Source organism: Gemmatimonadota bacterium, from assembly GCA_016714015.1.
Lineage (GTDB): Bacteria > Gemmatimonadota > Gemmatimonadetes > Gemmatimonadales > Gemmatimonadaceae > Pseudogemmatithrix.
Map to the genome: position 1 here is coordinate 113411 of JADJNZ010000007.1, position 114584 is coordinate 227994.

Genomic DNA, 114584 nt, shown 5'->3' on the forward strand with positions numbered 1-114584 from the left:
GGTGGAAGTGCTCGCCTGATTGAACCTTTCGTCCCGGCAGGGTAGTATTCAGTTGTAGTCCGGGGGCGACCGGTTTCGATTGTGTAGGTGGCTCTGTGACTGCGCGCCCAGGTCCTCGGGTTCCTGGTAAAACACTCGGGAAATTCACAACTGCGAATAACAACTTCGCTCTCGCCGCGTAAAGCTTAGGCTTTACCCGGCAGTGCCTGAGAGGTAGCCCCGCCCGAGGCGGCACTCAGGTATCGCAAATTCGGGCTGGCTGGCTGGCGCGTCCTCCGCCAGTCGGCGAGATCAAGATGGACTCATCCGTGCGACGGAGGCCCACCGGCCAGCGCCCGGAGAAATCAATCGGTGGGATACGCGCGTAGACGTTGCGGAAGATCTTATGCAAGACGGGAGTTCGAATCTCCCCGCCTCCACTTGAGCGCTGGTGACGTCGTTCGGGATGGATGTATGCGAAGGGCCTCCGGCATGGGAGGCCCTTCGTCGTTCCCGCGCTGCCTGCTCACGCGCGCTCGGCGATGGCCTCGACGACCGCCTTCGCCGCGCGCCCCGCGCCCACGAGCGTCGCGCTCGCGAAGCCCGTCCAGTCCCCGTAGCCGAGCGGGAAGAGGCGCTGGTGCGCGGCCGCGTGCAGGCCGTCCATCGCGATGCGTCCGGAGGCATCCGTGGTGACGAGTGGCGCGAGATGCGAGAGCGCGGGCCGGAACCCCGTCGCGAGGATGACGGCGTCCACCGCCTCCTCGCGTCCGTCAGGCCCGACGACGCCCTGCTCGGTGAAGCGCGACATCAGCGGTGACGCGCGGAGCAACCCGCGGTCGCGTGCGGCTCGCACGGCGGCGACCATCACGACATCCCCGAGCGATCGCGGCGGGGGCGGCGTGCGGCCTTCCTTCAGCGCCTGGAAGCGCGCCGTGCCCTGCTCGAACAGGTATTGCCCATCCACCTCGTCGGGCAGGAAGGTCGGCGGCTCGCGCGTCATCCAACGCACGTGCGCGACATCGAGGAGGTCGGCGAAGATCTGTGCGCCGGAGTTGCCACCCCCCACCACGAGTACACGGCGTCCGACGAACGCCTCCGCACCGGGATAGTGCGCCGAGTGCAGGATCCGTCCACCGTACTCCGTGTCACCCGCGAAGCGCGGAATGACCGGCGCGCCCCACGAGCCGGTCGCGCTGATGACCGCGCTCGCGTCCACCTCCCCTTGGTCGGTCACGAGCCGGAGACGCGGCCCGTCCGCATGCGTCTCGATCACGCGCACGGGCCGTTCGACCGGCAACGCGTACCGGGATTCGTACGCCGAGAGGTATGCGATGGCCTCGTCGCGTGTCGGATAGGTCTCGGCGCCGGCCGGCATGATCCAGCCGGGGAGGGAACTCCATCTCGCGGGCGAGAAGAGCCGCAGGGAGGGCCAGGTGTGCTGCCATGCGCCACCTCGCGCAGGCCCCTGGTCGAAGAGCGCGAAGGACAGGTCGGTCCGTCGCAGGAAGAAGCCCGCCGCGAGGCCCGCCTGTCCTCCGCCGATCACGGCGACGTCGAGGGTGCGTGCCAGGTGACGCCTCAGCAGGGCGTGAGCCTGAGGTGCATCGTCACCGCGGACGCAGGGCAGGCGCCCTGAAACTCCTCCGAGACATGCACGGCCGCGGGTGCCGCCTCGCGCGTGATCCGCTCGAAGCCGAAGCGCGGGAACCAGTGCTCGGCCGTCGTCGTGAGCAGCACGAGCTCGCGCGTCCCTCGCGCCCGAGCCGCGTCGAGGAGCGCGCGAACGAGGGCCTCGCCCACGCCCGAACCGCGCACCGCGGGGTCCACGACCGCGGAGCGCAGCAGCGCGGCATCGCCATAGTCCTCGAGGCCGATCGCGCCGACGACATGGCCGGCACGCTCAGCGACGAGGAAGTGCGCCAGATCCGGTGGCACGCCGTCGAGTGGCAATGCCGCCGCCGTGAGCAACGCGCGCACGGCGGAGAGATCGGACGGCGCGGCGGCGCGGAGCCGCACCGCGCCGCCGGTGGGGTCGGGCGCGGCCGACATCAGCTGCGGCTCGCGGGCTTGATGGCGCGCACGAACGCGCTGCAGAACGCCCCGTCGAGGTCGTCGCTCACCCGATCGGCATCAAGGCCGGAGTCCTTCAGGAAGGCCCGGGCATCCTCCGCCTGGTATACGCGCGTCGGCTCGATCGACGGGCTCACGAAGCCTGCATCCCCGAGGAGCCGCAGGAACTGCTGCTCCTCGAGCGCGCCCGCGATGCAGCCGACCCAGAGCTCCATCGAGCGCCGAACCTCGGGCGGCACCTCGCCGCGCACGATCACGTCGCTCACGGCGAAGCGGCCGCCCGGCTTGAGCACTCGGAACGCCTCGCGGAGGACGCTCGGCTTGTCGACCGCCAGGTTGATCACGCAGTTGGAGATGATGACGTCGACCGAGTCGTCCGGCAGCGGGATCTGCTCGATCTGCCCCTTGAGGAACGTGACATTCGACGCGCCAGCGGCCTCGGCGTTGCGGCGCGCGAGGGCGAGCATCTGGTCGGTCATGTCGAGTCCGTAGACATGCCCCGTCGGTCCGACGCGCTGGGCGGAGAGGAGCACATCGATGCCGCCGCCCGATCCCAGGTCGAGGACCGTCTCGCCCTCGGCGAGCGAGGCGAGGGCCGTCGGGTTGCCGCAGCCGAGTGAGGCGAGGACCGCCGCCGCGGGGATGCCCTGGACCTCCGACGCATGGTAGAGGTCGGAGGTGATGGGGTCCTTCTCCTCGCCGCTGCAGCAGTCGGCGCCGCAACAGGCGGATCGCTCGCCCTCAGCGGCACGGGTGGCGGCGGCGCCGTAGCGGGCGCGAACGAGGGTGGTGATCTCTTGCGGGGTGGTGCTGGTCATCGGGAACTCCTCATGAAGTGGGTGTGTGGGTCGGACCACTTCGGGGGTCCGTGTTCATCCGTCTGCGGTACTGCGAAGGAACGATCGTCGGAGCGGTTCAGCCGCAACAGGCGACCGGAAGTCGTCGGCGTTCGGCGGCGGGCACCTTGTACGCGGCGACGGCCTGCTCCGCGTGCTCGATCCCATCAGCGGCCAGGCGGTAGTGAGTCCAGCGTCCCTCACGTCGCGAGGCCACGAGACCCGCGTCGCGCAGGGTCTTGAGATGGAAGGAGAGCAGGGACTGGCCGCAGGCGAGTTCGGTCTGGAGGTCGCAGACGCACTGCTCGCCGCCGCGGAGCAGGTCCAGGATCCGCAGCCGACGTGGGTCGGAGAGCGCGTGGAAGAGCCCGGCGTGACGCTGTAGGCTCTCCAGGGCGGCATCCGTCCGGTCGCGGTCGCTCCGGTACGGTGTGGTCGTCGAGATCATACATCAATATATCTAGTTTGGTTGATGTATGCAAGCTCCCCTTCCTCGTCGCGCTGACTCGACACCCCAGCCCGCCCGCGTGAGATTTGCGGTGTACGTCTTTCGCGCAGCGTACATTGTGCGGACAGCGATACACGACGGCACCTCCCCCACCGCGGCATCCTCTCTCCTTCCGGCCACATGTCCCACTCCTGGCAGTTCTTCCGCGCAGGCGGCTCCGATCAGGTCGCCCTCGACCGCAGTGCCGATCTCCTCGCACTGCGCGAACTCGACCCGAAGCTCTGGGTGGCGCTCGCGTGCCCGGTGAAGGGACTCGAGATCGACGAGCGGACGCTCGCGCTGATGGATGGCGACGGCGACGGGCGCATCCGCGTCCCCGAGGTCATCGCCGCGGTGGAGTGGGCGGGGAAGATGCTCACCTCGCTCGACACTCTGATGAAGGGCGGGGACCTGCCGCTCGCCTCCATCGACACGACGAGCGACGAGGGACGCGCCGCGGCGGCGTCTGCGCGGGAGATCCTCGCGAACCTCGGCAAGTCGGGGCAGGCGACCATCGCCGTCGCCGAGACGATGGCTACGGCGCAGATCTTCGCGCAGACGACGTTCAATGGTGACGGCGTCATCCCGATCGAGATGATCGAGGACTTGGCGCTCAAGGCGGTCGCGGAACAGGTGGTCGGGCACGCCGGCGCCCGCATCGATCGTAGCGGGAAGATCGGGATCGACCAGGCGGCGATCGACCTGTTCTTCGACGACTGTGCGGCGTACGACGCCTGGTGGAAGGAAGGAGAGGCGAATGCGACCGCGCTCCTCCCGCTCGGCGACCGGACGCCGGCGGCGGTCGCGGCGATGCTCGCCGTGCGAGGGAAGGTGGACGATTACTTCGCCCGCTGCCGACTCGCGGCCTTCGACCCACGGTCGATCACCGCGGTGAATCGGCAGCAGGACGAGTACCTCGCGATCGCAGCGAGCGACATGTCGATCACGGTACAGGAGGTGGCGGGCTTCCCGCTCGCCCGTATCGAGGCATGGCGTGCACTACCGCTCACGGCGGCGGCGGGCGCGTCGGGGGTGGTGGAGGCGATCAACCCGGCGTGGGCCGCGGCGATCGAGACGTTCCGTGCGACCTGCGCGCAGCCGATCCTCGGCGGCACCGCCGCGCACCTGGCCGAAGCCGAATGGGCGCGATTGCAGGCCACGCTGGCCGCGCACGAGGCGTGGGCGGCGCGGAAGGCCGGGGCGGCGCTCGAGGCGCTGGGGGTGACGGCCGTTCGCGCGCTGCTGGCAGGCCCGTCGCGCGCGGGGCTGACCGCGCTCGTGGCGCAGGACGCGGCGAAGGCCCCGGAGATGGAGGCGATCGCCGCGGTGGAGCGACTCGCGCGCTACCATCGCGACCTCTACCAGCTGCTCAACAACTTCGTTGCATTCCGCGACTTCTATTCGCGGGAGCGGCCCGCGGTGTTCCAGGTGGGGCGCCTCTTCCTCGACGGCCGCAGTTGCGACCTCTGCGTACGGGTCGATGACGCGGGGAAGCATGCCGCGCTCGCCGGGCTGGCGAAGAGCTTCCTCGCGTACTGCGAATGCACGCGCAACGGGGAGACCATGACGATCGCGGCCGCCTTCACCGACGGTGACAGCGACAACCTGATGGTCGGACGCAACGGCGTCTTCTACGACCGGCAGGGACGGGATTGGGACGCGACGATCACCAAGCTCGTCGAGAACCCGATCTCCATCCGGCAGGCGTTCTGGGCGCCGTACAAAAAGTTCGTCCGGCTCATCGAGGAGCAGGTCGCCAAGCGGGCCGCTGCGGGCGAAGCGGCCGCCGACGAGAAGCTCGGGACGGCGGCGACGAGCACGGCGCACGCCGAGAAGAAGGCGCCGGAGGCGAAGAAGATCGATGTCGGCACGGTGGCCGCGCTCGGCGTCGCCTTCGGTGCGATCGGCACGCTCCTCACGGCGATGGTCGGCTACCTGGTGGGCATCCTCACGCTCCCCTTCTGGCAGGTGGTGTTGGCGCTGGCCGGCATCCTGGTACTGATCTCGACGCCGTCGATGGTCATCGCCTGGCTCAAGCTGCGGCAGCGCAATCTCGGTCCCATCCTGGATGCGAACGGGTGGGCGGTGAACGGGCAGGTGAAGATGAACGTGCCGTTCGGTGCGGCGCTCACGAAGGTCGCGGAGATCCCGTCGGGATCGGGGAGTTCGTTCGCCGTGCGCTACCCCGAGCCGCCGACCGCGCTGCCCAAGCTCGTCGCCGCGCTCATCGGGGTCGCGTTCGTCGTCTCGCTGCTCAACCACTTCGGGGTGGTCAGCACCCTCACCGGTGGACGGTTCGGCGGGACGGGGGCGGCCGAGGTCGTGACGCCGACCGCGGGGGTGCCGTGATTCGAGGCGCGGCGCTCGCGCTCGCGCTCGCGTGCGTGGTCGCGGTGACCGGGCCGCTGAGCGCCCCGGTGGCCGCGCAGACGGCGCAGACGGTGCCGGCCGCGCGTCACACCGCGGCGGATGTGCGCTTCATGCAGGGCATGATCCATCATCACGCCCAGGCGGTGGCGATGGCGGCGCTGGTCCCCGCGCGGACGACGCGCGAGGACTTGCGCGCGCTCGCGGCCCGCATCGACGTCTCGCAGGTGGATGAGATGGAGAACATGCGCCAATGGCTGCGCACCCGCGGCGCGCCGTTGGCACTCCCGGCGACGACCGTCGGGCACGAAGCGCATGGCACGCACGCCTCGGGCACGCCGATGATGCCCGGCATGCTCTCCGCCGGGGAGATGGACGCCCTCGAACGGAGCACCGGCGCAGAGTTCGAGCGGCGATTCCTCGCGGGAATGATCAAGCATCACGAGGGGGCGCTCGTCATGGTGCGCGAGCTGTTCGGGACGCCCGGGGCGGCGGAAGAGACGGCGATCTTCTCGTTCGCGAGCGACGTCGATGCCGACCAGCGTGCGGAGATCGCGCGGATGCGCCGACTGCTCGCCGCCCTCTCTCCCGGCTGAGCGCCGCTACGGTCTGACGGTCTGGATCTCGACGTGCGACGCCCGCTGCGGCGTCCGCCAGACGCGATGCGTCTGCGCCCTGAAATCCTCGGCCTTCGCCTCGAAGATGTTCGGCACCCAGGTCTGTGGATTCCGGTCGATGATCGGGAACCAGCTGCTCTGCACCTGCACCATGATCCGGTGGCCCTTCAGGAACCGGTAGCTCTGCGAGTGCAGGTCGATGGTGAAGGGCGTGACGGCGTTCGGCACAAGCGGCACGGGGCGCTCGAACGACTGGTGATAGCGGCCGCGGAAGACCTCGTTCGCGACCATCAGCTGGAAGCCGCCGAGGCGGAAGTTCGGGGTGTACTCCTCGGGGTAGACGTCGATGAGCTTGACCACCCAGTCGGCGTCCCGCCCGGTGGTGCTGGCGAACAGCTTCGCCGTGATGTCGCCGGCGAGGACGACCTCGTCGGTGAGGGGCTCGGTGACCCAGGAGAGGACGTCGGGTCGCCCCTCGACGAAGCGTTGGTCCTCGAGGAGCCAGGTGCTCCAGCCGGACCCGCGTGGCGCATACGTCGCTTCGATGGGGCGCGGACGATAGGGGACCGGCTTGGCCGGATCGCTGACGTAGGCGTCGAACGCGTCGCGGACGCCCGCGGCGGGTGGATCGAACGAGAGCTTGCCGCCGGCATGGAAGTAGAGCGCGCGCGTGGTCGCGTCGCGCGGGGGCCAGGCGTCGAATGTACGCCACTGGTTGCTGCCCGACTCGAACACCTGCGCTTCGGTGCGACGCGGCGTGCCGCGGTCCTTGAGGTAGTAGGCGAAGAACGGGGCCTGGATGTTGGCGCGGTAGTACGCGCCGGTCGGTGACCCGAAGTCGATGCGACCGAGGGTCTGCGCCGGACCGTTGCTCCAGCCGCCGTGCCGCCATGGGCCGACGACGAGGAAGTTCTTCGCTTCGCGGTCGCGCTTCTCGAGCTCCTCGTAGATCAGCAGGGGACCATAGAAGTCCTCCTGATCCCACCACCCGGCGACGTTGAGCGTGGGAACGGTCACGCGGGTGAGGTTGCCGCGCATCGCCTGCCGCTGCCAGAAGGCATCGTAGTCCGGATGCTGGGTGAAGTCGGTCCAGGTGGGGAGCGTGCGATCCCGGAGGATGTTCTTCTGGATGTTGGCTAGTGGCCCGACCGCTAGGTACCAGTCGTAGGTGTCGTAGCGATCGAAGGCGAAGTTCGCGTTCTCCTTCGACGACTCGGTCATCCAGGCATACTCGAAGCCGTAGCTCAGGCGGAAGGCGCCGTTGTGGTGGAAGTCGTCGCCGATCCACATGTCGGCGGGCGAGGCCTGCGGGCTCACGGCGCGGAGGGCGCTGTGGCCGCCGAGCATCCCCATGGCCGAGGTCCAGCCGTCGTACGAGACGCCGAGCATGCCGACGCGACCGTTGTGCCCGGGAATGTTGACGAGGAGCCAGTCGATCGAGTCGTTGGTGTCGGTGCTCTCGTCGATCGCGTTGCGTGGGGCGTCGACGGGGCGCGGGGGGCGCTGCATCACGAAGGTGCCGCCGCTCTTGTAGCGGCCGCGGATGTCCTGGAAGACGAAGATGTAGCCTTCCTCGGCGAGCTCCTTGTACGACGTCGTCAGGCGACCGGCGGTCCCGCCCACGCCGTAGGGCGTGCGTTGGAGCAGGAACGGCAACGGTGCATGCGCTTCGCTCGGTTGGAAGATCTCCACGTGCAACGTGACGCCGTCCCGCATGCGGATGTCGGCGCTGGTGTGGAGGTACTTGGCCGGATCGAAGCCGCTGTCGCGCGGCGCCGCCACGGCGGGGGCGGGCTGCTGGGCACGTGCGAGCGGGGCGCGGAGGGCGATCGAGAGCGCGGCAAGGCTCAGGGTCGCGGCGAGGGCGATCGGGCGCAGGCAAGGACGGCGCATCACGAACTCCGGTGAGGCGAGCCTGCGCGGATCAGGAGCTGCGGTGCTCCTCGCGCCAGGCCCAGAGGACGAACACGATCAACGCGGCGAAGAGCGCCGGGGCGAGCATCACGGCCGCGAGCTGGACGATGCCATCGAGCAATGGGCCGGTGTCGTCCGCCCCGGTGTGTCCGATCCGGAAACTGCGCCCTTGGGCGAGCCCGCGCCAGACGGAGAGCGGAATCCACGTGGCGAAGAACGCGACGGTCGCGAGCTGTCGGCCGCGGCGCATGCTCATCCGTCGCGCGCCTCGCGGATGCGAACGAGGCCTTCCTGCGCCATCGACGCGACCAGCGTCCCGTCGCGACGGAAGACCGTCCCGCGCACGAAACCGCGTGCCCCGAAGGCCGAAGGACTGTCGCTCACGTAGAGCAGCCATTCGTCGGCGCGGAAGGGGCGATGGAACCAGACGGTATGGTCGAGCGAGGCGATGAAGAGCCGCGGATCGCGGAAGGCGATCCCGTGGGGCAGGAGCGCGGTGGGGAGGAAGCCGTAGTCGGACGCGTAGGCGAGGACCGCCTGATGGATCCAGGTCGCATCCGCGATCGGTTCCTTGACGCGGAACCAGATCCGCCGCGCGGCGGTCGCGGGATCCTGCCGCTCGATCCGCGCGAATGGGTCCGTGGGCGTGATGTTGCGGATGTCGATCGGCCGGTCCTGCGTGACGATCGCGCGAAACGGCTCCGGCAGGCTGTCGGCGCGGGCGCGGATGAGCTCGAGCTCCGAGGGCAACGACTCGGGGTCGGGCACATCCGGCATCGCGGTCTGGTGATCCAGCCCCGGTTCGCTGATGTGGAAGGACGCCGAGAGGTGGAAGATCGCCTCGCCGTGCTGGATGGCGGTGACCCGTCGACTGGTGAAGCTGCGCCCGTCGCGCGGGCGGTCCACGAAGTAGACGATCGGCGCCTTGAGATCGCCCTCGCGGAGGAAGTAGCCGTGCACCGAGTGCGCCTCGCGACCCTCGGGAACGGTGCGCTGCGCGGCGACGAGCGCCTGCGCGAAGACCTGGCCGCCGAACACGCGTCCCGTCGCGAGGTCACGGTTCTGGCCGCGGAAGATGTCATGCTCGATCGGCTCGAGATCGAGCAACGAGAGGAAATCCTGAACGACGCTCATGCCTGAAATATGAACGCGGGCACGGGCGGACGGGGCAGTCCCGACGCGTCAGGCTCCGGCGAGGGGCAGTGCCGGCTTCGAGACCGGTTCGTCCTGGTTCCGCATGTGGTCGGCGAGCTGGTGCAGCCGGGTGCGAAGGAAGGCGCGGACCTCCTCCGGCATCGGGTGCTCGGCCATCGCCCGATCCATGCACCAGAGCCACTGGTCGCGCTCCTTCGCGCCGATGGCGAAGGGCAGGTGGCGTGCCCGGAGCCGCGGGTGCCCGTACTTCGACTCGTAGAGCGGCGGCCCCCCCGTCCAGCCCGTGAGGTACTCGTGGAGCTTCTCGCGGCTGCGCTTCAGCGAAGGCGCGTGGAGCCGTCGGATCCCCTCCGCCTCCGGTGAGGAGTCCATCAGGTCGTAGAAACGGTCGACCAGTGCCCGGATGCCGTCCGTGCCGCCGAGCTGATCGTAGGGAGTGAGCGGGGCCGTCATCCTAGAAAGATGGGGATCGGGGCGCCGAAGGGCAGTGGCACTGGCGCCCGCGGCCGCCGGAGGCATGGTTCCAGTGGTCCGGCGGCGCGTCCGCGCGGAGCACCCAACGATCCCCGGGGAGCCGTGATGATCTCGCGCGAAAACGTCAGCTCGAGCTGGAAGGAGGGACGCTTCCTCGACCTCTGGGTCGTGCCGCACGCGATGACCGGCGTGACCGGCGCGTTCTCGAATGTCTTCTTCGAGCTGTCCACTCCGCTGGTGTTCATCGTCGGCCTGCTGTTGATGGTCGTGTGGGAGATCGTCGAGATGGCGATGGGGATCCGTGAGGCGTGGGAGAACCAGCTCCTCGACGTGGTGATCGGCCTGGCCGGCGTGGCGGTCGCGCTCATCGTGGCGTCGCGCCTCGGCGAGCGCGCCCGGATCGTGGCGTTCGCGGTCAGCCTGACGATCATGGTCACCACCGGAGTCGTCGGCTGGCTCGCGAGCCGTCGCAAGCGGCGCGAGGGTCGCGCGAAGGGCGGGTCGCGGTAGCGAGTCGCGGTAGCGGGTCGCGCTCGTCGGCGGCGGCGGCCGAACGGCGTCCCACTGCCCAAGGGCGCCCGGCGGACGCATGTTCCGGCCATGAAGAACTCGATCGCCCTCCTCACGCTCCTGCTCGCGAGCGTTCCCTCCCTCGTCGCGGCACAGCGCACGCTCCCGACGCCCGAATCCGTCTTCGGCCACGCCGTCGGCGCGGACTTCAAGCTCATCGACTACGACCAGTCGATCCGCTACTTCCGCCAGCTCGCCGAGGCGAGCGACCGGATGCGGCTCGTTGACGTCGGGCGCACGTCGCAAGGTCGCCCGTGGACGCTGGTGGTGATCTCGTCGCCGCGGAACCTCGCGAACCTGCAGCGGTTGCGGACGATCGCACAGCGGTTGGCGCATCCGGCCGGCCTGAGCGACGCCGAGGCGCGCGCGCTCGCCCGCGAGGGCAAGGCCTTCGTGGACATCTCGGGCGGCCTGCACGCGAGCGAGATCGCGGGGTCGCAGCATACGGTGCAGTTGGCGTACGACCTGCTCTCACGGGACGATGCGCGCACGCGCGCGATCCTTGACGAGACCGTGCTGCTGCTCTGGCCGAGCATCAATCCGGACGGGCAGGACATCGTGGTGAACTGGTACCGCAAGAACGTCGGCACGCCGTACGAGGTGGCGCCCCTCGATTCCCTCTACCAGAAGTACATCGGGCACGACAACAACCGCGACGCCTACATGTTGAACGTCGTCGAGTCGCGGGTGGTGGCGCGCGTCTGGCGGGAGTGGGAACCGCAGATCATCTACGTGCAGCACCAGACGGCGCCGTTCCCGACGCGCATCTGGCTGCCGCCGTTCGCCGAGCCGATCGCCCCTCGCGCCCCCGCCCTCATGTCGCGCGAGGTGAACACGATCGGCATGACGATCGCACAGGTGCTGGAGACGAACGGCCAGCCCGGCGCGACGCACATGGGGAAGGGGTTCGACGCCTGGTATCCCGGCTACATCGATTACATGCCGATGTTGCAGAACATCGCGGCGTACTGGACCGAGACGGCGCTCTTCAGCTATGCGACGCCGGGGTTCTATACCATCGACGACTTCCCGCGCGAGTACCGCGACCTGCGGCCGCAGTCGCTCTATGCCAGCCCGTGGAAGGGCGGCTGGTGGCGGTTGCGCGATGCGGTGGACTACATGGAGACCGCGTCGATCGCGACGCTCGACTACGCGGCGAAGTATCGCGAGGACATCCTGTGGAATCGTTTTCAGGCGGGGCGCGACGCGATCGCGCGGTACCGCAAGGATCCGCCGTTCGCCTACTTCGTGCCACAGGTTCAACGTGACCCGGGAGCGGCGGTCGCGCTGTTGCAGCGGCTCGCGTTCCTGGGGGTGCGCGTTTCGCAGCTCTCGAAGGACGTCACCCACGCGGGACAGCGCCACGTCAAGGGCACCTGGGTCATCGCGATGGACCAGGAATACGCAGAACTCGTGCGCCAGCTCTTCGACCGTCAGGAGTATCCCGATCTTCGCGAGAGCGAAGGCGGGGAACCGGACCAACCGTACGACGCGGCCGGGTGGACGTTGCCGTACTTGATGGACGTGCGCGTCATCGAGGCGCGCACCCCACTCGGCGCGGAGGTGATCGCGGCGATGCAGCCCGTCACCGGCCGCGCCACCGACCCGGCCGCCGCTGAGGCGCCACTCACGACCAACGCGATGGCCGCCGGCATCGTCGTGCCGCCGGGCCGGATCACCGGCACCGGCGCGGCGCTGAGCCTCGATCCCGCGCAGAACGACGCGTTCCGTGTCGTCAATCGTGCCCTCGCGGCCGGTGGCAGGGTGCACCTGCATGATGGCCGGTATGTCGTCTCCGGGGTGGCGGCGGCGACGGTCGAGGGTTGGGCGAGCGCACTCGGCCTCCGGGGCGAGCGAGTGGCGGCTCCCGCAGCGGGCGCCGCGCGAGTCGGCGGACGGATCGCCCTCTTCCGCTCGAACGCCCCGAGCATGGATGAGGGGTGGACCGAGTGGTTGCTGGACACGCACGAGTTCACCTACACGGTCATCAGCAACAGTGACGTCGTCGCGGGTGACCTCGGGGACCGCTTCGATGTGGTGATCCTCGCGTCGGATCGTGCGACGACGTTGCGCGACGGCTTCGGACGCGGGCGCGTGCCGCCGACGCTCGAGGGAGGGCTCGGCGACGCTGGAGTGCGCGCTCTCCAGGCATTCGTGCGGGGCGGCGGGACGCTCGTGGCAATGAACGCGAGCGCCCTGTTCGCGATCGACGCGTTCCATCTCCCGGTGCGCAACGCGGTGCGCGGGCTGGCCTCGAAGCAGTTCTTCGCGAGCGGATCGATCCTCGAGGTCGTGACCGACGCGGCGCATCCGGTGATGGCGGGGATGCCGGAGCGTGCCAAGGTGTTCTTCGACAACAGCCCGGTGTTCACGACGCTGGACGGGTTCGAAGGGACCGCGCTCGCGCGGTACGAGCGCGCCGGATCGCCGCTGCTCTCGGGCTACTTGCTCGGCGAGTCGTACCTCCAAGGGGCCGCGGCGGCGCTCGACGTGAAGCATGAGCGCGGGCGCGTGGTGTTGCTCGGATTCCGGCCGCAGTGGCGCGGCCAGACGGTCGGGACCTTCCGGGTGGTGTTCAATGCGGCGCTGTACGGGCGCGAGGTCGCCGGGCAGGCGAAGCCGACGGCAGGATTCTGGACGAGCCCAAAGCCCCCGGCGGATTCGACGCGGCGCTGAGGCGTCGCCGACTCAAGCGCAGGAACCCTCCCGCCGACACTGAGCGTGGAGGGCTGCGCTTGACCGACATCGATCCCATGCGCGCGCGCCTCGCCGAGGCGATCGCGGGCGACTACGACCTGCTGGACGAGCTGGGCCGCGGCGGGATGGCGACCGTCCACCTCGCGCATGACCGTGCGCTCGATCGGCGCGTGGCCATCAAGATGATGGCCCCGCACCTGGTCGCGGTGGACGGTATGGCGGAGCGCTTCCTCCAGGAGGCGCGCGTCGCGGCGGCGCTCTCGCATCCGCACATCGTCCCGATCCACGCGGTGCGGCGGAGCGGGGACCTGCTGTACTTCGTCATGCGGTACGTCGAAGGCCGTTCGCTGGACGTGATCCTCGCCGAACGGGGGCCGCTGCCGGTGCCCATGGTCCGCGCGATCCTCACCCAGGTGGGCTCCGCGCTGGAGGCCGCGCACCGGAAGGGTGTCATTCATCGGGATATCAAGCCGGCGAACATCCTCATCGACGAGCACGGCGATGCGGTCGTAGCCGACTTCGGCATCGCGCGCGTCGGTGCCCGACCGGGCACGACGGAAGTGGGGCAGACCGTGGGGACACCCGAGTACATGAGCACCGAGCAGTGCGCCGGATGGGCACTCACTGGCGCTGCTGACCAGTACTCGCTCGGTGTGGTGGCCTATGAACTTCTCGCCGGCGCGCCCCCCTTCCGCGGCGCCACCCTCCTCGAGGTCGTCTGGAAGATGGTGAACGAACCGGCGATGCCGGTCATCGTGCACCGGCGCGACGTCGCAGAGGGGCTCTCGGATGCGATCGAGCGCATGATGTCGCGACGTGCCGAGGAGCGGTTCCCGTCGGTGTCCGATGCGATCGCTTCGCTCCCGCCGCTGACCCTCGCGCCGGACGACCCCGTGCGGCGTGAGCTCATCGCATTCGCGGCGGCACGCGCCACTGGACATGCCACCGACCGCGCGACCGCGGCCGCGACGACGGTCGGCTCGAGTGCCGCTCGCCGCGCCGTGCCGAGTGCCAGCGCACAGACCGTGGTCACGACACCGGCCGCCGCGGCGCCGGTGGACGTCGAGTCCCTTCCGTTGCCGGACGTCACCGGCCGACAGGGCGTCCCCGATGTTGCCGCACTTCGTCTTCCGATGGTCGCCGGTGTGCTGACCATCGACGACGTCATCCCCCTCTGTCCCGAGGCGACGGACTCGACCGGCCGGCCGATCGTCGATGCCGGACTCGCATGGACTTCGAGCGATCCCGCGGTGGCGCGTGTCGGCCCTGATGGGCGCGTCGTGGCCGTCGGCACCGGTCGTGCCGCGATCACCGCGCGGAGCGGCGACGCGATGTGCACGCTGTCCCTCGTCGTGACCCGTGCGGGACTGCGGACCATCGCGCTCGCCCCGCGGCCGAGCGCGCTCGAGGTGGGTGACCGGCTCGCGCTCACGCTCGCGACGGGCGAGTCGGAGGCGTTGTTGCCGCATCCACGGCTCGCGGCCTGGCGGTCGAGCGATCCCTCCGTCGCTGCGGTCGATGCGGTCGGACGCGTCTCGGCGCTGCGCGAAGGGGCAGTGGAGATCATCGCCACTACCGGGGGCGCGACGGGGAGCGTCGCGTTGCGCGTGACGCGTGCGGTCATCACGGCGGTCAACGTCTCGGGCACGCCGTCGCGACTCGTGATCGGGGAGCACTTCCGTCTGTCCGCGAGCGCCGAGAACGCGAAGGGGCATCCCTTGCACGGCCTGCCGGTCACGTGGGAGGTCAGCGATCCGGCGATCGCCGCCATCTCCCCGGACGGCGACCTCGTCGCACTCCGCAGCGGGCAGGTGCTGGTGGCCGCTCGGGTCTCCGGACGCGTGGGCACCACACGGGTTACCGTGTCAGCGCCGGCGTTCGCGGGGTGATCGTCGAGAGCCGTCTGCCGGGCGCGCGGGCTAGCGCGCGCTCGCGTCGAACATCCAACCCATGATCCACCAGCGCACGCCGTCATCGAACAGCGTGATGCTGTTGACGCCGCGCGCGAAGGGTTCGCCGCCGGGGGTCCTTGCCGAGGCGTAGGAGCTCCAGACGTGGACCATGTTCCCGGAGCGCCGCACTTCCCGGGCCGTCTCCCATTCCCAGAACCCCTCGGCGCGCGGGCGATTGGCACCGTGGTACTCGGCGAGCGGGATCACGCGAACGGCCGGGCCGCTCGCGGCGTTCGCGCTGGCGATCGCGACCCACGCCTTCGGATGATGCAGGCTCCGGTCGCGCGCGGTATCGGGCGCTGCGCCGGCCGGCCCCGAGACGACCTCGTAGTAGGCGCGGATGATGCCGTCGATGGTCGCGACATCCTCCGGTCGCGGGGACTGGGCCGCGCCCGCGCGCGCGACGAGCGCAACGAGCAGGCCCACGGTCCAGAAGCTGAACGCTCGGGACATCATCCCTTCACCGCCTGCGCCGCCGCCAGCCGCGCGATCGGCACGCGGAAGGGAGAGCAGCTGACGTAGTCGAGTCCGACGCCATGGCAGAACGCGACCGAGCGCGGCTCGCCGCCATGCTCGCCGCAGATCCCGACCTTGAGCGCAGGGCGGGCGGCGCGGCCCTCGATCGTCGCCATCTCGATCAGCCGACCCACGCCCTCCACGTCGAGCACCTGGAAGGGATCGTCCTTGTAGATCCCGCGCTCGACGTACAGCGGCAGGAACCGCCCCGCATCGTCGCGGCTGAGGCCGAGCGTCGTCTGCGTGAGGTCGTTCGTGCCGAACGAGAAGAACTCGGCCTCGGCGGCGATCTGGCGCGCGGTCAGCGCCGCGCGGGGCAACTCGATCATCGTGCCGACGAGGTACTTCACCGTCGTCCCGGTCTCCTTCGCCACCTGCGCCGCCACCCGGTCGACGATGATCCGCTGGTGCCGGAACTCGTTCACGGTGCTCACGAGCGGGATCATCACCTCGGGCTGCACGATCACGCCGCGGCGCGCCATCGCCGTCGCCGCCTCGAAGATCGCCCGCGCCTGCATCTCGGTGATCTCGGGGTATGTGACCCCCAGGCGGCAGCCACGGTGGCCGAGCATGGGGTTCGACTCGCGCAGGGCCTCGACGACGCGCATGAGCTCTCGCCGCGTCACGCCGACGCGGCGGGCGAGGAGTTTGGCCTCCTCGCCGCCGTGCGGGAGGAATTCGTGGAGCGGCGGGTCGAGCAGGCGAATCGTGACCGGATAGCCGTCCATCGCCTCGAAGATCCCCTCGAAGTCGGCACGCTGCATGGGCAGGAGCTTGGCGAGCGCCCGGCGGCGACCGCCCTCGTCGTGCGCGACGATCATCTCGCGCATCGAGTGGATGCGATCCCCGTCGAAGAACATGTGCTCGGTGCGGCAGAGCCCGATGCCCTCGGCGCCGAAGCCGCGCGCGACGCGCGCATCGTGCGGCGTGTCGGCGTTGGCGCGCACCTTGAGCCGGCGGCGCGCGTCCGCCCAGCCGAGGAGCTCGGCGAAGCCGCGATACACCGGCGCGTCCTCCTGCGAGAGCGTGCCGGCGTTCACCTGCATCACCTCTGACGGCATCGTCGGCAGGTCCCCGAGGAAGACCTCGCCGGTGCCACCATCGAGCGTGATCCAGTCGCCTTCGTTGACCTCGACGTCGCCGACCTTGAAGCGGCGGTGCGTGGAGTCGACACGGATGGCGCCGCACCCGACGACGGCGCACTTGCCCATGCCGCGGGCGACGACCGCCGCATGCGAGGTCATGCCGCCGCGTGCCGTCAGCACCGCGCGCGCGGCGACGATCCCGTGGAAGTCCTCCGGTGTGGTCTCGTCGCGCACGAGGACCACGGCGTCGCCGCGCGCGGCGCGAGACTCGGCCGCGTCGGCGTCGAAGACGGCGATGCCGCTGGCCGCACCCGGGCTCGCCGGCAGGCCCACGCAGATCGCGTCGCCCTGGCCGGTGCGGTCGATCACCGGGTGCAGCAGCTGGTCGAGTTGCGACGCCGGAACGCGCTGGAGCGCCTCGGGACGCGAGATGAGGCCCTCGTTGACGAGGTCGCGCGCGATGCGCACCGCGGCGGCGGCGGTGCGCTTGCCGATGCGCGTCTGCAGGAGGTAGAGCTTCCCGCGCTCGACGGTGAACTCGAGGTCCTGCATGTCCCGGAAGTGCCGCTCGAGGAGCGACTGCGTGCGCAGCAGGTCGCCGTACGCCTCGGGGAGCACACGCGCCATCTCGGTGATCGGCTGCGGCGTGCGGATGCCGGCGACCACGTCCTCGCCCTGCGCGTTCACGAGGAACTCGCCGTAGAAGAGCTTCTCGCCGGTGCTCGGATCGCGGGTGAACGCGACGCCGGTCCCCGAATCGTCCCCGAGGTTGCCGAACACCATCGCGACGATGTTCACGGCCGTGCCGGGCGTCTCGGCGATGGCATTCACGCGGCGGTAGTCCACTGCCTTCTTGAGCGTCCACGACTTCCACACCGCCTCGGTCGCGCCCCACAGCTGTTCGCGCGGGTCGTGCGGGAACGGCTTGCCGGTGACGCTCTTGATCAGCTGCTGGTACTCGAGCACGAGCGCCTGCAGCACCTCGGCGGGGAGCTCCGCGTCGGTCTTCGCGCCCGTGGTCAGGCGCTTGGCGGCGAGCAGGTGCTCGAAGTCGTGCATCGGCACGCCCAGCACCACGTCCCCGTACATCTGGAGGAGACGCCGATACGAGTCGTATGCAAAGCGGGGGCTCCCCGAGAGCTTGGCGAGTCCGGCGACCGTCTCGTCATTGAGCCCGAGGTTCAGGATGGTCTCCATCATCCCGGGCATGGAGACGCGCGCGCCGGAACGCACGGAGACCAGCAGGGGATTGGTCGCATCGCCGAACCGCTTCCCGGCGGCGGCCTCGAGGCGCGTCAGCGCGCGCTCGACCTCGTCGACGAGCCCCGCCGGGATGGTCCCCTTGGCGAGGTACGCGTCGCAGAGATTGCACGCCATGGTGAACCCGGGCGGGACGGGCACGCCGAGATTCGTCATCTCGGCGAGGTTCGCGCCCTTGCCCCCGAGGAGGTCGCGATCGTCCTTGGTGGCCTCGGCCTTGCCGTTCCCGAAGAAGAAGACGGACTGCGTCACGCTGGAGCCTCCGCGCCCCGGGGGGCGCCTGGCCGCCTAGCCGAGCCGGAGCTTCTCCGGGACGGACGGCGGCTTGGTGGGATACTGCCCGCTGAAGCACGCATGGCAGAAGCCGTCAGGTCCGTTGGGGACCGCCTGCAGCATCCCGTCGAGCGAGATGTAGCCAAGCGAGTCCACCCCGATCTTCCGGGCGATCTCCGCCACACTGTTGTTCGCCGCGATCAACTGCTCGCGGTCGGGTGTGTCGATGCCGTAGTAGCAGGGTCCCGTGATCGGGGGGGACGAGACCCGCATGTGCACTTCCCGCGCACCGGCCGCGCGGATGAGGCTCACGAGTCCCTTGGTGGTCGTGCCGCGAACGATGGAATCATCGACCATCACCACGGACTTCCCTTCGAGGATCTCGCGCACCGCGTTGTACTTCACCTTCACCTTCGCATCGCGCCCGCTCTGCGTGGGCTGGATGAACGTCCGTCCCACGTAGTGGTTGCGGATGAGCGCCAGTTCCAGCGGGATCCCGCTCTGCTCGGCGAACCCGAGCGCGGCGGAGTTGGACGAATCGGGGACCGAGAAGACGAAGTCCGCGGTGGGCGCCGGATGCTCCTTCGCCAACTGACGACCGAGCGCCCGTCGCGCCCGGTCCACGGAGCCGCCGAAGACCCGGGAGTCGGGACGCGCGAAATAGACGTACTCGAAGACGCAACGGTGCAAGTTCGGTGCCGCCTTCCGCTGGAGCGTCCGCAGCGTCCCCTGGGGCTCGACCGCCACGATCTCGCCCGGCTGGATCTCCCGGACGACGGTCGCGCCGCAGATGTCGAGCGCGCAGGTCTCGGAGGCGAAGACGACCGCGTCGCCGATCTGGCCCATCACCAGCGGGCGCCACCCGTACGGGTCGCGCGCCGCGACGAGGGTCTCCCCGATCATCACGAGCAGGGAGTACGCCCCCTCGACGCCCTCGAGCGCCTCGGCGAGCTTCTCCTCCGGCTTCGCCGCCTTCGACTTGGCGAGGCGATGGACGATCACCTCCGAGTCCATCGTCGAGCTGAAGATCGACCCTTCGTCCTCGAGGGCGTGCCGGATCTCCGTCGCGTTGGTGAGGTTGCCGTTGTGCGCGAGCACGATGTGCCCGCCCTTGAAGCGGACCATCGCCGGCTGCGCGTTCTCGATGGTGCTGGAGCCGGCGGTGCTGTAGCGCGTGTGCCCCAGGGCCACCGGGCCCGTGAGCTCCTTCATCTTGTCCGCGGAGAACTGGTCCGAGACCAGCCCCATCGCGCGGATGCCGTGCACCTCGCCGTCGAGGTTGGTCGAGACGATCCCGGCCGATTCCTGGCCACGGTGCTGGAGGGAATAGAGCCCGAGGTGCGTCATCGCCGCCGCACTCGGATGCCCGCTGATGCCGAAGATGCCACACATCAGGCCGGTCCTCCGTCGAGGGCGGGGTCATGGTCCACGGCCTCGGCCGTCGCGCGGGACATGGCGCGGGGCAGGGCTTCGTGGTAGGCGTCGATCATCCGCGCCGTGGAGAGTGCGAGCTTCGTGCTGCCGGACGTGATGTCCAGCCCGGTGCTCGACGCGGTGACGGCGCCGATCACCCGCGCCGGCACGCCGTGCGCCTTGGCGACGGCCAGGACGCGATCGACATGCGCGGTGGAGACGACGACGCGCCCCTGCGCCTCGCCGAAGAGCAACGCGCGCGCGGCGAGCCCGCTCCACGCGCCGAGGTCGATGGTGGCGCCGGTCGGATGCTCGCGATCGGACATGCAGCACTCGGCGAGCGCGACCGCGAGGCCGCCCTCGGAGCAGTCATGCGCCGAGCGGACGAGGCCGGCGCGGATCGATTCGAGCAGGGCCGCAATGAGGCGCTTCTCTCCCTCGAGGTCGCACGCGGGCGGCGCGCCGGCGACGACGCCGTGCACCCACGCGAGGTACTCCGACCCGCCGATCTCGTCGGTGTTCTCGCCGAGGAGCACGATCGCATCACCCGGCGTGGTGAAGTTCATGCGCGTGGCGTGCGACGCATCGTCGAGCAGACCGACCATGCCGATGGTGGGCGTGGGATAGACCGCGCCCTGCGGGTTCTCGTTGTACAGCGAGACGTTGCCGCCGGTGACCGGTGTGTCGAGCACGCGACAGGCGTCGCCCATCCCGTACACCGCCTCGCGGAACTGGAAGAACACCTCGGGCTTCTTGGGATTCCCGAAGTTGAGGCAGTTGGTGATCGCCTTCGGGGTGGCGCCGGTGCAGGCCACGTTGCGCGCCGCCTCGGCGACGGCGATGCGGCCACCCACGCGCGGGTCGAGGAAGACATAGCGCCCGTTGCAGTCGGTCTTGAGCGCGATCGCCTTGTTCGTTCCGCGGATCCGGATCACGGCCGCGTCGGCGTGACCGGGACCGGCGACGGTGTTGGTGCGCACGGTCGAGTCGTACTGCCGATGGATCCAGTGCTTGCTGGCGATCGTCGGCGCCTGGAGCAGGCGCTCGAGCGTCCACGCGGGATCGGCCTCGCCGGGGAGCGGCGCGATCGCGTGCACGTCCCGTGCGCGACGGGCGACGGCCTCAGCCGATTCCTTCGCTTCGGGATGGTATTGCGGGCAGTCGGTGACGAGCCGCGTACCGGGGAACTCCGCGACCACGTGCTCCCCTTCGGTCACGCGATACACGGGTTCGGCGATCACCTCGCCGATGACCTCGGCGGTGAGATCCCACTTGAAGAGGATCTTCCGGACCTCCTCCTCGTGCCCCTGCTTCGCGACGACGAGCATCCGCTCCTGCGACTCGCTCAGGAGGATCTCGTAGGGTGTCATCCCGGTCTCGCGGACGGGGACCTTCTTCGTGTCGATCGTGACGCCGACCTCGCCGCGCTCGGCCATCTCGGCCGACGACGAGGTGAGGCCCGCGGCGCCCATGTCCTGGATGGCGACGATGTGGCCCGAGCGGATGAGCTCGAGCGAGGCCTCGAGGAGCAGCTTCTCGGTGAACGGGTCGCCCACCTGCACGCGCGGGCGCTTGGCCTCATTCTCCTCGGAGAGATCCTCCGAGGCGAAGGAGGCGCCATGGATGCCGTCGCGCCCGGTGCGCGCGCCCACGGCGATCACCGGGTTCCCGATGCCCTCGGCCTTCGCGGTGATGAGCTCCTCGACCTTCATCACGCCGACGCACATCGCGTTGACGAGCGGATTCCCCTCGTAGGCGGCATCGAACATCACGTCGCCGGCGACGGTGGGGATGCCCACGCAGTTGCCGTAGTCCCCGATGCCCTTGACGACGCCGGCGACGAGGTAGCGCACCCGCGGCGTCTCGAGCGACCCGAACCGCAGCGAGTTGAGCATCGCGATGGGCCGCGCGCCCATGGTGAAGACGTCGCGCAGGATGCCGCCGACGCCGGTGGCGGCGCCCTGGTACGGCTCGACGGCCGACGGATGGTTGTGCGACTCGATCTTGAAGGCCACCGCGAGCCCGTCGCCGATGCTGATGACGCCGGCGTTCTCGCCGGGGCCCTGCAGCACCCAGGGGGCCTTGGTCGGGAGGGTCTTGAGCACCGGGCGCGAGTGCTTGTAGGAGCAGTGCTCGCTCCAGAGCGCGCTGATGATGCCGAGTTCCGTGAACGTGGGCGTGCGGCCCAGCATGTTCACGAGCCGGTCGTACTCGTCCATCGTGAGCCCGTGCTCGGCGACGAGCGCGGGCGTGATGGTCGGGTCCCCCGGGCGGGGCGTGGCCCCAGTGGCTCCAGTGGTCACTTGCTGCGCAGTCCCTTGAAGAGGTCGCGGATGAACGTCCCGGTCGCGCTCTCGCTCGTTCGTCCGATCATCTCGATCTCGCCCGCGTCGAGCCACATGCCGTGGCAATCCGGGCAGCGGTCGACCTTCACGTGCGAGAACTCGGTCTCGACGAGGTCGGCACCGCACTTGGGGCACTTCATGTGATGCGCCTTCCGTTCCGCGGCCTTGCGCTCGGCGTCGAGCTTCGCGCGCTGGGCCTTCAGGAGTTCGGCATCCTGCAGGAGGAAGTACTCGTCCTCGTTCTTCGACGGCTTTTCGGTGGACATCTGGATGAAGGCTGAAGGCTGGAGAAGGAAGGCGACTACGCCTTCACGGCGGAGAGCAACGACTGGAAGAGGACGAGTCCGTCGGTGGAGCCGAGCAATGGCTCGAGGGCGCGCTCGGGGTGGGGCATCATGCCGACGACGGTGCCGGATTCGTTGGTGACACCGGCGATGTTGCGCATGGCACCGTTGGGGTTGGCGGCCGCGGTGGCGGCGCCGGTCGCGTCGACGTAGCGGAAGGCGACGCGCCCCTCGCCCTCGAGCCGGTCGAGCGTGGCCTCGTCGGCGGTGTATCGGCCGTCACCGTGGGCGATGGGCATCGTGAGGAGGCTGCCCGCTCGCGCGGCATTGGTGAACACCGACGTGGTGTTCTCCACCTTGAGCGTCACCGCCATCGAGCGGAACTGCAGCGAGGCGTTGCGGAGCAGGGCGCCGGGGAGCAGTCCCGCCTCGCACGCGATCTGGAAGCCGTTGCAGATCCCGACCACCGGGCCGCCGCGCTTCGCGTGCGCCACGACCTCCTGCATGATGGGCGAGAAGCGCGCGATCGCCCCCGACCGCAGGTAGTCGCCGTAGCTGAAGCCGCCGGGGAGGATGATGACGTCCGCGCCCTGCAGGTCGTGATCCTTGTGCCAGAGGAGGACGGCCCTCTCGTGGAGCTGCTCCACGATCGCGAGCACCGCGTCCTCGTCGCAGTTGGACCCGGGGAACGAGACGACGCCGACCTTGAGCCCGCTCATGCCGCGGCCACCGGGGTCACGGCGGCGATCTCGTAGTCCTCGGTCACCGGGTTCGCGAGCAGGCGGCCGCACATCTCGCGCACCGAGGACTCGGCGTGCGCGGCATCGCTGGCGCTCGTCTCGATCACCAGGTGGCGACCGACGTGGACGTCGCCGACGGCGGAGAAGCCGAGCGTGTGGAGGGCATCGGCGACGGCCTTGCCCTGCGGATCGAGCAGTCCCTTGCGCGGGACGATATGGACGGAGACGCGGAACCGCTTCACGGACGGGCACCCTCAGGGGAAAGGCCACCGGGAGCGTCACCCTCGGGGGTGTCGTCGAACGGCGGCGGGAGTTCGAACACGTTGCGCAGGATCGCGAGCACGATCCCGGTGATCACGTACACCACGCCCACCGGGAAGAAGAACTCCCGCGGCAGGAAGAACAGCGCGAAGATCGACGAGAAGAGCACGGTGATGCCGAGGATGCCGTGCAGCGTGCGGAAACTGAACTTCGGCCACGCCGGATAGGGCACGTCGGAGATCATGAGCGCCGAGAGGGTGAGCATCAGGTACCGCATGATCGTCTCCCAGGGCCAGTCGACGAAGAACTCGTTGTAGAGCGGCGTCTGGCTGAACCAGTAGTAGGTCGCGAGCGTGCCGCCGGCGGCCGGGCTCGGCAACCCCTTGAAGTAGGCGGCCTTCTTTGCCTCGCCCGCCGACTCGATGTTGAAGCGCGCGAGCCGCATCACCGCGCAGGCGGCGAAGATGAAAACGAGGATCCAGTCCCATCCCGAGTGCCGCAAGACGGCGAAGTACATCATGAACGCCGGGGCGACGCCGAACGAGATCGCGTCCACCAGGGAGTCGAGTTCTTCGCCGAAGGCACTCCCGGTGTTCGTCGCGCGCGCGATGCGACCGTCGATGGCGTCGCAGAAGGCGCCGAGCACGATGTACCATCCCGCCTGCACATGCTGACCGCGCGAGGCCGAGACGATGGCGAAGATGCCGAAGAACAGGTTCGCGAGCGTGAAGCCGTTGGGCAGCATCACGAGCGAGGGGCGCGGGAACCGTCGGCGCTCGGGCTTCATTTCGGGAGCTCCGCCAGCACCGTCACGCCGGCCTGGGGCCGCTCGCCGAGCGCCACCTTCACGACCGAGCCGACGGGGACGAAGACGTCGACGCGGGACCCGAACCGGATGAGGCCCATGCGCTCCCCCTGTTCCGCGTCATCTCCCTCGCGGCTGTAGGTCACGATGCGCCGGGCGATGAGCCCGGCGATCTGCCGGAAGAGCACGCGATGCCGGGCCGTCTGCACGCCGATGGAGCTCTGTTCGTTCTCGAGTGACGCCTTGTCGGCCGCGGCATTGAGGAACTTGCCCGGGTTGTAGTGCACGTAGGCGACCTTCCCGCTCACCGGATACCGGTTGACGTGCACGTTGAAGACGTTCATGAAGACGGAGATGCGGATCGCGCGCCCGTGCAGGAAGGCGGGCTCGTCGACCTCGACGATGTCGATCACGCGGCCGTCGGCGGGCGAGATCACCAGTCGCTCGCCGCGCGCTCCCGACCGTTCGGGATCGCGGAAGAAGTACGCCACCCAGAGCACGAGGAGCGTCAGGACGAACGCGAGCAGCCAGAGCGGCCACGAGCGGCGCGCGAGCGCCCCCGCGTACGCCGCGGCGGCGAGCGCCATGGCGATCAGGATGAAGGGGATCCCTTCACGGGCAAAGTTCACGGGAGTCGGGTCAGGTCGAGGGGGGAGCCGGTCAGGCGCTCGAAGGCCTCGAGGTAGCGCGCGCTCGTCGCGGCGACCACCTCGTCGGGAAGGGTCGGGGGCGGGGCGTTGCCGTCCCAGCGCCCGGCACGGCGTTCCATGTCGAGCCAGTCGCGGAGCGGCTGCTTGTCGAAGCTCGGCTGGCCGCGCCCCGGTGCGAACTGGTCAGCAGGCCAGAAGCGCGAGCTGTCGGGGGTCATCACCTCGTCGATGAGCAGCACCCGTCCGTCGCTGGCGCGCCCGAACTCGAACTTGGTGTCGGCGATCAGGATGCCGCGCGTCGCGGCCAGTTCGCGGCCGCGGCCGTACACCAAGCGCGCCAGCCGCTCGAGGGTCGCTGCGGCGTCGCCACCCACGACCTCCGCCATGTGCGCGATCGTGATGTTCTCGTCGTGTCCCGTCTCGGCCTTCGTCGCGGGGCTGAAGATCGGCGGGTCGAGGCGCTCGCTCTCGCGCAATCCCGCCGGGAGTCGTTCGCCGGCGAGCGTGCCCTGCGCCTGGTACTCCTTCCACGCCGACCCACTGAGGTAGCCGCGCACGACGCACTCCACCGGGAAGACCTCGGTCCGGCGGCAGAGCATCGCGCGGCCGGCGAGTTCGTCACGGTGCATCTGTACCGCGGGCACGGCCTTGATGATCTCCTCCACGTCGCACGAGAGCATGTGATGCGCGACCTCGCTCTCGAAGTGGCGCAGCCACCAGGCGGTGATCTGGGTCAGCACCGCCCCCTTGAAGGGCACGAGTTCGCGCATCACCACGTCGAACGCGCTCACGCGGTCGCTCGCGACGAGCAGCAACCGCTGGGCATCGACCTCGTAGACGTCGCGCACCTTGCCGCGGCGGAGGAGGGGCAGGGGGAGATTGGTCGCCCCGACGAGCAGCGGACTCATACGCGGACCTCCTCGCGGGCGGGGCCGGACTCGCCCGCTGCGGACAGGATGGGGTCCACGACCTCCGTGAGGAAGTCGTCGACCTGGTGCGCCGAGCGCCCGATGAAGCGCGCCGGGTCGAGCGAGTCCCGAAGCGCGTCGCCAGGGACCGTCCACGACGGGTCGCCGGCGAGGCGATCGAGCATGTCGTTGGCCCTTCCCTCGTCCTTCATCGCTCGCGCCGCCGCGATGGAGTGGACGCGGATCACCTCGTGCGCGTCCTGGCGCGACATCCCGGCGGCGACGGCGCGCACGATCAGCGACTCGGTCGCCATGAAGGGGAGCTCCTCGCGGATCCGTTGCCGGATGCGCGCCGTATGCACCTCGAGCCCGCTCGCCACGTTCTCCATCAGGATGAGGATCGCATCGGTCGCGAGGAAGGCTTCGGGGATCACGAGCCGGCGGATCGCCGAATCGTCGAGCGTGCGCTCGAAGTACTGTACCGCGTGCGTCTGGTTGGCCGTGCCGGCGACCTGCTGGACGAACCGCGCGAGGCTGTTGATCCGTTCCGACCGCATCGGATTGCGCTTGTATGCCATCGCCGACGAGCCGATCTGATCCTTCTCGAAGGGCTCCTCGATCTCGCCGAAGCTCTGGAGCATCCGCAGGTCACTCGCGAACTTCGCCGCGCTCGTCGCGATCCCGGCGACCACGTCGAGCACGTGCGCGTCGATCTTGCGCGAATACGTCTGGCCGCTCACCGGGATGGAGCCGGGGAACCCCATGGCGTGGCAGACGCGGCGGTCGAGCTCGCGGACCTTCGCATGGTCACCGCCGAAGAGCTCGAGGAAGCTCGCCTGGGTCCCCGTCGTGCCCTTCACGCCGCGCATCGGCAGCGTCGCGATGCGATGGTCCAGATCGGCGAGGTCGAGGACGAGGTCCTGCAGCCACAGCGTCGCGCGCTTGCCCACCGTGGTGAGCTGCGCCGATTGCAGGTGCGTGTAGCCGAGCGTCGGTTCGGCGCGCCAGTCGCGCGCGAACGCCGAGAGGCTCCGGACCAGCGCGATCACCCGGCCCCGCAGGAGCTCGAGGCCGCGCCGCATCTGGATGAGGTCCCCGTTGTCGGTCACGTAACAGCTCGTGGCGCCCAGATGGATGACGCCCTTCGCCGCGGGGGCGACATCGCCGAAGGCGTGCACGTGCGCCATCACGTCGTGCCGGAAGCGCTTCTCGTACCCGGCAACGACGGCGAAATCGATGTCGTCGAGGTGCGCGCGCATCTCCCCAATCGCCGCCGCGGGGATGTCGATGCCGAGCGCCTGCTCGTGCTCCGCGAGCGCGAGCCAGAGCCGGCGCCAGAGCCCGTGCCGGGTCTGCGCGCTCCACAGTTCGAGCATCGCCTTGGAGGCGTAGCGTTCGGCGAGCGGGGACTTGTACTGCGCGTGCGTCATGAGATGCGGAAGTCAGTGGAGTAGACGGTGCCCGCACGCTCGAAGAACATGCGGATGGGACCGCGCCCGCTGTAGTACTCGAGCACCCGCGCGGCCTGCTGCGCGTCGGTGACCGGTGTGCGGTTGATCTGGATGATGACGTCGCCCGGCTGCAGGCCGAGCGCCTGCTGCACACGCTCGGTGACCTGGTAGACCACGGCGCCCTGCGCGCTCCGTACGCCGCGCTCCGCACGGATCGCCGCCGTGAGGGAGACGAGTTCGAGCTCGCGGAGGACCGCGACCTTCTCCGCGCCGACCTCCGGCAGGTCCTTCACGCGTACGCTCACCGACTGCTCGCGGCTCCCGCGCCGCACCTGGAGCGGCGCCGTGTCCCCCACGCGGAGCTCGAGCAGCTCGGCCTCCCAGTCGTACGGGTTGCGGATGGTGCGGTCCCGCGAGCGGATGATCACGTCCCCTTCGCGCAGCCCGGCCTCGGCGGCCGGGCTGCCCGGCACGATGCGCTCGATGGTCGCGCCGGCGGTGAGCGACCCGCGGCCGGCGCTCGCGCCGGTCTGCACGACCTTTACGCCGATCCACGGACGGCGGACACTGCCGTGCGCGAGCAGGTCCTCCGCCACGCGACGCGCGCGATCGATCGGGATCGCGAACCCGAGCCCGATCGAACCGCCGCTCGGCGTGTAGATCGACGAGTTCACGCCCACCACCTCGCCGGTCGCTGCGATGAGCGGCCCACCCGAGTTGCCGGGGTTGATCGAGGCGTCGGTCTGGATCATGTCCACATAGACGCCCGGTCCGTCACCGCGGCCCGTGAGGTTGCGTCCCACTCCGCTCACCACACCCGCCGTTACGCTCGGCTCCGAGTTGCCGAGCAGGAAGCCGTAGGGGTTGCCGATCGCGATGACCCATTCGCCGATGAGCAGGCCGCGCGAGGTCCCCAGTGGCGCCGTGGGGAGGTCCGCCGCGTCGATCTTCAGCACGGCGAGGTCGTTGAGTTCGTCCTCGCCGATGACCGTCGCCGGGTAGGTGGTACCGTCGCGCAGCGCGACCTGCACGCGGCTCGCGCCGCTGATCACGTGCGCGTTCGTGACGATCACGCCGTCCGCCCGCACGATGAAGCCGGACCCGATGCCTGAGGCGACCTCCTGACCGGAGCGCGAGCCGAAGAACAGGTCGAACGGTGAGGCGGAGGTGCGCTGCAGGCGCTCGGTCTGCACCGTGACGACGGCGGGCGAGACCCGCGCCACCGCCTCGGTGATCGCCGTCCGGCGGGATCCCGCGATCGCCTGCGGCGAGGGGTCCGGCGCGGGCAACTGCGTGCTCGGCGCGCCGGCCGGGGGCCGCTTGGTGGTCTGCGCGTCGGACAGGCTCGGATTCGCGCCCTCGCAGGCGGCGAGCGCGAGGAAGAGAACGGGACCGAGATGGCGCACGAGGCGGGACATGCGTCGGCTCACTTGGTGCGGCGCGGCTTGGCGCGCCGGCTGATGTCGCCGAGGAACCGATCGAGCCCGCGATCGGTGAGCGGATGCTGCAGGAAGCCGTGCAGCGCGGCCGGCGTGACCACCGCCGCGTCCGCGCCGGCCGTCGCGAGCTCGGCGAAGCGCGTCGCGCTCGGCGCGCCGGCCGCCACAACGTCGCACTCCAGCCGCGAACGCTCGATCGCCTCGCGCAGCGCACGGATCACCGATTCCGGCGGATGCCCGACGGCCTCGAGCGCGTCGACGGGCACCACGACGTGCGACGCCCCCGCCTTGGCGGCGAGCAGTCCCTGAGCGACGGAGTGGACGAGCGTCGCCGCCACCCGGACGCCCTCGGCGGCGAGCCGGCGCATGGCCGGGAGGGCATCCTCCACCAGCGGCACCGCGACGATGAGGTGCTCCGAGAGCTTCGCCAGCGTCTTCCCGCCGCGCACGATCTCGGCCGCGTCGAGCGACGGGACCGACGCGAAGATCGGCAGGGTGGTGCGCTCGGCCAACTCGGCGAGGAGCTCGCGGGGATCCGCGTGCGGCAACTCGGCCGCGAGCACCGCGGGCGTCGCGACCACACCGTCGAGCAGCCCGGCCGCGGTGGCCCAGCGGATCTCTTCGGCGGCGACGGTGGCGAGATAGAGGCGCATCAAGGCGTCAGGTACAGGTCGGCGGGATAGGTGACCTCCTCGAGGCAGAGCCCCACCGACGGCGCGGGGGGCGACACCTCGTCATTCCGGTCGGCGGAGAGCAGCGCGGTGAAGTCCTCCTTCGGCCGCTTGCCACTCGCCACCTCGAGCATCGTGCCCACCAGGAAACGCACCATGTGGTGCAGGAACCGATTGGCCTTGATGTCGAACACCAGCCCTTCCGGGAGCCCCGCTGCTGCCGGGCGCCACCGGGCGAGATGCACGTCGCACCTGTGATCGTCGTCCGTCGGCGCGGTGCCGCGCACGGCGAAGCCCCGGAACGTGTGCATCCCCACCAACCGCGTCGCGCACCAATCGAGCACCTCGCGGTCGAGGGCCCGGGTCCAAGGGAGCGTCCACCGCCGCCGGAACGGCGACGCAGCTCCCTCGTCGAGCCCCACCGCGTAACTGTAGCGGCGAGCGGTCGCACTGAAACGCGCGTGGAACCGCGGCCGCATCTCGCTGGCCGCCGCGACCCACAGATCCTCCGGGAGCTTCTCATTGAGGACTCGCCGCATCTTCTCCGCCGTCCAGTGCTCGGCGACGGTGATCCCGGCGACCTGTCCTCGCGCATGCACCCCCGCGTCCGTCCGGCCCGCCCCGGTCACGCGCACAGGGGCCCCGGCCATGCCGGACAACGTGGCCTCAAGGACCCCTTGCACGGTGCGCCGTCCGGGTTGGACCTGCCAGCCGGCGAACTCGGTGCCGTCGTAGTGCAAGACCAGTTGGAGGGTGCGCTCCGCCATCGCGGGAAACCTACCGCGCGAGACGGGTCGATTCAAGCAACGCGGACCGCACATCGGTGCAGCGGACGTGCGCTCGCGCTTCGATTGACTTTGTGGGTCGCGTGGGGGAGCTTTCCCCGTCCATGACTGCGCGCACGCTCCCTTCGCTCGCCCAAGCCCTCGGCAGCGCCACCGACCTCGACGCCGCCCTCGTCTCACTCGCCGGCGCGGTCGCCGAGAACGACCGGGACGCGCAGGTCGCGCTGCTCCGGTTCGATCCGCGCCAGGGACTCGTCCGCGAGCGGCTCGCGGTCCGCGATGGACGCGTGGAACGGGCCCCCCTCGAGACCTCGCTCGAGCAGCTGCCGCGGCAGGTCCTGCGCACCGTGCAGGACGGCGGCACCTTCGGCGATGTCGGCGAGGAGCCGCCGGCGTACGCGCGACTCTTCAAGCTCGGGGCCGCCGACGAAGGGGCGACGGTGGCCCTCCGGGGAATCAAGGTCGATGGGCAGCTCGTCGCCGTGCTCTCGCTGGTCGAGCCCAAGCGGGTCTTCGGCACGCGGGCCGTCGAACGCGTGGCGCCGCTCGCCGGACTCTTCGAGCTCGCCCTCGCGCGCTTCCACGACCGCGAGGTGCGCGACGAGGCCCGGAAGACCCTCGAGGAGGTCACCCAGCGCGTCCACGGCGAGTACCTCACGCGGCTCTCGGAGCTGGAACGCCAGGTCGCGCACGCGCGGCTCACCGCCTCGCAGCCGGTGGTCGATCCGGCGGAGGCCGTCGCCCGCGAGCGCGAGGAGGCGCGTCGGGCGGAGGAGTCGCGCCGGACGTTGCGCAAGCTCGCGGCCCTCGAGCACCAGCTGACCGCCTCGGTCGGCCAGCTCGAGCAGGCGCACATCGAGCTCCATCGGCGCAGCGAGGCGCTGCGGTCGCGCACGCGGACGCTCTACCTGCTCGACCGGGTCATGACCCTCGCCGCCGAGACGAAGGACCCGCACCGGCTCTCGGAAGGACTCCTCGCGTTGGTGGGCGACGACATGCAGTCGCTCCGGTGCTCGCTCTTCCTCGTCGGGAAGGAGCCGGGGACGATCTACCTCGCCGCGGCGCGAGGCCTCGCGCCGCACGTGCAGATCGGCAAGGTGGTCGCCATCGGACATGGGGTCGCCGGTCGTGTCGCCGAGCGCCGCGAGCCGATGCTCGTGGTCGACGCCGTCGATGCGAAGCAGCAGCCGCTCCTCGGCGACGACTATCTGACCACCGGGTCGTTCATCTCGTTCCCGCTCGTGCTCCACGATGAGCTCGTCGGCGTGGTCAACCTGACCAATCGGGCCCAGCAGGGCCTGTTCGTCGAGGAGGACGTCGAGCGCGTGCGCATGCTCGGCCTCGTCATCTCGCTCATCGCGAGCGAGGCGCGGCTCCCGGACCGGCTTCACGGCTCCATCCGTGAGCGGTAGCGTCATCCAGGCGGTCCTCCGGACGCTGGCCGCGGGGGAGAGGCTGGACGGGGAAGGGGCAGCGGCGGTGTTCCGGGTCGTCATGTCCGGCGAGGCGAGCCCGGCGCAGATGGCGGCGCTGCTGATGGGGCTCCGCGTGCGCGGCGAGACCTCAAGCGAGGTCGCCGGGGCCGCCCGCGCGCTGCGCGAAGCGATGACGCGACTGGATGTCCCGACGCCCGACTCCCTGGTCGACACCTGCGGTACCGGTGGTGGCACGGTCACCACGTTCAACATCTCCACTGCGGCGGCCCTCCTGGCGGCCGGCGCCGGCGTCCGGATCGCGAAGCACGGCAACCGCTCCTTCACCTCCCGGTCCGGGAGCGCCGACGTGCTCGAGGCGCTGGGCGTCGCGATCGACGTGCCGGTGGAGAGGATGCGGCGGGTGCTCGACGACGCCGGCATCGTCTTCATGTTCGCGCCGACCATGCACCCGGCGATGCGTCACGTCGGTCCGGTCCGCCGGGAACTCGCGATCCAGACGGTCATGAACCTGGTGGGTCCGTTGGCGAACCCCGCCGGGGCGGGGCGTCAGGTCGTCGGAGTCGCGGATCCCGCGCGGCTCGAGCTGATCGCCGGGGCGCTGAGCGAGCTCGGGACCGCGCACTCGCTCGTGGTGCACGGGGCGCCAGGGATGGACGAGATCTCGCCGCTCGGTCCGACCACGGTCCTGGAGCTGAAGGAGGGCCGCATCGCCAGGTGGAGCATCGATCCCGCCGCGCTGGGGTTCCGCGACGTCGATGCTTCCGATCTCGTCGGCGGAGAGCCGGCGCAGAATGCGCTGGTGATCGAGCGCGTGCTCATGGGGAAGGGGCCTCCGGGGGCGGAGGCGGCGGTGCTGCTGAATGCGGCTGCGGCGATCTACGTCGCGGGCCTGGCCTCATCGATCGAGGCCGGACTCCACGCGGCCCGCGCGGCGCTCGGCGCGGGCAAGGGGTGGGACGCGCTCGGCCGACTGCGGGCCGCCACCGCGACGCACCGATGAGTCGTGGCGACGGCCTTCTTTCGTCTTCTGTCTCCACTCCGCCCTAGTACCTCCGCATCACCCCGACCACGATCCCCTGCACGCGCACCTGGCTCTCGTGCACGTAGATCGGCGTCATGGTCGCGTTCGCCGGCTGGAGCCGGATGCGCCCGTCCCGCTCCCGGTAGTACCGCTTCACGGTCGCGCCCGCGTCCTCGACCATCGCGATCACCATCTCCCCGTTGTCCGCCGACGGCCGATCGTGCACGACGACGTAGTCGCCGTCGGAGATCTGGTCCTCGATCATCGAGTTCCCGCGGACCTTGAGCACGTAGTGGTTGCCAGCACGCCGCACGAAATCGTCGGGAACGGCGATCGTCTCGTGGGTCTCGAAGGCCTCGATCGGGACACCGGCCGCGACAGCGCCCATTACCTGGAGCTCGATCGCCTTCGGGAAGATGTCCGACGGGAGGATCTCGATCGCGCGGCTCTCGTTGTACGAGCGCTTGATGTAGCCCTTCCGCTCGAGGTTCGACAGGTGCTCGTGCACCGTGGCGAGTGAGTTATAGTTGAACTGTTCAGCGATCTCCTCGAAGCTCGGAGCATATCCGTGCTCACCGGCGTAGCTGGTGAGGAAGTCCAGGATCTGGCGCTGGCGCTTGGTGAGCGGCATCTCGGCGGTCCCTGCGGATGGGGATGAGGACGGCGTGGCCAACGGTGGCCATCGTGCGTTAGACTCCCGAACAGTACCCGAAGTAACGGTATCCGAACATTGCCCGAAGCACAAGCCACCCCTCAATGGGTCCCACCGGCCGGTCCCCTCGGCGAACTCACTGCGAGTTCGGAGACGCGGGCCCGACAGGTGGCGGCCGACCGCGACCGGATCCGTGGGCTCGAGGCGAGGGCAGATGCGATGCCGGTCCCGCCCGCGTTCGCGCAGGCGTTGCGCGGCCCTCGCGTCCGGGTGATCGCCGAACTCAAACGGCGCTCCCCGAGCAAGGGCGTGATCAACGACGCGATCGATGCCCCGGCGCGGGCCACGGCGTATGCCGCCGGCGGAGCCGCCGCGCTCTCGGTGCTCACCGAGCCCACGCGCTTCGGTGGCTCGCTCGAGGACCTCGAGGCCGTGCGCGCCGCGGTCGCGCTGCCACTGCTCCGGAAGGACTTCATTACCCACGAGGTCCAGCTCCTCGAGGCGCGCGCGGCCGGCGCGTCGGCGGTGCTGCTGATCGCGCGCGCGCTGCCGGCGGAGCGGCTCCGTGCGTTGGCCGCCGTCGCACATGCGCGCCGGCTCGAGTGTCTCGTCGAGGTGCGCACCGAGGCGGAACTGCTCGTGGCGCTCTCGGTGCCGGGTGCGATCGTCGGCGTGAACAACCGGGATCTCGAGACGCTGAGGATCGACGAGGCGACGGGGATCCGGCTCCTGCCCCTCGTGCCTCCGGACCGGGTGGCGGTCTACGAGAGCGGGGTGACGAGCGTCGTCGGGGTGGAACGGGCCGCGGCGGCGGGGGCGGACGCCGTGCTCGTCGGGTCGGTGCTCTCGGCCGCGGAGGACGGCGCCGCCGCGGTCCGTGCGCTCTCGGGCGTCGAGCGCCGTGCACGCGCCTGACCTCAAGTTCTGCGGCCTCACCCGGGCCGAGGATGCCGCGATCGCGGCCGAGCTCGACGCGCGGTTTGCCGGGGCGATCTTCGCGCACGGTCCGCGGCTGCTCGACGCTCCGCGCGCGCGCACGATGTTCGCCGGCCTCGAGGGGAGTGCGGTGCAGCGGGTCGGCGTCTTCGTCTTGCGCGAGGTCGACGAGGTGTTGCGGATCGCGGACGCGGTCCAGCTCCATGTGCTACAATTGCACGGTGGCGGAACGCCAGACAGCGTTCTAACGTTGCGAGAACGGTATGCGGGAGCGATCTGGGTCGTCATGCGCGTGTCGGGCGCGACCGTCGAGCGGGTCGATCCGGAGGTGCTCGCGGCGGTCGATGGGGTGGTGCTCGATACGGCGGTCGGCGGGCGTTCAGGCGGCACAGGGGTGGCCTTCGATTGGGCCGCGTCGGTCCCGGCCGTGGCGGCACTCCGCGACCGGACGATGGTGATGCTGGCCGGCGGCCTGCGGCCGGAGAACGTGAGGGAGGCGGTGCGGACGCTCGCACCCGCGGCAGTGGATGTCAGTTCCGGCGTCGAGGTGTCGCCGGGCATCAAGGACCATGGGCTGATGCGGGCGTTCGCCCAAGCGGCGCGCCTGCGCGAGGTGTGATGAGTTCGGCCACGACCGATCGGTTCGGAGCATTCGGCGGGCGCTACGTGCCCGAGACGCTGATCCCCGCGCTCGACGAGCTCGAGGCGGCGCTCGCTTCGGCGCTCGCGGACCCTGCCTTCCAGGCGGAGCTGGACCATCTCCTCTCGACGTACGTGGGCCGCCCCTCCGCACTCACCGAGGCGCCGCGGCTGTCGGCGCACATCGGTGCACCCGTGTGGCTCAAGCGCGAGGACCTCAACCACACGGGCGCGCACAAGATCAACAATGCGCTCGCGCAGGCGCTGCTCGCCAAGCGGATGGGGAAGCAGCGGATCATCGCCGAGACCGGCGCGGGGCAGCACGGCGTCGCCACGGCGACGGTCTGCGCACGCCTCGGGCTCACCTGTGTCGTGTACATGGGTGAGGAGGACATGCGCCGCCAGCAGCTCAACGTCTTCCGCATGCGCCTGATGGGGGCGACGGTGGTCCCGGTGACGGCGGGAACGCGCACGCTGAAGGACGCGACGAGCGAGGCGATCCGCGACTGGGTCAGCACCTGCACCGACTCGCACTACATCATCGGCAGCGTGGTCGGTCCGTCGCCGTATCCGCGCATGGTGCGCGACTTCCAGGCGATCATCGGGCGCGAGGCGCGGGCCCAGATGCTCGAGCGTGCCGGCCGTCTTCCGCGCAGCGTGATCGCGTGCGTGGGCGGCGGCTCGAACGCGATGGGCATCTTCCACGCGTTCACCGGGGATGCGGGAGTGGAGCTGATCGGCGTTGAGGCCGCGGGCGAGGGCATCGAGACCGGCCGTCACTCGGCGTCGCTCAGCTTGGGTGTGCCCGGCGTGTTGCACGGGACCCTGAGTTACCTGCTGCAGGACGCGAACGGGCAGGTGCACCCGGCGCACTCGATCTCCGCCGGCCTCGACTATCCCGGCGTCGGGCCGGAGCATGCGTACCTCAAGGACTCGGGGCGCGCGACCTACGTCGCGGTCACTGACGACGAGGCGCTTGGCGGGTTCGAGCTAATGAGCCGACTGGAAGGGATCATCCCGGCGCTCGAGACCTCGCATGCCATCGCCTGGATGGCGGCCCAGCGGGGCCGCTGGGCCGCCGACGAGCCGGTGCTGCTCTGCGTCAGCGGCCGTGGGGACAAGGATGTCGCGCAGGTCGCGCCGATGCTCGAGGTCCGGGGCACGCCGTGAGCACCCCGCTCGCGCCCGACACGGAGAAGGAAGCGCCGCCGTTCGCGCCTTCCATCGTCGAGGACATGTTCAAGCTCCTCGACAAGGGTGTGCGGGCGCATCAGCTGTACATGCACAATAACCCGACCTACCTGAAGGCGCTCGAGAACGTGAAGCGGTCGTTCGGCCCGCTCTGGGAGCAGACCGACACGCTGACGATCACCGTGACCGAGACGCAGTTCACGTGGAGCGGGGTCGTCGTGCACGCGTCGCCGGAGAAGAGCGGTGACTCGATCCCGTGGCTCCTCTTCAAGGACGGCCTGCGCGAGTTCACCTGGACGACGGGATTCGAGGAGTCCGAGCTCGAGAAGTTCATGGCGCTGCTCCCGCGCGTGCGCCGCGCGACCGCGGCCGAGGATGACCTGCTCACGATGCTGTGGGAGCAGGACTTCACGTGCATGCGCTATCGCTACGTCGAGCTCAACGACCCTTCCGCGCCGATGGACCCGGCCGCCGAGCCCGGCAAGTGGCCCGCGCCGCTCGGGCGGTCGCATGAACCGCTCAGCAACGCGATCGATGAGGCCAGGGACGAGCAGTCGCAGGAGCAGACGCAGGAGGGCGGGGCCGCGCCATCGCGCCAGTCGGGCGTGGTGCGCATGGAGGACTTCGACTCGACGCTCTACTTCCTCGATGCGAACGAGATCGAGTACCTCCGGCAGGAGACGACGCGCGAGTACGATCTGGACCTCCGCCGTCTCGTCCTCTGCGCGTTGCTGGACATCTTCGAGCTGCAGGTCGACCCGCTCGTGCGCACCGAGGTCGCGAACGACCTCGAGGCCCTCGTGCTGCACCTGCTCTCGGCTGGCCAGTTCTCGAGCGTCGCCTTCCTGCTGCGCGAGGTCGGCGCGACGATGCAGCGCGCACGCGAGCTCACGCCGCAGGACAAGGATCGCTTCGGGCGGCTCGCCGACCGGCTCAGCCATCCCGATGCGCTCGCGCAGATGCTGCAGGCGCTGGAGGAATCGGCGACTCTGCCGCCGAAGGACGACCTCGCACAACTCTTCGGGCAGCTCAAGCCGACCGCGCTCGCGGTGGTGCTCGACTCCATCGATCGCACGCAGAACGTGGGGCTGCGGCCGCTGCTCGAGGCCTCGGCGGAGCGACTGGCGCAGTCCAACACAGGCGAACTCGTGCGCTTGGTGAAGGACGCCAAGCCGGCGGTCGCGCGCGAGGCCATCCGCCGCGCCGGGGCGATGCGCACGGCGGCCGCGGTGCCCTCGCTCGGCGAGGTGCTCGGGAGCGGCGCCGAACGCCCCCTTCGCGCCGCCGCGGTGACCGCCCTGACCGAGATCGGCACGCCGGGTGCGCTCTCGGCGCTCGAAACCGCGCTGAACGACGAGGATCGTGACATCCGCATCGCGACGATCCGCGCCCTCATGGCACGCACGCACCGGCCGGCGCTGGCGAAGGTCGACGCGCTCGTGAAGGGGAAGGGCGTCAAGGACGCCGACCGCACCGAACGCATCGCGCTCTTCGAGCTGTACGGCACGATCTGCGGCGACGGCGGGATCACGTTCCTCGATGGATTGCTGAACGCGAAAGGCGGGCTCTTCGCGCGCAAGGAGGACCCGGAACTGCGCGCCTGCGCGGCGCTCGCGCTCGGGCGCATCGGCTCCGCCGCCTCACGCGCGGTGCTCGAGAAGGCGGTCGGGGAGAAGGAGGTCATCGTGAAGAGCGCGGTCTCGCGGGCGCTCAAGGGCGGTGCCGCATGAGCGACCCCAAGGGCACGCCGCCGGGCGGGCGCGCGTCGGTCGCGCGCACCGGCACCATGCCGACGGGCGCCGGCCTGGGTGAGGGGACCGTGCGGACGATCGGGCGCAGCTGGATCCTCGGTCTCTACGTCGCGCTCCGCAACCTCAAGCTGTATCCGGTCGAGAACGCCGTCGTACAGAAGGCGCTCGACGACCTCGCGGGGCTGTCGGGTGACCTCATCGCGGGCGACGGCGAGTGCGAGTTCCGGCTCGCGGGGGAGTTCATCTTCCTGAATTCGACCCGCATGAAGCTCGACCTCGACAACTACACGAGCTTCTCGTACATCCTCGGCCGCTGCCGCGACGCGGGCGTGGGCCTCATCCGGTTCCACGAGAAGCCCGCGGTCCGCGACTGGACGATCCTCCTGTCGTTCCTCGCGAACCCGCAGGGGCGCGGGCCGGCCGAGCGTTTCGATGCGCTCCTCAAGCGGCTCGCCGACACCAACGTCGGCGTCTTCGAGGTCACGCCGCCCATCGAGGCCGCCGACGATCCGGCGGACGCCGTCGAGACCAAGGAACGCGCCAAGCGGACCTACCAGCAGTCGGTCAGCACCACGAAGGAAGTGATCAACTCGGTGCGCATGGGCGCGAGCCCGAACATCAAGAAGATCAAGCGCGTGGTGCAGGGCATCGTCGACCAGATCCTCGCCGAGGAGACGTCGCTGATCGGGTTGACGACGATCCGCGACTACGACGACTACACGTTCACGCACTGCGTCAACGTCTGCATCTTCTCCGTCGCGCTTGGCCGCCGTCTCGGGCTCTCCCGCCTGCAGCTGTACGACCTCGGCTTCGCCGGGCTCTTCCACGACATCGGCAAGTCGCGCGTGCCCATCGACATCATCCGGAAGCCGGAGATGCTGAACGACGACGAGTGGCGGCTGGTCGCCGCGCACCCGTGGCTGGGCGTGCTCGCGCTCTTCCAGCTCCGGGAGCAGTCGGAGTTCCCGTACCGGTCGATGCTCGTCGCGTACCAGCATCACATGAAGCGCGATCTCACCGGCTACCCGCGGTCGCTGCGGATGCAGGAGATGACGTTCTACAGCAAGATCGTCGCGGTCGCCGACGGGTTCGACGCGGCGACGACGCGCCGCATCTACATGTCGGAGGCGCTCGACCCGGCCGAGGTGCTGCGGGAGATGCGCGACAACCCGCGCCGCGGCATGGATCCGGTGGTGGTCAAGGCCTTCGTCGCACTGCTCGGCATCTACCCGGTGGGCACGTTCGTCGTGCTCGACACCTTCGAACTCGCGATCGTGCATGGGGCGAACCCGCTCCAGGACATGATCTCGCGCCCCATCGTGCGCATCGTCAGCGACGCGCTCGGCAACGTCCAACACCCGGGCGCGCTCGTCGACCTCGCCGAGCGCGACGAGTCGGGGAACTTCCGTCGGACCATCATCAAGACGGGCGACCCCGAACGGTACGGGGTGCGCGTCGGGGACTACTTCCTCTGAGTCGCTCGCTCTCGGGTCATCTCGCGACGCTGCGCGCGGCGCATCGCCGTGCCCTCGTCTGCTACGTCACGGCCGGCCACCCGGACCGCGCGGCCTCGCTCCGACTTCTGCGGGAGCTGCCGGCGGCCGGCTGCGATGTCCTAGAGGTCGGCGTCCCGTTCTCCGACCCGCTCGCGGACGGGCCGGTCATCCAGGGGAGTTCGCAGCAGGCGCTCGAGCGGGGGATGACGCTCGAGGGGGCGCTCGCGCTCGTCGCCGAGGCCCGGCCTGCGGTGCCGGTGGTGCTCTTCAGCTACTTGAACCCCTTGCTCGCCGCGGGGCCGGAGGTACTCACGCGAGCCGCGGCGTCGGGCGTGCAGGGCGTGCTCGTGACCGACCTTCCCGTGGGGGCGGATCCGGCGCGCGAGGCGTGGCTCGGCGCGGGGCCCCTCGAGTTCGTGCGCCTCGTCGCCCCGACCACGCCGCGTGAACGGATGGCCGAGATCGTGAAGCATGGGCGCGGCTTCGTCTACCTCATCAGCCGCATGGGCGTGACGGGGGTGCAGCCGAAGGTCGCGGCGGACCTGCCGCGGAGCCTCGCGGACCTCCGCGCCGTCTGTGACCTCCCCATCTGCGTCGGCTTCGGCATCTCCACGCCGGAACAGGCCGAACAGGTCGGCGCGCTTGCCGATGGTGTCGTCGTCGGCAGTGCGCTCGTGCAAGCGGCCGACCAACATGGCGTCGACGCGGCGCTCACCCTCGTGCGCGACCTGCGGGCCGCCCTCGACCGGATCCCCGCGTGAACTTCGTCCTGACCCTCTACCGGCTCGCGCTGTCGACCATCGGCGCGCTGCTGCTGGTGGCCGGGGTCGTGCTCTTCCCGGGGTGGCTCGACCGGCTGGCCTGGATCGCGTCGATCACCGCGGTCACCGCCTTCCTGCGCCGTGACCAGCTCGCGGTCACGAAGTACGCGGCGATCCACCTCATCGCGCCCCTCGCGGTGGGGGGGGCGCTCATCGTCGGCGTGGTGCCGACGGCGCTTGGGCTCGCGATGGGCATCTTCGCCGCGGACCGCACCTGGCTCCGGCGCAACACCAGCGCCGCGTGGCAGAACGCGGCGCGCGAGGTCACCGCGCTCTTCGCCGCCTTCGGCTGGTATGCGCTCGCGCGCGGGCCGCTCGGCGCCGACAACTCGGTCCTCGACGGCCAGAGCGTTCCCGCGGTCGCGGTGTTCGTGCTCGTCCACTTCCTCATCTCGAAGGCGCTCTACTACTTCACGCTCTCCATCCGCGGGAAGCTCTCGGACGAGGAGTTCTCGCTCATCCTCCGCTACGAGGTGATCGGCCTCGGCACCGGGGCGATGGGGCTCAGCGCGCTCCTGCTCGCGCTCGGGTTCCTCGGCTGGACGGGCGCCGGCGTCGTGCTCGTGGTCCTGGCGTTCGCGGGCCTCCTCCTCAAGCGGATCCTCGAGGAGAGCATCGCGGCGGAGGAGCTCAACACGGTCCTCGCGATGGAGATCGCGGTCGCCACGGACGCCGACCTCGGCGACGCGATCAAGCGGCTCGAGAACCTCGCGAACCGGCTGCTCGAGTGGACCGAGATGCGCATCCTGCGCGTCGAACGCGATCGCCTGACGTTGATCTACCGGTCGAGCACGGGACTCCTCCGGCCGCCCGAACCCCCGCCGCGCGACGGCGAGCAACTGCGGCGCGAGGCGATCGACACCGGGCGTCCGGTGATCCTCGTGGACGCCGACAAGGATCCGCGCGTCGAACGGCCGCTCCCCAGTGCCGCGTCGCGCGCGGTGGTCCCGCTCCGGTTCGGCGACCACACCATCGGCCTGATGGAGCTCGACACCCACAAGCGCGGATCGTATGGCGCCAAGGAGTCGGTGCTCATCCGTCGCGTCGCGAACCAGCTCGCGACGACGATCCACATCCTCGACCTCCGCAAACCGCTGCTCGAGACGGTCGACCGCCTCTCGCGCGAACTGGCCACCCTCACCACCTCGGCGCGCACGCTGCGCGGGGGCGGGGAAGCCGTGGCGCGTACGGCCGGGGAGATCGGGCGCGCCGTGGTCGAGGAGTCGGAGCAGCTCGCGCGCGGCATCGAGTCCACGCAGGGCCTCGATGCGCGCGCCCGCGCGACCGCGCAGGACGCGCGCGAGGCGCACGAATCCACGCGCAAGGCGAGCGCCATCGCGACGGAGAATCGCGGCACGGTGCACACCGCGATGGAGCGTCTCGTCGGCGCCCAGCGGGTGGTCGCGGAAGGGGCGGACCGCATGCGGGCGCTCACGCAGACCACGACGCAAGTGACGGGCTTCATCGCCGTGATCCGCGAGCTGGCGGTGCAGACGAACCTCCTCGCGCTCAACGCGGCGATCGAGGCGGCGCGGGCGGGGCACGAGGGACGCGGTTTCGCCGTCGTCGCCGACGAGGTGCGCAAGCTCGCGGAGGAGAGCGGGCGCGCCGCCGACGAGGCGCAGGGCGTGTTGCGCGACTTCGAGCAGCGCGTGCGCGATGCGGCCTCGCTGATGGGACGGGGCGAGGCGCTGATGCAGGACGCCGAGACCCTCTCCGGCGGCGCACGCGAGGCACTCGGCAGCATCGTGAGCGCGACGGGCGGGGCGGCGCAGCAGGCGGCGCGCATCGCGATCTCCGCTGACGACCAGGGGACCGAGGTCGCCCGCCTGCGCGAGCGCATGGGGCGCGTAGTGGACATCGCGGGACGCAATCGCGCGGGCGCCGAGGCGGTGGCCGCGGCGGCGGGGGACCAGGCGGCCGCGTTGCGCGAGATGGAGGAGGCGACGACGAGCCTCAAGCAGGTCGCGAGCGAGCTTTCCGAACTCACCCGTCGGATCACGAACGCGCGATGACCGAGCGCCCTCTCGACATGCCCGACTGGGCCCAGGTCGGCGAGAAGCGCCGCGCGCACATCGGGCGCGTCACGGCGCTGCTCGATCACTGGGCCACGAAGCTCCGCCTCGACGCCGCCGAGGCGGAGGCCTGGCACGATGTCGGGCGCTTCCACGATGCGCTGCGCGATGCGCCGGAGGCGGAGCTGCGGCGCCTCGCCGCGGGACACGACCTGCCGCTCGACGTGCTGCACGGTCCCGCCGCGGCGAACCACCTCATCGCACTCGGCGAGTCGCGCCGGAGCGTGCTCGATGCCGTCCGGTGGCATACCGTCGGCTTCGCCGGCTGGGATCGCACGGGTCGGGCCCTCTACATGGCCGACTTTCTCGAGCCCGGCCGCGGCTTCATGAAGGCCGACCGCGCCTTCCTCGCCGAGCACCTGCCACATGATTTCGATGGCGTCTTCCGGCAGGTCGTCCGGATGCGGCTCGAGTGGACGCTGCGCGAAGGGAAGGCGCTCTTCCCCGAGGCCGTCGGGCTCTGGAACTCGGTGCGGTGAGAAAGCCCGGTCGCTGGATCCTCCTCGCGCTGGTGCTCGCCGGGATCGGCGCGTGGTGGTGGTCGCGGGAGGAGGCGCCCACCGGGACTGCACGCTCGGAGGCGGCGGAACGTGTCGAGCGGGTGAAGCGCGTCGTGCCGGCCGATGTGCGCATCCGGGTGGAGGTGCTCAACGGCACCGGCCAGCGCGGCCTCGCGCGACGGGGGACCGCGGCGTTGCGCGATGCCGGCTTCGACGTGGTCTCGACCGGGAACTGGGACACGCGGCTCGACAGCTCGCTCGTGCTCGTGCGGACGGGCAATGCGGAGTGGGGTGCGCTTGCCGTCCGGGCGCTCGGTGCGGCGCGCCAGGAGGCGCGCCCCGACAGCTCACGCTACGTCGACCTGACGATCGTGCTGGGCACCCGCTGGCGCCCCCCGCCGCAGCCGCTCGACCCGTAGCTGGCCGCAGGCCGCGGCGATGTCGATGCCGCGGCTCTTGCGGATCGCGACCTCGACGCCGGCGTTGCGGATCCGCCGCGCGAACTTGGCGATCGCCTCGGGGCTCGTGGGGGTGAAGCCCATCGACCCGCCGGGATGCAGCGGGATGAGGTTCACGAAGGCCTTGCACCGACGCGCGAGCGCCGCGAGCTGGTCGGCGTGGGTCGGTGCATCGTTCACCCCGCCGAGCATCACGTACTCGAACGTCACGCGCCGGTCGAACTCGGCGGCCGCGTCGATCACCTCGGCGAGCGGGAACTTCGTGTTCACCGGCATGAGCTGCTGCCGCAGCGCGTCGCTCGGGGCATGGATCGACAGCGCGAGGCGGAACTGCTCCTTCCGCTTGCCGAGTTCGACGATGCCGGGGAGCCACCCGACGGTCGAGACCGTGACGTGCCGCGCCCCGATCCCGAAGCCCTTCGCATCGTTGAGGATGGTGAGCACGCGGTCGACCGCCTTCCAGTTCATCAGCGGCTCGCCCATCCCCATGAAGACGATGTTCGTCGCGCGTACCGGCGGGTCTAGGAGCGCGAGTTCACGCACCTGCCCGGCGATCTCGTGGACGTCGAGGTTGCGGGCGAACCCCATCGCGCCGGTCGCGCAGAACGCGCACTGGAGCGCGCACCCCGCCTGCGACGAGATGCAGAAGGTCATCCGGTCCTCGTCGGGGATCGCGACCGTCTCGATCGCCTGCCCGTCGGCCATGCGGAAGAGGAACTTGCGCGTCCCGTCCTTCGAGGCCTGCTGGGCCTCGAGCGCGAGGCGGGGCAGGGTGAAGTGCTGCGCGAGCAGGTCGCGGAAGGCGACCGGGAGGTCCGTCATCTCGGCGAAGGACGCCACCGGCTTCAGCCACAGATGGGGCACGACCTGGCTGCCCCGGTAGGCCTGGTGGCCATGGGTCGTCGCGAACTCGCGGAGGGTGCGCTCCGCCTCGGCGGGCGACAAGTCGAGCAGGTTCAGCATCTTGCACAGTACCCGGCCGAGGGGGGGCGGGTCAACGCCGTCGCCTACCACCAAGTGTTGACGGCAGTTAGATTTACCCCCTGTCATGACCATTGGATTCGCCCCCGGGATCGCCCGGTCCGAGCCTTCCTCGGACCCGCGCGTCGCTGCGTGAGTCACCCGCGCAGTGCCGCGGCGCCCCCGGCGCCGCGGTGGTGGCCCGTGATCGTCTGGGCGTGTTGCATCCTCGCGCTCACGTCCTGGCCCTCGCCGCCCGAGGCGATCTCATCGGTGCCCGGTTCCGACAAGGTCGCGCACTTCACGGTGTATGCGATCCTCGGGTACCTGGTCGCGCGGGCGCTCCTGGCACCGGTGTCGGTGCGGATCCGTCTCAACGCGATCACGGCGATGGTGATCTTCGGCTTCGTCGACGAACTGCACCAGGTGCTGATCCCGGGGCGATCGGCCAGTCTCTGGGACTGGACCGCTGATGCGGTCGGCGCCACGACCGGACTCCTGTTCGGCCTCCACCTCCTCTCGCTGGCGCGTGCGCGCCAGGACCTCACGACGTGACCGCTCCCTCCGCCGCCGCCCTCGCCACCACGCTCCGCACCCACCTCGGCGGCGCGCTCCGCCGCGCCGACGTCGGCGCTCGCGTCACCCTTGGCGGCTGGGTCCATCGGTCGCGTGACCTCGGCGGTCTCGTCTTCGTGTCGCTCCGCGACCGCGAGGGGATCGTGCAGGTCTCGTTCAATCCCGACTGGACGGCCCCCGACGTGATCGCCGCCGCCGCGGCGGTGGGGGTCGAGAGCGTGGTGCTCATCGAGGGGACCGTGCATGCGCGTCCCGATGACCAGCACAACCCCGAGATGGCGACGGGCGAGATCGAGGTGCGCGCGACGGCCCTGAAGGTGGTCGGCCCCGCGGAGACGCCGGCGATTCCCGTCGCGATGGGGAAGGACGCGAAGCCGCCGGCCGAGGAGCTCCGCCTCCGGCACCGGGTGCTCGATCTCCGCAAGCCGGAGCTCCAGCACGCGCTGATGCTGCGGCATCGCCTCGCGCAGGTCACGCGCAACTACCTGAGCGGGCTCGGCTACCTCGAGATCGAGACGCCCATCCTCACCAAGCCGACGCCGGAAGGCGCGCGCGATTTCCTCGTGCCGAGCCGCGTGCACGCCGGGGAGTTCTACGCATTGCCGCAGTCGCCGCAGATCTACAAGCAGCTGTTCATGTGCTGCGGGTTCGACCGGTACTTCCAGATCGCGCGCTGCTTCCGTGACGAGGATCTCCGCGCGGACCGGCAACTCGAGTTCACGCAGATCGACATCGAAGCCTCGTTCATCGGCCGCGAGGATATCGTGGTGATGGCCGAGGGGTTGATCCGGTCGCTCTGGGCGGAGGCGGGGATCGCGATCGAGACGCCGTTCCCCCGCATGAGCTATGCCGAGGCGATGGAGCGGTACGGTTGCGACCGGCCCGACCTCCGCTACGGGCTGGAGATCGTCGACCGCACCGCGGCGTTCGCTGCGAGCGAGTCGGGGATCATCCAGACGGCACTCGCCGGCGGCGGACGCGTGCGCGGTATCACCGTGCCGGGCGCGGGTGCGTGGAGTCGCAAGCAGGTCGATGAACTCGAAGCGATCGCGAAGGGGGCCGGGGCGGGCGGTCTCGTGCGCCTCAAGTGCGCCGGGGGCAGTGTCGAGGGGCCGCTGGCGAAGTTCCTCACGCCGGCGTCGCAGGCGGCGCTCGGTCTCGCTGACGGCGACCTCTTCTTGGGTGTCGCGGGGCTCGACCGCGTCTCCAGCCCCGCGCTCGACCGCGTGCGGCAGGAGTGTGCCGCGCGGCTCGGCCTCGTCGATCCCGCGGTTCGGAAGTTCCTCTGGGTGCTCGACTTCCCGATGTTCGACCAGGATCCCGAGACGAAGGCGCTCGCGGCGGTGCACCATCCGTTCACGTCGCCCAATGCGGACGACATGGCGGCCTTCCCCGACCAGCCGGCGAAGTGGCGGGCGCTCGCCTACGACTGCGTGCTCAACGGCACCGAACTCGGGGGCGGGTCCATTCGCACCGCCGACCCGGCGGTGCAGTCGCGCATGTTCGGTTTGCTGGGGATCGGCGACCCGGCGGAACAGGAGCGGCGGTTCGGGTTCCTGCTCGAAGGGCTCCGGGCGGGGGCCCCGCCGCACGGGGGCATCGCGTTCGGATTCGACCGCATCGCGATGCTGCTCGCGAACGCGACGTCGCTGAGGGACGTGATCGCGTTCCCCAAGACGACCGCGGCGCGCGCATTGTTCGAGGGGGCGCCGAGCGTGGTGCCCGCGCAGGACCTCGAGGAGCTGCACATCCGCACGGTGGGGACCTGATGACCGACGGTACGACGCACGGTGAGTCGACCACGGCGCGCCTCTCGACCGAGGGGGCCGACCTCCTCTCGCTCGCCGGAGCGGGGGATACCAACCTCGCCGAGCTCGCGAAGCTCTTCCCGGTGCGCGTGACGCTGCGGGGCGAGGCGATGGTGATCGCCGGCGCCGCCGACGCGGTGGAGAAGGCCGTGGTCGTCGCGACGCGCATGATCGACACGACGAAGCAGCGGCAACCGCTCGATCCCGATGATGTCCTGCGCTTCTCGATTGAGGGGCCGGCGCGCGAGACCGGCACGCCGGGGAAGTTCGTGCTGCCGGGCGTCCGCAAGGTCATCCAGCCCAAGACGCAGGGGCAGGGCGAGTACATGCAGCAGATGCTCGACAACGAGATCGTCATCGGCATCGGGCCGGCGGGCACGGGGAAGACCTATCTGGCCGTCGCGGCCGCGGTCGACGCGCTCGCGCGCAAGCGCGTGAAACGGATCGTCCTCGCACGTCCGGCGGTCGAGGCCGGCGAGTCGCTCGGCTTCCTCCCCGGCGACATGCAGGCCAAGGTCGACCCGTACCTCCGTCCGCTGTACGATGCCCTCGACGATCTGATGCCGCCGGAGCGCGTCGCGCGGGCACTCGAGACGCGCGTGATCGAGATCGCCCCGCTCGCGTACATGCGCGGGCGCACGCTCGCCGACGCGTTCGTCATCCTCGACGAGGCGCAGAACGCGACCAACGCACAGATGAAGATGTTCCTCACGCGGCTGGGGCTGAACTCGCGCGCGGTCATCACCGGGGACAAGACGCAGATCGACCTGCCCAAGCGGGAGGAGAGCGGTCTGCTGCAGATCGAGCGGATCCTGACCGGCATCGAGGGCATCGCGTTCCACTACTTCACGGAGACGGACGTGGTGCGCCACCGGCTGGTGCGGGAGATCGTGAAGGCCTACGCCGCGGACGCAGGCGCATGAGCGCTTCGCCGGTGGTGACCGTCCAGGCGGACGGCGTGCGGAGCCCGGTCTCTCGCGCCCGGCTGGCCGCGGCGGGCGCGCTCGTGCTTCGCGCCGAGCGGGCGTCGGCGGCGCTGCTCTCCATCACGCTCCTCTCGCGTCGACGCATCGCGGCGATGAATCGCGAGCATCTCGGGCATGCGGGGCCCACGGACGTCATCTCGTTCGGGTTCCGCGATCCGCAGGGGGCGGTGATCGGCGATGTCTACGTCTGTCCCGAGGTCGCGGCCGCGAACGCCAAGCGGCACGGCCGGCCGGTGCGCGAGGAAGTCCTGCGCCTCGTCATCCACGGGACGCTCCACGTCCTGGGCCATGATCACCCGGACGGCGAGGCGCGCACGGCGTCTCCCATGTGGAAGCAGCAGGAACGCCTCCTCGCGCGGGCACTGCGCGCGTGAGCTTCGCCGCCGTTCTCTTCGCGCTCGGCGCGGCCCTCGTGGCCGCGCTGTGCGCGTTCGCGGATGGAGCCCTGTTGGGGATCGACGAAGAGGAGCCTCCCTCCGAGCCGCGCGTGCGCGAGCTGCTCGGGCGCCGTGAGCGGGCGCATCGGGCGCTCGCGTTCGGGCGCATCGTCGCGCAGCTGCTCGCGGGCGCGGCGACATCGGTCGCGCTGCTCTCGAGCCGGTGGGTGCCCGCGGCCTATCTCGCGCCGGTGATCGTGGTCGCGGGCGTCGCGCTCGTGATCCTCACCGAGGTCGGGGCGCGCGCCGCGGGCGATGCGGCCGGCGTCCGCGGCCTCGTACCGGTGATCACGCTCGTCGGGCTCGTCGAGACGGTGTGCGCACCGGTCGTCGCCGTCGGGATGTCGATCGAGCGGGCGATCGAGACGGTGCTGCCGCCCCCGCCGCCCGACGAGGGCGACCGCGAGGACGCCGTCGAGCGGTTCCGCGAGGTCGTCGCGGCGGAGACGGAGGTCGAAGGGTCGAGCGAGGTGATGCTGCACGGGGTCTTCTCGCTCGGGGACACGCGCGTGCACGAGATCATGGTGCCGCGCGTCGACATCGTCGGGATCGAGCAGGACACGCCGTGGTCGGAGGTGGCCGACCGGGTCCGCAGCGCGCAGCATGCGCGGCTCGTGGTGTTCGATGGCACGCTCGACGAGGTCGTGGGCGTGCTCTACGCGAAGGACCTCCTGGGCGCGCTCCTCGCGGACGAGGAGCCGGCCGGCGGTTGGCGCTCGCTCGTGCGGCCCGCGCTCTTCATCCCGTCGGTGAAGACGGTCGAGGCGCAGTTGCGCGAGTTCCGCACGACGCGCCGCCACCTCGCGATCGTCGTCGACGAGTTCGGCGGCACGGCGGGCATGGTCACCCTCGAGGATGCCCTCGAACTCATCGTGGGCGACATCCAGGATGAGGGGGACGCCGATCGTCCCGAGGTCGAACGCGGCGAGGGCGGGCGGCTCTGGGTCGCGGCGCACGTCACGCTGGATGATCTCTCCGATGTGACCGGCCACGACTTCCGGCGCGGGGACGTCACGACCGTCGGCGGGCTCGTCATGGAGATCCTGGGGCGCGTGCCGAGGAACGGCGAGGAGCTGCTCGCGGGCGGCTTCCGTCTCGTCGTCGAGCGGGTCGTGAGACGGCGCGTCGAACGGGTCTATCTCGAGCCGCTGGTGGCCGTGCCGCTCGACGAGGACGAGACATGAGCGCGCTCATGACGACCGTGCTGATGGTCGCGATCGTGGGCGTGCTGACGGGCGCGGCGACCGCGTTGCGCAGCGTGAGTCGCATCTGGCTGCGGCACTGGGCGGAGCAGCAGCTCGCCGGGGCGGGGACGGCCGCGCTCTACATCGAGCGGCCACAGCGCCTGCTCCTCGCGGCCGGCACTGGCATCGCAGGGACCGTCTTCGCGCTCGGTGCGGTCATCGGCCTGCATGACGGCGACCGCACGCCGGTCCTCGTCCGCTCGTTGCTCATCGCGATGGCGCTGCTGCTCGTCGTCGGGCAGTTGCTGCCGCGGGCCATTGCCAAGCGGTGGCCGTCGGAGTCGCTTCCGCTCCTCCTGCCCGTCCTGCGCGTGGTCGAGGGTCTGAGTTCGCCGCTGGCACGGCTCGCGCTGCGCGTGGTGGAGGGGTGGCGCGGTACGCCCCTCGCGGTCGCCCCGTCGGCCGCGGAGTCGCTCGAGGACCTGCTCCGGGAGGGCGAGATCGAGGGGGTCGGGGCCGCGAGCGAGCGGGCGATCATCAGCGGTGTGGTCGAGTTCGGCGCGAAGCGGGTACGTGACGTGATGACCCCGCGCGGCGACATCGTGGCGGTGGAGCGCGGGGCGCCGGCGGACGAGGTCGCCCGTGTGGTGTCGCTCTCGAAGTACAGTCGCATCCCGGTCTTCGATTCCACGCTCGATCACGTGGACGGGATGCTGACCAGCTGGGACGTGATCGCCCGTCCCGAGGCGCCGCTGCGCGCCCTGCGCGCGGTCGCGTTCGCCGCGCCCGACGAGCCCTGTCACCTGCTCATGGGGCGCATGCTGCGCGAGCGACGGCATCTCGCCATCGTGCGCGGCGGCGCGGGGGAGACGCTCGGCCTGGTGACGCTGGAGGACCTCGTGGAGGAGTTCGTGGGAGAGATCAACGATGAGCACGACGACGTGACGCCGGGGGCCCGATGAGCGCGATGCGACTCCCGGCGGGCGCGCCCGCCGCGCTCGTGACGCTCCTCGCCGATTTCGTGGCGGGCCGGAAGGCGGCACTCGCGCGGGCGGTGTCGATCGTCGAGAACCATCGCGAGGGGCATGAGCAGTGGCTGTCCGCGTGTCATCCGCTCCTCGGACGCTCGCGACGGATCGGGATCACTGGGCCGCCGGGCGCAGGGAAGTCGACGTTGACGACGCTGCTCGCGGAGTCGTACCTCGGCGCGGGGATGACGGTCGGCATCGTCGCGGTGGACCCGACGTCTCCGTTCACCGGTGGCGCGCTCCTCGGCGACCGCGTGCGGATGGAACGCGTCGCCCTGCATCCGAACGTCTTCATCCGGTCGATGGCGACCCGTGGCTCGCTCGGGGGACTCGCGGCGACCACGCGCGAGGTCTGCGACGTGCTCGACGCGTTCGGGACCGACCGCATCCTGGTGGAGACGGTCGGCGTGGGGCAGAGCGAGCTGGATATCGCGCGCCTCGCCGACACGAGCACCGTGGTCCTCGTGCCCGAGAGCGGTGACTCGATCCAAACGCTCAAGGCCGGCGTGATGGAGATCGCCGATCTCTTCGTCGTGAACAAGGCCGACCGCCCGGGCGCCGACCGCCTACGGAACGACATCGAGTTGATGCTCGGTCTGCGCAGCGGCGCGACCCTGCGTGACGTGCCGGCGCACCACGGGGTGGACCTGAAGCACGTGAACCCCAAGCGGGTCGCCCGCGAGGCGGCCGCGAAGGACGATGGCGAGCACTGGATGCCGCCCGTCCTGCGGACCATCGGTGCGACGGGGGAAGGGGTGGCCGAGCTCGTCACGACCCTCGACCGGCACTTCGCGTATCTTGAACGCAGTGGCACCCTCCACGCGCGGCGCCGGGCCCGGCTCCGCGAACGCGTGGTCGATGCCGTCGAACACCGGGTGCGCCGTCGGCTCTGGCGCGACGCATCCGTGCAGGAGTGGCTGGAGGCGCAGCTCCCCGCGCTCGAGCGCGGGGAGACGACGCCGTTGGCCGTGGCCGACCTGCTGCTCGAGCGCAGCGTACAGGCCGGGACCCTCACCGGGAACACCTGATGACCTCGATCCCCGATCTCGACCCGACCGTCGCCGCGATGCAGCAGGAGCTCGAGCAGCTCCGCGCGGAGGTGACGCAGTGGCGTTCCCGTTTCGAAAAGGGCGAGAAGCGCGACATCGCCTACACCAACTCCGAGTCCGAGGTGGCGGGACTCTACACGGCGATGGACCTCGAGGGCTCCGGGGGCACCGCCTTCGAGGTGCCCGGCGTGTATCCGTTCACGCGCGGGATCCATCCGACCGGGTATCGCGGGAAGCTCTGGACGATGCGGCAGTTCGCGGGGTTCGGCTCGGCCAAGGAGACGAACGAGCGCTACAAGTTCCTGTTGAAGAACGGAACGACGGGGCTCTCGGTCGCCTTCGACTTCCCCACGCTCATGGGCTACGACTCCGACCATCCGCGGTCGGAGGGCGAGGTGGGCAAGTGCGGCGTGGCGATCAGCTCGCTCGCCGACATGGAGGCGCTGTTCGAGGGGATCCCGCTCGACCAGGTCTCGACGTCGATGACGATCAACGGCCCGGCCATCATCCTGTGGTGCTTCTACATCGCGGCGGCGGAGAAGCAGGGCGTGCGGCCCGAGCAGCTCCGTGGCACGGTGCAGAACGACATCCTCAAGGAGTACATGGCGCAGCACGCCTGGTGCTTCCCGATCGAGCCGGCGCTGCGGTTGATCGTCGACATGTTCGAGTACGGGGCGCAGTACGTGCCGCAGTGGAACACCGTCTCGATCTCGGGCTACCACATCCGCGAGGCCGGCGCCACGGCGGCGCAGGAGCTCGCGTTCACGCTCGCCGACGGGTTCACCTATGTGGAGCGCGGGATCGCGCGCGGGCTCGACGTCGACGACTTCGCGCCGCGCCTCAGCTTCTTCTGGGACGTCCACAACGACTTCTTCGAGGAGATCGCGAAGCTGCGCGCGGCGCGCCGCATCTGGGCGCGCCACCTCAAGGAGCGCTACGGCGCCAAGAGTCCCCGCTCCCTCGTCATGCGCTTCCACTCGCAGACCGCGGGGGTGACGCTCACGGCGCAGCAGCCGATGAACAACATCGTGCGCGTCGCGTACCAGGCGATGGCCGCGGTCCTCGGCGGGACGCAGTCGCTCCACACCAACTCGATGGATGAGACGCTCGCGCTGCCGACGGAGCATGCGGTCGAGGTCGCGCTCCGCACGCAGCAGGTGCTCGCCTTCGAGACCGGCGTGCCGAACGTCATCGACCCGCTCGGCGGGTCGTACTACGTCGAGGCGCTCACCGACGAGATGGAGCGCAAGGCGGAGGCGCTCTTCGAGCAGATCGCCGAGGAGGGGGGCGTGGTGCAGGGGCTCGAGAACGGGTGGTTCCAGCGGAAGATCGCCGAGGCCGCGGCGCGCCAGCAGTGGGAGATCGAACAGCACCGGCGACTCATCGTCGGGGTCAACGCGTTCGAGAGCGAGGAGTCGGCGCTCACCATCCCGCTGCTCAAGATGGACGAGCAGGCGGCGAAGGATCAGGCCGCTGCGCTCGCGCGCCTGCGCGGCACGCGCGACGCGGCGACTTGCGCGGCGAATCTCGATCGGCTGCGACAGGCGGCGAAGGGGAGCGAGAACGTCGTCCCCTTCATCCTCGCGTGCGCGCGGAGCTACTGCACGTTGTACGAGATCCGGGCGGCGCTCGAGGATGTGTTCGGGGCCTATCGGGAGCCGGTGTTCTTCTGAGCAGGACGCAGGTGGCCGAAGGAAGCTGACAGATGGTGGATGGCGGTGGGCGGTACGAAGCGGCGGCGAGCGCGGGCGATCCGGTCCGTCGTGACGCGTTCGTCATGGGGCCGAGATGAGGACGTGACCGCGGCCTCACCGGGAGCGTGACGAACGGGCCTAGCTTCGGCGGGTCCCCGCGTGCGCCGGCGCACGCTCGACCCCATCTCCCGAGGCTCCTCGTGCATCGATCCTCCCGTCGTCTGTTGCTCCTTGCCCTCGCTGCCGCGGCGTGCTCCGACGGCGCGGACCGGAATCCGCTCGCACCGACGGCGCTGGAGACCGCGTCCTTGGCGGCCGGGACCGGCGGCACCGCGCGCAAGCTCGTCGTGACCACCGCCGGCGACGAAGGGGCCGGTTCGCTGTGCGCCGCCATCGCCGAGGCCAATGCCGACACGATGGTCCGCGCGATCAAGCTCGGCGAGGGACTCGGGCGCATCAGCCCCGCGTCGCCGATCGTGTACACGGGTCGACAGCCGCTCTACTTCGATGGTGGGAATCAGGTCATCGACGGGAGCGCGAGCACTGGGAACGGACTCACGCTGACCGCGGCCCGCTCCATCATCGTCCGCAATGTCGCGATCGAGGATGCCGCGGATGTCGGACTCGCGCTACTCGTGCCGGCGGATGCCGAGGGTGTCGTGCAGATCTCGCTCGAGGGCGTGCGCTCGCAGGGGAACGGCGGACACGGGATCCTGATCAACGATCAGGCCGAGTATCTGCAGAATCCGGACGCCGTCGGGTCGGAAGGGTCCGCTGCGGCGGTCCGCGTCGATCTCCGGAACGTCGCGTCGGTGGAGAACGGATTCTCGGCGCTCGACCGGGACGGCATCCGCATCAACGAGGGTGGCCTCGGGTCGCTCATCGTCACCATGAAGGGGCTCACGATCGCCGGGAACGGCGGCGACGGCGTGGAGCTTGACGAGCGCGGAGAGGGATCGGCGGAGTTCGTGCTGCAGTCGTCGCGCCTCACCGGGAATGGCGGCTTCGCCGCCGAGGACTACGACGACGGGATCGATGTGGACGAGGCTGATGCCGGTGACATCATCGGGCGATTCATCGACGTGACGGTGAGTGACAATTTCGAGCAGGGCGTGGACCTCAACGAGAATCACGCCGGCGACCTGCGCGTCGAGATGTATGACGTCGTCGCGAACGGCAATCGTGAAGAGGGCATCGAGTTCGAGGAGGACGACGACTTCGCCGGCGGCGGCGATATCTTGGCGACGCTCCGCGACATCGTGGCCAGCGGCAACGGGGCGCTTGACGGCGACGCCGGGCTCAAGGTGCGCGAGAAGGGGGATGGCGACGTCGCTGTCACGCTCGGCGGCATCACCGCGAACGACAACGCGATCGGCGGCATCCAGGTCCGCGAGGACGCAGGCGGCAACCTGATGGCGACGCTGCGCGGCATCAACGCCGAGCGGAATGCCGGCCACGGCATCCAGTTCGACGAGAATGGCAACGGCACGCTCACCGGCCGTCTGATCGGGGCGTCGGCCACGGACAACGGCCGGGCAGGTGTGCAGGCCGAGCAGGCGACGAGTGGCACGGGGACGCTGCTCATCGCCGGCCTCGCGGCGAGCGGGAACGTCGCGGGATCCGTCGTCGCGAACCCGGCGCAGGTGACCGTCACCATCACGCCCTGACCGGCACCGATGGTGGGGCCGGCCGGTCATCCCCTCGGGGGTGGCCGGCCGGTCATCGTTCCGGGACTGTTATCTTCCGACATGACGCAGAACCCGGAATGGTGGCGCAGCTACTTCGACGCGGGCTACGTACGCGAGTACGAGCCGCTCTTCGACCTCGTCTCCGATCGCCAGCAGGTCGCGCGGCTCATCGATCTGCTCCAGCTCGAGTCCGGTGCGCGCGTCGCCGACATCCCGTGCGGGCAGGGACGCCATGCGCACCTGCTCGCGGAAGCAGGGTACGACGTGGACGGACTCGACCTGTCGGCCCATCTCATCGGCCTCGCGAAGAAGCGCGGGACGGCGCGGAACCTTCGCTACCGGCGCGGGGACTTCCGGCGGCTACCGGCCGCGTGGACGGACCGCTTCGATGCGGTGCTCAACCTGTTCACGAGCTTCGGGTTCTTCACCGACGCGCGCGATGACGCGGCCGTCATCCGCGAGTTCGCGCGTGTGCTCAAGCCGGGGGGGCAGCTCGTCTGGCAGGGCGGGAGCCGCGATGGCGTGATGGCGAAGTTCCTGCCGAGCGATTGGTGGCAGACCCTCGACGGCACGATCATCGCGCAGGACCGCGAGTTCGATCCCGTCTCGGGGTTCCTCACCATCAGGTCACTCTGGCAGGGGAAGCGCGGCACCGAACGCCGGGAGCACCGGATCCGGCTCTATACCGCTACGCGCCTGGCCGAGCTCATGCTCGACGCGGGACTGGTGGTCGAGCAGGCGTGGGATTCGTTCCGCGATCGGCCGCTCACGCGCCGATCGAGCGAGATGCTGTTGATCGCGCGCAAGGAAGGCTAGCGACGCGTCGGGCGGCGGTGCGCCTCCCGGATGCGCCTCACCCGGCCGACGGACCCTCACGGCCGAGCAGGGCACGCACGTTGGCGAGCTGGAGCACGAAGATCCATGCGCCGAAGAGCGCTGCGGCGATGCTGAACCCGGCCACGAGCGCGCGACTCGCTGTCTCGGCCCGCAGCCCGCGCGCGACCTCGAGTGGCACCGCGAGCAGGGCGCTCGCGAGGAGTACGCGTGGGGCGAGCGCGCCGAGCGACGTGCGCGTACGTCCCGCCTGCTCGGCGACCGCGTAGCCGAGGGCGGCGAAGGCCGACACCTGCGCCATGATGCGGAAGACCCCGCGGTCGTCCGGCTCCACGCCGAACGGGAGCAACGCGAGCGTGCCGTGCCAGGCGGCGCGCGGCGCGTCGAGCGGCCAGAGCGCGTGCCCGACGATCAGGGCGAGGAGCGGCATCATCGCGGCACGCAGTGTCGGCGCCTCGAAGCGTCGCGAGCGTCCACCGCTCGCGGTGCGCTCGTGGGTCAGGGAATCCGGCGCGCGGAGTCGTGCGAGGACGGCGAGCGCGAGCACCGCGGCCGCCGCGGGCGCCAGCATCGGCGCGACGGGCATGGCTGGCAGGAACCCGATCGCGACGAAGAGCGCACCGCCGAGCGCCGGCTGCAGCAGCGGGCGGATCCGCGCCGTGTGCGCGCTGCCGGAGTAGGCCGCATGCACCGAGGCGATGATCCATCCCGCGGAGACCACGGGGAGCAGAAGGAGGAGCAACTCCCTCCCGTCGAATGACAGGCCGCCGAGCCAGAGCACCGGGACGAACAGGTAGAGGAGTCCGACGAGCGGCAGGTCCAGCGCGAACGCGCGCACCGTGCCCGCAGCGTCGAGTCTGCGCGTCGCGCGCGCGGCGAGGAGCGCGCCGAGCACGGCGCCGAGCGCGTTGGTCGCGAGGTCGGCGAGCGAGGGGAATCGCTCGGGCAGGAAGAGCTGCGCGACCTCGATGAGACCGCTGAAGGTCGCGCCCAGGGCGAGCGCGCGTCCCCAGGCGAACGGGCTCCCGCGCGGGCGACCGAGCTGCAGCACGAACCCCAGCGGCAAGAACAGGACGACGTTCAGGACGGCATCGCGGAGCCCCCACATCGTCACGAACCCGCGCACCGGTGAAGCCGCGAAGCGGAAGGGCGCGAGCGTGATGATCGCGATCATCAGCGCGAGGTAGCCGAGCACGGCTCGGGACAGCCTCGCCTGCGCGGTCGAGACGATGCTGGCGCGCGCCACCCGGGGGCGCTCGGAGTTCACGAGCCGGTCGAGAGCGTCAACGGGCGCGTGGGCGCCACGCCGGTACGCGCGCCTCGAGCCGCTCGCGCACCCAGCGCAGGTGGAGCGCGTCGAGCAGGTCGGTGCGCCGCAACGTCGGTGTCTCGAGGTACTCGTGATAGGTGCGGAGCGCCGCATCCGAGTCGCCGAGCGCCTCATGCGCCAGCGCCAGTTCGGGAAGGCCGCAGACACGGCATTCGGGGAAGGCCGCCTGCTCCAGATGCCGGACGGCCTCGCTGAATCGCCCCTCGGTCAACGCGAGGGTGCCTTCCGCGTGATGCCGGCGGCTCTCCTCGCGATCCCGGACGTATGGGGTCGCGTCGCGGTGGTAGGCCGCCAAGGCGGCGCGCGCCCTCGTCGGGTCTCCGGCGACCGCGGCGGCGAGCGCGATCTCGAGCCAGGGACGGTCCAGCGGGCGCAAGGAATCGACGGGGACCTTCGCGAGCACCTCGCTGAGCTGGGCGTGGGCGACGGACGGCTCGTGTCGCAGCCAGGCGGTCGCCTGCACCATCGCGAGGCCATCACGAAGCGCCCAGACCGAATCGCCGCGCGCGAGGTTGCGCTGCATCGCGTCGCGGGAGTCCGCATCGCCCGCATCGAGGCGTCCTGCCGTCCAATGGATGCGGGAGCGGTACATCCGCGCGAAGGCCTGCGTCCGCTCGTTCCCGGGGCCCGAGGTCGCGTAGGAACGTACCATCGAGAGCGCTCGGTCGAGGTCCCCGGTCGCGGCCGAGAGATTCGCTGCCATCACGTAGACGCTCGCATGGCCCGGCAAGTGGAGGGCCATGGAATCGATGGCGCGCGCCGCGCCCGCGGTGTCCCCGCTGGCGAATCGCACGTCCACGAGGTTGATCCAGCGGGCGGCCGAGGTCGGGGCGATGCGATTCGCGGCCGAGTATGCCGCCGCGGCGCGCTCGTCATCACCGAGGTACTGGTACACCATCCCGAGGCGATGCCAGTTCGACACATTGCCCGGCTCGATCTCGAGCGACGCGCGGAACTCGGCGGCCGCTTCGGCGAGATTCCCGCTAACTATCATGTGGTAGGTGCCGAGGATGAGGTGTCGCTCGTACTCGGACACCGAGTCACTGAGGGCACGGGCGCGCGAAAGGGCCTCGTGGACCCGCGTGCGGGCATTCTCGTCGCCGTCGAGGATGGAGCCGATCCGCTGCCACGCCATCGCGAAGGACGGGTCGATCGCCACCGCGCGCTCGAGCCGTGCCTCCGCGTCCGGTGCCTCGCCGCGCAGCAGGTCGGGATCGGAGAAGGACGCCCGATAGAGCGCGAGTGCCTCAGCCGACCTGGTGGTGATCGGTCGAGGCGTGCCCCCCACCGAGATGATCGTCGTGTTCCCGCGCGGGAGTGAGCTCGCGACGCCGACTGCCGCGATGCCGAGTCCCGCGATGGCGAGCCAGCGACGCGCTGTTCTCATCGGAGCGGGAGAGGGCGGCATGGGCTCTGGCGTTTCGGTCGACGAGGCAGGCAGGGCCAGCGGCACCGAGGCCGCGCTCCGACGCGCGCGCCACGCGTCGGCGCGTGCCACCAGGGAGGCGTCGGGCGTTGTCTCGAATTCGAGTTGCACGCGTCTCGCGAGCCGATCGAACGCCGCGAGGGCCTGTCGGGCGCCGCTGGCCGGATCGACCGCCTCGAGCTCTAGCGCGGTCAACAAGCGGTCCGCTGCCTCGACCGAGAGCGGCGCCCGGTCGAGCCAGCGTGAGGCCAGCGCGGCGCAGTCCTGCCACGCGCCGGCCTCGGCCAGTCGCGCGCACTCGTGGTGGCACGCGGTCTCGAAGAACCGTTCGACCGTCGCACGCTGAGTCGTGACCCACTGGTCGAATCGCGGCGAGTCCGGAACATGGACCCCGTCCAGGAACGGCCCGGCGTAGAGCGCGGTGACTGCGCCCCACTGCTGCGCCTGTGCGGCAGCATGCAACTCCACGATGTCGACCGTGAGCGGCGTCTGCTTGGCGAGCGCGATGTCGGCCCGCCGAGCGGCGATCGCGTCAGGTCCGAGCACACGGCGGAGGTGCGACAAGGTGTCACTCAGGGAGTGTCGCGCGCGCTCCTCCGCCTGGTCGCCCCAGAAGAGTTCGGTCAGCGCGTCCCGGGTGATGGGCTTCCGTGACACGGCGAGCACGACGAGCACGGCCAGCTTCCTCCGCCTGGTCGCGAGGGACGGGTCCTCGCCCCCCGCCGCATCAGCGAGGGAGAGGCGCCCCAGGGTCGACAGGCGGAAGGGAGCGGCGGCCATGGCCGGAATCTGGAGCAGGACTCGTGCCTGCTCAACCGTGCGAGGCGCGGGGGGGGCGTGTCCTAAATCCATACAGCCCATCGTGTTGATGTGTTGAGGAGTGGATGAGGTGGGCGCGTAGCATACGGCCGTTCCGACCGATGCTCCCGCCGAAGTTCTCACCGCACTCTGGAGGTTCCACTTGCTTCGTCGCTCGACCCTCGCCCCCGTCGTATTCGCCGCCGCCGTTCTCGCGCAGAGTCTCGCTCCCGGCCTCGCCGCGGCCCAGTCGGCGCCCATCGCCATTGAGAACCCCATCGTGATGGGGCGTGACATGAACGTCTACGGAGAGCGCTCGCTCCGGGACCTGAAGAAGGTGATCGTGCCGACGATCGTGGTCCGCTATGCGCTGCGCGGATCCCTCTTCGTTGTGAACCAGGGTCGCGGTGCGACCGCCCGGGCCAAGGGTCGCTTCGTGGTGGCCGGGCTGGAGAAGGAGTACCTGCAGGAACTCTCCAAGCGGCTCTACGACGACGTCGTCGCGCGGCTGCGTGAAGCGGGATACGAGGTGCTCACGTACGACGACCTGAAGGACATCCCGGAGGTCCAGCGGATGCCCCGCTACACGGCCGACGCCGACTGGGGGATGCCGACGGTCAACCCCCCTGGCGGCGACATCGAGTACGCGATGGCCTTCCCGAGTGATGCGCAGGCGATCGACCCGCCGATGCAGGGCTACGGCTGGGGCTTCCGGAAGGTCATGAAGGATCTCAACGCCGGCATCGTCGTCCCGGAGTACACGATCGACGCTCCCATCATGGGTGGCGAGACCGACCGCAGCATATCGTCGCGCTCCGCCTCGGTGAACATCCGGCCTCGCATGCGGATGATCGCGATGACGACCTACACCACCGAGAAGCTGGGTGGGGGTGGATTCCAGATGAAGCGGCACATGGAGAACCTCGGCGGGGACGTCGGGCAGGTCGCGTCGGTCGAGGATGCCTCGCCGCGCGTCGCGAACGCGCTGTCGCGCAGCCTGAGCATCCTCTCCGGCTCCGCGGACATGCAGACCAGCAGTACCAACTACGGCATGAAGGTCGACCGTGAGGCGTACACGGCGCAGTTCCTCCGTGCGACCGTCTCGTGGAACACCGAGGTGATCAACTTCATGAAGACGCAGCAGCGCTGAGCGCGGCCGCGATTCGGGGCGTCCGCCATCCGGATCGTGTGATCGAGTAGCTTTCGGACGTGGACCGGTGCGCCGACCGCGGCGCATCGGCTCCCACGCTCCCCGCGGGACCCGAGGTGCGCGCGACGCCGTTCGATGTACGCGCCTCCCGCACAGACCCCTCCCGCCGTGATCCGACCGGCCCTGCCGCGGGGGGCGTGCGCCGGTGAATCGATCAGCCGGATCGAGATCCATCGCCACGCGCCCTCGCCGCGTACGGCCGCCCAGCGCTCGACGGAGGCACCCGAGGTCGAGGCGGAGACGGATCCGCGGCGGACGCGCGCGATCCTGGCCTATGTACGACTCGCGCCCGGGCGCCCGTGTACCGAGAGGGATAGGCGCGAGTCGGAGCGCATGCTCCGCGCCCAACCGTACCTCTCGTCGGCACAGATCACCGCGCGCCCGGAGCCCGACGGCCGCGTCCGCTTGCGCATCGACGTCGTCGACGAGTTCCCGTGGCTCCTGAGCGGCCGTGTCACCGAGGATGGGATCGCCGCGGTGCGCGTGGGGACCCTCGACCTGCAACAGCGAGGGCGCAGCGTGAGCATCGGCGCCGAGCGAGGCGGCGCCTATCGCGATGGCGCCGGACTGCGATTCGCCCAGTACGGGATCTTCCACCTGCCGGCCGTCGCGACCCTCGCGGTCGAGCGACGACCACTCGGAGCCCTCCTGGAGTTCGGGGTGTCGAGTCCGTTCCTGAGTGTGCTGCAACGCGAGGCGTTCGACGCGGGCCTCGCGCAGGAGACGGAGTACACGTCGCTCTTGCGGCCGGGGCAGGTGGCGGGGGCGGTGCGCACACAGCGGTCGGCGTGGCACCTCGGGTGGGTCCACCGGCTCGGGCCGTTCCGCGATGACCGCGTGCTCGGCCTCGCGGGAGTGATGCTCGTGGGAGCGGACGTGCGGACGACGAATGCCGTCGTGGTGGTGACCGATTCCGGTCTGGTCGGGGCGGGGGACTCGGTCCTCATCGGGCGATTCGCCGACCACGGGGTGAGTCGCCTCGCGCTGCTGCTCGGGGCGCGCGCCCTGCGGTTCATCACCGTGCGGCGGTTCGATGCCCTGCGGGCGGCGCAGGATGTCGGTGTCGGTACCCAAGTGAGCCTGATGGTGGCACCCGCGGCCTGGCGGCCATCCGTCGTGCGCGACCTGCTCGTCGCGGGGGACCTGTATGCCGGGGTCGGATCGCCCGCTTCGTTCGCGTCCGTCAGTGCGCGCGCCGAAGCGCGACCGACGAACGGTCTCACCACGGGGCGATGGGCCGGGGTGGTGGTCTCCTCGCGACTTTCGTGGCATCGGCTCGCGTCGGCGCGACGGACGCGCGTGGTGAGCCTCTCCGTCGCCAGCCTGCACGGACTCGACTTCCCCGCGCAGCTCGATCTGCGCGATCCGGACGGTGGTCTAATCGCGTTCCCGTCCGCGAACGATGCCGGAGGGCAGCGCGCGGTGGCTCGGCTCGAGGAGCGGGTCCTCCTTCCCGGGATCTCGCGGCGGCTGGATGCAGGCCTCGCCCTGTTCATCGACGGGGGGCGCGTCTGGGCCGGTGATGCGCCGTACGGCGTGGACTCACCGGTCCGGAGCTCCGCTGGGATCGCGATCCTCGCGGCGATCCCCGCCGGCGGCAAGCGCATGTACCGACTCGACATCGGGCTTCCCGTCGGTCCGGTCGACGGGGGCCCCGGACTCGCCGTCCGCTTCAGCGTATCAGACCGCACGGGTGTGGGGTGGGCAGAGCCGATGGACGTCACGCGGGCCAGGTCGGGCAGCGGACGGATGTCGCTCATGCGCTGGTAGTCAGGTGGCCGCACAAGTAGAATTCTCCGCATGAGCCGCCCCATCCGAGTCCTCGTCGCCAAGCCCGGCCTCGACGGTCATGACCGTGGTGCCAAGGTCGTCGCCGCCGCCCTTCGCGATGCCGGCATGGAGGTCATCTACACCGGCCTCCACCAGACGCCCGAGATGATCGCCACCGCTGCCGTGCAGGAGGACGTCGACGTCGTCGGCCTCTCGATCCTCTCGGGGGCGCACATGACGCTCTTCCCGCGCGTCCAGCAGTTGCTCACGGAGCAGGGACGAGGCGACATCCTCCTCACGGGTGGCGGCATCATCCCCAAGGAGGACATGGAAGCGCTGGAGCAGCAGGGGGTGGGCAAGCTCTTCGGTCCGGGCACGCCCACCTCCGCGCTTGCCGACTACATCCGCGAGTGGTTCACGGCGCGGCACCAGGAAGCCTGAGCGTGGCGCGACCCGGCGAATCGGCCGCTCCCGCCGCCGGTCGCCTTCGCGCCCTCGCCGACGAGTGCCGCGAGCTCGAGCACCGTCTGCGACTCGGCGGCGGGCCGGACCGCATCGCCAAGCAGCATGCGCAAGGCAAGCTCACCGCGCGCGAACGCGTCGCCGCGCTGAAGGACGCGGGTTCGCATTTCCTCGAGTTCGGCCTGCTCGTCGCACATGACCTGTACGAGGGTGAGGCCCCCGCCGCGGGCGTCATCACCGGCATCGCGCAGGTGAACGGTCGCGAATGCGTCGTCGTCGCGAACGACGCGACGGTGAAGGCCGGCTCCTGGTGGCCGGAGACCATCCCGAAGATCCTGCGGGCGCAGGAATGCGCGATGCGGTGCCGCATCCCGATCCTCTACCTCGTCGATTCCGCGGGCGTGAACCTCCCGTATCAGGGCGGCGTGTTCCCGGGGCAGTACGGCGCCGCGCGGATCTTCTACTATAACTCGCTCATGCGGCGATTCCTGCGCATCCCGCAGATCGCGGCGGTGATGGGGCAGTGCGTCGCGGGCGGCGCCTACCTCCCGGCGCTGAGCGACGCGATCCTCATGGTGAAGGGGACGTCGTTCATGGGCCTCGGGGGGCCGAACCTCGTGAAGGGGGCCACCGGCCAGACCGTCGACGGCGAGACGCTCGGCGGCGCGACGATGCACACCGAGGTGAGTGGCGTCGCCCACTACGCGCTCGAGGACGATCAGGCCTGCCTCGCGAAGATGCGCGACCTCGTGGCGCGACTCGCGCCGCCGCCGCGCGTCGCGCCGCACGATCCCGACCTGCGTCCCGGCGCCGCCGCCGAGACGCTCTACGAGACGCTGCCTGCGGACCACCGCATGTCGTACGACATGCACGCGGTCCTGCGGGCTGTGCTCGACGGGGGTTCGCTCGACGAGTTCCAGCCCAACCTCGCGAAGGAGATGATCTGTGGCGACGCGCGGATCGAGGGGATTCCCGTCGGTGTGATCGCGAACGCTCGCGGGCTCATCAAGGGACGCCCGGGGGAGCCGCCGCGCTTTGGCGGGATCATCTACGCCGAGAGCGCGGAGAAGGTCGCGTTCTTCATCGATCGGTGCGACCGCCAGGGGATCCCGCTCCTCTTCGTGCAGGATGTGTCCGGCTTCATGGTGGGGACGGAGGCCGAGCACGAAGGTATCATCCGGGCGGGCGCGCGTTGGGTGGAGGCCATGGCGACGGCCACGGTACCCAAGCTGGTGCTCACCGTGAATCACGCGAGCGGGGCGGGGTACTACGCGATGGCCGGACAGGGGTTCGATCCCGACTTCATCTTCTCCTGGCCGACCGGTCGCATGGCGGTCATGGAGGGGGAGGCCGCGGTCGCTGCCGTGCACGGGCCCGCGATCGCCGCGGCCAAGGCGGCCGGACGCGAGCCGAGCGAGCACGTGCAGGCCTCGATGAGCGAGATGCGCGAGGACTACGAGCATCAGCTTGATGCGCGCTATGCGGGCGCCCGCGGCTACATCGACGGGATCGTCTACCCCGAGGACACGCGCACCGCCCTGGCGATCGCGCTTCGCGCCGCCTGGCAGAATCCAGGCCCACACCTCGGACCCTACGTCATCCCGGCACGATGCTGATCTACGGCGTCACCGGCTACACCGGTCGTCTGATCCTCGAGGAAGCGCTCGCGCGCGGCCATCGCCCCGTCCTCTCGGGGCGTTCCGCGGCCGCTGTCGAGGCGCTCGCGCGGCAGCATGGGTTGGAGGCACGGCCGGCCGCGCTCGACGATCCGGCGGCGATGCAACGGGCGCTCTCGGGGGCCGGCCCGGTCATCCACTGTGCCGGGCCGTTCCTGCACACCGCGCAACCCATGCTCGCGGCCTGTCTCGCCGCGCGGGTGCACTACCTCGACATCACGGGAGAGATCGGCGTGTTCGAGGCCATGGCCGCGGCGCACGAGCGGGGTGTGCAGGCGGGGATCACCATCCTCCCCGGCGTCGGCTTCGATGTGGTCCCGACCGACTGCCTCGCCGCGCATCTCAAGCGGCGGCTGCCTGGTGCCACGTCGATCGAGCTCGCGTTCAGCGGCGGGACGGGCCCGTCACACGGCACCGCCGCGACGGTCATCGAAGGCCTCGGACTCGGCGGCGCCGTCCGCCGCGGGGGGCGCATCATACGCGTGCCGTCCGCTTGGCGCACTCGGACGGTCCCGTTCGCCGACAAGTCGAGACTCTGCGTGACCATCCCGTGGGGTGATGTGTCCACGGCATTCCACAGCACGGGCATCCCCGACATCACGACCTACATGGCCACCACGGCGTCGGGTCTTCGTTCGATGCGGCTCATGCGCTTGGTGGAGCCGCTGCTGCGGATGCGCGCGTTGAAGCGGTTCCTGCTGGGGCGCCTGAAGTCGAGGCCGGCCGGGCCCAGCACCGCCGCGCTCGAGCGCACGCAGAGCCAAGTGTGGGGCGAGGCCACCGACGCCTCCGGCGCGACGGTGCGCGCACGACTCTCCGCGGCGACGGGCTACAAGCTGACGGCCCTCGCGGCCGTGCGCGCGGCGGAGAAGGTCGCGGGCGGTGCGATCCCCACCGGGTTCGTCACCCCCGCCAAGGCCTTCGGTGCCGACTTCGTCCTCGAGATCCCCGGGAGCGTTCGGGAGGACCTCACGTGAACGAGAAGCTGATCGCAAAGCTCGTCATCACGGCGGCGGGGCTGGCCGTCTTCATGACCGGCGTGCGCGCGGACAGCGCGCTGCTCCGGTGGATCGGGATCGTGCTGGTGTTCGTCGCCTTCCTGCTGCGCTTCATCGGCCGCCGGAATGGCGCGACCGCCGCGCAGGATCAGTAGCCGCTCGTGATGTGGTAGCCGCGCTTCACGTCGGACGCCCCCGCACGCGCACCGAGTCCCGTGCCGATGCCGAAGACGATGGCCGTGCCGGGGCCGATGAGCGGGAGGATCCAGGCGAACGGGTAGGCGACGATCGCCGCGATGAGCCCCGCCATGATGGCCGCGCCGGGTGAGTGGGCGGCATCGACGTACCGCAGGCGCTCGCGGACGAAACGGCGCGCTGCGCTGTAGCCGAACCACGAAGCGCCGAACGAGATGGCCAGACCGATGAGACCGAACATGGGATCACTCCTGTTGCAGGCCGTACGCGGGGGCCGCCCCGCGGGTTTCGGAGGGGCCCCGAAGCTACAATTGACCATCGACGGCCGAGGGCCGTCCACCCCCACCGGGAGATCCCGATGCTGCTCGGAATAGACCCTCGCATCACCACCCTCGAGACGGAACTCACCCGTGTCCGGACGGAGTTCGAGCGCGCGCTCGACGCGGTGCCGGCCGACCGCCTGCACCGCGCCCCGGCCGGGGCGTGGAGTCCCGCGCAGATCGTCTGGCACGTCGCCAAGGTCGAGCGGGGCATCGCGCGCATGGTCGAGCGCTTCGACGGCGAGATCCCCGCGACGGCGACGGTGCCGCCAGGCCCCTCGCCGCGGACCATCCTCGCCGTGCTGGACCAGTACCCGTTCCTCGACCGCACGCGGAAGCTGCAGGCGCCGGAGCCCATCACCCCGCCGGCGGAGGTCGACCTCGTCGCGGAGCGCGCCCGCTGGACCGATGGACGTGTCCAGCTCTTCGAGGCGATCCGGGCCGCTGGCCCTCGCCTCTCGCTCGTCCGGCACCCGCACCCGTACTTCGGTCCATTCGACGGCTGGCAGTGGACCCTGATGGTCGCGCGCCACGAGGAACGGCACCTGCTTCAACTCCACGAGGTCGTCGCGGCCACCGCTTAGATTGCGGACATGCCGCTCCGTCCCATCCCCGAACTGCTCGCCCCCGCCGGCTCGCTCGAGGCCGTGCGGGCGGCCGTCGCGAACGGGGCCGATGCGGTCTACCTCGGCGCGTCGCGCTTCAACGCGCGCGATGACGGTGCCCAGCTCTCGCTCGACGAGCTCGAGCAGGCCTGCCTCATCGCCCACGAGCGGGGTGCCCGTGTTTACCTGACGTTCAACATCCTGCTCAAGCCGTCCGAGTTGCACGACGCCATGGCGTATCTCGGCGAGTGCATCGGCCGCGGCATCGATGCGGCGATCGTGCAGGACATCGGCGCGGTGCGGCTCATCCAGCGCATCTATCCGGGCTTCGAGATCCACGGGTCGACGCAGATGACCGTGCACGACGCCTCGGGGGCGAAGGTGGTGGAACGGCTCGGCATCGACCGGGTGGTGCTCGCGCGCGAGAACTCGCTCGACGACATCCGGGCGATCCGCGCCGCCGTCCCCACGCTCGGGCTCGAGACCTTCGTCCATGGCGCACTCTGCATCTCCTACAGCGGCCAGTGCTACATGTCGGGGATGATCTCCGAGCGGTCGGCCAATCGCGGCTCCTGTGCGCAATCCTGCCGCAAGGACTATGTGCTGCGGGACGCCGTCTCCGGTGCCGAGCTCGACCGCGGCTACCTCATCTCGGCCAAGGACCTCGGCGCCTGGGATCACCTCGCCGAGATCGCGGAGGCGGGGATCGGCTGCCTGAAGATCGAAGGGCGGAAGAAGAAGCCGGAGTTCGTCGCGACGGTGACGCGCGGGTATCGCGAATTCCTGAAGCAGGTGGAGCAGGGCGCCTTCGCGCCCCCGAGCTTCGAGGAGGTCCAGCCGCTCGTGCAGATCTTCTCGCGCGGCTTCACCGGCGGCATGTACGGTGGGCGCGAGGGGCGCGACTACATCACCCGCACGCAGCCGGACAATCGGGGCGTGGAACTCGGCGTCGTCACCGGCTTCGCCGACGGCGAGGTGACGGTCGAGGTGCGCGCCCCGATCGCCGAGCGCGACGGCCTCGGGTTCGAACCGCCGGCGGGCGGACACCTGGAGAGCACCGGATTCGCCGCCGGTTCCGTCCGCACGCTCTCCGAGCGGGACGGCGTGTGGCGCCAGGCGATCCGCGCACGGCATCGCGTCCCCATCGGGTGGAAGGTCGTGCGGAGTGCGCAGGCCGCGCTGCTCGAGCGCGCGCGAGCGAGCTTCGCGGATGTCGGGCGCGGCGAACGGAAACGCCGCGTCGCGCTCTCGTTCCGCCTCTTCGGCACCTCCGGGTCACCGCTCAAGGCGATCGTCGAGGCCGAGGATCATGAGGTGACCGTCCGCAGCGAACTCCCGTTGCAGCAGGCGACCTCGCGCGCCCTCGACCTGCCGCAGCTGCGTGAGCAACTCGGTCGCCTGGGCGAGACGCCGTTCGTGCTCGCCGACGTGGACACGCGCGGGCTCGCCGACGGGCTCTTCATCCCCGTGCGTGAACTCAATCGACTGCGCCAGGCCGCGGTCGATGAGCTGCTCGTGCTGCGGGATTGGGCGCGACAGGCGGAGGAGGCGGAGCGCGCGTCGCGCATCGCGGAGGCGGTCGCGGAGGTCCCGCCCCTGCCGTCGCGGAAGGCAGCCGTGGACGACGCTCCTCGGCCCCCGGTGGACGTGCCGCGCGGTGACGTCACCGGGGTGATCGTGGCCGAAGTCTGGCAGGTCGAGGATGCCGACGCCGCGATCGCGGCGGGGGCGGGGGAGGTCGTCCTCGATCCGTTCCTCCGCCACCCCTTCCCGCCCGTCGCGCGCGTGGAGGGCCTCCTCGAGCGCGCGCGGCAGGCTGGCGTCGCCATCCGCTTGCGCCTTCCGACGATCGTGCGGCCTGAGGAGCGGAAGAAGCTCGACAAGTGGCTCGCCCTCGGCACGCCGCTGCTCAGCGGCCACCTCGGGCTCTTGCATGAACTGGCGGCGGCCGGTCGGGACGTCCGGGCGGACTACGCCGTGAACTGCTTCAACCAGCACACCGCCGCCGAGTGCTTCGCCCTCGGCGCCTCCGGCATCACACCGTCGGTGGAGCTGACCGTGGACGAGATAGGGGCTCTCGTGCAGCCGTGGGGCGGGGCTCGGTTCGAGGTGCTCGTGCACGGGCGCCCGGAGGGGATGACGCTGGAGCACTGCGTCCTGAGCGCGGCGTTCGACCGCACGCCCACGCACTGCCGCGATCTCTGCACGCGGCGGCACGCCGACACGCGCCTCACCGACCCAGCCGGTTACGAGTTCCCGGTGGCCACCGACTACGCCTGCCGCAATCGCCTCCTGCACTCCCGTCCGATCGAGGCGAGCGAGTTCTTGCCGCGGCTCTGGCAGGTCGGGATCCGGCGCTTCCGGCTGGTCTTCAACGTGCCGGGCGACGAGGTCGCTGCGATCGTCGCCGCGCATGGAGAGGCCCTGGCGAACGTCGCGGCGGGACGCGCGCCCGGACGCGCGGTGCGGGACGAGGTCGGCGACCGCTTCACGCGTGGTCACTTCGCGCGGGCCGTCTAGCGCCACTCGGCGCTGCGTGGCGGCGACGCGCCACGGGTGGCGCTGTCCCGATGCCACCGGCGCTCCTGCCCCTGCTATTGTTCGCCGTGCCTTCCCCCCTCGCCGTCTCGCCCCGCCTCGATGAGGCCCGCGCCCTCCTGCGTGACTGCTTCGGCTATCCCGACTTCCGTCCGGGGCAGACTGACGCGGTGAGCGCGGTGCTCGAGGGGCGCGATACCCTCGTGGTGCTCCCGACCGGCGGCGGCAAGTCGCTGTGCTACCAGGTGCCGGCGCTCATGCTCGACGGGCTCACCGTCGTCATCTCGCCGCTCATCTCGCTGATGAAGGACCAGGTCGACGCGCTCGTCGCGCGGGGACTGCCCGCGACCTTCGTCAACAGCACGCTCTCGGCCGCCGAGGTGAGCGAGCGCATGGCCCGCGTCCAGCGCGGCGAGGTGAAGCTGTTGTACGTCGCGCCGGAGCGATTCGACCTCGGGAAGACGGCCGAGCGATTGCGTGCGGTCGGCGTGCGCCTGCTGGCAGTCGACGAGGCGCACTGCATCAGCGAGTGGGGGCACGATTTCCGGCCGAGCTACCTGCGCGTGAAGGACGTGCGCCAGGCACTCGGGGCCCCGCCGACCGTCGCGCTCACCGCGACGGCGACGCCGGAGGTCCGCGAGGACATCGCGCGCCAGCTCGCCCTGCAGGATCCCGCGCTGATCCTCACGGGATTCGACCGGACGAATCTCTCGTACAGCGTCATCGCCACCCGGAACGATGCCGCCAAGGACGCGACGCTCATCGACCTGCTCCGCACGCGGCAGGAGGACGGCGTGGCGATCGTCTACGCGAGCACGCGGAAGACCGTCGAACGCATCGCCACGATGCTGCAGCACGCGAAGGTGAAGGCGATCGCCTATCACGCGGGCCTCGACGACGAGCATCGCGCCGAGGTGCAGGATGCCTTCATGACCGAGCGGTCGCGCGTGATCGTCGCCACCAATGCGTTCGGCATGGGGATCGACAAATCCAACGTCCGGCTCGTCGTCCACCACGCGATGCCGGGAACGCTCGAGGCGTACTACCAGGAGGCGGGGCGCGCCGGCCGCGACCGGCACCCCGCGACCGCGATCCTCCTGCACGCGTTCCCGGACAGGTTCACGCACGAGTTCTTCATCAACGGCGCACTCCCGGACCGCGCGGTCGTGACCGCGGTCTACGACGCTTGCGTGCGCATGGCGGACCGCGACGGCCTCGTGGAGGACGGACCGGCGTCGATCGCGGCGGAGGCTCGTGGGAAGGTCAGCGACCGCGAGGCGGAGTCGGCGTTGCGGATCCTCGCGAAGGGCGGGGCACTCGCGGTGGCCGATGCGTCGCGCGTGCAGGCGCAGGTCCGCCTCCTCGCCACGCCGGCGCGCATCAAGGCGGAACTGACGGAGGACCAGCACGGGCTCGAGCTGGCGCTGCTCCGTTCGCTCTGGAAGCGCGCAGGTGAGCGCTTGCATCTCGGGATCGTCGCGGACCTCGAGGCCTTGCCGCCGGGCCTCGGCGGTCCCATGGGCGCACAGGCGCTGCTGGATGCCTTGCAGGACCGGCAGATGATCGTCTGGCGCCGCCTCGGCGAAGGGATCACCGTGACCGATCCCGGGAAGGAGGTCGGAGCCTGGCCGATCGACTGGGCCGGCCTCGAGCGACGGCGTCGCGGTGAGCTTCGCAAGCTCGAGATGATGCAGAAGTACGCCTACACCGACCAGTGCCGCCGCGCCTTCGTGCTGCGTTACTTCGGGGATCCCGCCGCGCGCCCGAAGTGCGACGGGTGCGACAACTGCACGGGAGAGAAGCTCGAGGCGAGCGAGGGCGTGTCTGGTGGCAAGGGCGCCCGGGGGGCGCGAACGGCGCCCAAGGGCGCGCGGAGCGGGACGAGGAAGTCGCCCGGCGCCGCGGGCAGCGCCACCGACGCGCCCCTCACGCGCGAGGAGATCGAGCACCTCGACGCGCTCAAGGCGGTCCGTGGTCGCCTCGCGAAGGAGGAGGGAGTGCCTGCCTACGTGGTCTTCCCGGACCGCTCACTGCGCGAGATGGTCAAGGCGCGACCACGCACGCTGACGGCCCTCGCCCGCGTGCATGGTGTCGGTCCATCGCGTCTCGAACGCTACGGTCAGGAGTTCCTCGACACCCTGACCGCGCTGTGATCCTTCCGTCTGCTCAGTTCCCTTGCTTCTGGCACTGGTTCACGACCATCCGCTCGAACCGCCGCGCGTCGGTGAGGATGGGCCAGAGCTGGTCCAGGTACGCCTTGCTGTCGTCGCGGCGCTTCGGGTCGAGCCCGGCGATCGGTAAAGCCCACACCGAATCCACCGCCGTTCGCTTGGACTGGTAGTACGCGATGGTCGGGGCCCATTCCGCCGCGGTCCGGCAGGGCCCGCGGTGCAGTCGTTCCCGGACCGTGCGGATCCCCAGCGACGGGTTGGGGAACGAGTAGCGCGCATTCACCGCGCCCGACCAGTCGAAGTCGTAGGCGGCGGGGATGTAGTCGCCGGCCGCGTTGCGGAAGAGCTCGATGTTGTGAAGTGCCGCGACCGACCAATCGGTGTTGCCGATCCAGAACTCCCAGATCGACAGGCGATCGAGATCCTGCGCCACGACGTCGGCGAAGAGCGCCCCCGTGGTCTCGCTGTACTCGAGCTTCGCCTCGTCCGCGACCTCCTCCTCGATCTCGAGGAAGAAGGCGGTCACCGTGATCGGCTTCACGCGATCGGTCGAATCCCTGTACGTGATGTTCGCCAGCCGGGTCCGATGATGGAGCTGCGGGTTGATCACCGCGTAGGTGCGGTACATCAGGTACTCGAGATAGATGTACTGCTGGTAGTCCTCGGCCGCCGGCCGACATGGCGTCACGATCTTCAGCCGCGGGTTGCCCTGGAGGATCGTGCTGTCGCGCGACGAGCGCGTGGCGCGGATGTAGAGCGGCGGGAAGACGCAGTTCCGCGCTTGCCGGCGGAAGTGGCCGCGCGCACGGAGCTCCACCGGGACCTTTCGCTCGCGGCCGGCCGCGTCGGTGTAGCTCATCTCGGTCGCGAACCATCGCAACTCCGTCGAGTCGCGCTCGCGCATGAGGTCGCGGAGGTTCGTCGTCAGCGTGAGCGAGACCGGCGCCTCGTCCCGGAAGAGCGCCTGCGCCTGCCCGCGCGGCGCGGCGACCGTGAGGGCGAGGGCGAGGAGGATCGTGCGCCACAAGGCGCGGATGGACGGACGGATCATCGGAGCTCCACGCCGCGGAGCGGCGAGTCGGGGATCGCCCCGAGGTCGTCGCTGACGACGCCCGGGGTGACGGTGTCGGCCATCGTGACGCCGTACTCGAGGACACGCAGGTCGTTCTCCTTCACGCTGCCCAGGTACTTCCAGTGCCGGAAGAGCCCGTCGAACTTCTGCTCGCATAGCTCGCGCGCACGCTCCACGTCGACCGTGCGCAGTCGCAGCATGCGCTCGTAGTGCGGCCGCTCCGCCGTCCCCGAATCCTCCTCGGCGAGGTCGGGGTCGTTGCGCTTCCGCCGGCGCCAGGCGCGGTCGGCCAGTGCCTCGAGCTGCGACGAGGACATCGACTTGAGCACCTCGTCGTCCATCCGGGCGAGGAACATCCCCGTCCGATTGGCCGTCGCGAGCGCTCGTTCGAGCTTCCGCTCCGCCGCCTTCCCTTCGAGCGCCACCGGCTTGCCGAAGTCGGTCCACCAGAGGACCAGCATGAGCAGGTTGAAGCCGACCGAGATCACCCACGCGACCTCGGGGGCCACGCCAGCGGCCATGCCGATGCCGATCACCACGAAGATGCCGGCCGCATCCTTGCTGTCATCCAGCGAGGTGCGGAACCGCACGGCGGCGACGATGCCGCCGAGCGAGAAGGCGAGCGCGAGCGACGTCTTCACCATCACGACGATCGCCGCCGCGACGACCGGGAGGATCAGGTAGGTCTGCACCACCGACTGCTGGAAGCCCTTCTTGCGCCGCGTGAGGGTGTACACCCAGGCCACCGGCAGGGCCGTGACGAAGGCGGTCAGCATCGCGATGATCGTCGCGAGCGCGGTGGGCATGGCGGAGATCGGGGCTGCCCCGCCGGCGCGGCCGGCCGCGAAGTCGCGGACGCTTTCGCCGCTGAAGATGCCCGCGTCCGCGGGCACGAGGTCGCGGGCCCAATAGAAGATCGCGCCCATCACCACGTAGAACACCGCGGTGCGTGCGACGAGATTGCGCCAGATGCCGAGTTGGGACAGGGGGGGCATTGCGGTAGGGAGGGGAGACGGGCGGAAACTGTGGCCTTCCGAGGCAGAGGGCAACTGCACCGCGAGGCCCTCACGAGGGTATCTTCCGAGGTCCTCCACCCCCTCCGACGTGCGCCTCTCCTACCGGCTCCGCCTCCTCTCGGTCGTTCTCGGACTCGCGGCCCCCTCCGTGGCCTGTGCGCAGCGCGGCGCGCCGGGGGCGGCCACGTCCGCGGGAGCGCCCAGCACGGTCCGCGCGAAGCCGCGCCTCGTGCTCTTCATCACGGTCGACCAGCTGCGCCCCGACTACCTGGTCCGCTGGCACGACCAGCTCACCGGTGGCCTGCGGATGCTCGTCGATGGCGGGGCGTTCGCGCCCGCCGGCGTGCACGACCATGCGATCACCGAGACGGCGCCGGGACATGCGTCGACGATGTCGGGGCGCTTCCCGTACTCGACCGGCATCGCGAGCAACTCGGCCGGCGTGAACACCGCCGAGGCGCCGCTGGTGGACTCCGACGGCATCGGGGCCTCGCCGTTCCGCTTCCAGGGCACGACGCTGGCCGACTGGATGGCCGCCGCTGACGCGCGCACGCGCGTCCTCTCCGTGTCGCGAAAGGATCGCGGCGCCATCCTCCCCATCGGTCGCGGGAAGTTCCCGGTGTTCTGGTATGCTCAGGCCTCGGGCAAGTTCACCACGAGCACCTGGTACGCCGACACGCTGCCGACCTGGGTCCGCGCGTTCAATGCGGAGGATCGGGTCATGACCCGGCATGCCGGCAGTGTCTGGACGCCGCTGCTCCCCGAGTCGGCGTATCCCGAGGCCGACTCCACCGCGGGCGAGGTGATGAGCGGGGAGGTGCTGTTCCCGCACGTGCTGGCGGACGACACGCTCCGTGCGCGGAACCAGGTCATCGGCTTCCCGGCGATGGACCAGTTGACGCTCGATCTCGCCTGGCGCGGGGTGCGAGCGCTCGACCTCGGCAGCGGTCCGCAGACCGACCTGCTCGCCGTCTCGCTCTCGACCACTGATGCCGTCGGGCATCGCTGGGGCCCCGATTCGCGCGAGCTGCATGACCAGGTCCTGCGACTGGACCGCGCGCTCGGCGTGTTCCTCGATTCGCTCTTCGCGCTCCGCGGACGCGACAACGTCCTCGTGGCGCTCACGGCCGACCATGGCGTGGCGCCGAGTCCGGACGTGAGGTCGGCCTGGGGCGACAACGCCAAGGCGACGCGCGTCTTCCGCGACGATTTCGATCCCGCGTTCCAGGCGGTCGCGCCGCTCATCGCGCGACACGCGCTCGATCCCGAGGCGTTCGCCTTCGACGGGCAGACGCTCGACGTCGACCGCGCACGCATCCCCGCCGCGAAGCAGCGGCAGATGCTCGAGGTGCTCCGGGCCTTCGCGAAGGCCGCGGCGCAGGTCCCCGGTGTGCTCCGGGCCGACGTGATCGACGACCTCGCGCGCGCCGACACCACGAAGGACGCGATCGCCCGGCGCTGGCTGCACATGTTCCGGCCCGGTGGCGAGGTCGGCGTCGCGATCACGCTCACGCCGTACAGCTACTTCGGCCGCGGCAACACGGCCACGCACGGCTCGCCGCACGACTACGACGCGCGCGTCCCCGTGCTGTTCTTCGGCGCGGGCATCCGGCCGGGGACGCTCCCGGCGGCGCGGGTGGTCGACATGGCGCCGACGCTCGCCGCACTCCTGGGCATCCGTCCGCTCGAGCGGCTCGACGGGCACGTGCTCCCGCAGGTCCTGCAGCCTCCCTCCCCCTAGTCCCCCCGCATGCACGACAGCATCTACTTCGAGGAGCACCATCTCGCCACGCGGGAGATGGTGCGTGCCTTCGCACAGGAGGAGGTCGCGCCGGTCGCGCGCCGCTTCGACGACACCCAGGAGTTCCCCTGGGAGAACGTGAAGAAGATGGCCGACCTCGGCCTCCTCGGGATCCCGTGGCCGGAGGAGCTCGGCGGGTCGGGGCTCGATACCATCAGCTTCATCATCGCCATCGAGGAGCTGGCGCGCGTCTGCGCCTCGCATTCGATCACCATCTCGGCGCACACCACCCTCGGGACCTCGCCGATCGTCAACTTCGGCACCGATGCGCAGCGCGCGCGGTTCGTGCCGCGGCTCGCGAGCGGCAAGGTGCTCGGCGGCTTCGGACTCACCGAGCCGGGGGCCGGGTCGGACGCGGGTGGCACGCAGACGACCGCCGTCCGGAAGGGTGACCACTATGTCATCAACGGCAGCAAGCGGTTCATCACCCACGGCGGCGTGGGCGAGAGCTTCGTGATCACGGCGGTCACCGATCCGACCAAGGGGACCAAGGGCATCTCGAGCTTCGTGCTGACGAAGGACACCTGCGACCTGGATCGCGTGAAGGACCTCGGCATCGGCCACGACCCCTCGATCGGCGCGATGCGCGGCTTCCGCTCCGGCAAGAAGGAGGACAAGCTCGGCTGGCGCGCCTCCGACACCCGGGAGCTCATCTTCGAGGACGTCGAGGTGCCGATCGAGAACCGGATCGGCGAGGAGGGGCGGGGGTTCGTCAACTTCATGAAGACGCTCGACGCCGGGCGCATCGGCATCGCGTCGCTGTCGCTCGGCGTGGCGCAGGGCGCGTTCGACGAGGCCGTGAAGTACACGAGCGAGCGGAAGCAGTTCGGCAAGGCGATCGCCGAGTTCCAGGGCGTGCACTTCCAGCTCTCGGACATGGCGACCGAGCTCGAGGCGGGGCGCCACCTGGTGTATCATGCGGCCTGGCTCTCGCAGCACGGGCACCCGTACTCGAAGGAGGCCGCCATGGCGAAGCTCTTCTGCTCGGAGCTCGCGATGCGCAACACGATCAAGGCGATCCAGCTCCACGGCGGCTACGGGTACACGAAGGACTATCCCGTGGAGCGCATGATGCGGGACGCGAAGATCGGCGAGATCGGCGAGGGGACGTCGGAGATCCAGCGCATGGTCATCGCCCGTCACCTGCTCAAGGGCCTGACGCTCTGAGCCGGCGCAGGACGGCGCCGGGAAGTTGCGAACCCCGGCGCCGCGTGGTAACTGTATTGGCACGAAACACTGTCAGCGCCCCGGCCGTCCGCGGGGCGCATTGTCTGCCCGGAACGAGCGTCCGGGCATCTCTTGCCCAGGTCCCAGCGATGATGGATCGCACGCGGAGCCGAACTGTCCCGGTCGCATCGACCGCCCCCCAGGGGTGGCCGATGGCGGACGACCGGGCGGCCGCCGTGTGGACGATCCGGGACGGGGGTGGGGGCTCACCAGCCACTCTGACCCATGAAGCGCGAGATCCTGATCAGCGCGACGCAGCGCGAAGTGCGCGTCGCGATCATCGAGGACGAACAGCTCGTTGAACTGCAGGTCGACCGTCCGGAAAACAAGCGGATGGTCGGGGACATCTACCTCGGGAAGGTCGAAGCGGTGCTGCCGGGACTCCAGGCGGCCTTCGTGAACATCGGGACCGAGAAGAGCGCCTTCCTCCACAACTCCGACCTCGTCTACGACGAGGACGGCGATGAGGACGACGACGAGGAGGGCGACGACGAGGACGAGGGCGGCGAGGCGGACGACGCCGAGGCGGCCGCCTCGGGTGAGGCGCAGGCCGAGAAGCCGGCGCGGAAGCCGCGTCGCGGTGGGCGCCGGCGCCGGAAGGACCCGCCGAAGATCGAGGACGTGCTCAAGCGCGGGCAGTCGCTCATCGTGCAGGTGTCCAAGGAGCCGATCTCCACGAAGGGCCCGCGCGTGACCGCGCAGGTCTCGATGGCGGGCCGGTTCCTCGTCTACATGCCCTTCGCCTCGCGCGTCGGCGTGAGCCGAAAGATCGGCGAGCGTGCCGAGCGCCAACGCCTGCGCGAGCAGGTGCAGAAGGTGCTGCCCAAGGATTCGGGCGGTGTCATCGTGCGGACGGTGGGCGAGGACGTGACGCAGGAGACGTTCAGCCGGGAGCTGAACACCCTCATCACGTCCTGGCAGAAGATCAACAAGAAGACCAAGTTCGTGGGCAACCCGCCCAAGCTGCTGCACCGCGAGACGTCGCTCACGCGCGGCATCATCCGCGACCTGTTCTCGACCAAGGTCGACCGGCTCACGGTCGATTCCAAGCAGGTCTACAACGAGATCGTCGAGTACCTGCAGGGGATCGCGCCGGAGCTCATCGAACGCGTGAACCTCTACGAGGACAAGATCCCGCTCTTCGACAAGGAGGGCGTGGAGACCGAGATCCGCGACCTGTTCAAGCGGCGGTGCGAGCTCCCGAGCGGTGGGTACCTGATCATCGAACCCACCGAGGCGCTCGTCTCGATCGACGTGAACTCGGGACGGTTCACCGGCAAGAAGGACCCGGAGAAGACCGTCACCAAGACCAACGTCGAGGCGGCGCGGGAGATCGCGCGGCAGCTCCGCCTCCGAGATGTCGGCGGCATCATCGTCTGCGACTTCATCGACATGGAGACGAAGGCGAACCGGGATCGCGTGCTGCAGGAGCTGCGCACGCACCTGGGCCGCGATCGCGCGCGCACGAAGGCCTTCGCGGTGAGCGACCTCGGGCTCATCGAGATGACCCGCCAGCGCGTCCGACAGAGCCACTTCCATGCGATGACCGAAGCCTGTCCCACCTGTAACGGGACGGGGCGCGTCTTCACCGCCGAGACGATCGTGCGACGGATGGAGCGTGCGGTGCGCCGCCTCGCGAGCGAGGGCCGTCGCGATGCGGTGATCATCAAGCTCCATCCCGACACGGCGATGTACGTCCTCGAGGAGGAGAAGGACCTCGTGAAGCGCCTGGAGAAGGGGGTCGGGTTCTCGCTCGAGATGCGCGATGACCCGCTCCTCAAGCCCGATGAGTTCAAGCTCGTCGTGAAGGGCGCCGGGCGGGACATCACGAGTCAGTACGCGGTGGCCTGACGGACGGTGCGGATGCGTCGGCGCCTGGTGGCCCTCGCGGGGTGCGTCGTCTTCGCGGCGTGCGACGTCGTGCGCGCGCCGGCGAACGTCCCGGATGAGGGCCTCGTCCGCACCGTGAGTGCCGGCGCCGCGAACGCGGCGGCGCAGGCCGAGTCGGGCGGGGTCGAGCGCGCGCCGTTCATCGTGCCCGACACCCTCACCATCCCCGAGGGGCCGGCCGGCCGCTCGATCCGTCGCGGACGCGCGCTCGTCGCCTCCACGCGCGACTCCTTCCCGCGGACCGTGCGGAGCGCGCTGCGCTGCACGAGCTGCCATTTGGACGGGGGGACCCGAGCGAACGTGATGCCCTGGGTCGGCGTCGCGGCGCGGTTCCCGCAGTACCGGGCGCGCTCCGGCGCGATGGTGAGCCTCGAGGAACGGGTGCGCGGCTGCTTCGCACGAAGCCTCAATGCGACGCCGCCGGCGCGTGGCGCGCGCGACCTCGTGGACATCGTCGCCTACCTCACGTGGCTCTCGCGCGGCACACCGATCGGTCGGGAGACGGAGGGGCAGGGCTTGCCGGCCCTCGAAGGGCACGCGCCGGACCGGGGGGCCGGTCGCGCGGTGTACGCGGCCGAATGCGCGCGCTGTCACGGGGCGAACGGGAACGGCGGGCCACCGTCGGCGCCGGGGCTCCCGCGCACGCCCCCGCTCTGGGGACCCCGGAGCTACAACATCGGCGCCGGGATGGCGCGCGTCTCGATCGCGGCGAACTTCATCCGCGCGGCGATGCCCTACGACCGCCCCGGCACCCTGACACCGCAACAGGCCCATGACGTGGCCGCGTACGTGAATGCCCAGCCACGGCCCGACTTCGCGGGCAAGGTGAACGATTGGCCCAACGGGGACGCACCGGCGGACGCGGCGTACGAGACACGGGCCGCGCGCGCGCAGCGCCGGACGGGCCCGAAGCGGTAGTGGGCGGGCTCGGCGTCGCGCCGGGCGGCGAAACGGCCGGGGGGAATCCCCTCAAAGTGCCGAATCCCAACCACTTGACCCCACCGGGTGACCCCCGTATTATTCTTGGCTCGCATCGAAAACCGCATTCCAGAGCCGTGATCATGTCGTACGCAATCTTCCGCTCCGGCGGCAAGCAGTTCCGCGCTGAGAAGGGCACGACCCTTCGCCTGCCCACCCTCATCGGTGACGCCGGCGCGACGGTCGAGTTCAACGACGTCCTCCTCGGGTCCGACGGGAGCAACGTGAAGGTCGGGGTCCCGACCCTCAAGGGCGCCTCGGTGACCGCCGAGATCGTCAAGCATGGGCTCGGCGACAAGATCGTCGTGTTCAAGTTCCGGCGCCGCAAGAACTACGCGAAGAAGCAGGGCCATCGGCAGGGGTACACCGAGGTCCGGATCCGCGACATCACCCTCGGCTGACCGGGGAGAGGATACCATGGCACATAAGAAGGGCGTAGGCTCCTCGCGCAACGGGCGCGACTCCAACCCGCAGTACCGCGGCGTCAAGAAGTTCGGTGGCGAGCGCGTCATCCCCGGCAACATCATCGTCCGCCAGTGCGGCACGAAGTGGCATCCGGGCAACAACGTCGGACTCGGCACCGACTACACGATCTATTCCCTCATCGAGGGAGTCGTGAAGTTCGAGCACAAGTCCAAGGCGCGCTTCAAGGTCTCGGTCTACCCGGCCACCGCCGCCTCCTGAACGCGGCCGCCGATGTGACGAACGCCCCCTCGCTCTCCAGCGAGGGGGCGTTCTGTCTTTCCGCCGTCGGCTCTCAGGGACGCCGATACGCGGGTGGCAGTGTCAGGTACCGCTCCGTCAACTGCTGTTGGCGGCTCTTCGTCGCGAACGTACGCCCGCGCACGAACACTTGCTCCGCGACCGACCCGAACTCGAACGGATCGCCGCTCCAGACGACCACGTTGGCATCGCGGCCGACGGCGATCGCCCCGATCTGGTCCGCCACCCCCAGCACCTCCGCGGGCGTCAACGTGATCGCCCGCAGCGCCTCCTCCCAGGTCAGGCCGTAGGCGACCGCGTTCCCGGCCTCCTGCCGCATGTTGCGCACATTGAAGTCGCCCGGACCACCGGGCCCGTTGCCGATGAGCACCACCGTCACGCCCGCGGCGCGCAGCAGGGCGGCGGTCTCCTGCCGCTGGCCGAGGGACGCGAAGTCACCCGGGATGTTGCTCATCGCACCCGTGAAGACCGGCACCCGCGCGGCGGCGATCTCCTTCGCCACGATCCACGACTCGGCGCCGCCGACGATCCACAGGCGCAGCTTGTACTCGCTGGCGAAGGCCAGCGCCGCCAGGATGTCCGACGCGCGATCGACGCTCAGCGCGAGCGGCAGCTGCCCGGTGACGACCGGGATGAGCGCCTCGAGTTCGCTCCGCGGCGCGGCGAGTTCGCGCGAGTTCCCCATCTCGTACGCCGCGCGGCGCGTCTGGTATGCCTTCACATCGTCGAGCAGCGTGCGCCACTTGGCCCAGTACTCGGCGCGGGCCCCAGCCTCCCCGTTCCCCGGGTTGCCGAAGTCCCCCACCATCCCCGCGGGCCCCTTCCGGAGCATCTCGGTCGGCGTCGTCGCATCGATGAGGTCGATCAGCGCCATCCGCCCGGCCACCATGCCGCTGCCGGGTGCGACGACCACCGACGTCACCCCTTCGTGCCGCGCCGGGATGATGAAGGTGTTCGCGGGGTTCAGGCCCTTCCAGGCGTCGAAGGACGCATTGATCCCGTGCGCGCCGCGTGCGCCGCCGTCGTTGTAGCCGCCGGAGAACTGCGGGTCGCCCGCCTCGCTCAGTCCGAGCGTGGTCGCGGCATTGATGAAGCCGGGGGTCACCCACTTGCCGCGCGCGTCGATGCGGCGCGCGTCGGCGGGGATCGCGACGTCGGCGCCGACGGCGACGACCTTGCCATCGCGGATGAGCACGGTGCCGTTCTCGATCCGTGGACCGCTGACGGGATGCACGGTGCCCCCGATGATGGCGACCGTCTGCGCGCGCGCGGTGGAGGCGGCGAGGGCGAGCGAGAGGACCCACAGGTGCGCGCGCATCAGCGGATCCCCCCGGCGTTCGGCACGTAGCCGAGTTCGAAGTCGGTGCGCCACTGCTGGGTCGCGTCGGCGCGGTCGTAGAGCATCGCGCCATCGATCCACACCTTCTCGGCGCGCGTGTACACGGAGAACGGATGGCCCGACCAGAGGACGAGATCCGCGTTCTTGCCTACTTCGAGCGAGCCGGTCACGCGCTCGATGCCCAGGGCCCATGCGGCGTTGATGGTGATCCAGCGGATCGCGTCCTCGTCGGAGATGGCCAGGCCGATCGCGCGCGCCGCGGCGAGCGACTTGGCCGCCTCCTGGTTGAGCCGCTGCGAGTAGGACGCATCGTCGGAGTGGACGATGGTGCGCGCGCCGGCGACGTGCACGAGGCCGACGTTGGTCTTCACCCCGTCGAGCGCTTCCATCTTGAACCCACCCCAGTCGGACCAGATGGACGCCGAGATGCCCTCGCGCGCGAGGATGTCCGCGATCTTGTACGCCTCGACGCCGTGGTGGAAGGAGCGGATGCGGTAGCCGAACTCCTTCGCGATGTCGATCATCTGCATCATCTCATCGGCCTGGTAGCAGTGATTGTGCACCAGGATGTTGCCACGCAGGACCTCGGCGAGCGTCTCGTTGTTGAGGTCCCGCGTCGGTGGGTCGCCTTCGGGCTTCGCGAGCCACGCATCCCATCGCCGACGATATGCATCGGCGCCGATCCAGGCGGCGCGGTACCCCGCGGCGTTCGCCATTCGCGTGGAGGGGCCGCGGCTTGCGTAGACGCGCTTCGGGTTCTCGCCGCACGCCATCTTGAGCCCGTACGGCGCACCAGGGAACTTCATCCCCTGCGCCGAGCGCGACGGCACGACCTTGAGGGTCACGCTGCGGCCGCCGATGAGGTTCGCGGAGCCGGGGAGCACCTGGATGGTCGTGGTCCCACCGGCGAGGTCGCGAGGGAACTGCGGGTCCTGCGGCCAGACCGAGTGCTCGGCCCAGACATGGGCGGTCACGGGGGCGGTCGCCTCGTTCCCGTCCTGGTGCGCGGCGGTGTTGGGCGAAGGATAGACGCCGAGATGGGAGTGCGTGTCGATGAGCCCCGGCGTGACGTACTTCCCCTGGCCATCGATGACGATCGCATCCGCCGGTGCATTCACGCTCGCGCCGACGGCGGCGACCTTGCCGTCCACCATGAGGACGGCGCCGTTCCGGATGAGGGGTCCGGCCGCCGTGAGGATATTCACGTTCCGGATGACCGTCGGCCGCGACGGGAACGGCGTGTAGGTGCTCGGGAACGGATCGGCGTTGGGCCGTGAGAAGGCGCCCGCGGGGAGCGCGGCTGCCGGGCGTTCCGCGGCGGCTGCCGGGGCCGTGGCGGCGGGAACCGGGGCCTGCGCCGGCGTGGTGACGGCGGGTGCACTGGCGCACCCGCCGACGGTGAGCGCGAGCAGGAGTCTCGTGGGACGCATCAGTTGGAGCTCCTCGAGCGAGGGAGTGAGGGGCTGAAGCTACGGGCGGAGGGTCTCTCGGGCGAGGGCGACGTCGTCGGTGCAGATCGCATCGACACCCCACGCGGCGAAGCGCCGCATCTGCGCCGCGTCATTCACCGTCCAGGCGACGACCCGACGTCCCTCGGCGTGCGCCGCGCGCACGAAGGGCTCGTCGATGAAGTCGCGATGGCGCCAGAGGTCGCGCGCGTCCATCGGACGTGCCGCGGCGGTCGGATCGACCGGATAGCTGACCTCGAGGACCCCGCGGGCGACCGACGGATCGAGGGCTGCCGCCTGGGCGACGAGGCGGTGGTCGAAGCAATGGACCGCGCTGCGATCCACCCGGTGCGTCCCGGCTGCGCGGTCGGTCGCGATGATGGCGAGGGCGCCGGGTACCGTGTCGCCGCCCTTGAGCTCCACATAGAGGCGGAGCCGGTCCCTGACCGCGGCGAACACCTCCGCGAGGGTGGGGATGGCCTCCCCCCGGACCCGCAGTGCCGCGACCTGTGCGGCGGTCAAGCCGCTGATGGCGCCCGCCCCGGCGATCTCGGGGTCGTGGTGGACCACGATCACCCCGTCCGCGGTGCGGTGGACGTCGAGCTCCGCCGCGTCGGCTCCGAGCTCCACTGCCCGGGCGAAGGCGGCGAGGGTATTCTCCGGGCGTTCGCGGGAGGCGCCCCGGTGCGCCACGATCTCAGGTCTGGTCACCCCGCAATCTTAACGCCGGTGCGGTGCCGGCGTCTCATCGGGTGAACGCATGGGCGATCCCACCACCAGGACCCTCGACGCGACGGATGCGGAGCTGATCGCCCGGTGGCAAAGGGGCGACCAGCGGTCCGCGGGCGCCCTGGTGGAACGGCACGCCCAACCCTTGGCCCGCTTCGCGGCGAGCCTCGGTGAACGGGACGGGATCGACGAGCTGGTGCAGGACACGTTCGTGCGGGCGTTCCAGTCGCTGGACAGCTTTCGCGCCGACAGTTCGTTGCGGACCTGGTTGTTCACGATCTGCAAGCGCCTCGTGCTCGACCGGAAACGGAGCGAACGACGACGAAAGGACAGCGTCGAACTCGACGAAGGGCACGCCGTCGTGGGGTACGACGCCCTGGACGGGCTGGTGGCCGAGGAGACGGCACAGCGGGTGCAAGCTGCGGTGGGGCGGTTGACCCCGATGCAACGCGAGGTCTTCACGTTGCGGGTGACGGAGGGGATGGCGTACAACGACATCGCGAAGGTGGTGGAGAGCACGGAAGGCGCCTGCCGGGTGCATTACCACAACGCGATGCGGATCATCAAGGAGCACTTGAGCGATGACTGACTGCCTGAACGAGACGATGCGCGACCGGTTGCCGGAGTTGGCCCATGGCAGGCTGTCGCCGGCAGACGCGGCCGCGTTGCGCGCGCACGTCGCGGATTGCGCGGCCTGCACGGCCGACCTCGCGGTGCTGGAGACCTCGCGGCTGGTGCTCTCGGCGCGTGCGCCGAAGGTCGATGTGGCGGCGATCACGCGTGCGGTGACCGGAACGCCCGTCCTCCGCGTCGAGCGCGGGGGCGCGACGGCGGCGGCGCCCCGGGCGAACGCCGCGCCGCAGACGCCGGTCTGGCGCTCGCGTCAGTTCCTCGCGGCCGCGGCCTCGCTGCTCATCGTCGTGTCGCTGACCATCCCGGCGCTCGGCCGCGGCGGGCCGGATGCGGTGGCGCCGGTGGGGGGCGATACGATCCGGGCGGTCGTGGCGGACACCCCGCCGGCGCCGGCCGGTCCGTCCAGTCTCGCCGTGAGCGAAGGACTCGTCGACCTCTCGAGCGACGATCTCTCGATCCTGCTCGCCGAACTCGAGCGGGTGGAGGCTACGGTGAACGCGGAGCCGTCCACCTTGCGTCAGCCGATCGTCGACACGCCGGAGGCGTACTGATGCGCACCGCATGGCGGTCCCTCATCCTCGCGGGTGTACTGGCGGTGGGCCTCGCCGCTCCCGCGCTCCATGCCCAGGAGCCGACGCCTCCGCCGCCGGCCGAACGCGACCTGCTCGAACAGCGCGTGCGGCAGCGCATGGCGCAGGTGATCCAGCGTCAGGTGGGGCTCACCGATGCGCAGATGCGCAAGCTCGGCGTGGCGAACCGGAAGTTCGAGCAGCAACAGCGCGACCTGTTCGTGCGCGAGCGGCAGGTGCGGCTCGGCATCCGGGACGAACTCGAGCTGGCCGACACGTCGCGACAGGCGCAGGTCTCGCGGCTGATCGACCAGATGCTTCAGATCCAGCGGCAGCGTGTGGACCTGCTCGAGGCGGAACAGCGCGAACTCGCGACCTTCATGACGCCGCAGCAGCGCGCGCGGTACTTCGGGATGCAGGAGCAGATCCGCCGACGCGTGGAGGAGATGCGCGATCAGGGTGGCCGACCGGGACCGGGCGGGGAGGGCGCGGCCCCCGGTGGTGTCCGGCGTCCCGGCGGCGCGCTCGGGCCGCCGGGGGGCGGGATCAGAGGAGGAGTTCGTCGACCGCCCGCAGGAGCATCTTGATCCCGAAGGGCTTCTGCAGGTAGCGCACGCGCGGGTCGGAGGCGATGCCGGGGGCGCTCGATTCGGCGTAGCCGCTGGCGATGATGACGGGCAGGTCGGGCCGCCGCTCGCGCAGACGCGAGAGGACCTCCATGCCGCCGAGCCCGGGCATCGTGAGGTCGAGCACGACGAGGGCGACCTGCGCGCGATGGGCATCGAAGATCGCGAGCCCCTCCTCGCCATCGGGTGCCTCGAGGACCACGAACCCGCGTCGCTCCATCCCGCGCCGCGCCACGCGCCGCAGTGACTCCTCGTCGTCGATGACGAGCACGGTCGCGCCGGCAGCCTGCACCTCGCCGGAGCCGCGGCCGGGCGGGCGCGATCCTGGTGGCATCGCGGCGGGGAGACGGATGTCGAAGCGCGTGCCCTCGCCCGGCGCACTGTGCAGCTCGAGCTGTCCCTCAGCCGAGCGGATGATGCCCATGACGGCGCTGAGCCCGAGCCCGCGCCCTGAGCGCTTGGTGGTGTAGAAGGGTTCGAAGATCCGCCGCCGGACCTCCGCGGGCATGCCTGCGCCGTCGTCGGCGACCGAGAAGTGGATCCATCCCGCGCCGTGCTCCGAGCGCTCCCACCGCGCGGCGAGTCGCACCGTGCCGGAACGATCGCCGATGGCCTCGGCGGCGTTCGTGAGGAGATTGAGCGCCACCTGCGACAGCTGCGAGGGGTCGATCTCGACCCAGAGGGGCTCCAGCATCGGCTCGGTGATGAACGCCACCTTCTTCGGCTGTGCGGCGCGCACGAGGGCGACGATGTCGATTAGGACGTCACGGATGTCGATGACATCGCGCCGGAGGCTGGCGCGGCCGGCATACGCGAGCATCTGCCGCGTGAGGTCGGCCGCGCGCCGTGCGGCCGCGGTGATCTGCTCGAGCGCGGTGCGCGCGGCCTCACGGTCGTCGAGCATGTCGAGCGCGAGATCGGCGTTGCCCAGCACCGCGCCGAGGATGTTGTTGAAGTCGTGCGCGATACCGCCGGCCATGATGCCGAGGCTCTCGAGCTTCTGCGCCTGCTGCACCGTCGCATCGCGCTGCCGCCGCTCCTCCTCGGCGCGGGCGCGCTCGGTGAGGTCGGTGGCGAGCAGGCCGATGGCGTACGGTTCCCGTCGCCCGTCGCGGAGCAGCACGACGGTCGCCTGCCACAGGTGCTGGTCCGCCTCACGACCGAGGATCAGCTCGATCTCGGCCGTCCGGCCGTCCGCGATGACGTCGTCGATCACGGGCATGAGGCGCGCGGCAGTCTCCGCGTCGAGGCAGTCACGGAGGGGACGTCCCTGCACGCTCCACCGCTCGCGGCCGAGCAGTGTCTCCAGCTGCGCGTTCGCGAGACGCACCGTCCCGTCGAGGCCCAGCACCCCGATGAGCACACTCGTGTTGTCCGCGAGGTCCTGGAGCAGCGAGCGGCTCGCGCGCGCCTCCTCGAGCGCGCGCTGCGTCGTGACGATCTGGGCGTTGAGTTCGCGCACGAGGTCGCGCAGGCGGCGCGTCATCGCGTTGAACCGTTCCGCGAGCCGACCGACCTCGTCCTCCGAGTCCACGGTCGCGGTGGCGCTGAAGTCGCCGTCGGCGACCTGTTCGGCCGCCGTCGCGACGGCGAGGATCGGCGCGGTCGCGCGACGCGTGATCGCGACGACGCCGAGGGTCAGGAGCAGGATCGCCGCGAGCCCGGTGGCGAGGGTGCCGAGCAGGAGCTGCCGCATCGGCGCGAACGCCGCGTCGCGGGGGGCCTCGACCACCAGCGCGAGGTCGTGTCGGGGCAGCCAGCGCCAGACGCCGAGCACCGCGCGGCCGGTATGGTCCTCGTAGAGACCGCTCCCGCGTTCGCGCGCGACGGCGCGATCGATCGCGATGCTGTGCGCGCCCCGCGGCCCGGCGCCTGCGCCGAAGCGGGTCGAGCTGAGGAACTGGTACGTGCTGTTGACGAGGAAGGCGACGATGGGCAGGGACCCGGGGCGGGTCGCGAGCACGGTGTCGACCGTCGCGAGGTCGAGGTGCGCGGCGAGCACCGCGACCGTGCGGTCGCCGGCGCGGACGGGCGTGGCCAGGCTCAGCGTCGGGGCCGCGGTCACCGAGTGGGGATAGACCGTCTGTGTGTAGGGCGCCTTCTGCCCTTCGAGGTAGAACCGCTCGGCGACGGCGAAGGCGCCCACTGAGCGGCGGGCGGTCGACGCAAGGACGCGACCGCCCGGGACGGCGAGGAGCTGGATCTCGGTCGAAGCGACGAGTTCGCCGGCGACATCGTCCAGCAGCGCCGCGATCGTGGTCGTGTCCGCTTCCGCGACCGCAGCGCGCAGGCTGGCCAGCCCCGCCGCGAAGTCCAGTCCGCGGCGCTGGCGATCGAGCCACTCGGCCAGCGAGCGCTCGTTCTCGTCGGCCACGCCCTCGAGCCGTTCGAGCACTCGTGCCCGCAGGGCCCGTTCCGCCACCTCGTACGACACCAGGGTCGCCAACGCGAGAACGGTGATGGAGACCGCGAGGAACGCCGCCGTGAGTCGCGCAGGGAGACTGCGCCGCAGGATCAGCGGCAGGCGGAACGGCCCAATCGGCCGTCTCGCGTCAGCGCCGTCAGTCATCCTGCCGCGTGACCAGCCTGAGGGTGTCGCGGCCTTCGAGAACCTCGATCACGACCGCACCACGGCGGGGCGCGCCGGGACCGTCGAACGCGAAGTGCGCGCTCGCTCCGCGGTGCGTCCCGAGGGTCCCGAGGGTGCGTGCCAGCGTGACGCCGTCGTGCGCCGCGCTGCGCGACGCGGCCGCGGCCACGAGGTGCACCGCATCGTAAGTCGCGGCTGCCGCCGTGCGCGGCGACACGACGAAGCGCTTCCGGAAGGCCTCGACGAAACGGCGTGCCTCCGGTTCGGGTGAACGATCGTCCCAGTTGGCGACGACCACGGTGCCCCGCGCGAGCGGGAGATCGACGAGGACGCCCGGGTCCCAGCTGTCACTGCCGAGGAAGCGGCCGGTGAACCCGAGCTCGCGTGCCTGGCGCACCTGGATCGAGTCGTAGCCGATGTAGTTCGGGAGGAGCAGCGCATCGGGGCGTTGCGACAACAGTCGTCGCAACTGCGGCCGGAAGTCGGTCGGCGCATCCGACGCGAAACGCTCCTCCGCGACGACGCGGCCGCCCCGCGCCTCGAATCGCGTGCGGAAGATTCGCACGATCTCCTGCCCGTACGCGCTGGCCTCGTCGGCGAGGGCGGCGACACGCCGGATGGCGAGCGAGTCGATGGCGAAGTTGGCGAGCAGCTCCGCCTGGAAGGCATCGGTGAACGCGAGGCGAAAGGCGACCTCACGGCCTTCGGTCACGCCCGGATTGGACGCCATCGGGGCGATGAAGAGCACGTTCGCCGCCTGCGCGACGCCGGCGGCCGGGGCGGCGAGTGCGCTCGTCAGCGGCGCGATGACCGCATCGACGCTGTCGATGTTGATCAACGCCGCGACGGCGGAGGCCGCGGCGTCGGGTCGCGAGGCGCTCGGCTGGACCCGCAGCGTGATCCGGTGCGCCACCCCGTTCACGATCACGCCACCGGCCGCATTGATCTCGTCGACGGCGAGTTCGGCCCCCTGCCGTCCGGGGACACCGAGGATCGGGGTCAGGGGCCCCTCGGAGAGGACCACGATGCCGATGCGCAGTTCGGGGGACTCGGTCCGGCCGCAGGCCACCGCGCTCGCGAGCAGCGACGCGGCCAGGAGTGGGGTTTGGAGGTTCGCGCGACCCGCACGACGGCGCTCGGGCGATGGGAAGGCGATGGGCATCGGATGGCAATCTACTGTCGGGTACCAGCGTGCGCCTTCAGTCGAGGCGCCCGCCGCATTACCATTCGCAGGTCGCCCGGATGGCGGAACCGGCAGACGCAGGGGACTCAAAATCCCCCGAGGGCAACCTCTTGTGGGTTCGATTCCCACTCCGGGCATCGACGGCCGCATCTCCTGATCGGGGGTGCGGCCGTCTCGCGTCAGGGCGCGGGCCGAGTCGGACCTGGCGGTGCCGGGGGCACCGAGATGCCGCGCATGAGCACCGCCCACTCCGCCTCGCTCAGGATCCGGCCCCGGGGCGCCGGCGGGAGCGCCTGCAACTGCGCGCGGATGCGCGCGATCCGCCGCTCGGGCGCGGGATGCGTCGAGATGAACTCGGGGATGTGCCCATCGCCCGCGGCCGCCTGCAGCGTCTCGAGGACACGGACCATCCCGCCCGGGTCGAGCTGGAGGCGGCGCAGCGTGGCCAGGCCCTCGTCGTCGGACTCCTCCTCCTCGCGTCGCCCATGCCCGCGCTGGACGAGTTCGCGCCCGGCGCCGGCGACCATCCCGGTGATCCCGCCGGCGTCGCCGATGACGATGGAGAGGCCGGCCGCGAGCCCGAGCTGCCGCGCGACCTGCTTCAGGGTGTGTCGCTGTCGGACATGGCCCGCCTCGTGCCCCAGCACCCCGAAGAGCTCGCTCTCATCGCGCAGGCGCGCGAGCAGGCCGGTGTGCATCACCAGCTGCCCGTCAGGGAGCGCGAAGGCGTTCACTATGCTGTCGCGGACGATCGCGATGCGATAGGTGCGCGCGTCGCCGGCGTCGGGGAGGAGCTTCGCGATGCGCTCGAGCACGGCGACGCGCTCGGGATCCACCAGCGCGTGCTGCAGCAGCGTCGAATCGGTCAGGCCGAGGGCCAGCCGCGACTCGACCTCCTGCGGCAACGCCTCGACGGCGGTGTCGGTGGCCCAACGGAGTCCCGGACCGACGACGAGGTAGAGCCCGCCGCCGACGAGGCCGAGGATGATCGCGCCACCGACGACCCACCGCCGGGTCTCGCGAGCGATCATCGGTCCGAGGCGCGTACCGGGTCGATCATCAGATCGACCGCGAGCCAGACCGTGCGCGTGAACGGATAGGTGAGGACGGGCGAGATCACCATCGCCGCCACGGCGACGTACTGCACCGCGTCCCATGGCACGTCGGGCCAGACGGCGACCAGCCACCCGAGCAGGCCGAACGCGAAGAGCAGCTCGGCGATGATCAGGTTCACCAGATAGGCGCCGACGAAGTGCCCCGGCGCGCCGCGGTCGAGGCGCAGCTGGCAACGGCCGCAGCGCGGGGCGATCTGGATCCACCAGCGGAACAGCCCGCCGCCTCCGCACTCGGGACATCGCAGCGTCAGCGCGCGGCCGAGCCGCTCGGACGACGAAGGGGCGACGGTGGGCGTGACCATGCTCGCAAGCTACATTCGACGGATCGCCGATTGTACCGTGCCTCCCACACCGCCATGCCCGGTCGCCACCACCTTTTCGTCCCTGGCCCGACCAACGTCCCGGACCGCGTCCTGCGCGCCATGCATCGCGCCCAGGAGGACCATCGGTCGAGCGCCTTCCCCGACCTCACGCACGGGGTGCTGCGCGACCTCAAGCCGGTCTTCGGGACCACCGCCGGCCGGCCCTTCGTCTTCGCCAGCACTGGCACCGGGATGTGGGAGGCGGCGCTCACGAACACGCTCGCGCCGGGGGACCGCGTGCTGGCGGCACGGTTCGGCCAGTTCTCGCACCTGTTCATCGACACCGCCGAGCGGTTGGGACTGAAGGTCGACGTGATCGATCTCGAATGGGGCGAGGCGCTCGACCCGTCGCGGGTCGCCGAAGCGCTCGTCGCCGACGCCGCGCACGCGATCCGCGCGGTGCTCCTCGTCCACAACGAGACCGCGACCGGTGTGACCAACGATGTCGCCGCCGTCCGCGAGGCGATCGATGACGCGCACCATCCCGCGCTGCTGCTCGTGGACGGGGTGAGTTCGATCGGCTCCCTCGAGTTCCGGTTCGACGAGTGGGGGGTGGACGTCGCGGTCTGCGGGTCGCAGAAGGGGTTCATGATGCCCGCGGGGCTGGGCATGCTCTGTCTCTCCCCGAAGGCGCTCGCGCGGATCGAGGCGGCGCGATTCCCGCGCGCGTACTTCGACCTCCGCCCGCAGGTCCTGCACAACGACCAGGGCTATTTCCCGTACACGCCGGCGCTCGCGCACCTGTTCGGGTTGCGGGAGGCGCTGGACATGATCGCCGAGCAGGGGATGCCGGCGATCGCGTCGCGCCACGCGCGGCTCGGCGAGGGCGTGCGTCGCGCCGTCGCGGCCTGGGGGCTCCGATTCTGCGCCCGCGACCCGGAGCGCCGCTCGAACACGGTGACGGCGATCGTTGTGCCCGAGGGGAAGGACGCGCGCCACGTGATCGATGCCGCGTACCGCCGATGGGACCTGGCGCTCGGCTCCGGCCTCGGTCGCCTCAACGGGAAGGTCTTCCGGCTCGGGCATCTCGGCGATCTCAACGAGGGGATGCTCCTCGGCGCGCTCGCGCTCACGGAGCTCGCGCTGCACGATGCGGGGGTCGCGGTGCCGTACGGTGCGGGCGTCGCGGCGGCGCAGCGATGGTACCGGGAGTCGATGCCATGAGCGAGCGCAGACCGCGCGTCGGCGTGACCCGCCGGCTTCCGTCGGCCGTCGAGGTCCTCCTGCGCCAGCGGTACGACGTGGTCCAGCACGAGTCCCCCGGACCGCTCGATGCGATGGCCCTCGTCGCGATGATGCGCGAGGTGGATGCACTGCTGCCGACCGTGACCGACGTCCTCGACGAGGCGGTGATCGGCGCCGGGCTCGGGCGCTGCTGCATGATCGCCAACTTCGGCGTGGGGGTGAACCACATCGACGTCCGGGCGGCGACGCGGGCTGGGATGACCGTCACCAACACGCCGGATGTCCTCACCGAGGACACGGCGGATCTCGCGATGGGGCTGATGCTCGCGCTGATGCGCCGGATGGGCGAGGGGGAGCGCGCGGTGCGCGCCGGGACGTGGACCGGCTGGCATCCCACGCAGTTCCTCGGGCGCCGGCTCTCGGGGAAGACCCTCGGCGTCGTCGGGCTCGGCCGGATCGGTCGTGCCGTCGCCCATCGCGCCGAACGGGGCTTCGGCATGAAGGTGCTCGCGTGGAGCCGGTCGCGGCGGCGCGGGTCCGAGGCGGGGACGCGGATCGAGCGCGTCAACCGGCTCGAGCAGCTCCTCGAGGCGAGTGACGTGGTGAGCGTGCACTGTCCGCTCGTCGCCACGACGTTCCACCTCATCGGCAAACCGCAGTTCGCGCAGATGAAGCGCGAGGCCGTGCTCATCAACACCTCGCGCGGACCGGTCGTCCACGAGTCCGCGCTCGTCGAGGCGCTCGAGACGGAGATGATCGCGGGCGCGGGTCTCGACGTCTACGAGGAGGAGCCGGCGGTGCATCCCGGTCTCGTCGGACGCGAGAACGTCGTGCTCCTTCCGCACCTCGGCAGCGCGACGGTCGAGAGCCGCCTCGCGATGGGGATGCGCGCCATCGAGAACCTCGAGGCGCACTTCGCGGGACGCGACGTGCCGGACCGCGTGAACTGACGTCGTTGTCAGGACAATTCGCCTTGCTCGCGCCCGCTCCGGCTCCCTAGCTTACGCGCATCGCACTCCCTCCACCCGTGAACCATCCATGACGACCTACAAGTACGCCACCGTTCCCGCGAAGGGCGAGAAGATCGAGGCCTCCGGCGGCACGTTCCATGTCCCCGATCAGCCGATCATCCCGTTCATCGAGGGCGATGGCACCGGGCCGGACATCTGGCGCGCCTCGGTGCGCGTGTTCGACGCGGCGGTGGAGCGCGCGTACGCGGGCAAGAAGCGGATACACTGGATGGAGGTCCTCGCCGGCGAGAAGGCGCACACGACGACGGGCGAGTGGATGCCCGCCGAATCGCTCGAGGCGGTGCGCGAGTTCAAGGTGGCGATCAAGGGCCCGCTCACGACGCCGGTCGGAGGCGGCATCCGTTCGCTCAACGTCGCGCTGCGGCAGGAGCTCGATCTCTACGCCTGCATCCGTCCGGTGCGGTACTTCGAGGGCGTCGGTGCGCCGGTGAAGCACCCCGGCAAGGTCAACATGGTGATCTTCCGCGAGAACATCGAGGATGTGTATTCGGGCATCGAGTTCAAGGCCGGCACGCCCGAGGCCGAGAAGCTGCGCGAGTTCATCGAGAAGGAGTTCGGCAAGCGGATCCGCCCGCAGTCGGCGATCGGCATCAAGCCGATGTCGGCCTTCGGCTCCAAGCGCCTCATCGAGATGGCGATCCGCTACGCGATCAAGCACCACAAGCCGTCGGTCACGATGATGCACAAGGGCAACATCATGAAGTTCACCGAGGGCGGCTTCCGCGACTGGGGCTATGAGCTCGCCAAGGAGAAGTTCGCCGGGCAGGTGGTCGCCGAGGCGGACCTCGATTCGGCGGGGAAGTCGGCGCGGGCAGACGCCGTGGTGCTCAAGGACCGGATCGCCGACTCGATGTTCCAGCAGATTCTCCTGCGCCCCGAGGAGTACTCGGTCGTCGCGACGCCGAACCTGAACGGCGATTACATCTCGGACGCGCTCGCGGCCGAGGTGGGCGGGCTCGGGATCGCGCCGGGCGGCAACGTCGGCGACGAGGCAGCGGTCTTCGAGGCCACGCACGGCACCGCCCCGAAGTATGCGGGGCTCGACAAGATCAACCCCGGCTCGGTCATCCTCTCGGGCGTCATGATGCTCGAGCACATGGGATGGGACGACGCGGCCAAACTGATCATCAGGGGCCTCGAGAAGTCGATCGCGGCCAAGACCGTCACGTACGACCTCGCGCGGCAGATGCAGGGTGCGACCGAGGTCTCCACGACCGGCTTCGGCGACGCGATCATCAAGGGGATGACCTGATGTCGCTGCAGTTCGACCTGCGCGCCGGGGATCCGGCGCGCGTCGCAACGCCGTTGCTCGTCATCGCGCTCCCGGCCGAGCCGGCGTTCCCTCGCGCGCTCGCGGCGCTCGACGCGAAGTACGGCGGTTCCCTCTCGCGTGCGGTGCGCCGGAAGGACTTCCAGGGCGGCAAGGACGAGTCGTTGCTGCTGTTCTCACCGGGCGCCGGACCGGAACGCGTGCTTCTCGTCGGCACCGGCACCGCCGAGTCGGTGAAGGGGCTGACGCGCGCTGCGGCGCTCGCCGGACGCAAAGCCAACGCGCTCGGGGTGGGCAAGCTCGTGTTCTGGGCGGAAGCGCTCGCTGGTCGCGCGCTCGAGGGTGCCACCGTGGGGTTGTCGCTCGGGGCGTGGGAGTTCAAGGAACTGCACACGCCGGCGCCGGCCGCGAAACGGCGGAAGACCCTCACCGCGGCGACGCTCTGCGTCGCCAATGTGGCGGCCTCGCGCGCGGCGCTCGCGGCGGGGGTGGCGGTGGCCGAGGGACAGCGGCTCGCACGGCGGCTCGCGATGCTGCCCGGGAACATCTGCACGCCCGACTACCTCGCGCGCACCGCGCGCGACCTGGGCAAGCGGCACAAGCTGCCCGTGAAGGTGTTCGGGCGGCGCGAGATGGCGCGCATGAAGATGGGCTCCTTTCTCGCGGTCGCGCAGGGCACGGTGCAGGACCCGAAGCTGATCGTGCTGGAGTACAAGGGCGGCCGCCGCGGCGAGGCGCCCATCGCGCTCGTCGGCAAGGGCCTCTGCTTCGATTCGGGCGGCATCTCCATCAAGCCGGCCCCGGGAATGGAGACGATGAAGTTCGACATGTGCGGGGCGGCAGGCGTCCTCGGTGCCATCGAGGCGATCGCGCGCCTCAAGCTCAAGGTCAACGTCGTCGGGCTCATCGGGTCCACCACCAACATGCTCGGCGGCGAGGCGATGAAGCCGGGTGACGTGGTGAAGGCGATGAACGGCAAGTCGATCGAGATCCAGAACACCGACGCCGAGGGACGGCTCGTCCTCGCGGACGTGCTCTGCTATGCGCAGAAGTACAAGCCGCAGGCCGTGGTCGACGCCGCGACGCTCACCGGGGCCTGCGTCGTCGCGCTCGGCAACAGCACCGTCGGCGTGATGGGGAACGACCAGGCGGTGATCGACGAGGTGCTCGCGGCCGGCACGCGCGGCGGCGAGGTGGGATGGCAACTCCCGATGTTCGAGGAGTACAAGGAACTCATCAAGTCCGATGTCGCCGACATGCGGAACATCGGAGGCCGCGGGGCGGGGACGATCACCGCCGCGCTCTTCCTGGCCGAGTTCGCCGAGGGGATGCCGTGGGTGCACCTGGATGTGGCGGGGACCGCGTACAGCGAGACCGATCTCGTCGTGATGCCGAAGGGACCGACCGGCACGCCGGTCCGCACCTTCGTGGAGTTCGTGCGCGGGAGAGCGCGCTGATCCTCCGGCTCGTCCTCGGGGCGGCGCTCCTGGCCGCCCCGCTCCGGGCGCAACGGCCGGGGCGCGACACCACGCGCGTGCCGGCGGTGCCGCCGACCGCGCCGACCGGGCTTCCGACCACCGTCCCCGTGTCCGTCGCGCCGGACACCGCGGCCGCGCGCGACACGGTCCCCAAGGACACCGTGAAGGCCCCGATCGCGGTGGCGATGCGGCCCGCGCTCCCCGAGATCCGCGGTCGGCGCACCATCTGGGACCGCGACGCGATCTTCGCGAGCGGGGCGTTCACGCTCCCCGAACTGCTCGCCCAAGTGCCCGGCGTCACGGTGTTCAACGCGGGGTTCATCGCTGCACCGACGGCGACGGCCTGGTATGGCCAGCCCGGCCGCGTGCGCGTCTTCCTCGACGGCGTGGAGCTCGACGCCATCGACCTCCGCGAGGGGAACGTGCGTGACCTCGCGGTGATCCAGCTCTGGCCGCTCGAGGAGGTCGCCGTGGAGCGCGCGGCGGGCGAGCTCCGCGTCTTCCTGCGGTCGTGGCGCGTGCGACTCACGACGGCGCAGACGCGCACCGACATCACCACGGGCTCCGAACAGACCAATCTCTACCGCGGGTTCTACGGCAAGCGGATGGAATCCGGCGGCGTGCTCCAACTCGCGGCGCAGCAGTACTCCACGACCAGCGTGCGCACCGCGGGCGATGGGGATGCCCTCGCCGCGTTCGGGCGCGTGGGCGTGGCGCGTGGGCGGTTGACCGTGGATGCCGTGGGCACGCGCTTCGGCCGCAACCGGGCGCCGACCTTCCGGAACGTCATCAGCGGGACCCTCGACAACGACGCCATCGGCGCGTTCGAAGGGACCGACGCGGTGGGGTACGTGCGGGCCGCGTGGGGTGATGCGGACAGCACGGGCTTCTGGGCGCAGGCGATCTGGGCAGGGCAGATCCAGGAACAGAGTGGCGACTCCGCGGTGGGGGGCGACACGATCCGCTCGGTGACGCAGTACGTCGCGACGGCGGGCTTCACACGGTGGGGCGCGCGGCTGTCGGCCACGGCGCGCTATCGCGTGCATGGCGGTGCCGCCGCACGCCTCGCCCCGAGCGTGCGCGGATCGTGGGAGCGGGACTGGTTCGCCGTCAGCGGGAGCGCCGAGGCCGGCGGACCCGATTCCACGCGCCGGCTCGACGCGATCGCCACCGTGACGCCCTTCTCCTGGCTCCAGTTCCTCGTCGCGCACTCCAGTCACACGCCGGACGCCTTCCCGGGATCGGTCGGGCGCGAGACGTCGCGCGCCGAGGCCGCGGTGCGCCTCTATGGGCGCTGGTTGAGCGTGGGCGCGGTCCAGCGTTCCGCGGGCACCATGCTGGGCATGCGCGTGTTCGACACGCTCTACGTGGACACGACGGTCGCCAACACCACGGGCCTCGAGGCGAGCCTCTCCGGTCGCGTCTGGGGGCCGTTCTCGTTCGAATGGCGTGGCGTCCGGTGGGCGAGCGCGCTCCCGTACACGCCGGACGTCGAGTCGCACGCCGAACTGCGGGCCACGCCGAACCTCCTCAAGAAGTTCCCCCGCGGCACGTTCGAGGTCACCGCCGGGTTCATCCACGACTACCGGGGCGGCTACATCGCGCCGGTGGGGGCGACGCTCCAGCAGACGCAGGGCGCGTCGTACGTGGGGGGCTTCCTCGAGATGCGAATCGGGACCGCGCGGATCTTCTGGTACAACCGGAACATGACGGGGAAGATCTACGAGTCCGTGCCGGGGTACTTGGCTCCACGGCTGGTGCAGCTGTACGGCCTGCGTTGGGAGTTCTGGAACTAGGTCGTCTGCTTGCCCAAGTCGTGGAGCCAGCGTAACTTATCCCGCTCTCATGATCCGTAGCATGACCGGGTTCGGAGCGGCCGAGGGGCCCGTCGGCAGCACACGCGTCAGCGTGGAGCTTCGCTCCGTCAATCACCGTTTCTTCAATCCCTCCCTCAAGCTCCCCACCGCGCTCTCGCAGTGGGAGGGTGAGGTCCGCGAGGCGTTGCGCCAGCGGATCGCGCGCGGGCACCTGACCGTCTTCGCGCGCCTCGAGCGGGCCGAGGACCAGCTCGCCGTCGTCGACGAGGAGCGCTTCCGCGCCTATGCCGCGGAGCTCAAGCGCCTCCAACAGGCCCACGGGCTCGGCGGCGAGATCGACGTGAGCGCGGTCCTGCGCATGCCGGACGTGATGCGCATGGGACGCGAGGACGACGCGCTCGGCGACGGCACGGCCGCCGAGCTGCTGGTGGTGGTGGACGCCGCCGCCAAGGCGCTGCAGGTGATGCGCGAGCAGGAAGGTGCGCGACTCGCCGGCTTCATCGCCGAGCGGTTGAGCCTGATCGAGGCAGCGGTCGGCCGATTGGCGGCCCGCGCGCCCGAGCGGACGGAGATGCAGCGGACCCGGCTGCGCGAGAACGTCGAGAAGCTCGCGGGCGGCATCGCGGTCGATCCGCAGCGGCTGGCCATGGAGATCGCGATCCTCGCCGACAAGCTCGACGTGGGCGAGGAACTCGACCGGTTCACCGCGCACATCGCGGCCTTCCGCGATGCGCTCGCCGCGAAGGATGCCGAGCCGGTCGGCAAGCGCCTCGGCTTCCTCCTGCAGGAGATGCTGCGCGAAGCGAACACCACCGGGAGCAAGGCGAACGACGCCCCCATGCTGCAGGACGTGGTGGCGATCAAGGAGGAACTCGAGCGGATCCGCGAGCAAGTGGAGAACCTCGAGTGAGCGCGGGTCCGTTCCCCATCGTGATGTCGGCACCGTCGGGCGGGGGCAAGACCACCATCGCGCGGCTGCTGCTGGAGCGGCGGACGGATGTGGGCTACTCGGTCTCGTGCACCACGCGCACCCCCCGCCCAGGGGAGGTGGACGGCGTGGATTACCACTTCCTCTCGCGGCACGACTTCGACGTGAAGGCCGCGCATGGGGAGTTCGCCGAATGGGCCGAGGTGCACGGGAACCGATACGGGACCCTCCGGAGCGCCGTCCGCGACGTGATGGCGGGCGGGAAGCACGTGATGCTCGACATCGACGTGCAAGGGGCGCGGCAGGTGACCGCCGCGTTCCCGGAGGCCCTCACGGTGTTCATCATCCCGCCGAGCGTCGAGGTGCTGGTCAGCCGCCTGATGGGGCGGAAGTCCGAGAGCGCCGAGGCCCTGGCGCTGCGACTCCGGAACGCCCGGACGGAGCTGCTCGAGGCCGAGCGGTACCAGTACGTGGTGGTCAACGACCAGCTGGAGCACGCTGTCCAGGAGGTCCACCGCATCATCGACGAGGAGTCGGTCCGGCGGGAGCGGCTGCCGGCGCTCGGGGAAGACGTGGAGCGGCTGATCGCCCACCTCGTGGACGGGCTGCAGACGAGGGGGCAGGAAGGAGGCTGAAGGGGGTAGGGACTGGGGGTGCAAGGTGCTAGGTTTAGCGTAAGGTTTCGCCGTAGTCAGGAATCCGGGGGAGGGCGTTCTGCCTTCCGCCGTCTGCCATCCGCCATCGGGGTTCTCATGCAGGTCTTCACGCCGTCCGAAGTCACCAAGCACGCGACCAACAAGTACCTCTCGGTGCTGGTGGCCGCGAAGTACGCCCGTGTGTTGAACGAGTTCCCGCGCGACCGCTCGAAGTCGGGCGAGAAGAAGCTCACGACCCGCGCGCTCGAGGACCTCTCCGGGGGCGACATCGAGTACCGCGTGGTCCCGCGCCGCCGCCCCAAGGGCGAGTAACCTCGGCCGGCGCGGAGGTCCTCCGTGCGGCCCTTTGACGGGCGGCGGATCCTCCTCGGCGTGACCGGGGGGATCGCCAGCTACAAGTCGGCCTGGCTCGCTCGCCTGCTCACGCAGGCCGGCGCCCAGGTCGATGTCGTCTTGACGCGTTCGGCCCGCGAGTTCATCGGCGCGGTGACGTTCGAGGCGCTCACCGGGCGGCCGGTGCGCAGCGTCCTCATCGGCGACGGGCATGCCCTCGACCACATCACGCTCGCCAAGAGCGCCGAGCTGGTGATCGTCGCGCCCGCGACGGCGGACTTCCTCGCCCGCGTGGCCCACGGACACGCCGACGAACTGCTCTCGGCCTGCCTCCTCGCCACCGAGGCCCCGGTGCTGCTCGCGCCGGCGATGAACGACAAGATGTGGGCGGCCGCCGCGGTGCAGGCCAACTGCGCGACGCTCCGCGCGCAGGGGAAGGTCATCATCGATCCCGGCATCGGCCCGCTCGCGTCGCCGGACGAGGGCGCCGGGCAGGGCCGCATGCAGGAGCCCGAGACGATCGTCGCGCATGCGGCGCGCCTCCTGGAGACCCGCGGCAAGCTGTACGGCAAGCGCGTCGTGGTGACGGCCGGCCCCACGCGGGAGCCCCTCGATCCGGTGCGGTTCCTCTCGAACCATTCCACCGGCAAGATGGGCGTGGCGCTCGCCTCGGCCGCCTGGCGCCGCGGCGCCGAGGTCATCGTCGTCCACGGTCCGATGAGCGCCAGGCTGCCCGCCGACGGGATCTGCTCAAAGGCGGTCGAGACCACCGACGAGATGGCGGCCGCCCTTCGCGCCGAACTGCCGGACGCCGATGTCCTGATCATGGCGGCGGCACCGGCCGACTTCCGCCCGGCGCAGGTCGCGGGCGCGAAGATCAAGAAGCGCGGCAATGCGCCCGATCCGATCGTGCTCGCCGAGAATCCCGACATCCTCGCGACCACCCGCGATGCACGGAAGCCGGGGATGCTCGCGGTCGGCTTCGCGCTCGAGACCGATGACCTGCTCGAGAATGCGGCGCGGAAGATCGAGAAGAAGGGCCTCGACCTCATCGTCGCCAACTCGGTGCGGGAGGCGGGCGCCGGCTTCGGCTACGACACCAACCGCGTGACGATCCTCTCGAAGGACGGCACGGCTGAGGCGAGCGAGCTGCGACCGAAGAGCGAGATCGCCGACCTCATCTTGGACCGGATCGAGGCGTTGCTGTGAACGATCCGCGCGAACGGCTCCGGCAGTACCTCGAACAGCGGCGCGAGATGGGGGAGAGCGAATTCGTGCTCGACTCGCTCTCCGTCGAGGAGGCCCTGAAGGTGCTCACGACGGGGGCGCCCCCGCCGGCCACGCCGCCGGGCCGGGCCGCCGCCCCTGCGGCGAGCGGCATGGCCGCACCGCGCGACGTGACGCCCGAGCCGCCGCGCGCCTCGCGCACTCAGGGCGTCACCGAGGACTGGCGCTCGATCGTGAGCGCCCCCGACACCCCCACCGCTGTTCCCGTGCCCAAGCCGAAGTCCGGTCGTGCCGCGCCGTCGAGCGCCGCCAGAACCACCACCGGTGCTGCCGCCGCCGAACCGTCGGCGGCGTCCGCGGGCGCCCCGGTCGATCTCTCCGGCGCGCGTACGCTCGAGGACGTCGCGAAGGTGATCGCCTCGTGCAAGGCGTGCGCGCTCTCCGCGACCGCGCTCAACCATGTGCCGGGCGAAGGAAGTCCTGACGCGAAGTTCGTCGTCGTCGGCGAGGCGCCCGGCGCGACCGAGGACGAGTTGGGCCGCCCCTTCGTTGGGAAGTCGGGGGACCTGCTCGAGAAGATCCTGGAGGCGATCGGCTTCAGGCGCGCCGACGTCTTCATCGTGAACGTGCTCAAGCACCGCCCGCCGGGGAATCGCAACCCGAGTCCAGCCGAGATCGTCGCCTGCCGCCCGTTCCTGCTGCGCCAGCTCGACCTGCTCGAACCGCGGGTCATACTCGCGCTCGGGACGTTCGCTGCGCAGACTTTGTTGGAGTCCGACGAGACGATCGGGCAGCTGCGGGGAAAGGAGCACACCTACCACGGCATCCCGCTCGTCGCTACGTACCATCCTGCCGCCTTGCTGCGGAACCCCAACTGGAAGCGCCCCGCCTGGGAAGATGTCCAGCTCGCCCGTAGAATTTTCGATCGCGCCTAGGACGGCCTCGGCCGATCCGTTCCGTGACCGCCGGCCCCCCTGGTCGGAGGACGCGGAGCGTGCCGTGCTCGCGGCCATGATCATGTCCCCCGACGCCATCGTCACGGTCTCGGAGCTCCTCACGGAGGACATGTTCTACCGCGAGGGGCATCGTCGCCTCTTCCGCGCGATGATGGGTGTGCAGGCCACCGGCGCGGTGGTCGACCCGCTCACGCTCTCCAACGAGCTCGAGCAACGGGGCGACCTCGCCGGTGCCGGCGGCAAGGAGTACATCGGCGGCCTCCTAGATGAGATCCCCACCGCGGCCAACGTCGAGCATCACTGCAAGATCGTCCGGGAGAAGGCGCTCCGGCGCCGCCTGATCGAGACGGCGACGAACCTGGTGCGCGAAGGCCATGAGAGCCCCGCAGACGCGGCCGAGCTGCTCGACCTCGCCGAGCACCGGATCCTCGAGATCAACGACCAGCGCGGATCGGAGGGGTTTGTCAAGATCAAGTCGCTCCTCTGGTCGGCGATGGAGCGGATCGAGATGCTGCGCACGGCGGGCGGCAACCTCACCGGCGTGCCGAGCGGCTTCACCGACCTCGACAAGATGACGCTCGGCTTCCAGCCGGCCGATCTCGTCATCGTCGCGGCGCGTCCGTCGATGGGCAAGACGGCCTTCGTGCTGAACATCGCGCAATACGCCGCCATCGAAGGCAACGTTCCGACGGCGATCTTCTCGCTGGAAATGAGTACTGAATCCCTGCTGATGCGCATGCTCGCCTCGGAGGGATATGTGGATGCTCAACGCCTGCGGTCCGGCGCGCTGACCGCGCAGGACGCCTCGAACCTCGCCAAGGCGGCGGCCCTTTTGGGGCAGGCGCCGATCTGGATCGACGACACGCCGGGCCTCAGCGTGCTCGAGGTGCGGTCCCGGGCGCGCCGCCTAAAGAGCACGGCCGACATCAAGCTCATCATCGTGGACTACCTGCAGCTCCTCTCGGGCCCGCCCAACTCCGAGAGCCGCCAGCAGGAGGTGTCGCAGATCTCGCGGTCGCTCAAGGCGCTCGCGAAGGAGCTCGACGTGCCGGTGATCGCGCTCTCGCAGCTCTCGCGCGCCTCGGAGCAGCGTGGTGGCGAGAACCGGAAGCCGCAGCTCTCCGACCTCCGCGACTCGGGCGCGATCGAGCAGGACGCCGACGTCGTGCTGTTCATCTACCGTCCCGAGATGAACGAGCGGCCCTACGACGAGCAGGGGAACGCGCGGATGGTGCCCGGCACCACCGACGTCCCGCTCGACGGATACGCCGAGGTGATCATGGCGAAGCAGCGCAACGGCCCGACGGGCTACGTGAAGATGCACTACCGCAAGCAGCACACGCGCTTCGAGAACTGGACGGGCCGCAGCGCGCACGGCCAGGACTGAGCGGGTGGCCGTGAAGACGCGTTCCGTGTACCGCTGCACCGAGTGCGGCGGCGAGTCGCTCCGGTGGGCGGGCCAGTGCCCGACCTGTGGCGAGTGGAACACGCTCGTCGAGGAGATGGCTGCCCCGAAGGTCGCCGCGGGCAAGGGGATCGGCGCGGCGCGGCGGAAGGCCGGCTCCAGCGCGTACGGCGAGGGCGGCAACGTGATGGAGACGCCGCGCCTGCGCGACGTGCAGGGCTCGGAGGCGCATCGCCTCGCGACCGGGATCGCCGAGTTCGACTTCGTGCTCGGCGGCGGCGTCGTTCCGGGCGCGATGGTCCTCGTCGGCGGCGAGCCGGGGATCGGCAAGAGCACGATCCTGCTGCAGGTGGCGGCGCGGCTCGAGTCGCAGGGGCACAGCACCCTGTACGTGAGCGGCGAAGAGTCCCCCCTGCAGGTCAAGCTGCGCGCCGACCGCCTCGCGCCGGAGGCCGGTCGCGTGCAGCTCCTCGGCGAGACCAACCTCGAGACGATCCTCGCGACCGCGGCGAGCGTCCGCCCCGCGGCGATGATCGTCGACTCCATCCAGACCGTCTTCACCGGCGACCTCGAAGGGGCGCCGGGGAACGTCGGGCAGGTACGCGAGTGCGCGGCGCGGCTCATGCGCTTCGCGAAGGAGAGCGGCACCGCGGTCTTCGTGGTCGGGCATGTGACCAAGGGCGGCGGGATCGCCGGGCCCAAGACCCTCGAACACATCGTCGACACGGTGCTCTACTTCGAGGGCGAGGGCACCGCCGACCATCGCGTGCTCCGCGCGACGAAGAACCGGTTCGGGTCGGTGGACGAGATCGGCGTCTTCCGCATGACGGTGCAGGGGCTCGAGGCGGTGGAGAATCCGAGCGCGCTCTTCCTGAGCGAGCGCACCGACGCAGGCACGAGCGGCAGCGCGGTGACCTGCCTGCTCGAAGGGACGCGCCCGATGCTCCTCGAGGTGCAGGGGCTCGCGGCCAAGGCGGGGTTCGGCACGCCGCAGCGCGTGAGCACCGGCTACGACGGACGCCGCCTCGCCCTCCTGCTCGCGGTGCTCGACAAGCGCGCCGGCCTCTCGTTCGCGCAGCTCGATGTGTTCCTCAACGTCGTGGGCGGCGTGCGCATGCAGGAGCCGGCGGGCGACCTCGCGGTGGCCGCGGCACTCGCCTCGAGCGTCTACGACCGCGCGCTCCCGGCGGACGCGGTGTTCATCGGCGAGGTGGGACTGGCCGGCGAGATCCGCGCGGTCTCGCAGGCCGAGCGCCGCATCGCCGAGGCGGAGAAGATGGGGATGAAGCTCGCCTACGTCTCGGAACGCTCGGTGCCGCGGCGCGCACCCAAGTCGCTCCGCGTGCGCGGCGTGCCGGACCTCGGCGTGCTCTTCCGGGAGCTCTTCACGTGAGCGCGCCCGCACCGCGCGTCACGCGCGACGTCGGCGTGGTGATCGTCGCCGGCGGGTCCGGCAGCCGCATCGGCGGCAGCGAGCTCAAGCAGCTGCGCTGGGTCGCGGGCAAGCCGATGCTGCTGCACTCGCTGCAGACCTTCCAGAAGCGCGCCGACGTGGCGATGGTCGTCTGCGTGCTGCCGCAGCGCTATGCCGGCGATCCGCCGCCCTGGATCTTCCAGAGCGACGCGGAGCGTCTCCTGATCTCGGTGGGCGGGAAGCATCGTGCGGAGTCGGTGGCGAACGGCCTCGAGGACCTGCCGTCCGAGTGCCGGACGGTGCTCATCCACGATGCGGCGCGTCCGCTGGTGAGCGACGAGATGATCGACCGCGTCGTCGTCGAGGCGCGGAAGGGCCATGGCGCGATCGCCGCCCTCCCGGTGGTCGATACGCTCAAGCGCGTCGATGCCGAGGGGCGCATCGTCGCCACCGTGAGCCGCGACGCGCTCTGGCGCGCGCAGACGCCGCAGGGATTCCCGCGGGAGCTCATCGAGCGCGCGCACCGCGAGGCGAGGGCGAACGGCACGCACGCGACCGCCACCGATGATGCCGCGCTCTGCGAGCTGCTCGGCATCCCGGTGCATGTGGTGCGCGGGAGCGAGAAGGCGCTCAAGGTGACCGAGGAGGGCGACTTCGCGCGCGCCGAGGCCTTCCAGTCGCTGCCGGAGTAGCGGTGCCCGAGGCGCGCGGCATCCCGTTCTGGTCGCCGGAGGAAGTGGGCGCGGCCATCCCCGCGACGATCACGCACCTGCAGGAGCGCGGGATCCTCGCGTACCCCACCGAGACGGTCTACGGCTTCGGCACCATGATCGATCGCGACGCCGTGGAGCAGCTCGTGCAGCTCAAGCGACGTCCGCCGGCGAAGCCGTTCCTGCTGCTCATCAGCGACACGCCGATGCTGGCGCGCATCGGCCTGCACCTGACCCGCTCGGCGAGCATGCTGGCCGCGCGGCACTGGCCTGGGCCGCTCACGCTGGTGCTGCCGGGCGGGGAACGGCGTGTCCCCGAACGGTTGCGCGGCCCGGAGGGCGGGATCGCGGTGCGGTGGACGCCGCATGTCGGCCTGCAACGGCTCATCAGCGCGCTCGGGGACCCCATCACGAGCACGTCGGCGAACCTCCCCGGTCAGCCGGCGGCGGTGTCGAGCGGGGAGATCGTGGCGCAGTGGGCGCCGGAGATCGCCCGCGGCACCATCCGCCTCCTCGACGGCGGGCGCCTGCCGCCCTCGCCGGCGTCGACGGTGGTGGACTGCACGGGGCGCGTCGCGCGGGTCATCCGCCCCGGCGCGCTGAGCGCCGCTACATTGCGGGAGAGCGTCCCGGACCTCGTCGGAGACCTGTGATCGTGCGCCTCCTCTTCGTCTGCACCGGCAACACCTGTCGGAGTCCGATGGCCGAGGCCATCGCGCGCCGTCTCGTGACGGACCGCGCGGTGGTGGACATCGCCGTGGGGAGCGCGGGCACGAGCGCCTGGGATGGCGCCCCCGCATCGGACGGCGCGCTGCTGGTGTCGCTGGAGCACGGGCTCGACCTCAACGCGCATCGCGCGCAGGTGCTCACGCCCGAGCTGGTGTCCGGTGCGGACCTGATTCTCGTGATGAGTCCCCACCACCGCGAGCGCGCGCTCGCGCTGGGTGGCGCGGGGCGCACGCACCTCCTCACCGATTTCGCGTCCAAGGGGACGGCCGGGCGCTCCGTGCAGGATCCCTTCGGCGGGGAGCTCGAGGTGTACCGCGAGACCTTCGCGGAGCTGGAACGCGAGATCGTGCAGGTGCTCGATCGGCTCGCCGCGGAGCGCGGGGCATGAACGAACTGCCTGGCCGACTCGTGCTCGTGGGACATCCGGTCGCGCACTCGCTCTCGCCGGTGTTCCAGAATGCGGCACTGGAGGCGGCCGACATCCCGCTGCGGTACGAAGCGCTCGATGTCGCGCCGTCCGAGCTCGGGGCGATGATGGGCCTGCTCGCCGATGCGCGCGCGGCGGGGAACGTGACGCTGCCGCACAAGGAATCGGTGTACGCCTGGTGTGCGCGCCGCACCCCGCTCGCGGAGCGCGTGGGCGCGGTGAACACCTTCTGGACCGAGGACGGCGCGCTGGTCGGTGACAACACGGACGTCGGCGGCTTCACCTTCGCCGTGGCGCGTCTGCTCGACCGTGCGCCCGAGGGGCTGCGGATCGGCATGCTGGGCGCCGGCGGCGCCGCGGCGGCCGTCTGTGCGGCGGTGGAACAGTGGGCGGACAGTCGGGTCGTGATCCATGCGCGGTCGGCCGATCGCGCCGAGCAGCTCGCGGCACGGTTCCCTGGCATCGCCCGCGCCGCGCGGAGCGAGATGGACGTGGTGGCCGGGACCGACCTCGTGGTGAACGCGACACCGCTCGGGCTCGACGGGGCGCTCATGCCGATCGCGCCGGGCTCGATCCCCGAGACGACCGCTGTGCTCGACCTCACGTACCGCCGCGGCCGGACGCCGTGGGTGAAAGCCTGTCGCGCGCGGGGCCTGCGCGCGGACGACGGATTGCCGATGCTCGTGGAGCAGGGAGCCCTCGCCTTCGAGCGGTGGTTCGGGGTCGCGCCGGACCGTGACGCGATGTGGCGGTCGATCCGCGCGCCGGAGTCGGCGTGACGGCTCCGGGGGCGCCGACGGCGCTCCCGGTCCGGTCCGGCGCGCCGCGATGGCGGCGCGCATGCTCGGCGCTCGGCCAGTTCATCTTCCCGCGCACCTGCGCGGCGTGCGAGGTCGCGCTGGACGACAGCGACGGCGGGATCGTCTGCGGCCGTTGCTGGGCCCGGTTGCCGCTGCTGCCGTCGCCGCAGTGCGCGCGCTGCGGCCACCCGCGCCCACCGCGCGGAGAGTGCCCGGGATGCGCGCTGCTCCCGCCGTTCGTGCGCGCGGCGCGTTCGCTCTGCTGGGTGCCCGACCCGGCGAGCAGCGCGATGCTCGCGGCGCTCAAGTACCACGGCTGGCCGGCGGTCGCGGAGGGGATGGCGACCCGGTTGGCCCGGCTCTCGTGGCCCGCCGACGTCGTCGTCGAGCGCGCGGCGATCGTGCCCGTGCCGCTCGCGCCGGTGAAGGAGCGCGCGCGCGGCTACAACCAGGCGGAGGCGCTGGCGATCGCCATCGGGCGTCTGTGGGGGATTCCCGTCTGGCGTGACGTCGTTTGCCGCACACGCGCGACACGGTCGCAAACGCGATTGACTCCCGGAGAACGCTTGGCGAACGTTCACGGTGCATTCACGGCGAATGCGATGCATGCCGAGCGCTTGCGCGGGCGACACCTCATCCTCGTGGATGATGTCCTCACGACGGGCGCCACGATGAACGCCTGCGCCAACGCCCTCTTCGCGGCGGGCACGCGCACGCTGAGTTACCTGACCTTCGGACGGGCGCGCGCGGCAACGGATCGCTGACGCGCCCGCACCCTCCCAGCCCCACGTCGCAGCACCTACGGAGCATCACGCAGATGGCCATTCGTGTCGGCATCAACGGCTTCGGCCGCATCGGTCGCCAGGTGGTCCGCGCCGCCAAGGAGCGGAACGCGGACATCAACTTCATCGCGATCAACGACCTGACGGATACCAAGACGCTCGCGCACCTCTTCAAGTACGACTCGGTGCACGGCCGGTTCGACGGGACCGTGAGCCGCGACGACGAGTCGATCACGCTCAATGGCGACCGGATCAAGGTCCTGAAGGAGAAGGATCCGGCGGCGCTGCCGTGGAAGGACCTGGGCGTGGACGTCGTGCTCGAGGCGACGGGCCGCTTCACCAAGGCCGACGACGCGAAGAAGCACATCGCCGGCGGCGCGAAGAAGGTGATCATCTCCGCGCCGGCGACGGGCGAGGACATCACCGTCGTGCTCGGCGTGAACGGCGACAAGTACGACGCGGCGAAGCACGTGGTCATCTCCAACGCCAGCTGCACGACCAACTGCGTCGCGCCCATGGTGAAGGTCGTCCGCGACTCCTTCGGCTTCAAGCACGCGTCGATGGTCACGATCCACAGCTACACGAACGACCAGAACATCCTCGACCTCCCGCACAAGGATCTCCGCCGCGCCCGCGCGGCCGCGCTCTCGATGATCCCGACGTCGACCGGCGCCGCCAAGGCGACGTCGCTCGTGATCCCCGAGGTGAAGGGCAAGATCGACGGCACCTCGATCCGCGTGCCGACGCCGGACGTCTCGATCACCGAGCTCACCGTCGAGGTGGAGAAGGCGACGACGATCGCCGAGGTCAACGCGGCCTTCAAGGCCGTGGCCGAGGGCGCGCTGAAGGGGATCGTCGGCTACTCCGAGGAGGAGCTCGTGAGCTGCGACTACATCGGCAACCCGCACTCGATCGTCCTCGACGCCAAGAGCACGAACGTCATCGACGGCACGCTGGTGAAGGTGTCCGGCTGGTATGACAACGAGTGGGGCTACTCGTCGCGGTGCGTCGACCTGATCGAGATGATCGGCCGGGGCCTCTGAGCCGGAGCCGACCATGAACACCCGGACGATCAAGGACCTCGCGCCGAGCGAGGTGAAGGGGAAGCGCGCGCTCGTGCGTGTGGATTTCAATGTGCCGCTCGAGGAGAACGGGTCCGTCGGTGACGACACCCGCATCCGCGCCGCGGTGCCGACCATCCAGGCGCTGCGCAAGGCCGGTGCGCGCGTGGTGCTCTGCTCGCACCTGGGCCGCCCCAAGGGCGGCCCCGACCCGAAGTACACCATGGCGCCGGTCGCGCCGCGCCTCGCCGAGCTGCTCGGCGCGCCGGTGACGTTCGTGCCGCACGTGGTGGGGGCCGAGGCCGAGGCGGCGACGCGCGCGCTCGGCGACGGCGACGTCTGCCTGCTCGAGAACACGCGGTTCGAGAAGGGCGAGGAGAAGAACGATCCCGCGCTCGCCGAGGCGTTCGCGAAGCTGGGTGACCTGTACGTGAACGACGCGTTCGGCGCGGCGCATCGCGCGCATGCCTCGACCGAAGGGGTCGCCAAGCACCTGCGCCCGGCGGTGGCCGGGCTGCTGATGGAGAAGGAGCTCGACTATCTCGGCGGTGCGCTCCAGAAGCCGAAGCGCCCCTTCATCGCGATCCTCGGAGGCTCGAAGATCTCGGGGAAGATCGACGTCATCGAGGCGCTGTTGCCGAAGGTGGACGGCATCCTCATCGGCGGTGCGATGGCGTGCACGTTCTACAAGGCGATGGAGTTCGAGACGGGCACGTCGCTCGTCGAGCCGGATCGGATCGACATGGCGGCGGACCTGATGGAGCGCGCCGGCTACCGGCTCACGCTCCCGCACGACGCCACGGTCGCGCCGTCGATCGCCGAGGGCGCGAAGGCGCACGCGGTGAAGCGGGACGGCATCCCGGCGGATGAGGCGATGCTCGACATCGGACCGGAGAGCGCCATCTCGTACGCGCGCGCGATCTCGAGCGCGAAGACGATCATCTGGAACGGGCCGATGGGCGTGTTCGAGACGAAGCCGTTCGACGCCGGGACGATGGCGGTCGCCAAGGCGATGGCGGAGGCGACCGCGCGCGGCGCGACGACGATCATCGGCGGCGGCGACTCCGCCGCGGCGGTGGAGGATGCGGGCCTGGCGAGCAAGATGAGCCATGTGTCCACGGGCGGCGGCGCGTCGCTCGAGTTCCTCGAAGGGAAGGTCCTCCCGGGCGTCGCCGCGCTCGACCACCGGTAACGAGCGCATGGGACACCGAATCTTCGCGGCGAACTGGAAGATGAACCAGGCGCCGGCCGATGCCGCCGCCTTCATGCGCACGTTCACCGACCAGTACTCGCGGCAGTCCGACCGGCGGGTCTTGTTCTTCCCGCCGGCCGTCTCGCTGCACACGGTCGTGCAGGGGATCCGCGAGCGTGGTGACCTCGAGGCGGGGGTGCAGAACATCCACTGGGAGGACAAGGGGGCCTTCACCGGCGAGACGTCGGGCCCGCTGGCCCGGGCGGCCGGGGCCAAGCATGTGCTGGTGGGGCACTCCGAGCGCCGTCACGTGTTCGGCGAGACCGATGAGGAGACCGGGAGAAAGGTCGCCGCAGCCTTCCGCGCCGGCCTGACGCCCACGATCTGCGTGGGAGAGACCCTCGCGCAGCGCGAGGCCGGGGAGACGCTGGCGGTGGTGAAGCGACAGCTGCGGGCGGCGGTCGCCGGGATCGACGCGGGCGTGGTCGCGACCTCGATCGTGGCGTATGAGCCGGTCTGGGCCATCGGGACGGGGAAGACGGCGACCCCGGCCGATGCGGCGGAGGTGCACGTGGTCCTTCGCGCCGAGCTGCGGGCGATGGCCGGCGAGCGCGGCGCGGCGGTCCCGATCCTGTACGGCGGCAGCGTCAATCGGTCCAACGTCGATGCGCTCCTGGCGGCCGATGAGGTCGACGGGGTGCTGGTCGGCGGTGCGAGTCTGGACGCCGACCAGTGGCTGGCAATCACCCGGTCGTCGTGAGGGTGTCCTGAGGGTTGCCTCCCCTCGGTAAGTCCAGTATTCTTGGAGGCTTACCCGTTCCGCCGTCCTGTCGCGCGAGTGCCCATGTACACGTTCCTGCTGATCCTCCTCATCATCGATGCCCTCGTCCTCGCTGCCGCCGTGCTCATGCAGGCGGGCAAGGGCGGTGGCGTGGCCGCGAACTTCGGCGGCGCGTCGTCCTCGACCTCGTCGGTCATCGGCACGCGTCAGGCCGGTGACCTGCTCACGAAGGCGAGCTGGTGGTGCGGCGGGATCTTCATCTTCCTCGCGTTCGTGCTGCAGCTGATGTCGACGCGCGCGGCGGGTCCGCGGTCTATCCTTGACGACATCGCGGCCCCCGCGCCGGCGCAGTCGACGACCCCGTCCACTCCGAGCGCCGTGCCGCTCTCGCCGGCGACGCCGGCGCCCACCACGCCGCCCCAACCGTGACCGGATCCCCGTTCAACGTCGTGCCAGGGTTCCTCCTCCTCGAGGACGGGACCCTTTTTCTTGGTCGTCTGCACGGGCAGCTCGACGGAGCGGCGGTCGCCGAGGTGGTCTTCACCACGTCGATGAGCGGCTATCAGGAGACCTTCTCGGACCCGTCGTATCGCGGCCAGATCGTCGTGATGACATCGGCGATGATCGGGAACTACGGGGTGAACTCCGAGGATCCGGAGTCGGAGCGGCCGCAGGTCGCGGGCGTGATCGTGCGCGAACTCTCGGCATCGCACTCGAACTGGCGAGCGGAGGAGAGCCTGGAGGCGTGGCTCTCGAAGGCGAAAGTGCCTGTCCTCTCGGAAGTTGATACGCGACGTCTCACGCGCCACCTGAGGACGGTCGGTGTGATGCGCGGCCTGATCGGTGCGGGGACGGAGCCCACGGCCACGCAGCGCGCCGAACTCGCGGCGTGCCCGTCGATGGCGGGTCTCGACCTGGCATCGCGCGTGACCACGAAGGCCCCGTACGTATGGGGTGACGCGAAGGCGCCCCGACACATCGTCGCGTACGACTACGGGATCAAGCGGAACATCCTCCGGATGTTCGAGGCCCGCGGGTGCCGGGTGACGGTCGTCCCGTCCACGACCCCGCCGGGCGAGGTGTTGGCGCTCAAGCCGGACGGTGTGTTCCTCTCGAACGGACCGGGAGACCCGGAGGCGGTCGGTTACGCGCCGGCGGCGATCAAGGCGGTCGCGGCGGCTGGCGTGCCGATCTTCGGCATCTGCCTCGGGCACCAGCTGCTCGGGATCACGTTCGGGGGCAAGACGACGAAGTTGCCCTACGGGCACCGCGGCGGGAACCATCCGGTGCAGGACTTGGCGTCGGGCGAGGTGATGATCACGAGCCAGAACCACGGCTTCGCGGTCCAGGGGACGAAGGAGGGGATCCCGGGTGCCCCGGACCTCCAGGTGACGCACCTGAACCTGAACGACGGCACGGTCGAGGGACTTCGGCATCGGTCCAAGGCGATCTTCGGGGTGCAGTACCACCCGGAGGCGGCGCCGGGCCCGCATGACGCGGTCCCCCATTTCGACGAGTTCATGGCGGCGATCGGCGGCGCGGCAATCGCTTGACACACATCGGGTAAGTTCCTAGACTGTTGGGACTTACGGCTCCGGCCCCGCCATCCATCCCCCTGTATGTCCATGACCAAAGCCGACCTTGTGGAGCGCGTCACGGAGACCATCTCCCAGACGGCCGGCCCCATGATCTCCAAGAAGGACTGCGCCCGCGTGGTGGACGCGTTCCTCGATGCGATCAAGGATGCCCTCAAGGAGCAGAAGAACATTGAGGTGCGCGGGTTCGGGACGTTCAAGATCCGGAACCGGAAGACGCGCATGGCGCGGAATCCGCGGACGGGTGAGCCAGTGGAGGTGTCGGCGCGGCCGGTGCCGGTGTTCAAGCCCAGCAAGGAGTTGCGAGCGCTGGTCGCTGATCTCACCCTCGAAGAACTCGGCGACTGAGCACGAGGGGCGGGGAGGGCGCGGGCGATGCGGGGTGTACGGGCGGTACGGGGTACGGGATCGGGGCCGGATGCGGAGACACTCTGCATCGGGCCCTTTGCCTTTGGTTCCTGATGCGGGGAGGCGGGATGCGGGGATGCGGGATGCGGGATGCGGGGTGGGGGGTGGTTCATCGGGGTCGTTGGGCTAGTACATTGCTGCACATGGAGTTGAACATCCTTCTCTTCGCGAGTTGGGCTGAGGCGCTGGGGGCGTCCGCGGTGGCGCTCTCGCTGCCGGAACGGGCGACGGTGGCCGATGTGCTGGCCGCGGTCCGTGCGCGAGTCGGGGATCGCGTACTGCCGACGCCGATGGTCGCCGTGAATCACCGGTACGCGCCGCCGTCCGCGGTGATCCGCGCCGGCGATGAGGTCGCGATCATCCCGCCGGTCGCGGGGGGCTGAGCCGATGCGCACCGCGGTCGTGGAGCGGCCCCTCGATCCGGCCGCGCTGCTCGCCGAGGTCTCGAGCACCGCGAGCGGGGCCTCGACGCTCTTCGTCGGGACCGTCCGCCGCGTGAACGACGGCAAGGACGTCACGGGGATCGACTACACCGCTTACGGGCCAATGGCCGAGTCGGAGATGGCGAGCATCGTCGCTGAGGCGGCGGGGCGGTTCGGGACCGAGCGGATCGTGGTCGAACACCGGGTCGGGTCGCTCGCGCTCGGCGAGGCGAGCATCGTGATCGCGGTGTCACACGCGCGGCGTGCCGCGGCGATGGATGCGCAGCGATTCCTCATCGAGGAGATCAAGCGGCGCGTGCCGGTGTGGAAGCGGGAGCACTATGCCGACGGGACGCGCGAGTGGGTCGACCCGACGGCGGGGGTGCTCGCGTGAGCACGGCGGCCCTCCGCGACCAGCATGGGCGCGCGATCGAGTATCTGCGGATCTCGGTCACGGATCGCTGCAACTTCCGTTGCGTGTACTGCATGCCGGAGCGGGGGCTCGACTGGCTCCCCAAGCAGGACATCCTCTCGTACGAGGAGATCGTGGGCGTGGTCACGCAGCTGGCGCCCCTCGGATTGCGCCGGTTGCGGATCACGGGTGGGGAGCCGACGATCCGCCCGGACCTGGTCACGCTGGTCGCGCAACTGAAGGGCGTGGCGGGCATCGAGGACATCGCGCTCTCGACGAACGGCGTGAAGCTCCCGGCGATGGCCGCGGCTCTGCGCGCGGCGGGGCTCGATCGGGTGAACCTCTCGGCGGATTCGCTGCGACCGGACCGGATCGCGGCGATCGCGCGGCGGGACCTCGGGTTCCGCCCCGTGGACGCGGCGCGTGCGGCGCTCGCGGCGGGGCTCGACCCGGTGAAGCTGAACGTGGTCGTGATGCGCGGCGTGAATGACGACGAGGTGGTCGACTTCGCGCGCCTGACGATGGAGATGCCGGTGCATGTGCGGTTCATCGAGCTGATGCCGGTGGGGGAGATGGCGCACCTCACGGACGCGCACATCGTCCCGAGCGCGGAGGTGCTCGCCCGGGTGGGGACCCTGGGACCGCTGGCGCCGGCGGCGGGGCCGGCCCGAGGGAACGGGCCGGCCCGGTACCACCGGATCGGCGACGCGCCGGGCACGGTGGGCGTGATCACGCCGATGACGCACACCTACTGCGGCGACTGCAATCGGGTGCGCCTGACGGCCGACGGGCGGCTGCGGACCTGCCTGTACGGCGATCACGAGGTGAACCTGCGGGACCCGCTGCGCCGTGGCGAGCCGCTGGCGCCTCTGTTCCGCCAAGCCCTGGCCGAGAAGCCACTCGCCCACGACCTGCTGCAGCTGAAGGTGGGAGGGCTCCGTGCCCTCTCGCAGGTGGGCGGCTGAGGGGCGGCCGCAGTTTACCCGCCCTCGGGCCGAGACTAAATTGCCCGCACGTGCAGCACCCAACCCTTCGCAGAGCAAAGCCTCAATGGTGAACAAGATCACGGTCGTCGGCGCCGGCAATGTCGGCGCGACCGCGGCCCAGCGCATCGCCGAGAAGGAACTCGCCCGCACCGTCGTCATGGTGGACGTGGCCGAGGGCATCCCGCAGGGCAAGGGCCTCGACCAGTGGCAGTCGGCGCCGATCGAGGGCTTCGACAGCCGCGTGATCGGGACCAACGGGTACGAGGAAACGAAGGGCTCGGACATCGTGGTGATCACCGCCGGCATCGCCCGCAAGCCCGGGATGTCGCGCGACGACCTGCTGAACACCAATGCCGGGATCGTGAAGTCGGTGAGCGAGAACATCCGGCAGACCTCGCCGGACGCGATAGTGATCGTGGTCTCGAACCCGCTCGACGTGATGGCGTGGGTGGCGAAGGAAGTGACGGGCTTCCCGCGCGAGCGGGTGATCGGGATGGCTGGCGTGCTCGACACGGCGCGCTACCGCGCGTTCCTCGCGACGGCGCTGGATGT

At 70.5% G+C, this 114584-nt stretch carries 108 protein-coding genes, 1 tRNA gene and 1 other RNA gene (2 of these 110 running past the window's edge); 74 read left to right on the plus strand and 36 right to left on the minus strand.

Annotated elements, in window-relative coordinates:
• Together IPJ78_14860 and ssrA are read left to right on the plus strand one after the other, a co-directional pair.
• Positions 1-19 carry the 3' end of a GGDEF domain-containing protein gene (locus tag IPJ78_14860; protein ID MBK7907822.1) on the plus strand. It extends 1640 nt beyond the left edge of the window, so the window shows 19 of its 1659 coding nt (coding positions 1641-1659); the start codon falls outside the window, past its left edge; the stop codon is at positions 17-19.
• 42 nt (positions 20-61) lie between these two features.
• Positions 62-422, plus strand: a transfer-messenger RNA (tmRNA) gene (ssrA, locus tag IPJ78_14865).
• A gap of 83 nt (positions 423-505) precedes the next feature.
• Here the strand turns inward: ssrA and IPJ78_14870 are convergent.
• From IPJ78_14870 to IPJ78_14885, 4 genes are all read right to left on the minus strand, one after another.
• Positions 506-1552 carry an NAD(P)/FAD-dependent oxidoreductase gene (locus IPJ78_14870; GenBank protein MBK7907823.1) on the minus strand — a complete coding sequence of 349 codons (1047 nt, stop codon included), beginning with the start codon at positions 1550-1552 and terminating at the stop codon, positions 506-508.
• A gap of 8 nt (positions 1553-1560) precedes the next feature.
• Positions 1561-2031: a GNAT family N-acetyltransferase gene (locus IPJ78_14875; protein MBK7907824.1), complete on the minus strand. Its 471-nt coding sequence runs from the start codon at positions 2029-2031 to the stop codon at positions 1561-1563.
• On the minus strand, positions 2031-2870 hold the full coding sequence (locus tag IPJ78_14880) for an arsenite methyltransferase (GenBank protein MBK7907825.1): 840 nt from the start codon (positions 2868-2870) through the stop codon (positions 2031-2033). Before IPJ78_14880 ends, IPJ78_14875 begins: the two co-directional genes overlap by 1 nt.
• 97 nt (positions 2871-2967) lie before the next feature.
• Positions 2968-3336, minus strand: a complete 369-nt coding sequence (locus IPJ78_14885; GenBank protein ID MBK7907826.1) for a helix-turn-helix transcriptional regulator — start codon at positions 3334-3336, stop codon at positions 2968-2970.
• Positions 3337-3516: 180 nt separating this feature from the next.
• On the opposite strand from IPJ78_14885, the gene IPJ78_14890 reads away from it, so the two are divergent.
• Both IPJ78_14890 and IPJ78_14895 read left to right on the plus strand, forming a co-directional pair.
• Entirely contained in the window at positions 3517-5724 is a 2208-nt protein-coding gene (locus IPJ78_14890) for a hypothetical protein (protein ID MBK7907827.1), read from the plus strand.
• Positions 5721-6338, plus strand: coding sequence for a DUF305 domain-containing protein (locus IPJ78_14895; protein MBK7907828.1), 618 nt, complete (start codon positions 5721-5723; stop codon positions 6336-6338). Before IPJ78_14890 ends, IPJ78_14895 begins: the two co-directional genes overlap by 4 nt.
• A 6-nt stretch (positions 6339-6344) precedes the next feature.
• On the opposite strand, the gene IPJ78_14900 is transcribed toward IPJ78_14895, so the two are convergent.
• Genes IPJ78_14900 through IPJ78_14915 form a run of 4 tightly spaced genes read right to left on the minus strand, consistent with a single transcriptional unit; the run spans position 6345 to position 9881 of the window.
• Positions 6345-8252, minus strand: coding sequence for a CocE/NonD family hydrolase (locus IPJ78_14900; GenBank protein ID MBK7907829.1), 1908 nt, complete (start codon positions 8250-8252; stop codon positions 6345-6347).
• A gap of 31 nt (positions 8253-8283) precedes the next feature.
• Positions 8284-8529, minus strand: a complete 246-nt coding sequence (locus IPJ78_14905) for a hypothetical protein (protein ID MBK7907830.1) — start codon at positions 8527-8529, stop codon at positions 8284-8286.
• Entirely contained in the window at positions 8526-9407 is an 882-nt protein-coding gene (locus IPJ78_14910) for an acyl-CoA thioesterase II (GenBank protein MBK7907831.1), read from the minus strand. Before IPJ78_14910 ends, IPJ78_14905 begins: the two co-directional genes overlap by 4 nt.
• A 48-nt stretch (positions 9408-9455) precedes the next feature.
• On the minus strand, positions 9456-9881 hold the full coding sequence (locus tag IPJ78_14915) for a group II truncated hemoglobin (protein ID MBK7907832.1): 426 nt from the start codon (positions 9879-9881) through the stop codon (positions 9456-9458).
• Positions 9882-10007: 126 nt separating this feature from the next.
• On the opposite strand from IPJ78_14915, the gene IPJ78_14920 reads away from it, so the two are divergent.
• The 3 genes from IPJ78_14920 to IPJ78_14930 all read left to right on the plus strand — a co-directional run bounded on the left by IPJ78_14920 (position 10008) and on the right by IPJ78_14930 (position 15058).
• On the plus strand, positions 10008-10412 hold the full coding sequence (locus IPJ78_14920) for a hypothetical protein (protein ID MBK7907833.1): 405 nt from the start codon (positions 10008-10010) through the stop codon (positions 10410-10412).
• Positions 10413-10502: 90 nt separating this feature from the next.
• The gene (locus IPJ78_14925) at positions 10503-13148 is read left to right on the plus strand and encodes a hypothetical protein (protein MBK7907834.1); all 2646 of its coding nucleotides are present in this window, start codon (positions 10503-10505) and stop codon (positions 13146-13148) included.
• Between the two features lie 59 nt (positions 13149-13207).
• Positions 13208-15058 (plus strand): protein kinase, encoded by a 1851-nt coding sequence (locus IPJ78_14930; GenBank protein MBK7907835.1) that lies wholly within the window; start codon positions 13208-13210, stop codon positions 15056-15058.
• 30 nt (positions 15059-15088) lie between these two features.
• On the opposite strand, the gene IPJ78_14935 is transcribed toward IPJ78_14930, so the two are convergent.
• The 14 genes from IPJ78_14935 to truA form a co-directional block, all read right to left on the minus strand.
• Positions 15089-15574, minus strand: a complete 486-nt coding sequence (locus tag IPJ78_14935) for a hypothetical protein (GenBank protein ID MBK7907836.1) — start codon at positions 15572-15574, stop codon at positions 15089-15091.
• Positions 15574-18234 (minus strand): pyruvate, phosphate dikinase, encoded by a 2661-nt coding sequence (locus IPJ78_14940; protein MBK7907837.1) that lies wholly within the window; start codon positions 18232-18234, stop codon positions 15574-15576. Before IPJ78_14940 ends, IPJ78_14935 begins: the two co-directional genes overlap by 1 nt.
• Positions 18235-18270: 36 nt before the next feature.
• Positions 18271-19647 carry an amidophosphoribosyltransferase gene (locus tag IPJ78_14945; GenBank protein ID MBK7907838.1) on the minus strand — a complete coding sequence of 459 codons (1377 nt, stop codon included), beginning with the start codon at positions 19645-19647 and terminating at the stop codon, positions 18271-18273.
• Positions 19647-21887 (minus strand): phosphoribosylformylglycinamidine synthase subunit PurL, encoded by a 2241-nt coding sequence (purL, locus tag IPJ78_14950; protein ID MBK7907839.1) that lies wholly within the window; start codon positions 21885-21887, stop codon positions 19647-19649. Before purL ends, IPJ78_14945 begins: the two co-directional genes overlap by 1 nt.
• 80 nt (positions 21888-21967) lie before the next feature.
• A complete protein-coding gene (locus tag IPJ78_14955; GenBank protein ID MBK7907840.1) occupies positions 21968-22279 on the minus strand; it encodes a zf-TFIIB domain-containing protein in 312 nt (103 codons plus the stop codon).
• A 35-nt stretch (positions 22280-22314) separates the two neighbouring features.
• Entirely contained in the window at positions 22315-23016 is a 702-nt protein-coding gene (purQ, locus tag IPJ78_14960) for a phosphoribosylformylglycinamidine synthase subunit PurQ (protein ID MBK7907841.1), read from the minus strand.
• Positions 23013-23279, minus strand: coding sequence for a phosphoribosylformylglycinamidine synthase subunit PurS (gene purS, locus IPJ78_14965; GenBank protein MBK7907842.1), 267 nt, complete (start codon positions 23277-23279; stop codon positions 23013-23015). The genes purQ and purS overlap by 4 nt, the downstream gene beginning before the upstream one ends.
• Complete coding sequence (gene pssA, locus IPJ78_14970; protein MBK7907843.1) at positions 23276-24085, minus strand: CDP-diacylglycerol--serine O-phosphatidyltransferase; 810 nt, start codon at positions 24083-24085, stop codon at positions 23276-23278. Before pssA ends, purS begins: the two co-directional genes overlap by 4 nt.
• On the minus strand, positions 24082-24690 hold the full coding sequence (locus IPJ78_14975) for a phosphatidylserine decarboxylase family protein (GenBank protein ID MBK7907844.1): 609 nt from the start codon (positions 24688-24690) through the stop codon (positions 24082-24084). Before IPJ78_14975 ends, pssA begins: the two co-directional genes overlap by 4 nt.
• Before the next feature lie 38 nt (positions 24691-24728).
• Positions 24729-25661 (minus strand): phosphoribosylaminoimidazolesuccinocarboxamide synthase, encoded by a 933-nt coding sequence (locus IPJ78_14980; protein ID MBK7907845.1) that lies wholly within the window; start codon positions 25659-25661, stop codon positions 24729-24731.
• Positions 25658-27091 carry an adenylosuccinate lyase gene (locus tag IPJ78_14985; GenBank protein ID MBK7907846.1) on the minus strand — a complete coding sequence of 478 codons (1434 nt, stop codon included), beginning with the start codon at positions 27089-27091 and terminating at the stop codon, positions 25658-25660. The genes IPJ78_14980 and IPJ78_14985 overlap by 4 nt, the downstream gene beginning before the upstream one ends.
• Positions 27088-28530 (minus strand): trypsin-like peptidase domain-containing protein, encoded by a 1443-nt coding sequence (locus IPJ78_14990; protein MBK7907847.1) that lies wholly within the window; start codon positions 28528-28530, stop codon positions 27088-27090. The genes IPJ78_14985 and IPJ78_14990 overlap by 4 nt, the downstream gene beginning before the upstream one ends.
• An 8-nt stretch (positions 28531-28538) precedes the next feature.
• Positions 28539-29204 (minus strand): hypothetical protein, encoded by a 666-nt coding sequence (locus tag IPJ78_14995; GenBank protein ID MBK7907848.1) that lies wholly within the window; start codon positions 29202-29204, stop codon positions 28539-28541.
• Complete coding sequence (truA, locus tag IPJ78_15000) at positions 29204-29989, minus strand: tRNA pseudouridine(38-40) synthase TruA (protein MBK7907849.1); 786 nt, start codon at positions 29987-29989, stop codon at positions 29204-29206. The genes IPJ78_14995 and truA overlap by 1 nt, the downstream gene beginning before the upstream one ends.
• A gap of 122 nt (positions 29990-30111) precedes the next feature.
• Here truA and IPJ78_15005 point away from each other — a divergent pair, with 122 nt between their 5' ends.
• Together IPJ78_15005 and trpD are read left to right on the plus strand one after the other, a co-directional pair.
• On the plus strand, positions 30112-31419 hold the full coding sequence (locus IPJ78_15005; protein MBK7907850.1) for a GAF domain-containing protein: 1308 nt from the start codon (positions 30112-30114) through the stop codon (positions 31417-31419).
• A complete protein-coding gene (gene trpD, locus IPJ78_15010; GenBank protein MBK7907851.1) occupies positions 31409-32443 on the plus strand; it encodes an anthranilate phosphoribosyltransferase in 1035 nt (344 codons plus the stop codon). Before IPJ78_15005 ends, trpD begins: the two co-directional genes overlap by 11 nt.
• A 43-nt stretch (positions 32444-32486) precedes the next feature.
• Here the strand turns inward: trpD and lexA are convergent, their stop codons facing one another.
• Positions 32487-33095, minus strand: a complete 609-nt coding sequence (lexA, locus tag IPJ78_15015) for a transcriptional repressor LexA (protein MBK7907852.1) — start codon at positions 33093-33095, stop codon at positions 32487-32489.
• A 99-nt stretch (positions 33096-33194) separates the two neighbouring features.
• Between lexA and IPJ78_15020 the strand changes: the two genes are divergently transcribed.
• The 9 genes from IPJ78_15020 to IPJ78_15060 all read left to right on the plus strand — a co-directional run bounded on the left by IPJ78_15020 (position 33195) and on the right by IPJ78_15060 (position 42944).
• A complete protein-coding gene (locus IPJ78_15020; protein ID MBK7907853.1) occupies positions 33195-34031 on the plus strand; it encodes an indole-3-glycerol-phosphate synthase in 837 nt (278 codons plus the stop codon).
• Positions 34018-34671 (plus strand): phosphoribosylanthranilate isomerase, encoded by a 654-nt coding sequence (locus IPJ78_15025; GenBank protein MBK7907854.1) that lies wholly within the window; start codon positions 34018-34020, stop codon positions 34669-34671. The genes IPJ78_15020 and IPJ78_15025 overlap by 14 nt, the downstream gene beginning before the upstream one ends.
• Positions 34671-35861: a tryptophan synthase subunit beta gene (trpB, locus tag IPJ78_15030; protein ID MBK7907855.1), complete on the plus strand. Its 1191-nt coding sequence runs from the start codon at positions 34671-34673 to the stop codon at positions 35859-35861. Before IPJ78_15025 ends, trpB begins: the two co-directional genes overlap by 1 nt.
• Complete coding sequence (locus IPJ78_15035; GenBank protein MBK7907856.1) at positions 35858-37612, plus strand: HEAT repeat domain-containing protein; 1755 nt, start codon at positions 35858-35860, stop codon at positions 37610-37612. Before trpB ends, IPJ78_15035 begins: the two co-directional genes overlap by 4 nt.
• Positions 37609-39108, plus strand: a complete 1500-nt coding sequence (locus IPJ78_15040) for an HD domain-containing protein (protein ID MBK7907857.1) — start codon at positions 37609-37611, stop codon at positions 39106-39108. The genes IPJ78_15035 and IPJ78_15040 overlap by 4 nt, the downstream gene beginning before the upstream one ends.
• The gene (locus IPJ78_15045; protein ID MBK7907858.1) at positions 39105-39890 is read left to right on the plus strand and encodes a tryptophan synthase subunit alpha; all 786 of its coding nucleotides are present in this window, start codon (positions 39105-39107) and stop codon (positions 39888-39890) included. Before IPJ78_15040 ends, IPJ78_15045 begins: the two co-directional genes overlap by 4 nt.
• A gap of 1040 nt (positions 39891-40930) precedes the next feature.
• A complete protein-coding gene (locus IPJ78_15050) occupies positions 40931-41965 on the plus strand; it encodes a hypothetical protein (protein MBK7907859.1) in 1035 nt (344 codons plus the stop codon).
• The gene (locus IPJ78_15055; GenBank protein MBK7907860.1) at positions 41962-42504 is read left to right on the plus strand and encodes a hypothetical protein; all 543 of its coding nucleotides are present in this window, start codon (positions 41962-41964) and stop codon (positions 42502-42504) included. Before IPJ78_15050 ends, IPJ78_15055 begins: the two co-directional genes overlap by 4 nt.
• Positions 42501-42944 (plus strand): LytR C-terminal domain-containing protein, encoded by a 444-nt coding sequence (locus tag IPJ78_15060; protein MBK7907861.1) that lies wholly within the window; start codon positions 42501-42503, stop codon positions 42942-42944. The genes IPJ78_15055 and IPJ78_15060 overlap by 4 nt, the downstream gene beginning before the upstream one ends.
• On the opposite strand, the gene rlmN is transcribed toward IPJ78_15060, so the two are convergent.
• Entirely contained in the window at positions 42873-43946 is a 1074-nt protein-coding gene (gene rlmN / locus IPJ78_15065; protein ID MBK7907862.1) for a 23S rRNA (adenine(2503)-C(2))-methyltransferase RlmN, read from the minus strand. The genes IPJ78_15060 and rlmN overlap by 72 nt on opposite strands.
• Positions 43947-44216: 270 nt before the next feature.
• Here rlmN and vanZ point away from each other — a divergent pair, with 270 nt between their 5' ends.
• The 10 genes from vanZ (at position 44217) to IPJ78_15115 (ending at position 55209) form a co-directional block, all read left to right on the plus strand.
• On the plus strand, positions 44217-44498 hold the full coding sequence (gene vanZ, locus IPJ78_15070; GenBank protein ID MBK7907863.1) for a VanZ family protein: 282 nt from the start codon (positions 44217-44219) through the stop codon (positions 44496-44498).
• Entirely contained in the window at positions 44495-46288 is a 1794-nt protein-coding gene (gene aspS / locus IPJ78_15075; GenBank protein MBK7907864.1) for an aspartate--tRNA ligase, read from the plus strand. The genes vanZ and aspS overlap by 4 nt, the downstream gene beginning before the upstream one ends.
• Complete coding sequence (locus tag IPJ78_15080) at positions 46288-47250, plus strand: PhoH family protein (protein ID MBK7907865.1); 963 nt, start codon at positions 46288-46290, stop codon at positions 47248-47250. Before aspS ends, IPJ78_15080 begins: the two co-directional genes overlap by 1 nt.
• Entirely contained in the window at positions 47247-47687 is a 441-nt protein-coding gene (gene ybeY / locus IPJ78_15085; protein ID MBK7907866.1) for an rRNA maturation RNase YbeY, read from the plus strand. Before IPJ78_15080 ends, ybeY begins: the two co-directional genes overlap by 4 nt.
• A complete protein-coding gene (locus tag IPJ78_15090; GenBank protein ID MBK7907867.1) occupies positions 47684-48934 on the plus strand; it encodes an HlyC/CorC family transporter in 1251 nt (416 codons plus the stop codon). Before ybeY ends, IPJ78_15090 begins: the two co-directional genes overlap by 4 nt.
• Positions 48931-49896 carry a DUF21 domain-containing protein gene (locus IPJ78_15095; GenBank protein ID MBK7907868.1) on the plus strand — a complete coding sequence of 322 codons (966 nt, stop codon included), beginning with the start codon at positions 48931-48933 and terminating at the stop codon, positions 49894-49896. The genes IPJ78_15090 and IPJ78_15095 overlap by 4 nt, the downstream gene beginning before the upstream one ends.
• A 5-nt stretch (positions 49897-49901) precedes the next feature.
• Positions 49902-50990, plus strand: coding sequence for a methylmalonyl Co-A mutase-associated GTPase MeaB (gene meaB, locus IPJ78_15100; GenBank protein MBK7907869.1), 1089 nt, complete (start codon positions 49902-49904; stop codon positions 50988-50990).
• Between the two features lie 38 nt (positions 50991-51028).
• Positions 51029-52684 carry a methylmalonyl-CoA mutase gene (locus IPJ78_15105; GenBank protein ID MBK7907870.1) on the plus strand — a complete coding sequence of 552 codons (1656 nt, stop codon included), beginning with the start codon at positions 51029-51031 and terminating at the stop codon, positions 52682-52684.
• 221 nt (positions 52685-52905) lie between these two features.
• Positions 52906-54372, plus strand: a complete 1467-nt coding sequence (locus IPJ78_15110) for a hypothetical protein (GenBank protein MBK7907871.1) — start codon at positions 52906-52908, stop codon at positions 54370-54372.
• An 81-nt stretch (positions 54373-54453) separates the two neighbouring features.
• Positions 54454-55209: a methyltransferase domain-containing protein gene (locus IPJ78_15115; protein MBK7907872.1), complete on the plus strand. Its 756-nt coding sequence runs from the start codon at positions 54454-54456 to the stop codon at positions 55207-55209.
• Between the two features lie 37 nt (positions 55210-55246).
• Here the strand turns inward: IPJ78_15115 and IPJ78_15120 are convergent, their stop codons facing one another.
• Both IPJ78_15120 and IPJ78_15125 read right to left on the minus strand, forming a co-directional pair.
• Positions 55247-56473 (minus strand): VanZ family protein, encoded by a 1227-nt coding sequence (locus IPJ78_15120; protein ID MBK7907873.1) that lies wholly within the window; start codon positions 56471-56473, stop codon positions 55247-55249.
• A 37-nt stretch (positions 56474-56510) separates the two neighbouring features.
• Complete coding sequence (locus tag IPJ78_15125; GenBank protein MBK7907874.1) at positions 56511-58763, minus strand: hypothetical protein; 2253 nt, start codon at positions 58761-58763, stop codon at positions 56511-56513.
• Between the two features lie 181 nt (positions 58764-58944).
• Here IPJ78_15125 and IPJ78_15130 point away from each other — a divergent pair, with 181 nt between their 5' ends.
• From IPJ78_15130 to IPJ78_15155, 6 genes are all read left to right on the plus strand, one after another.
• Positions 58945-59931, plus strand: a complete 987-nt coding sequence (locus tag IPJ78_15130; GenBank protein ID MBK7907875.1) for a hypothetical protein — start codon at positions 58945-58947, stop codon at positions 59929-59931.
• A 393-nt stretch (positions 59932-60324) separates the two neighbouring features.
• Positions 60325-61761 carry a hypothetical protein gene (locus IPJ78_15135; GenBank protein MBK7907876.1) on the plus strand — a complete coding sequence of 479 codons (1437 nt, stop codon included), beginning with the start codon at positions 60325-60327 and terminating at the stop codon, positions 61759-61761.
• Positions 61762-61791: 30 nt separating this feature from the next.
• Positions 61792-62202, plus strand: coding sequence for a cobalamin B12-binding domain-containing protein (locus IPJ78_15140; GenBank protein MBK7907877.1), 411 nt, complete (start codon positions 61792-61794; stop codon positions 62200-62202).
• A gap of 2 nt (positions 62203-62204) precedes the next feature.
• Complete coding sequence (locus tag IPJ78_15145; GenBank protein MBK7907878.1) at positions 62205-63839, plus strand: acyl-CoA carboxylase subunit beta; 1635 nt, start codon at positions 62205-62207, stop codon at positions 63837-63839.
• Entirely contained in the window at positions 63833-64876 is a 1044-nt protein-coding gene (locus tag IPJ78_15150; GenBank protein MBK7907879.1) for a saccharopine dehydrogenase NADP-binding domain-containing protein, read from the plus strand. Before IPJ78_15145 ends, IPJ78_15150 begins: the two co-directional genes overlap by 7 nt.
• Positions 64873-65052: a hypothetical protein gene (locus tag IPJ78_15155; GenBank protein MBK7907880.1), complete on the plus strand. Its 180-nt coding sequence runs from the start codon at positions 64873-64875 to the stop codon at positions 65050-65052. Before IPJ78_15150 ends, IPJ78_15155 begins: the two co-directional genes overlap by 4 nt.
• Here the strand turns inward: IPJ78_15155 and IPJ78_15160 are convergent.
• Complete coding sequence (locus IPJ78_15160) at positions 65046-65333, minus strand: hypothetical protein (GenBank protein MBK7907881.1); 288 nt, start codon at positions 65331-65333, stop codon at positions 65046-65048. The two genes, IPJ78_15155 and IPJ78_15160, sit on opposite strands and share 7 nt — an antisense overlap.
• 117 nt (positions 65334-65450) lie before the next feature.
• Between IPJ78_15160 and IPJ78_15165 the strand changes: the two genes are divergently transcribed.
• The 3 genes from IPJ78_15165 (at position 65451) to IPJ78_15175 (ending at position 70708) form a co-directional block, all read left to right on the plus strand.
• Positions 65451-65996, plus strand: coding sequence for a DinB family protein (locus tag IPJ78_15165; protein MBK7907882.1), 546 nt, complete (start codon positions 65451-65453; stop codon positions 65994-65996).
• 9 nt (positions 65997-66005) lie between these two features.
• Positions 66006-68537, plus strand: coding sequence for a U32 family peptidase (locus IPJ78_15170; protein MBK7907883.1), 2532 nt, complete (start codon positions 66006-66008; stop codon positions 68535-68537).
• A gap of 86 nt (positions 68538-68623) precedes the next feature.
• Positions 68624-70708, plus strand: coding sequence for an ATP-dependent DNA helicase RecQ (locus IPJ78_15175; GenBank protein ID MBK7907884.1), 2085 nt, complete (start codon positions 68624-68626; stop codon positions 70706-70708).
• A gap of 13 nt (positions 70709-70721) precedes the next feature.
• Here the strand turns inward: IPJ78_15175 and IPJ78_15180 are convergent, their stop codons facing one another.
• Positions 70722-71777 (minus strand): hypothetical protein, encoded by a 1056-nt coding sequence (locus tag IPJ78_15180; GenBank protein ID MBK7907885.1) that lies wholly within the window; start codon positions 71775-71777, stop codon positions 70722-70724.
• Complete coding sequence (locus tag IPJ78_15185; GenBank protein MBK7907886.1) at positions 71774-72793, minus strand: DUF4956 domain-containing protein; 1020 nt, start codon at positions 72791-72793, stop codon at positions 71774-71776. Before IPJ78_15185 ends, IPJ78_15180 begins: the two co-directional genes overlap by 4 nt.
• A 109-nt stretch (positions 72794-72902) precedes the next feature.
• Between IPJ78_15185 and IPJ78_15190 the strand changes: the two genes are divergently transcribed.
• The 6 genes from IPJ78_15190 (at position 72903) to rpmA (ending at position 79394) form a co-directional block, all read left to right on the plus strand.
• The gene (locus IPJ78_15190; GenBank protein MBK7907887.1) at positions 72903-74555 is read left to right on the plus strand and encodes an alkaline phosphatase family protein; all 1653 of its coding nucleotides are present in this window, start codon (positions 72903-72905) and stop codon (positions 74553-74555) included.
• Positions 74556-74564: 9 nt separating this feature from the next.
• A complete protein-coding gene (locus IPJ78_15195; protein MBK7907888.1) occupies positions 74565-75782 on the plus strand; it encodes an acyl-CoA dehydrogenase in 1218 nt (405 codons plus the stop codon).
• A 285-nt stretch (positions 75783-76067) separates the two neighbouring features.
• Positions 76068-77693, plus strand: coding sequence for an Rne/Rng family ribonuclease (locus tag IPJ78_15200; protein ID MBK7907889.1), 1626 nt, complete (start codon positions 76068-76070; stop codon positions 77691-77693).
• Positions 77694-77705: 12 nt separating this feature from the next.
• Entirely contained in the window at positions 77706-78650 is a 945-nt protein-coding gene (locus IPJ78_15205; protein ID MBK7907890.1) for a c-type cytochrome, read from the plus strand.
• A gap of 143 nt (positions 78651-78793) precedes the next feature.
• A complete protein-coding gene (gene rplU, locus IPJ78_15210) occupies positions 78794-79111 on the plus strand; it encodes a 50S ribosomal protein L21 (GenBank protein MBK7907891.1) in 318 nt (105 codons plus the stop codon).
• A gap of 16 nt (positions 79112-79127) precedes the next feature.
• Positions 79128-79394, plus strand: a complete 267-nt coding sequence (gene rpmA / locus IPJ78_15215) for a 50S ribosomal protein L27 (protein MBK7907892.1) — start codon at positions 79128-79130, stop codon at positions 79392-79394.
• A gap of 73 nt (positions 79395-79467) precedes the next feature.
• Here the strand turns inward: rpmA and IPJ78_15220 are convergent, their stop codons facing one another.
• From IPJ78_15220 to IPJ78_15230, 3 genes are read right to left on the minus strand one after another with little or no spacing between them, the layout of a single operon-like run.
• Positions 79468-80751 (minus strand): amidohydrolase family protein, encoded by a 1284-nt coding sequence (locus tag IPJ78_15220; protein MBK7907893.1) that lies wholly within the window; start codon positions 80749-80751, stop codon positions 79468-79470.
• Positions 80751-82202, minus strand: coding sequence for an amidohydrolase family protein (locus IPJ78_15225; GenBank protein ID MBK7907894.1), 1452 nt, complete (start codon positions 82200-82202; stop codon positions 80751-80753). The genes IPJ78_15220 and IPJ78_15225 overlap by 1 nt, the downstream gene beginning before the upstream one ends.
• A gap of 39 nt (positions 82203-82241) precedes the next feature.
• Positions 82242-82931 (minus strand): glycerophosphodiester phosphodiesterase, encoded by a 690-nt coding sequence (locus IPJ78_15230; GenBank protein MBK7907895.1) that lies wholly within the window; start codon positions 82929-82931, stop codon positions 82242-82244.
• Positions 82932-82980: 49 nt separating this feature from the next.
• On the opposite strand from IPJ78_15230, the gene IPJ78_15235 reads away from it, so the two are divergent.
• The 3 genes from IPJ78_15235 to IPJ78_15245 are packed head-to-tail and all read left to right on the plus strand — an operon-like array spanning position 82981 to position 84738.
• Complete coding sequence (locus tag IPJ78_15235; GenBank protein ID MBK7907896.1) at positions 82981-83538, plus strand: RNA polymerase sigma factor; 558 nt, start codon at positions 82981-82983, stop codon at positions 83536-83538.
• A complete protein-coding gene (locus tag IPJ78_15240; protein MBK7907897.1) occupies positions 83531-84133 on the plus strand; it encodes a zf-HC2 domain-containing protein in 603 nt (200 codons plus the stop codon). The genes IPJ78_15235 and IPJ78_15240 overlap by 8 nt, the downstream gene beginning before the upstream one ends.
• Positions 84133-84738 (plus strand): hypothetical protein, encoded by a 606-nt coding sequence (locus IPJ78_15245; GenBank protein MBK7907898.1) that lies wholly within the window; start codon positions 84133-84135, stop codon positions 84736-84738. The genes IPJ78_15240 and IPJ78_15245 overlap by 1 nt, the downstream gene beginning before the upstream one ends.
• Here the strand turns inward: IPJ78_15245 and IPJ78_15250 are convergent.
• Together IPJ78_15250 and IPJ78_15255 are read right to left on the minus strand one after the other, a co-directional pair.
• The gene (locus IPJ78_15250) at positions 84698-87346 is read right to left on the minus strand and encodes a response regulator (GenBank protein ID MBK7907899.1); all 2649 of its coding nucleotides are present in this window, start codon (positions 87344-87346) and stop codon (positions 84698-84700) included. The two genes, IPJ78_15245 and IPJ78_15250, sit on opposite strands and share 41 nt — an antisense overlap.
• Positions 87339-88529 (minus strand): ABC transporter substrate-binding protein, encoded by a 1191-nt coding sequence (locus IPJ78_15255; GenBank protein MBK7907900.1) that lies wholly within the window; start codon positions 88527-88529, stop codon positions 87339-87341. Before IPJ78_15255 ends, IPJ78_15250 begins: the two co-directional genes overlap by 8 nt.
• A gap of 74 nt (positions 88530-88603) precedes the next feature.
• Here IPJ78_15255 and IPJ78_15260 point away from each other — a divergent pair.
• Positions 88604-88687: transfer RNA gene (locus IPJ78_15260), tRNA-Leu, on the plus strand.
• A 42-nt stretch (positions 88688-88729) separates the two neighbouring features.
• Here the strand turns inward: IPJ78_15260 and IPJ78_15265 are convergent.
• Both IPJ78_15265 and IPJ78_15270 read right to left on the minus strand, forming a co-directional pair.
• Positions 88730-89581, minus strand: coding sequence for a M48 family metallopeptidase (locus IPJ78_15265; protein MBK7907901.1), 852 nt, complete (start codon positions 89579-89581; stop codon positions 88730-88732).
• Entirely contained in the window at positions 89578-89967 is a 390-nt protein-coding gene (locus IPJ78_15270; GenBank protein ID MBK7907902.1) for a DUF983 domain-containing protein, read from the minus strand. Before IPJ78_15270 ends, IPJ78_15265 begins: the two co-directional genes overlap by 4 nt.
• A 54-nt stretch (positions 89968-90021) precedes the next feature.
• Between IPJ78_15270 and IPJ78_15275 the strand changes: the two genes are divergently transcribed.
• The 27 genes from IPJ78_15275 to mdh form a co-directional block, all read left to right on the plus strand.
• The gene (locus IPJ78_15275) at positions 90022-91191 is read left to right on the plus strand and encodes an aminotransferase class V-fold PLP-dependent enzyme (GenBank protein ID MBK7907903.1); all 1170 of its coding nucleotides are present in this window, start codon (positions 90022-90024) and stop codon (positions 91189-91191) included.
• Positions 91188-92162: a D-glycerate dehydrogenase gene (locus IPJ78_15280; GenBank protein ID MBK7907904.1), complete on the plus strand. Its 975-nt coding sequence runs from the start codon at positions 91188-91190 to the stop codon at positions 92160-92162. The genes IPJ78_15275 and IPJ78_15280 overlap by 4 nt, the downstream gene beginning before the upstream one ends.
• A gap of 88 nt (positions 92163-92250) precedes the next feature.
• The gene (gene icd / locus IPJ78_15285) at positions 92251-93495 is read left to right on the plus strand and encodes an NADP-dependent isocitrate dehydrogenase (GenBank protein MBK7907905.1); all 1245 of its coding nucleotides are present in this window, start codon (positions 92251-92253) and stop codon (positions 93493-93495) included.
• Positions 93495-94970 carry a leucyl aminopeptidase gene (locus tag IPJ78_15290; protein ID MBK7907906.1) on the plus strand — a complete coding sequence of 492 codons (1476 nt, stop codon included), beginning with the start codon at positions 93495-93497 and terminating at the stop codon, positions 94968-94970. The genes icd and IPJ78_15290 overlap by 1 nt, the downstream gene beginning before the upstream one ends.
• Positions 94971-95098: 128 nt before the next feature.
• The gene (locus IPJ78_15295) at positions 95099-96787 is read left to right on the plus strand and encodes a hypothetical protein (GenBank protein MBK7907907.1); all 1689 of its coding nucleotides are present in this window, start codon (positions 95099-95101) and stop codon (positions 96785-96787) included.
• 61 nt (positions 96788-96848) lie between these two features.
• Positions 96849-97718 carry a YicC family protein gene (locus IPJ78_15300; protein ID MBK7907908.1) on the plus strand — a complete coding sequence of 290 codons (870 nt, stop codon included), beginning with the start codon at positions 96849-96851 and terminating at the stop codon, positions 97716-97718.
• A gap of 23 nt (positions 97719-97741) precedes the next feature.
• On the plus strand, positions 97742-98371 hold the full coding sequence (gmk, locus tag IPJ78_15305; GenBank protein MBK7907909.1) for a guanylate kinase: 630 nt from the start codon (positions 97742-97744) through the stop codon (positions 98369-98371).
• Positions 98372-98488: 117 nt separating this feature from the next.
• Entirely contained in the window at positions 98489-98704 is a 216-nt protein-coding gene (locus IPJ78_15310) for a DNA-directed RNA polymerase subunit omega (GenBank protein MBK7907910.1), read from the plus strand.
• 24 nt (positions 98705-98728) lie between these two features.
• Positions 98729-99934, plus strand: a complete 1206-nt coding sequence (coaBC, locus tag IPJ78_15315; protein ID MBK7907911.1) for a bifunctional phosphopantothenoylcysteine decarboxylase/phosphopantothenate--cysteine ligase CoaBC — start codon at positions 98729-98731, stop codon at positions 99932-99934.
• Positions 99931-100887: a uracil-DNA glycosylase gene (locus IPJ78_15320; protein MBK7907912.1), complete on the plus strand. Its 957-nt coding sequence runs from the start codon at positions 99931-99933 to the stop codon at positions 100885-100887. The genes coaBC and IPJ78_15320 overlap by 4 nt, the downstream gene beginning before the upstream one ends.
• Entirely contained in the window at positions 100850-102295 is a 1446-nt protein-coding gene (gene dnaB / locus IPJ78_15325) for a replicative DNA helicase (GenBank protein MBK7907913.1), read from the plus strand. The genes IPJ78_15320 and dnaB overlap by 38 nt, the downstream gene beginning before the upstream one ends.
• A 10-nt stretch (positions 102296-102305) precedes the next feature.
• Positions 102306-103706 carry a DNA repair protein RadA gene (gene radA / locus IPJ78_15330; protein MBK7907914.1) on the plus strand — a complete coding sequence of 467 codons (1401 nt, stop codon included), beginning with the start codon at positions 102306-102308 and terminating at the stop codon, positions 103704-103706.
• The gene (ispD, locus tag IPJ78_15335) at positions 103703-104419 is read left to right on the plus strand and encodes a 2-C-methyl-D-erythritol 4-phosphate cytidylyltransferase (GenBank protein ID MBK7907915.1); all 717 of its coding nucleotides are present in this window, start codon (positions 103703-103705) and stop codon (positions 104417-104419) included. Before radA ends, ispD begins: the two co-directional genes overlap by 4 nt.
• Positions 104420-104421: 2 nt before the next feature.
• A complete protein-coding gene (locus IPJ78_15340) occupies positions 104422-105090 on the plus strand; it encodes a threonylcarbamoyl-AMP synthase (GenBank protein MBK7907916.1) in 669 nt (222 codons plus the stop codon).
• A 2-nt stretch (positions 105091-105092) separates the two neighbouring features.
• Positions 105093-105554 carry a low molecular weight protein arginine phosphatase gene (locus IPJ78_15345; GenBank protein MBK7907917.1) on the plus strand — a complete coding sequence of 154 codons (462 nt, stop codon included), beginning with the start codon at positions 105093-105095 and terminating at the stop codon, positions 105552-105554.
• Positions 105551-106372: a shikimate dehydrogenase gene (locus tag IPJ78_15350; protein ID MBK7907918.1), complete on the plus strand. Its 822-nt coding sequence runs from the start codon at positions 105551-105553 to the stop codon at positions 106370-106372. The genes IPJ78_15345 and IPJ78_15350 overlap by 4 nt, the downstream gene beginning before the upstream one ends.
• Positions 106369-107157: a ComF family protein gene (locus IPJ78_15355; protein ID MBK7907919.1), complete on the plus strand. Its 789-nt coding sequence runs from the start codon at positions 106369-106371 to the stop codon at positions 107155-107157. Before IPJ78_15350 ends, IPJ78_15355 begins: the two co-directional genes overlap by 4 nt.
• Positions 107158-107210: 53 nt before the next feature.
• Entirely contained in the window at positions 107211-108218 is a 1008-nt protein-coding gene (gene gap / locus IPJ78_15360; protein MBK7907920.1) for a type I glyceraldehyde-3-phosphate dehydrogenase, read from the plus strand.
• A gap of 13 nt (positions 108219-108231) precedes the next feature.
• Positions 108232-109428, plus strand: a complete 1197-nt coding sequence (locus IPJ78_15365) for a phosphoglycerate kinase (GenBank protein ID MBK7907921.1) — start codon at positions 108232-108234, stop codon at positions 109426-109428.
• Between the two features lie 7 nt (positions 109429-109435).
• Positions 109436-110188 (plus strand): triose-phosphate isomerase, encoded by a 753-nt coding sequence (locus tag IPJ78_15370; protein MBK7907922.1) that lies wholly within the window; start codon positions 109436-109438, stop codon positions 110186-110188.
• Between the two features lie 84 nt (positions 110189-110272).
• Entirely contained in the window at positions 110273-110638 is a 366-nt protein-coding gene (secG, locus tag IPJ78_15375) for a preprotein translocase subunit SecG (GenBank protein MBK7907923.1), read from the plus strand.
• Positions 110639-110658: 20 nt separating this feature from the next.
• Positions 110659-111762: a glutamine-hydrolyzing carbamoyl-phosphate synthase small subunit gene (carA, locus tag IPJ78_15380; GenBank protein ID MBK7907924.1), complete on the plus strand. Its 1104-nt coding sequence runs from the start codon at positions 110659-110661 to the stop codon at positions 111760-111762.
• A 72-nt stretch (positions 111763-111834) separates the two neighbouring features.
• Positions 111835-112152, plus strand: coding sequence for an integration host factor subunit beta (locus tag IPJ78_15385; protein ID MBK7907925.1), 318 nt, complete (start codon positions 111835-111837; stop codon positions 112150-112152).
• Positions 112153-112355: 203 nt separating this feature from the next.
• The gene (locus IPJ78_15390) at positions 112356-112595 is read left to right on the plus strand and encodes a MoaD/ThiS family protein (GenBank protein ID MBK7907926.1); all 240 of its coding nucleotides are present in this window, start codon (positions 112356-112358) and stop codon (positions 112593-112595) included.
• A gap of 4 nt (positions 112596-112599) precedes the next feature.
• Positions 112600-113028 carry a molybdenum cofactor biosynthesis protein MoaE gene (locus IPJ78_15395; GenBank protein ID MBK7907927.1) on the plus strand — a complete coding sequence of 143 codons (429 nt, stop codon included), beginning with the start codon at positions 112600-112602 and terminating at the stop codon, positions 113026-113028.
• The gene (moaA, locus tag IPJ78_15400) at positions 113025-114011 is read left to right on the plus strand and encodes a GTP 3',8-cyclase MoaA (protein MBK7907928.1); all 987 of its coding nucleotides are present in this window, start codon (positions 113025-113027) and stop codon (positions 114009-114011) included. Before IPJ78_15395 ends, moaA begins: the two co-directional genes overlap by 4 nt.
• Positions 114012-114096: 85 nt before the next feature.
• A protein-coding gene (gene mdh, locus IPJ78_15405) for a malate dehydrogenase (GenBank protein MBK7907929.1) crosses the window boundary here: on the plus strand, positions 114097-114584 show its 5' portion. 442 nt of this gene lie beyond the right edge of the window; 488 of the gene's 930 nt are visible here — the first part of the coding sequence; the start codon lies at positions 114097-114099; its stop codon lies beyond the right edge, outside the window.

Coding starts and splice junctions, on each gene's coding strand:
- IPJ78_14875 (MBK7907824.1), bottom strand. CDS start 2,031: ATGTCGGCCGCGCCCGACCCCACCGGCGGCGCGGTGCGGCTCCGCGCC.
- IPJ78_14880 (MBK7907825.1), bottom strand. CDS start 2,870: ATGACCAGCACCACCCCGCAAGAGATCACCACCCTCGTTCGCGCCCGC.
- IPJ78_14885 (MBK7907826.1), bottom strand. CDS start 3,336: ATGATCTCGACGACCACACCGTACCGGAGCGACCGCGACCGGACGGAT.
- IPJ78_14890 (MBK7907827.1), top strand. CDS start 3,517: ATGTCCCACTCCTGGCAGTTCTTCCGCGCAGGCGGCTCCGATCAGGTC.
- IPJ78_14900 (MBK7907829.1), bottom strand. CDS start 8,252: ATGCGCCGTCCTTGCCTGCGCCCGATCGCCCTCGCCGCGACCCTGAGC.
- IPJ78_14905 (MBK7907830.1), bottom strand. CDS start 8,529: ATGAGCATGCGCCGCGGCCGACAGCTCGCGACCGTCGCGTTCTTCGCC.
- IPJ78_14910 (MBK7907831.1), bottom strand. CDS start 9,407: ATGAGCGTCGTTCAGGATTTCCTCTCGTTGCTCGATCTCGAGCCGATC.
- IPJ78_14915 (MBK7907832.1), bottom strand. CDS start 9,881: ATGACGGCCCCGCTCACTCCCTACGATCAGCTCGGCGGCACGGACGGC.
- IPJ78_14920 (MBK7907833.1), top strand. CDS start 10,008: ATGATCTCGCGCGAAAACGTCAGCTCGAGCTGGAAGGAGGGACGCTTC.
- IPJ78_14925 (MBK7907834.1), top strand. CDS start 10,503: ATGAAGAACTCGATCGCCCTCCTCACGCTCCTGCTCGCGAGCGTTCCC.
- IPJ78_14935 (MBK7907836.1), bottom strand. CDS start 15,574: ATGTCCCGAGCGTTCAGCTTCTGGACCGTGGGCCTGCTCGTTGCGCTC.
- IPJ78_14945 (MBK7907838.1), bottom strand. CDS start 19,647: ATGTGTGGCATCTTCGGCATCAGCGGGCATCCGAGTGCGGCGGCGATG.
- purL (MBK7907839.1), bottom strand. CDS start 21,887: ATGGACGAGTACGACCGGCTCGTGAACATGCTGGGCCGCACGCCCACG.
- IPJ78_14955 (MBK7907840.1), bottom strand. CDS start 22,279: ATGTCCACCGAAAAGCCGTCGAAGAACGAGGACGAGTACTTCCTCCTG.
- purQ (MBK7907841.1), bottom strand. CDS start 23,016: ATGAGCGGGCTCAAGGTCGGCGTCGTCTCGTTCCCCGGGTCCAACTGC.
- pssA (MBK7907843.1), bottom strand. CDS start 24,085: ATGAAGCCCGAGCGCCGACGGTTCCCGCGCCCCTCGCTCGTGATGCTG.
- IPJ78_14975 (MBK7907844.1), bottom strand. CDS start 24,690: ATGGCGCTCGCCGCCGCGGCGTACGCGGGGGCGCTCGCGCGCCGCTCG.
- IPJ78_14980 (MBK7907845.1), bottom strand. CDS start 25,661: ATGAGTCCGCTGCTCGTCGGGGCGACCAATCTCCCCCTGCCCCTCCTC.
- IPJ78_14985 (MBK7907846.1), bottom strand. CDS start 27,091: ATGACGCACGCGCAGTACAAGTCCCCGCTCGCCGAACGCTACGCCTCC.
- IPJ78_14990 (MBK7907847.1), bottom strand. CDS start 28,530: ATGTCCCGCCTCGTGCGCCATCTCGGTCCCGTTCTCTTCCTCGCGCTC.
- IPJ78_14995 (MBK7907848.1), bottom strand. CDS start 29,204: ATGCGCCTCTATCTCGCCACCGTCGCCGCCGAAGAGATCCGCTGGGCC.
- truA (MBK7907849.1), bottom strand. CDS start 29,989: ATGGCGGAGCGCACCCTCCAACTGGTCTTGCACTACGACGGCACCGAG.
- IPJ78_15005 (MBK7907850.1), top strand. CDS start 30,112: ATGACTGCGCGCACGCTCCCTTCGCTCGCCCAAGCCCTCGGCAGCGCC.
- lexA (MBK7907852.1), bottom strand. CDS start 33,095: ATGCCGCTCACCAAGCGCCAGCGCCAGATCCTGGACTTCCTCACCAGC.
- trpB (MBK7907855.1), top strand. CDS start 34,671: ATGAGTTCGGCCACGACCGATCGGTTCGGAGCATTCGGCGGGCGCTAC.
- IPJ78_15040 (MBK7907857.1), top strand. CDS start 37,609: ATGAGCGACCCCAAGGGCACGCCGCCGGGCGGGCGCGCGTCGGTCGCG.
- IPJ78_15050 (MBK7907859.1), top strand. CDS start 40,931: ATGGAGCTCGACACCCACAAGCGCGGATCGTATGGCGCCAAGGAGTCG.
- IPJ78_15055 (MBK7907860.1), top strand. CDS start 41,962: ATGACCGAGCGCCCTCTCGACATGCCCGACTGGGCCCAGGTCGGCGAG.
- rlmN (MBK7907862.1), bottom strand. CDS start 43,946: ATGCTGAACCTGCTCGACTTGTCGCCCGCCGAGGCGGAGCGCACCCTC.
- IPJ78_15080 (MBK7907865.1), top strand. CDS start 46,288: ATGACCGACGGTACGACGCACGGTGAGTCGACCACGGCGCGCCTCTCG.
- ybeY (MBK7907866.1), top strand. CDS start 47,247: ATGAGCGCTTCGCCGGTGGTGACCGTCCAGGCGGACGGCGTGCGGAGC.
- IPJ78_15095 (MBK7907868.1), top strand. CDS start 48,931: ATGAGCGCGCTCATGACGACCGTGCTGATGGTCGCGATCGTGGGCGTG.
- meaB (MBK7907869.1), top strand. CDS start 49,902: ATGCGACTCCCGGCGGGCGCGCCCGCCGCGCTCGTGACGCTCCTCGCC.
- IPJ78_15105 (MBK7907870.1), top strand. CDS start 51,029: ATGCAGCAGGAGCTCGAGCAGCTCCGCGCGGAGGTGACGCAGTGGCGT.
- IPJ78_15115 (MBK7907872.1), top strand. CDS start 54,454: ATGACGCAGAACCCGGAATGGTGGCGCAGCTACTTCGACGCGGGCTAC.
- IPJ78_15125 (MBK7907874.1), bottom strand. CDS start 58,763: ATGGCCGCCGCTCCCTTCCGCCTGTCGACCCTGGGGCGCCTCTCCCTC.
- IPJ78_15135 (MBK7907876.1), top strand. CDS start 60,325: ATGCTCCGCGCCCAACCGTACCTCTCGTCGGCACAGATCACCGCGCGC.
- IPJ78_15140 (MBK7907877.1), top strand. CDS start 61,792: ATGAGCCGCCCCATCCGAGTCCTCGTCGCCAAGCCCGGCCTCGACGGT.
- IPJ78_15150 (MBK7907879.1), top strand. CDS start 63,833: ATGCTGATCTACGGCGTCACCGGCTACACCGGTCGTCTGATCCTCGAG.
- IPJ78_15160 (MBK7907881.1), bottom strand. CDS start 65,333: ATGTTCGGTCTCATCGGTCTGGCCATCTCGTTCGGCGCTTCGTGGTTC.
- IPJ78_15165 (MBK7907882.1), top strand. CDS start 65,451: ATGCTGCTCGGAATAGACCCTCGCATCACCACCCTCGAGACGGAACTC.
- IPJ78_15170 (MBK7907883.1), top strand. CDS start 66,006: ATGCCGCTCCGTCCCATCCCCGAACTGCTCGCCCCCGCCGGCTCGCTC.
- IPJ78_15180 (MBK7907885.1), bottom strand. CDS start 71,777: ATGATCCGTCCGTCCATCCGCGCCTTGTGGCGCACGATCCTCCTCGCC.
- IPJ78_15185 (MBK7907886.1), bottom strand. CDS start 72,793: ATGCCCCCCCTGTCCCAACTCGGCATCTGGCGCAATCTCGTCGCACGC.
- IPJ78_15195 (MBK7907888.1), top strand. CDS start 74,565: ATGCACGACAGCATCTACTTCGAGGAGCACCATCTCGCCACGCGGGAG.
- IPJ78_15200 (MBK7907889.1), top strand. CDS start 76,068: ATGAAGCGCGAGATCCTGATCAGCGCGACGCAGCGCGAAGTGCGCGTC.
- IPJ78_15205 (MBK7907890.1), top strand. CDS start 77,706: ATGCGTCGGCGCCTGGTGGCCCTCGCGGGGTGCGTCGTCTTCGCGGCG.
- rplU (MBK7907891.1), top strand. CDS start 78,794: ATGTCGTACGCAATCTTCCGCTCCGGCGGCAAGCAGTTCCGCGCTGAG.
- rpmA (MBK7907892.1), top strand. CDS start 79,128: ATGGCACATAAGAAGGGCGTAGGCTCCTCGCGCAACGGGCGCGACTCC.
- IPJ78_15220 (MBK7907893.1), bottom strand. CDS start 80,751: ATGCGCGCGCACCTGTGGGTCCTCTCGCTCGCCCTCGCCGCCTCCACC.
- IPJ78_15225 (MBK7907894.1), bottom strand. CDS start 82,202: ATGCGTCCCACGAGACTCCTGCTCGCGCTCACCGTCGGCGGGTGCGCC.
- IPJ78_15235 (MBK7907896.1), top strand. CDS start 82,981: ATGGGCGATCCCACCACCAGGACCCTCGACGCGACGGATGCGGAGCTG.
- IPJ78_15240 (MBK7907897.1), top strand. CDS start 83,531: ATGACTGACTGCCTGAACGAGACGATGCGCGACCGGTTGCCGGAGTTG.
- IPJ78_15245 (MBK7907898.1), top strand. CDS start 84,133: ATGCGCACCGCATGGCGGTCCCTCATCCTCGCGGGTGTACTGGCGGTG.
- IPJ78_15250 (MBK7907899.1), bottom strand. CDS start 87,346: ATGACTGACGGCGCTGACGCGAGACGGCCGATTGGGCCGTTCCGCCTG.
- IPJ78_15255 (MBK7907900.1), bottom strand. CDS start 88,529: ATGCCCATCGCCTTCCCATCGCCCGAGCGCCGTCGTGCGGGTCGCGCG.
- IPJ78_15265 (MBK7907901.1), bottom strand. CDS start 89,581: ATGATCGCTCGCGAGACCCGGCGGTGGGTCGTCGGTGGCGCGATCATC.
- IPJ78_15270 (MBK7907902.1), bottom strand. CDS start 89,967: ATGGTCACGCCCACCGTCGCCCCTTCGTCGTCCGAGCGGCTCGGCCGC.
- IPJ78_15275 (MBK7907903.1), top strand. CDS start 90,022: ATGCCCGGTCGCCACCACCTTTTCGTCCCTGGCCCGACCAACGTCCCG.
- IPJ78_15280 (MBK7907904.1), top strand. CDS start 91,188: ATGAGCGAGCGCAGACCGCGCGTCGGCGTGACCCGCCGGCTTCCGTCG.
- icd (MBK7907905.1), top strand. CDS start 92,251: ATGACGACCTACAAGTACGCCACCGTTCCCGCGAAGGGCGAGAAGATC.
- IPJ78_15290 (MBK7907906.1), top strand. CDS start 93,495: ATGTCGCTGCAGTTCGACCTGCGCGCCGGGGATCCGGCGCGCGTCGCA.
- IPJ78_15300 (MBK7907908.1), top strand. CDS start 96,849: ATGACCGGGTTCGGAGCGGCCGAGGGGCCCGTCGGCAGCACACGCGTC.
- gmk (MBK7907909.1), top strand. CDS start 97,742: ATGTCGGCACCGTCGGGCGGGGGCAAGACCACCATCGCGCGGCTGCTG.
- IPJ78_15310 (MBK7907910.1), top strand. CDS start 98,489: ATGCAGGTCTTCACGCCGTCCGAAGTCACCAAGCACGCGACCAACAAG.
- dnaB (MBK7907913.1), top strand. CDS start 100,850: ATGTCCAGCTCGCCCGTAGAATTTTCGATCGCGCCTAGGACGGCCTCG.
- IPJ78_15350 (MBK7907918.1), top strand. CDS start 105,551: ATGAACGAACTGCCTGGCCGACTCGTGCTCGTGGGACATCCGGTCGCG.
- gap (MBK7907920.1), top strand. CDS start 107,211: ATGGCCATTCGTGTCGGCATCAACGGCTTCGGCCGCATCGGTCGCCAG.
- IPJ78_15365 (MBK7907921.1), top strand. CDS start 108,232: ATGAACACCCGGACGATCAAGGACCTCGCGCCGAGCGAGGTGAAGGGG.
- IPJ78_15370 (MBK7907922.1), top strand. CDS start 109,436: ATGGGACACCGAATCTTCGCGGCGAACTGGAAGATGAACCAGGCGCCG.
- secG (MBK7907923.1), top strand. CDS start 110,273: ATGTACACGTTCCTGCTGATCCTCCTCATCATCGATGCCCTCGTCCTC.
- IPJ78_15385 (MBK7907925.1), top strand. CDS start 111,835: ATGACCAAAGCCGACCTTGTGGAGCGCGTCACGGAGACCATCTCCCAG.
- IPJ78_15390 (MBK7907926.1), top strand. CDS start 112,356: ATGGAGTTGAACATCCTTCTCTTCGCGAGTTGGGCTGAGGCGCTGGGG.
- IPJ78_15395 (MBK7907927.1), top strand. CDS start 112,600: ATGCGCACCGCGGTCGTGGAGCGGCCCCTCGATCCGGCCGCGCTGCTC.